101 protein-coding genes and 2 pseudogenes (2 of these 103 running past the window's edge) are annotated in these 111,690 nt (G+C 66.6%); 41 read left to right on the top strand and 62 right to left on the bottom strand.

Annotated elements, in window-relative coordinates:
- The 5 genes from ACRSCF_RS11590 to ACRSCF_RS11570 all read left to right on the top strand — a co-directional run.
- Window positions 1–447, top strand: partial view of a LysR family transcriptional regulator gene (locus ACRSCF_RS11590; protein WP_034366741.1) — the 3' portion only. 456 nt of this gene lie to the left of the window's left edge; only the last 447 of its 903 coding nucleotides appear in the window; its start codon lies beyond the left edge, outside the window; the stop codon is at window positions 445–447.
- Window positions 448–596: 149 nt separating this feature from the next.
- A complete protein-coding gene (locus ACRSCF_RS11585) occupies window positions 597–1,070 on the top strand; it encodes a BLUF domain-containing protein (protein ID WP_223275322.1) in 474 nt (157 codons plus the stop codon).
- Between the two features lie 60 nt (window positions 1,071–1,130).
- Complete coding sequence (locus ACRSCF_RS11580) at window positions 1,131–2,915, top strand: putative bifunctional diguanylate cyclase/phosphodiesterase (protein WP_034366744.1); 1,785 nt, start codon at window positions 1,131–1,133, stop codon at window positions 2,913–2,915.
- Between the two features lie 177 nt (window positions 2,916–3,092).
- Window positions 3,093–3,500 (top strand): PRC-barrel domain-containing protein, encoded by a 408-nt coding sequence (locus ACRSCF_RS11575; RefSeq protein ID WP_016446396.1) that lies wholly within the window; start codon window positions 3,093–3,095, stop codon window positions 3,498–3,500.
- Between the two features lie 120 nt (window positions 3,501–3,620).
- Window positions 3,621–3,995 carry a c-type cytochrome gene (locus ACRSCF_RS11570; RefSeq protein WP_016446397.1) on the top strand — a complete coding sequence of 125 codons (375 nt, stop codon included), beginning with the start codon at window positions 3,621–3,623 and terminating at the stop codon, window positions 3,993–3,995.
- Window positions 3,996–3,997: 2 nt separating this feature from the next.
- Here the strand turns inward: ACRSCF_RS11570 and ACRSCF_RS11565 are convergent, their stop codons facing one another.
- Window positions 3,998–4,933 carry a LysR substrate-binding domain-containing protein gene (locus ACRSCF_RS11565; RefSeq protein ID WP_016446398.1) on the bottom strand — a complete coding sequence of 312 codons (936 nt, stop codon included), beginning with the start codon at window positions 4,931–4,933 and terminating at the stop codon, window positions 3,998–4,000.
- Window positions 4,934–5,022: 89 nt separating this feature from the next.
- Here ACRSCF_RS11565 and ACRSCF_RS11560 point away from each other — a divergent pair, with 89 nt between their 5' ends.
- Entirely contained in the window at window positions 5,023–6,393 is a 1,371-nt protein-coding gene (locus ACRSCF_RS11560; RefSeq protein ID WP_034366794.1) for an MFS transporter, read from the top strand.
- A complete protein-coding gene (locus ACRSCF_RS11555) occupies window positions 6,390–7,028 on the top strand; it encodes a LysE family translocator (protein ID WP_016451462.1) in 639 nt (212 codons plus the stop codon). The genes ACRSCF_RS11560 and ACRSCF_RS11555 overlap by 4 nt, the downstream gene beginning before the upstream one ends.
- A gap of 43 nt (window positions 7,029–7,071) precedes the next feature.
- Here ACRSCF_RS11555 and ACRSCF_RS11550 read toward each other — a convergent pair whose 3' ends face one another.
- Window positions 7,072–7,965, bottom strand: a complete 894-nt coding sequence (locus ACRSCF_RS11550) for a LysR family transcriptional regulator (protein WP_016446401.1) — start codon at window positions 7,963–7,965, stop codon at window positions 7,072–7,074.
- Between the two features lie 133 nt (window positions 7,966–8,098).
- Between ACRSCF_RS11550 and ACRSCF_RS11545 the strand changes: the two genes are divergently transcribed.
- The 4 genes from ACRSCF_RS11545 (at window position 8,099) to ACRSCF_RS11530 (ending at window position 11,244) form a co-directional block, all read left to right on the top strand.
- Complete coding sequence (locus ACRSCF_RS11545) at window positions 8,099–8,953, top strand: amidohydrolase family protein (protein ID WP_034366747.1); 855 nt, start codon at window positions 8,099–8,101, stop codon at window positions 8,951–8,953.
- Between the two features lie 77 nt (window positions 8,954–9,030).
- Window positions 9,031–10,035: a Bug family tripartite tricarboxylate transporter substrate binding protein gene (locus ACRSCF_RS11540; protein WP_046238354.1), complete on the top strand. Its 1,005-nt coding sequence runs from the start codon at window positions 9,031–9,033 to the stop codon at window positions 10,033–10,035.
- 11 nt (window positions 10,036–10,046) lie between these two features.
- Window positions 10,047–10,565, top strand: coding sequence for a carboxymuconolactone decarboxylase family protein (locus ACRSCF_RS11535; RefSeq protein WP_016451460.1), 519 nt, complete (start codon window positions 10,047–10,049; stop codon window positions 10,563–10,565).
- Between the two features lie 4 nt (window positions 10,566–10,569).
- Window positions 10,570–11,244, top strand: coding sequence for a hypothetical protein (locus ACRSCF_RS11530; RefSeq protein WP_034366750.1), 675 nt, complete (start codon window positions 10,570–10,572; stop codon window positions 11,242–11,244).
- 17 nt (window positions 11,245–11,261) lie between these two features.
- Here ACRSCF_RS11530 and ACRSCF_RS11525 read toward each other — a convergent pair whose 3' ends face one another.
- Window positions 11,262–12,275 carry an NAD(P)H-quinone oxidoreductase gene (locus tag ACRSCF_RS11525; RefSeq protein ID WP_034366753.1) on the bottom strand — a complete coding sequence of 338 codons (1,014 nt, stop codon included), beginning with the start codon at window positions 12,273–12,275 and terminating at the stop codon, window positions 11,262–11,264.
- A gap of 122 nt (window positions 12,276–12,397) precedes the next feature.
- On the opposite strand from ACRSCF_RS11525, the gene ACRSCF_RS11520 reads away from it, so the two are divergent.
- Complete coding sequence (locus tag ACRSCF_RS11520; protein WP_016446407.1) at window positions 12,398–13,273, top strand: LysR family transcriptional regulator; 876 nt, start codon at window positions 12,398–12,400, stop codon at window positions 13,271–13,273.
- 126 nt (window positions 13,274–13,399) lie between these two features.
- Here ACRSCF_RS11520 and ACRSCF_RS11515 read toward each other — a convergent pair whose 3' ends face one another.
- Window positions 13,400–13,663, bottom strand: a complete 264-nt coding sequence (locus tag ACRSCF_RS11515; RefSeq protein ID WP_198803962.1) for a VF530 family DNA-binding protein — start codon at window positions 13,661–13,663, stop codon at window positions 13,400–13,402.
- Between the two features lie 123 nt (window positions 13,664–13,786).
- On the opposite strand from ACRSCF_RS11515, the gene ACRSCF_RS11510 reads away from it, so the two are divergent.
- The 6 genes from ACRSCF_RS11510 (at window position 13,787) to ACRSCF_RS11485 (ending at window position 19,826) form a co-directional block, all read left to right on the top strand.
- On the top strand, window positions 13,787–15,343 hold the full coding sequence (locus tag ACRSCF_RS11510; protein WP_034366759.1) for a methyl-accepting chemotaxis protein: 1,557 nt from the start codon (window positions 13,787–13,789) through the stop codon (window positions 15,341–15,343).
- A gap of 53 nt (window positions 15,344–15,396) precedes the next feature.
- Entirely contained in the window at window positions 15,397–15,702 is a 306-nt protein-coding gene (locus ACRSCF_RS11505) for an NIPSNAP family protein (protein ID WP_016446410.1), read from the top strand.
- Between the two features lie 111 nt (window positions 15,703–15,813).
- Entirely contained in the window at window positions 15,814–16,806 is a 993-nt protein-coding gene (locus ACRSCF_RS11500; RefSeq protein ID WP_432675797.1) for an ABC transporter substrate-binding protein, read from the top strand.
- A 19-nt stretch (window positions 16,807–16,825) separates the two neighbouring features.
- Complete coding sequence (locus tag ACRSCF_RS11495; RefSeq protein ID WP_034366761.1) at window positions 16,826–17,689, top strand: ABC transporter permease; 864 nt, start codon at window positions 16,826–16,828, stop codon at window positions 17,687–17,689.
- Window positions 17,686–18,411 carry an ABC transporter ATP-binding protein gene (locus ACRSCF_RS11490; protein WP_244388056.1) on the top strand — a complete coding sequence of 242 codons (726 nt, stop codon included), beginning with the start codon at window positions 17,686–17,688 and terminating at the stop codon, window positions 18,409–18,411. Before ACRSCF_RS11495 ends, ACRSCF_RS11490 begins: the two co-directional genes overlap by 4 nt.
- Window positions 18,412–18,458: 47 nt before the next feature.
- Window positions 18,459–19,826: an LLM class flavin-dependent oxidoreductase gene (locus tag ACRSCF_RS11485; protein WP_034366798.1), complete on the top strand. Its 1,368-nt coding sequence runs from the start codon at window positions 18,459–18,461 to the stop codon at window positions 19,824–19,826.
- Between the two features lie 31 nt (window positions 19,827–19,857).
- Here the strand turns inward: ACRSCF_RS11485 and ACRSCF_RS11480 are convergent, their stop codons facing one another.
- Window positions 19,858–20,751, bottom strand: coding sequence for an amino acid ABC transporter substrate-binding protein (locus ACRSCF_RS11480; RefSeq protein WP_047471526.1), 894 nt, complete (start codon window positions 20,749–20,751; stop codon window positions 19,858–19,860).
- A gap of 181 nt (window positions 20,752–20,932) precedes the next feature.
- On the opposite strand from ACRSCF_RS11480, the gene corA reads away from it, so the two are divergent.
- Both corA and ppk2 read left to right on the top strand, forming a co-directional pair.
- Window positions 20,933–21,907: a magnesium/cobalt transporter CorA gene (gene corA, locus ACRSCF_RS11475; RefSeq protein ID WP_012206223.1), complete on the top strand. Its 975-nt coding sequence runs from the start codon at window positions 20,933–20,935 to the stop codon at window positions 21,905–21,907.
- Window positions 21,908–22,021: 114 nt separating this feature from the next.
- Window positions 22,022–22,942 (top strand): polyphosphate kinase 2, encoded by a 921-nt coding sequence (gene ppk2, locus ACRSCF_RS11470; RefSeq protein WP_017404332.1) that lies wholly within the window; start codon window positions 22,022–22,024, stop codon window positions 22,940–22,942.
- 138 nt (window positions 22,943–23,080) lie between these two features.
- On the opposite strand, the gene ACRSCF_RS11465 is transcribed toward ppk2, so the two are convergent.
- The gene (locus tag ACRSCF_RS11465) at window positions 23,081–29,158 is read right to left on the bottom strand and encodes a DUF4011 domain-containing protein (RefSeq protein WP_034366767.1); all 6,078 of its coding nucleotides are present in this window, start codon (window positions 29,156–29,158) and stop codon (window positions 23,081–23,083) included.
- A gap of 197 nt (window positions 29,159–29,355) precedes the next feature.
- Window positions 29,356–29,631: a metal/formaldehyde-sensitive transcriptional repressor gene (locus ACRSCF_RS11460; RefSeq protein ID WP_026062191.1), complete on the bottom strand. Its 276-nt coding sequence runs from the start codon at window positions 29,629–29,631 to the stop codon at window positions 29,356–29,358.
- Between the two features lie 45 nt (window positions 29,632–29,676).
- Here ACRSCF_RS11460 and dmeF point away from each other — a divergent pair, with 45 nt between their 5' ends.
- Window positions 29,677–30,702, top strand: a complete 1,026-nt coding sequence (gene dmeF, locus ACRSCF_RS11455) for a CDF family Co(II)/Ni(II) efflux transporter DmeF (protein WP_244388055.1) — start codon at window positions 29,677–29,679, stop codon at window positions 30,700–30,702.
- Window positions 30,703–30,704: 2 nt separating this feature from the next.
- Here the strand turns inward: dmeF and ACRSCF_RS11450 are convergent, their stop codons facing one another.
- Window positions 30,705–32,375, bottom strand: coding sequence for an ABC transporter substrate-binding protein (locus ACRSCF_RS11450; protein ID WP_016451452.1), 1,671 nt, complete (start codon window positions 32,373–32,375; stop codon window positions 30,705–30,707).
- A 115-nt stretch (window positions 32,376–32,490) separates the two neighbouring features.
- Window positions 32,491–34,011, bottom strand: a complete 1,521-nt coding sequence (locus ACRSCF_RS11445) for a leucyl aminopeptidase family protein (RefSeq protein WP_432675792.1) — start codon at window positions 34,009–34,011, stop codon at window positions 32,491–32,493.
- 68 nt (window positions 34,012–34,079) lie between these two features.
- Between ACRSCF_RS11445 and ACRSCF_RS11440 the strand changes: the two genes are divergently transcribed.
- The gene (locus ACRSCF_RS11440) at window positions 34,080–34,232 is read left to right on the top strand and encodes a DUF6616 family protein (protein ID WP_198818692.1); all 153 of its coding nucleotides are present in this window, start codon (window positions 34,080–34,082) and stop codon (window positions 34,230–34,232) included.
- A gap of 55 nt (window positions 34,233–34,287) precedes the next feature.
- Here the strand turns inward: ACRSCF_RS11440 and ACRSCF_RS11435 are convergent, their stop codons facing one another.
- The 3 genes from ACRSCF_RS11435 to ACRSCF_RS11425 are packed head-to-tail and all read right to left on the bottom strand — an operon-like array spanning window position 34,288 to window position 36,915.
- Window positions 34,288–34,962: an RraA family protein gene (locus ACRSCF_RS11435; RefSeq protein WP_244388053.1), complete on the bottom strand. Its 675-nt coding sequence runs from the start codon at window positions 34,960–34,962 to the stop codon at window positions 34,288–34,290.
- A gap of 40 nt (window positions 34,963–35,002) precedes the next feature.
- Window positions 35,003–35,989 (bottom strand): Bug family tripartite tricarboxylate transporter substrate binding protein, encoded by a 987-nt coding sequence (locus tag ACRSCF_RS11430; RefSeq protein WP_244388052.1) that lies wholly within the window; start codon window positions 35,987–35,989, stop codon window positions 35,003–35,005.
- A 47-nt stretch (window positions 35,990–36,036) separates the two neighbouring features.
- On the bottom strand, window positions 36,037–36,915 hold the full coding sequence (locus ACRSCF_RS11425; RefSeq protein ID WP_279613726.1) for an NAD(P)-dependent oxidoreductase: 879 nt from the start codon (window positions 36,913–36,915) through the stop codon (window positions 36,037–36,039).
- Window positions 36,916–37,103: 188 nt separating this feature from the next.
- Between ACRSCF_RS11425 and ACRSCF_RS11420 the strand changes: the two genes are divergently transcribed.
- Complete coding sequence (locus ACRSCF_RS11420; protein WP_012206234.1) at window positions 37,104–37,760, top strand: GntR family transcriptional regulator; 657 nt, start codon at window positions 37,104–37,106, stop codon at window positions 37,758–37,760.
- Window positions 37,761–37,766: 6 nt separating this feature from the next.
- Here ACRSCF_RS11420 and ACRSCF_RS11415 read toward each other — a convergent pair whose 3' ends face one another.
- The 6 genes from ACRSCF_RS11415 to ACRSCF_RS11390 form a co-directional block, all read right to left on the bottom strand.
- Window positions 37,767–39,020 carry an MFS transporter gene (locus ACRSCF_RS11415; protein WP_034366776.1) on the bottom strand — a complete coding sequence of 418 codons (1,254 nt, stop codon included), beginning with the start codon at window positions 39,018–39,020 and terminating at the stop codon, window positions 37,767–37,769.
- Between the two features lie 84 nt (window positions 39,021–39,104).
- Window positions 39,105–39,542: a type II 3-dehydroquinate dehydratase gene (aroQ, locus tag ACRSCF_RS11410; RefSeq protein ID WP_013801830.1), complete on the bottom strand. Its 438-nt coding sequence runs from the start codon at window positions 39,540–39,542 to the stop codon at window positions 39,105–39,107.
- 56 nt (window positions 39,543–39,598) lie between these two features.
- Window positions 39,599–40,657: a Gfo/Idh/MocA family protein gene (locus ACRSCF_RS11405; RefSeq protein ID WP_016450421.1), complete on the bottom strand. Its 1,059-nt coding sequence runs from the start codon at window positions 40,655–40,657 to the stop codon at window positions 39,599–39,601.
- A gap of 11 nt (window positions 40,658–40,668) precedes the next feature.
- Entirely contained in the window at window positions 40,669–41,820 is a 1,152-nt protein-coding gene (locus ACRSCF_RS11400; protein WP_034366779.1) for a porin, read from the bottom strand.
- 91 nt (window positions 41,821–41,911) lie between these two features.
- Window positions 41,912–42,745, bottom strand: a complete 834-nt coding sequence (locus ACRSCF_RS11395; protein ID WP_244388051.1) for a shikimate dehydrogenase family protein — start codon at window positions 42,743–42,745, stop codon at window positions 41,912–41,914.
- Window positions 42,746–42,780: 35 nt separating this feature from the next.
- The gene (locus ACRSCF_RS11390) at window positions 42,781–44,175 is read right to left on the bottom strand and encodes an MFS transporter (protein WP_016450424.1); all 1,395 of its coding nucleotides are present in this window, start codon (window positions 44,173–44,175) and stop codon (window positions 42,781–42,783) included.
- Window positions 44,176–44,361: 186 nt separating this feature from the next.
- On the opposite strand from ACRSCF_RS11390, the gene ACRSCF_RS11385 reads away from it, so the two are divergent.
- Both ACRSCF_RS11385 and ACRSCF_RS11380 read left to right on the top strand, forming a co-directional pair.
- Window positions 44,362–45,132 (top strand): IclR family transcriptional regulator domain-containing protein, encoded by a 771-nt coding sequence (locus ACRSCF_RS11385; protein ID WP_012206241.1) that lies wholly within the window; start codon window positions 44,362–44,364, stop codon window positions 45,130–45,132.
- Window positions 45,133–45,149: 17 nt separating this feature from the next.
- Window positions 45,150–45,587, top strand: a complete 438-nt coding sequence (locus tag ACRSCF_RS11380) for a DUF4440 domain-containing protein (RefSeq protein WP_223275281.1) — start codon at window positions 45,150–45,152, stop codon at window positions 45,585–45,587.
- Window positions 45,588–45,603: 16 nt separating this feature from the next.
- Here ACRSCF_RS11380 and ACRSCF_RS11375 read toward each other — a convergent pair whose 3' ends face one another.
- The 14 genes from ACRSCF_RS11375 to ACRSCF_RS11310 form a co-directional block, all read right to left on the bottom strand.
- Window positions 45,604–46,629, bottom strand: coding sequence for an aldo/keto reductase (locus ACRSCF_RS11375; protein WP_034366787.1), 1,026 nt, complete (start codon window positions 46,627–46,629; stop codon window positions 45,604–45,606).
- Window positions 46,630–46,703: 74 nt separating this feature from the next.
- Complete coding sequence (locus ACRSCF_RS11370) at window positions 46,704–47,600, bottom strand: sugar phosphate isomerase/epimerase family protein (protein ID WP_016450427.1); 897 nt, start codon at window positions 47,598–47,600, stop codon at window positions 46,704–46,706.
- A gap of 65 nt (window positions 47,601–47,665) precedes the next feature.
- Entirely contained in the window at window positions 47,666–48,550 is an 885-nt protein-coding gene (locus tag ACRSCF_RS11365; RefSeq protein ID WP_034366790.1) for a 4-hydroxyphenylpyruvate dioxygenase, read from the bottom strand.
- A 167-nt stretch (window positions 48,551–48,717) separates the two neighbouring features.
- Window positions 48,718–49,677: a Gfo/Idh/MocA family oxidoreductase gene (locus tag ACRSCF_RS11360; protein ID WP_016450429.1), complete on the bottom strand. Its 960-nt coding sequence runs from the start codon at window positions 49,675–49,677 to the stop codon at window positions 48,718–48,720.
- A gap of 82 nt (window positions 49,678–49,759) precedes the next feature.
- Complete coding sequence (locus ACRSCF_RS11355) at window positions 49,760–50,629, bottom strand: class III extradiol dioxygenase subunit beta (RefSeq protein ID WP_047472058.1); 870 nt, start codon at window positions 50,627–50,629, stop codon at window positions 49,760–49,762.
- A 1-nt stretch (window position 50,630) separates the two neighbouring features.
- Window positions 50,631–51,089 (bottom strand): protocatechuate 4,5-dioxygenase subunit alpha, encoded by a 459-nt coding sequence (ligA, locus tag ACRSCF_RS11350; protein WP_016450431.1) that lies wholly within the window; start codon window positions 51,087–51,089, stop codon window positions 50,631–50,633.
- Between the two features lie 48 nt (window positions 51,090–51,137).
- Complete coding sequence (locus ACRSCF_RS11345; protein WP_016450432.1) at window positions 51,138–52,055, bottom strand: amidohydrolase family protein; 918 nt, start codon at window positions 52,053–52,055, stop codon at window positions 51,138–51,140.
- Window positions 52,056–52,065: 10 nt separating this feature from the next.
- Complete coding sequence (ligK, locus tag ACRSCF_RS11340; RefSeq protein ID WP_012206250.1) at window positions 52,066–52,749, bottom strand: 4-carboxy-4-hydroxy-2-oxoadipate aldolase/oxaloacetate decarboxylase; 684 nt, start codon at window positions 52,747–52,749, stop codon at window positions 52,066–52,068.
- A 32-nt stretch (window positions 52,750–52,781) separates the two neighbouring features.
- A complete protein-coding gene (locus ACRSCF_RS11335) occupies window positions 52,782–53,810 on the bottom strand; it encodes an amidohydrolase family protein (protein WP_016454681.1) in 1,029 nt (342 codons plus the stop codon).
- Window positions 53,811–53,847: 37 nt separating this feature from the next.
- Window positions 53,848–55,224 (bottom strand): MFS transporter, encoded by a 1,377-nt coding sequence (locus ACRSCF_RS11330; protein ID WP_016454680.1) that lies wholly within the window; start codon window positions 55,222–55,224, stop codon window positions 53,848–53,850.
- Between the two features lie 101 nt (window positions 55,225–55,325).
- Window positions 55,326–56,450 (bottom strand): 4-oxalomesaconate tautomerase, encoded by a 1,125-nt coding sequence (locus ACRSCF_RS11325; RefSeq protein ID WP_016450435.1) that lies wholly within the window; start codon window positions 56,448–56,450, stop codon window positions 55,326–55,328.
- Window positions 56,451–56,630: 180 nt separating this feature from the next.
- Window positions 56,631–57,146, bottom strand: coding sequence for a hypothetical protein (locus ACRSCF_RS11320; RefSeq protein ID WP_016450436.1), 516 nt, complete (start codon window positions 57,144–57,146; stop codon window positions 56,631–56,633).
- A gap of 183 nt (window positions 57,147–57,329) precedes the next feature.
- Window positions 57,330–58,331, bottom strand: a complete 1,002-nt coding sequence (locus tag ACRSCF_RS11315) for a tripartite tricarboxylate transporter substrate binding protein (protein WP_016450437.1) — start codon at window positions 58,329–58,331, stop codon at window positions 57,330–57,332.
- Entirely contained in the window at window positions 58,328–59,200 is an 873-nt protein-coding gene (locus tag ACRSCF_RS11310) for an amidohydrolase family protein (protein WP_034368090.1), read from the bottom strand. The genes ACRSCF_RS11315 and ACRSCF_RS11310 overlap by 4 nt, the downstream gene beginning before the upstream one ends.
- Before the next feature lie 123 nt (window positions 59,201–59,323).
- Here ACRSCF_RS11310 and ACRSCF_RS11305 point away from each other — a divergent pair, with 123 nt between their 5' ends.
- The 3 genes from ACRSCF_RS11305 to ACRSCF_RS11295 all read left to right on the top strand — a co-directional run bounded on the left by ACRSCF_RS11305 (window position 59,324) and on the right by ACRSCF_RS11295 (window position 62,252).
- Window positions 59,324–60,211 carry a LysR family transcriptional regulator gene (locus ACRSCF_RS11305; RefSeq protein WP_016450439.1) on the top strand — a complete coding sequence of 296 codons (888 nt, stop codon included), beginning with the start codon at window positions 59,324–59,326 and terminating at the stop codon, window positions 60,209–60,211.
- A 105-nt stretch (window positions 60,212–60,316) separates the two neighbouring features.
- Window positions 60,317–61,093, top strand: coding sequence for an SDR family oxidoreductase (locus ACRSCF_RS11300; RefSeq protein WP_016454678.1), 777 nt, complete (start codon window positions 60,317–60,319; stop codon window positions 61,091–61,093).
- Window positions 61,094–61,826: 733 nt separating this feature from the next.
- Window positions 61,827–62,252 carry a Fur family transcriptional regulator gene (locus ACRSCF_RS11295; RefSeq protein ID WP_047469392.1) on the top strand — a complete coding sequence of 142 codons (426 nt, stop codon included), beginning with the start codon at window positions 61,827–61,829 and terminating at the stop codon, window positions 62,250–62,252.
- 100 nt (window positions 62,253–62,352) lie between these two features.
- On the opposite strand, the gene ACRSCF_RS11290 is transcribed toward ACRSCF_RS11295, so the two are convergent.
- The 6 genes from ACRSCF_RS11290 to ACRSCF_RS11265 form a co-directional block, all read right to left on the bottom strand.
- Entirely contained in the window at window positions 62,353–63,717 is a 1,365-nt protein-coding gene (locus ACRSCF_RS11290) for a DUF3526 domain-containing protein (protein ID WP_016450442.1), read from the bottom strand.
- Window positions 63,714–65,141 (bottom strand): ABC transporter permease, encoded by a 1,428-nt coding sequence (locus ACRSCF_RS11285; RefSeq protein WP_016454676.1) that lies wholly within the window; start codon window positions 65,139–65,141, stop codon window positions 63,714–63,716. Before ACRSCF_RS11285 ends, ACRSCF_RS11290 begins: the two co-directional genes overlap by 4 nt.
- Complete coding sequence (locus ACRSCF_RS11280; protein ID WP_244388049.1) at window positions 65,138–65,977, bottom strand: ABC transporter ATP-binding protein; 840 nt, start codon at window positions 65,975–65,977, stop codon at window positions 65,138–65,140. The genes ACRSCF_RS11285 and ACRSCF_RS11280 overlap by 4 nt, the downstream gene beginning before the upstream one ends.
- 8 nt (window positions 65,978–65,985) lie before the next feature.
- Window positions 65,986–68,181: a TonB-dependent siderophore receptor gene (locus ACRSCF_RS11275; protein ID WP_043792450.1), complete on the bottom strand. Its 2,196-nt coding sequence runs from the start codon at window positions 68,179–68,181 to the stop codon at window positions 65,986–65,988.
- 117 nt (window positions 68,182–68,298) lie between these two features.
- Entirely contained in the window at window positions 68,299–68,652 is a 354-nt protein-coding gene (locus ACRSCF_RS11270; protein WP_244388048.1) for a hypothetical protein, read from the bottom strand.
- A 132-nt stretch (window positions 68,653–68,784) separates the two neighbouring features.
- Window positions 68,785–69,399 carry a TetR/AcrR family transcriptional regulator gene (locus ACRSCF_RS11265; protein WP_016450638.1) on the bottom strand — a complete coding sequence of 205 codons (615 nt, stop codon included), beginning with the start codon at window positions 69,397–69,399 and terminating at the stop codon, window positions 68,785–68,787.
- A gap of 766 nt (window positions 69,400–70,165) precedes the next feature.
- Between ACRSCF_RS11265 and ACRSCF_RS11260 the strand changes: the two genes are divergently transcribed.
- A complete protein-coding gene (locus ACRSCF_RS11260; protein WP_016450637.1) occupies window positions 70,166–70,444 on the top strand; it encodes an H-NS family nucleoid-associated regulatory protein in 279 nt (92 codons plus the stop codon).
- Between the two features lie 66 nt (window positions 70,445–70,510).
- Here the strand turns inward: ACRSCF_RS11260 and ACRSCF_RS11255 are convergent, their stop codons facing one another.
- The 7 genes from ACRSCF_RS11255 to ACRSCF_RS11225 all read right to left on the bottom strand — a co-directional run bounded on the left by ACRSCF_RS11255 (window position 70,511) and on the right by ACRSCF_RS11225 (window position 78,447).
- Window positions 70,511–70,915 carry a RidA family protein gene (locus ACRSCF_RS11255; protein WP_016450636.1) on the bottom strand — a complete coding sequence of 135 codons (405 nt, stop codon included), beginning with the start codon at window positions 70,913–70,915 and terminating at the stop codon, window positions 70,511–70,513.
- Window positions 70,916–70,919: 4 nt separating this feature from the next.
- Window positions 70,920–71,372: an acyl-CoA thioesterase gene (locus tag ACRSCF_RS11250; RefSeq protein ID WP_244388047.1), complete on the bottom strand. Its 453-nt coding sequence runs from the start codon at window positions 71,370–71,372 to the stop codon at window positions 70,920–70,922.
- A 9-nt stretch (window positions 71,373–71,381) separates the two neighbouring features.
- Window positions 71,382–73,022: an AMP-binding protein gene (locus ACRSCF_RS11245; protein WP_432675776.1), complete on the bottom strand. Its 1,641-nt coding sequence runs from the start codon at window positions 73,020–73,022 to the stop codon at window positions 71,382–71,384.
- 41 nt (window positions 73,023–73,063) lie between these two features.
- Window positions 73,064–74,233 (bottom strand): acyl-CoA dehydrogenase family protein, encoded by a 1,170-nt coding sequence (locus tag ACRSCF_RS11240; protein ID WP_016450633.1) that lies wholly within the window; start codon window positions 74,231–74,233, stop codon window positions 73,064–73,066.
- Between the two features lie 2 nt (window positions 74,234–74,235).
- Complete coding sequence (locus ACRSCF_RS11235) at window positions 74,236–75,093, bottom strand: enoyl-CoA hydratase family protein (protein WP_034368082.1); 858 nt, start codon at window positions 75,091–75,093, stop codon at window positions 74,236–74,238.
- A 42-nt stretch (window positions 75,094–75,135) separates the two neighbouring features.
- The gene (locus ACRSCF_RS11230; RefSeq protein ID WP_046240937.1) at window positions 75,136–75,939 is read right to left on the bottom strand and encodes an SDR family NAD(P)-dependent oxidoreductase; all 804 of its coding nucleotides are present in this window, start codon (window positions 75,937–75,939) and stop codon (window positions 75,136–75,138) included.
- Window positions 75,940–76,098: 159 nt separating this feature from the next.
- The gene (locus tag ACRSCF_RS11225) at window positions 76,099–78,447 is read right to left on the bottom strand and encodes a bifunctional salicylyl-CoA 5-hydroxylase/oxidoreductase (protein ID WP_244388046.1); all 2,349 of its coding nucleotides are present in this window, start codon (window positions 78,445–78,447) and stop codon (window positions 76,099–76,101) included.
- 180 nt (window positions 78,448–78,627) lie between these two features.
- On the opposite strand from ACRSCF_RS11225, the gene ACRSCF_RS11220 reads away from it, so the two are divergent.
- Together ACRSCF_RS11220 and ACRSCF_RS11215 are read left to right on the top strand one after the other, a co-directional pair.
- Window positions 78,628–78,846 carry a DUF7661 family protein gene (locus ACRSCF_RS11220; protein WP_016450629.1) on the top strand — a complete coding sequence of 73 codons (219 nt, stop codon included), beginning with the start codon at window positions 78,628–78,630 and terminating at the stop codon, window positions 78,844–78,846.
- Window positions 78,847–78,905: 59 nt separating this feature from the next.
- Window positions 78,906–79,652 carry a hypothetical protein gene (locus tag ACRSCF_RS11215; protein ID WP_016450628.1) on the top strand — a complete coding sequence of 249 codons (747 nt, stop codon included), beginning with the start codon at window positions 78,906–78,908 and terminating at the stop codon, window positions 79,650–79,652.
- A 19-nt stretch (window positions 79,653–79,671) separates the two neighbouring features.
- Here the strand turns inward: ACRSCF_RS11215 and ACRSCF_RS11210 are convergent, their stop codons facing one another.
- The 12 genes and pseudogenes from ACRSCF_RS11210 to ACRSCF_RS11155 form a co-directional block, all read right to left on the bottom strand.
- Window positions 79,672–80,073: a hypothetical protein gene (locus ACRSCF_RS11210; RefSeq protein ID WP_034368079.1), complete on the bottom strand. Its 402-nt coding sequence runs from the start codon at window positions 80,071–80,073 to the stop codon at window positions 79,672–79,674.
- 174 nt (window positions 80,074–80,247) lie between these two features.
- Window positions 80,248–80,652: an SCO4402 family protein gene (locus ACRSCF_RS11205; protein WP_034368076.1), complete on the bottom strand. Its 405-nt coding sequence runs from the start codon at window positions 80,650–80,652 to the stop codon at window positions 80,248–80,250.
- A 125-nt stretch (window positions 80,653–80,777) separates the two neighbouring features.
- Window positions 80,778–81,203, bottom strand: a complete 426-nt coding sequence (locus ACRSCF_RS11200; RefSeq protein ID WP_244388045.1) for a DUF6896 domain-containing protein — start codon at window positions 81,201–81,203, stop codon at window positions 80,778–80,780.
- Window positions 81,204–81,569: 366 nt separating this feature from the next.
- On the bottom strand, window positions 81,570–81,887 hold the full coding sequence (locus ACRSCF_RS11195) for a hypothetical protein (protein ID WP_432675771.1): 318 nt from the start codon (window positions 81,885–81,887) through the stop codon (window positions 81,570–81,572).
- Window positions 81,884–82,261 (bottom strand): annotated as a pseudogene (locus ACRSCF_RS11190) (DUF6973 domain-containing protein); the annotation flags it as partial. The gene ACRSCF_RS11195 and the pseudogene ACRSCF_RS11190, both read right to left, overlap by 4 nt.
- 45 nt (window positions 82,262–82,306) lie before the next feature.
- Window positions 82,307–86,459 (bottom strand): annotated as a pseudogene (locus ACRSCF_RS11185) (RHS repeat-associated core domain-containing protein); the annotation flags it as partial.
- An 87-nt stretch (window positions 86,460–86,546) separates the two neighbouring features.
- Complete coding sequence (gene tssI / locus ACRSCF_RS11180) at window positions 86,547–88,901, bottom strand: type VI secretion system tip protein TssI/VgrG (protein ID WP_432675182.1); 2,355 nt, start codon at window positions 88,899–88,901, stop codon at window positions 86,547–86,549.
- A gap of 235 nt (window positions 88,902–89,136) precedes the next feature.
- Window positions 89,137–89,850: an ABC transporter ATP-binding protein gene (locus ACRSCF_RS11175; protein ID WP_013801790.1), complete on the bottom strand. Its 714-nt coding sequence runs from the start codon at window positions 89,848–89,850 to the stop codon at window positions 89,137–89,139.
- On the bottom strand, window positions 89,850–90,644 hold the full coding sequence (locus ACRSCF_RS11170; protein WP_034367654.1) for an ABC transporter ATP-binding protein: 795 nt from the start codon (window positions 90,642–90,644) through the stop codon (window positions 89,850–89,852). The genes ACRSCF_RS11175 and ACRSCF_RS11170 overlap by 1 nt, the downstream gene beginning before the upstream one ends.
- Window positions 90,641–91,603, bottom strand: coding sequence for a branched-chain amino acid ABC transporter permease (locus ACRSCF_RS11165; protein ID WP_070080314.1), 963 nt, complete (start codon window positions 91,601–91,603; stop codon window positions 90,641–90,643). The genes ACRSCF_RS11170 and ACRSCF_RS11165 overlap by 4 nt, the downstream gene beginning before the upstream one ends.
- 2 nt (window positions 91,604–91,605) lie before the next feature.
- Window positions 91,606–92,526 (bottom strand): branched-chain amino acid ABC transporter permease, encoded by a 921-nt coding sequence (locus ACRSCF_RS11160; RefSeq protein WP_016450647.1) that lies wholly within the window; start codon window positions 92,524–92,526, stop codon window positions 91,606–91,608.
- 109 nt (window positions 92,527–92,635) lie between these two features.
- Complete coding sequence (locus tag ACRSCF_RS11155) at window positions 92,636–93,811, bottom strand: ABC transporter substrate-binding protein (RefSeq protein WP_016450648.1); 1,176 nt, start codon at window positions 93,809–93,811, stop codon at window positions 92,636–92,638.
- 197 nt (window positions 93,812–94,008) lie between these two features.
- On the opposite strand from ACRSCF_RS11155, the gene ACRSCF_RS11150 reads away from it, so the two are divergent.
- Both ACRSCF_RS11150 and ACRSCF_RS11145 read left to right on the top strand, forming a co-directional pair.
- Window positions 94,009–94,914, top strand: coding sequence for an alpha/beta hydrolase (locus tag ACRSCF_RS11150; protein WP_244388043.1), 906 nt, complete (start codon window positions 94,009–94,011; stop codon window positions 94,912–94,914).
- Window positions 94,911–95,399 carry a MarR family winged helix-turn-helix transcriptional regulator gene (locus tag ACRSCF_RS11145; RefSeq protein ID WP_012206289.1) on the top strand — a complete coding sequence of 163 codons (489 nt, stop codon included), beginning with the start codon at window positions 94,911–94,913 and terminating at the stop codon, window positions 95,397–95,399. Before ACRSCF_RS11150 ends, ACRSCF_RS11145 begins: the two co-directional genes overlap by 4 nt.
- Window positions 95,400–95,421: 22 nt before the next feature.
- On the opposite strand, the gene ACRSCF_RS11140 is transcribed toward ACRSCF_RS11145, so the two are convergent.
- The 3 genes from ACRSCF_RS11140 to ACRSCF_RS11130 form a co-directional block, all read right to left on the bottom strand.
- Window positions 95,422–97,044 (bottom strand): sensor domain-containing diguanylate cyclase, encoded by a 1,623-nt coding sequence (locus ACRSCF_RS11140; protein ID WP_244388042.1) that lies wholly within the window; start codon window positions 97,042–97,044, stop codon window positions 95,422–95,424.
- 250 nt (window positions 97,045–97,294) lie between these two features.
- Window positions 97,295–98,191, bottom strand: coding sequence for an oxidoreductase (locus ACRSCF_RS11135; protein WP_034367652.1), 897 nt, complete (start codon window positions 98,189–98,191; stop codon window positions 97,295–97,297).
- A gap of 161 nt (window positions 98,192–98,352) precedes the next feature.
- On the bottom strand, window positions 98,353–99,432 hold the full coding sequence (locus ACRSCF_RS11130; RefSeq protein WP_082254193.1) for an SDR family oxidoreductase: 1,080 nt from the start codon (window positions 99,430–99,432) through the stop codon (window positions 98,353–98,355).
- Window positions 99,433–99,504: 72 nt separating this feature from the next.
- Between ACRSCF_RS11130 and ACRSCF_RS11125 the strand changes: the two genes are divergently transcribed.
- The 3 genes from ACRSCF_RS11125 to ACRSCF_RS11115 all read left to right on the top strand — a co-directional run bounded on the left by ACRSCF_RS11125 (window position 99,505) and on the right by ACRSCF_RS11115 (window position 102,471).
- Window positions 99,505–99,894, top strand: a complete 390-nt coding sequence (locus tag ACRSCF_RS11125) for a MerR family transcriptional regulator (protein WP_016450653.1) — start codon at window positions 99,505–99,507, stop codon at window positions 99,892–99,894.
- Window positions 99,895–100,096: 202 nt separating this feature from the next.
- On the top strand, window positions 100,097–100,780 hold the full coding sequence (locus tag ACRSCF_RS11120; protein ID WP_034367646.1) for an energy-coupling factor ABC transporter permease: 684 nt from the start codon (window positions 100,097–100,099) through the stop codon (window positions 100,778–100,780).
- A gap of 524 nt (window positions 100,781–101,304) precedes the next feature.
- Complete coding sequence (locus tag ACRSCF_RS11115) at window positions 101,305–102,471, top strand: GGDEF domain-containing protein (protein ID WP_017406008.1); 1,167 nt, start codon at window positions 101,305–101,307, stop codon at window positions 102,469–102,471.
- Window positions 102,472–102,567: 96 nt separating this feature from the next.
- On the opposite strand, the gene ACRSCF_RS11110 is transcribed toward ACRSCF_RS11115, so the two are convergent.
- Window positions 102,568–103,284 (bottom strand): aspartate/glutamate racemase family protein, encoded by a 717-nt coding sequence (locus tag ACRSCF_RS11110; RefSeq protein WP_034367640.1) that lies wholly within the window; start codon window positions 103,282–103,284, stop codon window positions 102,568–102,570.
- Window positions 103,285–103,357: 73 nt separating this feature from the next.
- On the opposite strand from ACRSCF_RS11110, the gene ACRSCF_RS11105 reads away from it, so the two are divergent.
- The 5 genes from ACRSCF_RS11105 (at window position 103,358) to ACRSCF_RS11085 (ending at window position 109,393) form a co-directional block, all read left to right on the top strand.
- Complete coding sequence (locus ACRSCF_RS11105; RefSeq protein ID WP_034367637.1) at window positions 103,358–104,173, top strand: helix-turn-helix domain-containing protein; 816 nt, start codon at window positions 103,358–103,360, stop codon at window positions 104,171–104,173.
- A 369-nt stretch (window positions 104,174–104,542) separates the two neighbouring features.
- A complete protein-coding gene (locus tag ACRSCF_RS11100; protein ID WP_034367634.1) occupies window positions 104,543–105,775 on the top strand; it encodes a sensor domain-containing phosphodiesterase in 1,233 nt (410 codons plus the stop codon).
- A gap of 315 nt (window positions 105,776–106,090) precedes the next feature.
- Window positions 106,091–107,200 carry an acyl-CoA dehydrogenase family protein gene (locus ACRSCF_RS11095; protein ID WP_026062547.1) on the top strand — a complete coding sequence of 370 codons (1,110 nt, stop codon included), beginning with the start codon at window positions 106,091–106,093 and terminating at the stop codon, window positions 107,198–107,200.
- A gap of 64 nt (window positions 107,201–107,264) precedes the next feature.
- A complete protein-coding gene (locus ACRSCF_RS11090; protein ID WP_034367631.1) occupies window positions 107,265–108,131 on the top strand; it encodes a phosphate/phosphite/phosphonate ABC transporter substrate-binding protein in 867 nt (288 codons plus the stop codon).
- 8 nt (window positions 108,132–108,139) lie between these two features.
- Entirely contained in the window at window positions 108,140–109,393 is a 1,254-nt protein-coding gene (locus ACRSCF_RS11085; protein ID WP_034367628.1) for a ferritin-like domain-containing protein, read from the top strand.
- A gap of 54 nt (window positions 109,394–109,447) precedes the next feature.
- Here ACRSCF_RS11085 and ACRSCF_RS11080 read toward each other — a convergent pair whose 3' ends face one another.
- Window positions 109,448–111,690, bottom strand: the 3' portion of a protein-coding gene (locus ACRSCF_RS11080) for a midcut-by-XrtH protein (RefSeq protein WP_244388040.1). It continues 616 nt past the right edge of the window; only the last 2,243 of its 2,859 coding nucleotides appear in the window; its start codon lies beyond the right edge, outside the window; the stop codon is at window positions 109,448–109,450.

The raw sequence follows: 111,690 nt of genomic DNA, 5'->3' as shown, positions 1-111,690 counted from the left end.
AGCACGATAGGTCCGGAGGTGCGCGCGCAGGCGCTGTTCCGAGACCGTTTCATCGGCGTCGTGCGCCAGGGCCATCCGCTGAGCCAGGGCGAGATCACACCCGCGCGCTATGCGAGCGGCAGGCATATCCTGGTGTCCCGGCGGGGGCAGGAAAAGGGGCCCATTGATGAAGCCTTGAATGCGCTCGGCCTGCAGCGGCAGATCGTTGCGACCGTCGGCGGCTTTTCCACCGCGCTGGCCCTGGCCCGCGCCAGCGACCTGATCGCCAGCGTTCCCGAACGACACACCGGCAACCTGCGCGCGCAAATGCACAGCTTCCCCCTTCCGGTCTCCATGCCGCAGATCACGGTTTCATTGCTCTGGCATCCCAGGCTGCATGCCGATGCTGCGCACCGCTGGCTGCGCGGGTGCGTACGGGAGATTTGCGCAAAGGCTGATTCGCCATGAGCGCCCGCAGCCAGCGGGCTGCCATCGCCGCTCCCATGCACCCATGCAGATACCCATGCAGATGGGCCAGCCCATCAGCAGACCAAGGCTAACCAGCGCCAGATGCAGCAGGCGCTGGAGGCCGGGATGGTTACATATGCAACAACGGGTTGCACACCTACGTGGACCGTCCCGCGCAGGCCATACCATCGCCGGCCTACAACACAGAAAGGCGCGAGGTTATGCAGGAGAGTTCTCTGGAGTGCTTCCTCTATCACAGTCAGTTGGCACCAGGGGCCGACACCACCTGCATCGCGGGCATCATCAAGACCGCACGCTCGTTCAACGGGTCGGCCGGGATCACGGGCATGCTGGTTTTCGACGGGGAACGTTTCTTTCAGTATGTCGAAGGGCCGGCACGGCAATTGGGTTTGCTGGTGGAGTCCATCTCGCGCGACGAAAGACATATCAACTTCACGCCGATGTTCCCGCAAACGCGCATTGATCAAAGGCGTTTCGCCAAGTGGTCCATGGCCTATGTGATTGTGGAAGATACAGAACATCTGGGCACGATTTCCAAGCTTGAAGGCCCTGGTGCGCTGGCCAAATTGCAGGAGCTGTTGCCGCTGCTGGATGTTCAGTAATTCCTTAGGCCAAAGCGGAGCGGGATTTTCATGATGTGGGTTCACTGAGGCAGGAAATCGATGCTCACCCGTTGGACTACCGAATCCGAGAAAGAGCAACTGCTCGGACTTCAGACCGCTGAAATCCTGGACATGACCGCCAGACGGGAATTTCAGCGCATCACCCAGCTGACCAGCCAGATGTTCATGGTGCCGATTGCCATCATCACGGTTCTGGACGAGCACAGGCAATGGTTCAAGGCGCCCGTAGGTGTGGACATGGACGGCAGCCTGCGCACGGACGCCTTCTGCGACCACACCATCAGAAACGAAGGAATCATGGTGATTCCTGACACGCACCTTGACCGCAGGTTCTCAGGCAATGCGCTGGTAACCGGCCCACCGAACATCAGGTTCTATGCCGGCGTTCCCCTGATCATGAATTCCGGCCATGCCATCGGCAGCCTGTGCATCATCGATACCCGACCCAGAACCTTCTCTGAAGAGCAAGGCCGGCAACTGGCCGCCATGGCTGCGATAGTGCAGGCTCAGATCCAATACCATCACAGCATTGGAAAAGTAGACGAGGTCACGGGCTTGCACAATCGCTCGCAGCTCCAGTCCGACCTGAACAGCCTTTGCATTGTGGCCCCGCAGGAGGCACGCAGCCTGGTATTGATGGAAGCGATCAACCATTGCAGCCTGCTGGAAATGAGCAATGCGCTGGGCTTGAATTATGTCGAGCAGCTCCTGCGTGACATTGCGAAGGCCGTCACGGACATGACGGGGCCGCACGCAACCGTGTACCACGTGGGCCTGGCCAGGTTTGCATGGATCATCAGCGCAGGCAGGCAAGAAGATGAAGAGGCCCTGGTCAGGCAATTGCTGAAACACCTGCAAAAGCCCATCACCAGTGCCGATCTCCGGTTCGAACTTCAGCCCCGGGCAGGCGTGGTGCGGTTCCACCTGGCCCAGGCCGAGGTCGATGATGTCATTCGCAAGGCCATGGTGTCCGTGCAGCAGGCTGGCCACGACCATCGGTCACTTCACCGCTATGAGGAGAACGAGGACAGCCGCCAGCGAAGATCCTATCGGCTATTGCGGGACTTTGGGCATGCGCTGGACAAGGGGCAGCTGCGGCTGGTGTACCAGCCCAAATTCGACAACCGCAGTTTCAGCTGCAAGGGGCTGGAGGCTCTCATCCGCTGGAAGCACCCGGAAATGGGGGAAATCCCGCCCAGCGAATTCATCCCCCTGGTGGAAGCCACCCCGTTGATCCATGGCCTGACGCGGTTCGTGATCAAAACGGCGCTGGCGCAGGTTGCGGCCTGGAAAGCGGAAAGTCTCGACCTCCAGGTCTCCATCAATGTCTCGCCGCGCAATCTGGACGAGGTCGATTTTCCGGACTACCTCAACGCCATGTGCAGTCAATATGGCGTTGCCCTGGAAAATATCGTGATCGAGTGCACCGAAAGCGATGTGCTGACAGGCCACGGCACGGTCCAGGCGCTTCAGCACATCAGAAAACTCGGAATCCAGGTCGCACTGGATGATTTTGGTGCCGCCTACTCCAATCTTGCGTCACTCAAGAATCTGCCAGCCGAGATATTGAAGATAGACCGCTCCATGGTCTGCGACGTCGATACCAATGAACGGGCGCTGGCCGTGCTCAAATCCATCATGACCATGGCCTCGGACCTTGGCTACCGCCTTGTGGCAGAAGGCGTTGACAGCGCCGAAGTCTTCGATCTGCTGGTTTCGCTGGGGTTCGATGAGATACAGGGCTACTATTTCAGCAGGCCCATGGAGGCATCGGAAATCAGGAAATTCGTCGAAGAGCGCAATCGATACGCACAGGGGAAATGAAGGGCCTTGGCCATGGCATACCGGGCGCAGACGCAGGCAATTGGCGGGACGACTGTAGGCAGTCTCCTCACCGTGGCGCTGGATCGGCTGACATGGCTTTGCTTGGTTTTCCGATCTCGCCGCTGCCGGGCTGCGCTCCTAATGAGGGCTTCAAATTTTGTTTTCCAGGAGTTTTCTATGACAGGTCTCAAGACGCTGAAGATGGGTTTGATCGCAACCGCGCTGATCGCAGCCACGGCCTCGACCAGCTGGGCACAGCCCGTGGCGGGCACCACCACCTTGGGCGTGGCGGCCACCGAAGTCCAGGCCGTGGCCACGGGCTGGAGCCTGAAGAAGTCCGTGCTGGGCAAGAGCGTCTACAACGAGGAAGGCAAGGCCGTGGGCAAGATCGACGACGTGATCGTCGCACCCGACAAGGCGGTCTCCTACGCCATCGTCGGCGCCGGCGGCTTCCTGGGCATGGGCAAGCATGACGTGGCCATTCCGGTGAACCAGTTCCGCGTGGAAAACAACAAGATCACGCTGCCCGGCGCCACCAAGGACGCGCTGAAGGCGCTGCCCAAATTCGAGTACGCCAAGAAGTAAGCCGGGCGCGCGCCCTGCTTCTTTGACAAGCCCTGCGTTGCAGGGCTTTTTCGTGGGCGGTCGTGCAGGACCATATGATCGCGGCGGATCAGATTCATACCAAAAAATATCCGCGAGTCAATGAAAACAATCGTCGCCGTATCCTTGGGAATATCGCTGTGCATTCAGGCATTGCCCTGCCTTGCAGACAACAGCAATGGAAAGCAGCTCTACCTGTCCAGATGCGCCATGTGCCACGGGGCAGACGCCAAGGGTACGGGCCCGCTGGCCAACAAGAGCAATCCACCCACCCCCGACCTGGCGACCGCCGCGTTCAGAAAAAGGCTCCATGACTATCCGGGCGTGATCGTCTCGTCCGTCATTCTTCGCCCCAATGGCGACCTGATTCCCAGGACCTTGCGGGAAAACGGGGTGAAGGTGCCGCCCCATGCCTGGACCGTGAAGGATTTCCGCGACCTCAATGAATACTTCAGTGGCCTGGTTGCGAAGAAGTAGCCCTATATATCGAGTTTCTGCGCGCGCATATGCTCGCGCACCGCATCGACCAGGATGCTGGCCAGCCGGTCCACGGGCGCTGGCGCATCGAGCGTGGCACGGCCCAGGATCAGATCCATGGACGGCAGGGCCGGCAGGCCCAGGGCCTGCGCATCCAGCGGCTTGACGTGCGCGGGCAGGCCGAACGGCGTGCGCACGGACAGGCCCAGGCCTGCAGCCGTGGCGGCCCAGACGGCGGACAGGCTGGCACTGTTGAAGGCATGGCGCCAGGCCATGCCCTTCTTGTCCAGCGCAGCCGTCACGATGTCCCGCAAGGGGCAAGGCGCATCGAGCATGGCCAGGGGCAGCACGTCGTCGTCCTGCGCTGCACCACTGCGCCAGCGTGCCCAGCCGGCGTCGGCCGCGTCCATGGATGCCGGGCCAATCCACTGGAGCGGCAGCCGCATGATGTGCTCCCCATGCACGCACGCGTGGTTCACGCCCGCATCCCATAGCAGGGCCAGGTCGAATTGCCCGAGGGCGATGCGCTCGCGCAGTTCATCGCTGCGGGCCACGCTGGCTTCGATGCGCACATGGGGATGGGCGCGCGCGAACTGCCCCAGCACATGGGGCAGCACGCTTTCGCCCAGGTCTTCCTGCAGGCCCAGGCGCACCAGGCCGCGCAGTTCGCTGCCGCGCACGGCCGCCACGGCGCGGTCGTTGAGTTCGAGCAGGCGCAGCGCATAGCCGCGCAGGGTTTCTCCGGCCTCCGTCAGCACCAGCCCCCGGCCGGACTTGCGCAGCAAGGGCGTGCCGCATTGGGATTCCAGCTTCTTGAGCTGGGCGCTGACGGCCGAGGTGGAGCGGCCGAGCTTGTCCGCGGCGCGGGCAAAACTGCCCAGTTCGACGCCGGTGCAAAACGTGCGCAGCACATCCAGGTCATAGAGCACACGTGTCATTGCCAAGCCTTCATCGTGCTGAAAAACTGGATTGTAGATACGAAATTATGTGATTTTCAGGATGGTTGGGGCTGACCATACTGCCGGCCATGACCTCTTCTCCTGCCGGCCGCAGCGCCAATCCCAGCCCCTTGGCTTCCCCCCACCCGCCCCGCCACCGATGGAAGGTGCTGGCCGCTGGCGTCATCGCCAACGCCGCGTTTTCCGTGGCTTTCAGCGGCATCCCCATGACGGCCATCCTCATGCGTTCGGGCTACCAGCTGGACACGCAGACGCTGGGCCTGGCGCTGGGGCTGATGGGCCTGGGCATTGCGCTCAGCGAACTGCCCTGGGGCCTGCTGACGGACCGCTGGGGCGACCGGCCGGTGCTGCTGCTGGGCCTGTGCGGCACGGCCTTGGCCCTGGCGGCGATGGCGCTGTGGGCCTCGCCATCGCCGGACCATATCCCTTCGTTCGGCCTGCTGGCCGGCGGGCTGGTGCTGGTGGGGCTGCTGGGCGGCAGCGTCAACGGCGCCAGTGGCCGGGCCGTCATGGGCTGGTTTGCCGAAGGCGAGCGCGGCCTGGCCATGAGCATCCGCCAGACCGCCGTGCCCTTGGGCGGCGCCATTGGCGCCCCCTTGCTGACCGGCCTGGCCACGCATGCAGGCTTTGCCGCCGTCTATGGCGTGCTGGCGGCGCTGTGCCTGGCGGCGGCGGTGTTTGCAGCGCTGTGGATTCAGGAGCCATCGCATGCACCGGCCTCAGGCAAGGCCGCTGCGCCAGGCCGGGCCGGGCCATCCGCGCCAGGGCCCCTGCGCGATCGGCAAGCCTGGCGCATGGCCGCCGGCATCGGCATCCTGTGCGCCCCGCAGTTTGCCGTGCTCTCGTTCGGAACGGTGTTTCTGCATGACCATGCCCACCTGGGGCTGGGCGTGGCGGCGGCCGTCATGTCGGTCGTGCAGCTCGCCTCCATGGCCCTGCGCATCTGCAGCGGCCGCTGGACCGACAGGCGCCAGAACCGCCCGGCCTTTCTGCGCGCCTGCTGCCAGCTCACCCTGGCGTTGTTCGCGGGCATGGCGGCCCTGAGCTGGAGCAGCCATCCGGGCGCATCGGCAGTGTCGCCCGCCATGGGCCTGGTGCTGATGGTGATGCTGGGCGTGTGCGGTATCTGCGTGTCCGCCTGGCACGGCGTTGCCTACACGCAGCTGGCCGGGCTGGCCGGCGCGGCCCGCGCGGGCACGGCGCTGGGCATGGCCAATACCTCGGTGTTCGCGGTGTGCTTCCTGGTGCCGCTGGCCATTCCGCACTTGCTGTCGGCCCAGGGCTGGGGGCTGGTCTGGGCCAGCGCGGCGGCCTGCGCGGGCTGGGCCATGCATCTGTTTGCACGGGCCGGGGCGGCCGGCAACCCCGGGGCCACGCAGGGGGCGTTATTGAACGAGAATACCGGCTGTCTTCCCACGGCCTCCTCGCACCGACCATGACCATCGCCCACTGGCTTGTTTTCTGCGGCGTCTCGCTGCTGATGTGCTTCACTCCCGGCCCGGCAGTGCTGCTGGCCATCTCCAACTCGGTGGACGTGGGCGCCAGGCGAACGGCCCTGAGTTCGCTGGGCAGCTCGGTGGGCATCTTCGTGGTCTCCGGGCTGGCCATGATCGGCATGGGCACCATTCTCAGCATGTCGGCCCACGCATTTCTGGTCATGAAGGTGGCAGGCGCCATGTACCTGATCTGGCTGGGCGTCAAGCGCTGGCGCAGCAAGGACGCGCTGCTGGGCAGCGACGCCGGCCTGGCGCCTGCCCACCGGCGTGAACGCGGGAACTGGCAGCTGGTGGCGCAGGGCCTGGGCGTGTCGCTGACCAATCCCAAGGCCATCCTGTTCTTCTCCGCGCTGTTCCCGCAATTCGTCATCCCGGGCGAGCCGCTGCTCACGCAGTACCTGGTGCTGACCACCACGTTCGCGGTCTGCGCCCTGATCTCGCACGCCTGCTATGTGCTGCTGATCTCCATGATCAAGGGCCACGTGCTGGCGCACGCCAGGCTGTTCAACCGCATCGTGGGCGGCACCTTCATCGCGCTGGGCCTGGGATTGCTCAGGACGCGGCACAAGCTGGGCTGAGTGCGGGCCAGGGCTTCGCACTGGCCGTTCAACAGCTGCCGGATCAACCCGGCAAGCCCAGCCGCTCGCTCACCACCCGCTTGATCAGCTGCTCTGCAAAGCGCGTGACGCGGGTGGACGGGCGTGCGCGCGGAATGGCCAGCACCAGGCGGTTGCGCACGACGGGCGAGATGATCTGCGCGATCGACAGCTGCGACGGCGAGGCCGTGCCCTGGATGGCGCTCAGCGGCAGCACGGAGTCGCCCATGCCCCGGGCCACCAGCGAGAGCACGGTGTGCACGGAGTCGACCTCGGCCAGCATGTGCAGCGGCACGCCGCGCGGCACGGTGTAGCTCTCCAGCAGCTTGCGCAGCGCGTTGGGGCCGCGCGCCATGACGAGCTTGCGCTGGGACAGCGCCGCCATGCGGACCTTGGCGGGCAGCGCATGCCTGCTGACCAGCACCAGCGGCTCGCGCAGCAGGGTCTCCGTGGTGATCTGCGGCGAGTGCGGGGGATCGAACAGCAGGGCCATGTCCACGCGCCCGGCGATCAGCCATTCGCGCAGGCTGATGCTCAGGTTCTCCTCGATGGAGATGGTGACGTCGGGGTACTGCTGCAAAAAGCCCTGCACCAGGTCTGCGGCGATGGAGCGCGCCACCCAGGGCGGCAGGCCGATGCTGATGCGCCCGCGCGGGCTGCGCAGCCGGTCCTGCATGTCCGATTCGGCCTGCGCGGCCAGCGCAAAGATGCCGGCCGCATGCTGCAGCAGCGCCTGGCCCGGCTCGGTCAGCACCACGCCGCGCCCGGTGCGCTCAAGCAGCCGCTGTCCCAGCTCCCCCTCCAGCAACAGCACCTGTCGGCTGAGGGCCGGTTGCGACAAATGCAGGGCGGCGGCGGCGCGGCTGAAGCTGCCGGCCTCGGCCACCGCAGCGAAATAGCTCAGGCGCGTCAGGTCCATGGTTCTCCTTGGCAAGGGCTTTCAGCATGCTTTTGGCTGATAGCAGGTATCAGCCAAGTCTATGCCTCATTCGCGGCAAGCCCGCCCACAATCGCCACAAGCCTTCGCTGTCGCTGCCTTGTTGCAAAGCCCCATGCCTGAACTCACCTACGCCCTGTCCCCCTCCAAGCCCGCGCTGCAGCTGCCTGCGGGCGCCTGCGATACCCATGTGCATGTGTTCGGTCCCGGCACCCAGTTTCCCTATGCGGCCGGGCGCAGCTTCACCCCGGCGGACGCGGGCAAGCACACGCTGTTTGCACTGCACCGCCACCTGGGCGTGTCGCGCTGCGTGATCGTGCAGTCCGCCTGCCACGGCCTGGACAACAGTGCGGTGCAGGACGCGATTGCCGCCGGTGGCGGCAACTACCTGGGCGTGGCGCTGGTGGCCGCCGATGTGTCCGATGGCGAGCTGGCGCGGCTGGCGGGTGCGGGGTTCCGGGGCGTGCGCTTCAACTTCATGCGGCACCTGGCCGGCGCCTGCATTGAAGACGTTCTGGCACTGACCCCGCGCCTGGCCGCGGCCGGCCTGCATCTGCAGGTGCATTTCGAAAGCAGCCTGGTGCATACGGTGGGCCGGCAGTTGCAGGCCAGTGCCGTGCCCGTGGTGATCGACCACATGGGGCGCGTGGATGCGCGCCTGGGCGCAGGGCATGCAGATTTCCAGGCGCTGATGCAGCTGCTGGCCGACCAGCCGCAGTTCCACGTCAAGGTCAGCGGCGTGGACCGCATCGACAGCCAGCCGCCCTATGCCCAGGGCAAGCCGCTGGCGCGCCTGCTGGTGGAGCGCTTTCCCACGCAATGCCTGTGGGGCACGGACTGGCCCCACCCCAACCACACGCACGTGCCCGACGACGGCCTGCTGGTCGATGCGCTGGCCGACATCGCGCCCACGCCAGCGCTGCGGCAGGCCCTGCTGGTGGACAACCCGCAGCGGCTGTACCGGTTCTGAGGACCGCACACGGCGCCCGTCGCCTGTGGCTCATCGCCGGTCGCCCTGCCCACAGATACCCATAAAAGGAGACATCCATGACAAGCATCCCTTCCACCCGCCGCAGGCGCTGTCTGTCCATGGCGCTGGCGGCCCTGGCGCCCCTCGCTGCCCTGGTTTGCGCCGCATGGCCCGCGCTTGCGCCCGCGCAGCCGCAGATGACGCGCATCGTCGTGGCCTTTCCGCCGGGCGGCCCGGTGGACTTCGTGGCGCGCACGCTGGCCGAGCAGTTGGGCAAGGAGCTGGGCAGCATCGTCGTGGTCGAGAACAAGGCCGGTGCCAACGGCGCCATTGCGGCCGAATACGTATCGCGCGCACAGCCGGACACGCGCACGCTGTGGCTGACCAGCGTGGGCGCCGTGGCCATCAACCCGGCGCTGTACCCCAAGCTCGGCTACAAGCCGGCCACCGACCTCGCACCGGTGTCGCTGGTGGTCAGCAACGTGGAGATGCTGGTGGTCAACGCCAAGGCGCCCTACGGCAACGGCGCGCAGTTCGTGGCAGCCGCACGCCAGGCCCGTACACCGCTGACCATGGCCTCGTCCGGCACGGGCAGCGTGCCGCACCTGGCCATGGAATTGCTCAAAGAGCATGCGGGCATCCAGCTCGCCCACATTCCCTACAAGGGCGCCGCGCCCGCCATCACGGATGTGGTGGCGGGCCATGTCGATGGTTTCTTTGGCGACATTCCCGGGCTGATCGGACAGATCTCCGCCGGCAAGCTCAAGCCCGTTGCCATTGCCGCCAGCCGGCGCCACCCGCGCTTTCCCGAGGTCAGGACCTTTGCCGAGATCGGCATCACCGGCGTGGATTCGGACAACTGGTACGCCCTGTTCGCCCCCAAGGGCACGCCAGCGGCCGAGACCGAAAAAATGAGCCAGGCCGTGCAGCGGGCGCTGAACACGCCCTCGGTCAAAAGCCGCCTGGAAGCCTCTGGCACCGAAGTCGTGGGCAGCACGCCGGCCGAGCTGGCCAGGGCGCTGCAGGCCGACACCCTCAAATGGAGCCGCGTGGTACGCGCCAACGGCATCACCCCCGACTGAAGCGAGCCCCCATGAGAATCCAACCCGTACTCCCCGGAACCCGCCCCGAACTGGCGGCTGTGGAATCGCGCATCCTGGCCGAACGCGGCCGCATTTCCGAGCTGTACCAGGTGCTGCTCAACAGCCCACCCATCGCCCACGGATGGGAGCAGATGCTGTCGGCCGTGCGCAATCGCAGCAGCCTGGATGCAGGGCTGCGCGAGCTGGTCATCCTGCGCGTGGCCGTGCTCAACGGCGCGCCCTATGAATTCAATGCCCATGTACCCCATGCCCACAAGGCGGGCAAGAGCGATGCGGCCATCGAGGCGACCCGCAGCATCCCCTGCGCCGCGGATGCGCCGTGGACCGAGCAAGAGCACCTTGCCATCCGCCTGACCGATGCCATGACGCGCGACATCACCGTCGCCGACGCGCTGTTCGCCCAGGTGCAGGCCCGCTTCAGCGCGCAGGAGCAGGTGGACCTGGTGGCCACCATCGCGGCCTACAACATGGTCTCGCGCTTTCTCACCGCATTCCATATCGGGCACTGAAGGCATGGCTGATTCCCGCATACCTGCCGACTGCCTGCTGCTGCAATGGACGATGGCAGCGCCCTGCCTGGCAAGCGCCAAGGCACTCGCAAGAAGCGCCTACGGTCCTGCGTTTGGCGACGCCCTCACCCAGGCGGCAGGCCTGGGCGTGCGCCTGACCGTCCAGCGATTCGCCTGGTCGGCCAGCACGGGGCGCATCTACGTCTATGTGGAGCTGCCGGGCCGCATCGGCGTCTCGCGGCCTGCAGTGCTTGCCGTGCAGGCGGCGGCGCAGGCCATGCTGCCGGCCGCATCAAACCTTGCGGCGTCCAGGCTGACGCTGGCCTTCGACCGGCCCGGCGCCTCGCACGGGCAGCAGCGCCATGCCCACTACACGGTGGAGATGGACCCGGCCGAAGGCTGGGCGCCCGAGATCTTTCGCTGGTACGACGAAGAACACATGCCGGGCCTGGCCGCCGTGCAGGGCAACATCCATTCACGCCGCTACCTGAACCACGACGGCGGCCCGCTGTCCCTGGCCTGCTATGACCTGCAAAACCCCGGCGTGCTGGGCTGCCCGGCCTGGCTGCAGGTGCGCGCCACGGCCTGGAGCGACATCACGCGGCCGCATTTCACGCACACCGTGCGCACCATGTTCGCGACCGTGGACGCGGGGGATGGGGCCTGGCCGCCCTATTGAGCGCCCTATTGAGTGCCCTATTGACCGCCCTGCCCGGGAATCAGCAGCAGCTTGCCCACGCTCTGGCCCGACTCCATGCGCCGGTGCGCCTGCGCGGCCTCGGCCAGCGGCCAGGTGCTGTCGATCACGGGACGGATGGTGCCGGCCGCCAGTGCGGGCAGCCAGCGCTGGGCAAAGCGCCGGACCATGGCCTGCTTGACTTCGGGCGGGCGCGACTTCATCACCGTGCCGAAGATCCTCAGGTGCCTGTACAGCAGCACGTCCATGGGCACGGCCGCCGCCAGCGCGCCGCCCAGCAGGCCCACGCAGACCATGCGCCCGCCCATGGCCATCGAGCGCAGGTTGCGCTCCAGATACGGGGCGCCGATGAAGTCCACCACCACATCCACACCCTGGCCGCCGGTCTGCTCGGCCACCACGGCCTGGAAGTCTTCGCTGCGGTAGTCGATGAACACGTCGGCGCCAAGGCCCAAGACAGCCGCCCGCTTGTCGCCGCTGGCCGTGGCGAACACGCGCGCCCCGGCCGCATGCGCCAGCTGCACCGCCGCCGAGCCCACGCCGCTGCCGGCCGCGTGGATGAGCACGGCTTCGCCAGGCTGCAGTTGGGCCAGGTGGAACAGCGCCTCATGCGCCGTTACGAAGACTTCGGCCACCGCGCCGGCATCCGTCAGCGAAAGGCCCTCGGGCACATGCATGGCCATGCGGTGGTCGATGCGCGACAGCTCGGCATAGGCGCCGCCGCCCACGATGCCCATGACGCGGTCGCCCACGGCGAAGCCCTGCACCTCGGCGCCCACTTGCACCACCGTGCCGGCGATCTCCAGGCCCATGAGGTCGGATTCGCCAAAGTGGGCGCGGCCATAGGCGCCCTTGCGGTGCGAGACATCGGCACGGTTCACGCCGATGGAGGCATTGCGCACCAGAAGGTCATGGGGCCGGACTTCGGGCCGGGCCACGTCGCGGGCCACGAGCACTTCGGGGCCGCCGAAATCGTCGAAAACAATGGCTTGCATGCGGGCGTCGTCATTCATGGCGAAAGAGTGTCCAAAAACAGGTTGAAGAAACGAATGCCCCGAGCTTACGACTGCCGCCAGCCGCTCGAACGCAGCGATTTCGCTCTACAGTGCTGCAAATCTGCATCACGCCAACCGCCATGAACTGGGATGACACCCGCATCTTTCTCGCCCTGACACGCGCCCCTTCCCTGCGCGCGGCCGCACGCATCCTGGGCGTGGACCAGGCCACCGTGGGCCGGCGCCTGAATGCGCTGGAGGCCGAGCTGGGCAGCAAGCTCTTCCTGCGCGCTAGGGACGGCTACCTGCTGACCGCCGCCGGCGAGGCCGCACTGGGCGCGGCGCGGCGCATGGAGGGCGCGGCGCTGGACCTACGCACGCGCATCGAAGGCCTGGACGACAGCCCGGCCGGCCTGGTGCGCGTGACCAGCACCGACTCGATTGCCACCGAATTCCTGCTGCCCGCCATCGAGCGCCTGCAGCAGCGCTGGCCCGGCATCCGCGTGGACCTGGAGGTGTCCACCCAGATGCTCAACCTGGGCCGCCGCCAGGCCGACATCGCGTTTCGCAACGTCCGCCCCGAGGCGCCCGAGCTGGTGGTGCGCCGCGTGGCGGCATGGCCGGTAGGACTGTTTGCGAGTGCCGCCTATGTGGCGCGCTTTGGCGAGCCCGTGGCCGAGGACGAACTGCGCGGCCACCACCTCGTGGTCTACGGCCCCTTCCTGGAGCAGCGGCCCGTTCCCACCATGGTGGACGTGCCCGCGCGCCAGGCCAGGATCGCCATGGCCGCCAACTCCAGCCTGCTGGTGCGCAAGGCCGTGGCGGCCGGCATAGGCCTGGGCGAAATGCCCGTGAGCATGGGCGAGCGCGAAGGCCTGCTGCGCATCTGGCCGCAGCGCCAGCGCTCGGACGACTACGAGGTCTGGCAGGTCATGCACCCCGACCTGCAGCGCACGGCCCGGGTGCGCGTCACGGCCGAGTTCCTGGCCCAGGCGCTGGGCGCGGAGCCTGCGTGATGCCGAGCTTGTCCAGGGCGGCGGCAATCACGGCGGCAGGGATGCAGGCATGCAGCGGGAGCCGATGATCGGCAAAACCTGCGCCAGCGCACCGGACAGGCTGCCCGGTGGCCACCGGCTTCGCCTTCAGTCTTGGGAAGCAGGCCTGGGCCTGTCCTTGCGCAGCATCTCCAGATAGAGCGCCTCCACCTTCTCGCGCGCCCAGGGCGTCTTGCGCAGGAACTTCAGGCTGGAGCTGACGCTGGGGTCCAGCGCAAAGCAGCGCACCGGAACCTGCCGCGCAAGCCCGGCCCAGCCGTAGCGGGCCTCCAGGGCAAGGACGATGGCTTCGAGCGTGACGCCGTGCAGCGGATTGCGGGGCTGGGCGGCGGGAGGCGGGGTTTCTTGCATGGCGCGATTTTCGCCCGCCTTTGCAGTGCTGCGGACCGCAGCTTTATTTGTAATTACATGCAACCATGCCGTAAGTTTCTGTAGCATTGTGGCGTTCCTGGCCTTCTGCTGCACTCCCCGACCATGCCCGCCCTGTCCCTTCGCCAGAAACTGCTGGCACCGCTGGTTTTCTGCCTTCTCGCGCTGCTTGCGCTCACCCTCTTCAACGCCTACCAGGCACGCGACAAGGCCTACGAGGCCCGGCAGCAGGCGCTGCGCGACTTCGTCGATGCGGGCGACAGCCTGATTGCGGCGATTGCCGCCGAGGCCAAGGCCGGCAAGCTGACAGAGGAAGAAGCCAAGGCCACCGCCATTGCCCGCGTGGGCCAGTTGCGCTATGCAAGCGGCGCAGGCTACATCACCAGCATCACCACGGATTCCGTGGTGCTGAACAATCCCGCAAGCCCGGGCATCAACGGCAAGAACATGGGCGGCTTCCAGGATGCCAAGGGCAACTACCTGTACCGCAACATTGCCGCCGTGGGCGCGTCGGCCCAGGGCAGCGGCTACCTCACGTACTGGTGGCCCCGCCCCGGCGCCAAGGAGCCCAGCGAGAAGCTGGCCTATGCCAGGCGCTCCACGGCCTGGAACTGGGACCTGATCGCTGGCGACTATGTGGACGACATCCAGCAGGCCTTTGTCGCCACCATCACCAAGTCGGTGGCGGCGCTGGCCGTGCTGGGCGCACTGCTGTCCCTGATTGCGTGGCTGGCCACGCGCAGCGTGCTCAATGCCATTGGCGGCGAGCCGGCGGTGGCGGCCGAGATTGCCAACCGCATCGCCTCGGGCGACCTGTCGCAGTCGGGGCTGGCGGGCGCAGCCCAGGCCCCCGAAGGCAGCGTGATCGCCGCCGTGCAGCGCATGAGCGAGCAGCTGCGCCGGCTGGTGACGCGCATCCATGACACGGCCGGCGTCATCCACCGCTCGGCCGGCGAGATCGCCACGGGCAGCGTGGACCTGTCGCAGCGCACGGAGCGCCAGGCCAGTTCGCTGGAAGAAACCGCCGCCTCCATGGAGCAGCTCACGGCCACCGTGCACCAGAACGCCGAGAACGCCCAGCACGCCAGCCAGATCGCCTCGGGCGCCTGTTCCGTGGCCGAGCGCGGCGGCTCCGTGGTGGACCAGGTGGTGGCCACCATGGGCGAGATCAACAGCTCCTCGCGCCGCGTGGTGGACATCATCGGCGTGATCGACGGCATTGCCTTCCAGACCAATATCCTCGCGCTGAATGCGGCCGTGGAAGCGGCGCGCGCGGGCGAGCACGGGCGCGGCTTTGCCGTGGTGGCGGGCGAGGTGCGCACGCTGGCACAGCGCAGCGCCTCGGCCGCGCGCGAGATCAAGACGCTGATCCAGACCTCGGTGGACAGCGTGGACGCCGGCGCCACCCTGGTGGACCAGGCCGGCCAGACCATGCGCGAGGTGGTCACCACGGTGCGCAACATCACGGGCATCGTGACCGAAATCGCCTCGGCCAGCCGCGAGCAAAGCAGCGGCATCGAGCAGGTGGGCCATGCCGTGACCGACATGGACCGCGTGACCCAGCAAAACGCCGCCCTGGTCGAGCAGTCCTCGGCTGCCACCCAGGTGCTGCAGGAAGAATCGGAGAAGCTGTCGCGCCTGACGGCTTCGTTCAAACTCTAGAGCCGGCTCTGCCGTCCCTGCCTCCCATTCCCTTTCCCCCTTCTTCCATCCCCATGATCACCTGCTACCTGCGCTACATCATCGACCCGTTCAAGGCCAAGGAATTCGAGCACTACGGCAAGACCTGGATTCCGCTGGTCGAGAAGTTCGGCGGCAAGCACCACGGCTACTTCCTGCCGTCCGAAGGTGCCAACAATGTGGCGCTGGCCATGTTCAGCTTTCCCAGCATGGCGCTGTACGAGGAGTACCGCATCAAGTCCATGCAGGACCCCGAGTGCCAGGCCGCCTTCCGCTACGCGGAGGACACGCGCTGCATCCTGAGCTACGAGCGCAGCTTCATGCGCCCGGTGTTCGGCTGAACCTCCCCCGCGCCACGCCCATGTGCGTGGCGCGCGTTTGCAAATACGGAATCGGTATTTTCACAACTGAAGCACGCTAACTAGCATCCATCCCATTGCAATCTTTTGAGGATGGAGCGCGTGAACAAGCGTCGTTTCCTGCTGGCCGGCCCTTCTCTGCTGGCCGCTGCCGCCCTGGCTTCCACCACCGCCGCGCGGGCTGCGGCCGACCCCAGGACCCGATTGGTCGTCGCCGACCAGAGCGAGCTGCTGCGCCACCTGCTGGATGCCAGCGGCGAGCGCAAGCGCCTGGGCTTTCAGCTGGAGCTGCCCAACTTCGCGGGCGGCCCGGCCATCTTCGAGGCCATACGCGCAGGCGCGCTGGACATTGCCTATGTGGGCGACACGCCGCCCATCCAGGCGCGCGCCGCCGGTGTGCAGCTGCCCATCATCGCCACCTTCACGCGCGAGCGCGCCCAGTACCGGCCGGTGCAGCGTGCCGATGCAGGCATAGAGCGCCTGGCCGACCTGCGCGGCAAGCGCCTGAGCTATGTGGAAGGCTCGGGCCGCCAGGTCTTCCTGATCGAGGCATTGACACGCGCGGGCCTGACGCTGGCCGACGTGAAGCTGGTCAACCTGCGCGTGGCCGAACTCAACGACGCGCTGCGCGCCAAGGCCGTGGACGTGGCCGTGCTCATGGAGCCCCATGTCACGCGCCTGGGCAAGCAGATCGGCGCGCGGCCCGTGCCCGATCCGCAGGAGCGCACGCTGCTGCCCGCCACCTCGTACCTCTATGCCCGGCCCGAGGTGCTGGCCGACCCGGCCAAGTCCCAGGCCATCGTCGATTTCCTTGGCGCCTTCGTGCGCGCAGGCAAGTGGAGCAATGGCCACGAGCAGGAATGGGGCCGCCACTACTACACGCAGTTCCAGCGCATCGATGCGGAGAGCACGGCGGCCATCCTGGCATCGCAGTCCGACCTGCTGTTCCAGACGGCCGCCGAGGCGCAACCCCACCACCAGAAGCTGATCGACATCCTGCACGCCGCCGGCAGCCTGCCGCAGCGGCTGGATGCGGCCGGCTCCTTCGTGTCCACCTACGACCGCGTGATCGTGGCCAACCGATGAACCGGCCAGAAAACACACGATGACGCAAGCGCAACTGGATATCAACGCGGCCGGTCTGGCACCGGCCACCGCAGCCACCGCTCAATCCGAGCCCGCCACCCGGGCCGCCGTGCAACTGGTGCCCGCGCGCCTGTCGCAGGGCGCGCTGCTGGTGGGCCCCGGCCTGCTGCTGGTGCTGTGGGAGGCGGCCTCGCGCCTGGGCTGGCTGTCGCCCGAGACACTGACCGCGCCCTCGCAGGCCCTGGTCGCCGGCTACGGCATGGTGGCCGACGGCAGCCTGCTGCCCCACCTGCTGGCATCGGCAGGCCGTGCCTACAGCGGGTTGCTGCTGGGCGTGGTGGCTGGCGTGCTGCTGGCCCTGGCCTCGGGCCTGACGCGCACGGGCGAGGCCCTGCTCGACGGCTTGGTGCAGATCAAGCGCGCCGTGCCCACGCTGGCGCTGATTCCCCTGGCCATCATCTGGCTGGGCATTGGCGAGTCCATGAAGATCTTTCTGATCTTCACGGCCGTGCTGGTGCCCGTCTACATCAATACCCACGCGGCCCTGCGCGGCATCGACATCGGCCATGTGGAGCTGGCCCAGACCCTGGGCCTTTCGCGCGCCGAATTCATCCGCAAGGTGGCGCTGCCGGGCGCGCTGCCGGGCTTCTTCGTGGGCTTGCGCATTGCCGTGTCGCTGTGCTGGACGGCGCTGGTGGTGCTGGAGCTGATCAACACGCAGACCGGCATCGGCTACCTCATGAACCGCGCCCGCGACTGGGGGCAGACCGATGTGATCGTGGTGGGCATCCTCATCTACGCCCTGCTGGGCCTGCTGTCCGACGCCGTGGTGCGCCGCGTCGAGGCGCATGTGCTGTCCTACCGGAGGTCGCTGGGATCATGAGCCATCACCCCACCCCGGGCGCCGTGCGGCTGCAGCGCTTCACGCGCAGCTTTGGCGGCAAGAACGTGCTGGACGCCATCGACCTGGACATTGCCCCGGGCCAGTTCGTGGCCCTGCTGGGCGAGTCCGGCTCGGGCAAGACCACCTTGCTGCGCGCGCTCGCCGGGCTGGACGGCCATGCGCAGTCCAGCGGCGCGGCCAGTGCGCAGGGCAATGTCTCCGTGCTGTTCCAGGACGCGCGCCTGCTGCCCTGGCTGTCGGTGCTGGACAACCTCACGCTGGGGCTGGACGCCCGCGCCGTGCTGCCCGCAGCACGGCAAATCCTGCACGACGTGGGCCTGCAGGACAAGGCTGGCGCCTGGCCCGCCACGCTGTCGGGCGGCCAGAAGCAGCGCGCCTCGCTGGCCCGCAGCCTGCTGCGCGACCCGCACGTGCTGCTGGCCGACGAGCCCTTCGGCGCGCTGGACGCGCTCACGCGAATGCGCATGCACGGCCTGCTGCTGCGCCTGGTCGAGCGCATACGGCCCACGGTCATCCTCGTCACGCACGACGTGGACGAATCCCTGCTGCTGGCCGACCGCATCCTGGTGCTCAGGGACGGCCGCATCGCCGAGAACCACGCCGTGGACCTGCCCCATCCCCGCCGCCCCGACCATCCTGCCTTCATGCAGCTGCGCGCCACCTTGCTGCGCAGCCTGGGCGTCGAGACAGAGATCGCCTGACGCCGGCCCCGCCCGCGAAACAACCCACACAACAAAGGACTGCTCCCATGTCTCGGCAACTGCACCTGAACCTGTTCCTCATGACGCGCGGCCACCACGAAGGCGCCTGGCGCCATCCCGGCGCCAACCGCAAGGCGCTCACCGACCTGGAGCTGTACGTCGATGCCGCACGCATCGCCGAGGCCGCCAAATTCGACGCCGTCTTCCTGGCCGACAGCCTGGTCGGGCCCGAGAACGGCCAGCAGATCACCTCGGGCCTGCTGGACCCGCTGGTGCTGCTGACGGCACTGGCGCTGCGCACCGAGCGCATCGGCCTGATCGGCACCGCCTCCACCACCTACAGCCATGCCTACACGCTGGCGCGCCAGTTCGCCTCGCTGGACCATCTGTCCAAGGGGCGGGCGGGCTGGAACATCGTCACCTCCTGGGCGCCCAATGCGGGCCTGAACTACGGCCTGGCCGACAGCGTGGACCACGGCGACCGCTACCGCATCGCCGAGGAATTCGTGTCCGCCGTCGATGCGCTGTGGCGCAGCTTTCCGGCCAGCGCCCTGCTGGACGACACGGCGGCCGGCCAGTTCCTCGACGCATCGCAGATCCGGCCCATCCACTTCGAGGGCAAATACATCCGCACGCGCGGCCCGCTCAACGTGCCCGGCAGCCCGCAGGGCCGGCCCGTCTTCGTGCAGGCCGGCCAGTCCGAATCGGGCCGTGCCTTTGCCGCGCAATGGGCCGAGGCCATCTTCACGGCCCATGGCTCGCGGGAATCGGCCCAGGCCTTCTATGCCGACATCAAGGGACAGGCGCAGCGGCTGGGCCGCCGCCCGCAGGACATCGTGATCCTGCCCGGCATCAGCGCCGCCATCGGCTCCACCGAATACGAGGCGCGCCAGGTCTGGGAAGAGCTCGACAGCCTGACCAGCATCGAGGTCGGCCTGGCCCGCCTGTCCGCACGCTTTGGCGGCCACGACTTCTCGGCCGTGCCGCTGGACCGCCTGCTCACGCGCGACGACTTCCCCGATCCCGACAAGGTCGAAGCCTCGCGCAGCCGCGCCGTGGGCTACGTGGAAACCAGCCTGCGCGACGGCCTCACCCTGCGCGGCCTGCTCAAGCGCCTGGCCGGCGCCCGCGGCCACCTGGCCGTGGCCGGCACGCCCGAACAGGTGGCCGACATCATCGAAGACTGGTTCAGGCACGGCGCAGCCGATGGCTTCAACGTCATGCCGCCCATACTCAACCAGCAGTTCGAGCTGTTCACCAGCGAAGTCGTCCCCCTGCTGCGCAAGCGCGGCCTGTTCCGCGAGGAATACGAAAGCCGCACGCTGCGCGGGCATTTCGGGCTGGGGGAGCTGGCGGGGACGGGGGCGGGTGGTGCCCCAGCCGCCCGCCCAAGGGAGCAAGCGCTGGCGGCTTGACCGATGCAGCGCTGCGGCTGCACAGACGGGCCTACAGCAGAATGTCCGCCGTGGGGTACTTCCAGAAGTCGCGCAGCAGGTAGCTGATCGGCAGGTTCAGATTCGTGGAGCTGGGTGGAATCGGCTGCAGGAACCACTTCTCGTAGATGGGGTGGATTTCGCGGCTGGTGATGATCCGCTTCATCTCTTCATCGACCAGTTTCTTGAACGCGGTATCGGCCTTCGGCAGCATGATCGCCAGGGGTTCGGTGGACAGGAACTTGCCCACCACCTTCAGGGCACGTGGATCGGGCCGTGCAGCGGCCAGCCCGTTGAGAAGCACGTCATCCATCACGAACGCGTCGGCTTCGCCCTTCTCCACCATCTCCAGGGCCCTCGCGTGATCGGGGGCCTCCACAATGGTGATGCCCATGAGGCGCTGCCTGTTGGCCTGCGTCACCAGGGCCATCGGGCTGGTGCCCTTGGTGGAAACCAGCTTTTTGCCCTTGAGATCTTCCATCGCGTTGATGGTGCTGTCGGCCTTCACGAGCATCCGGGCGCCGGTGATGAAATGGGGAACCGTGAACGCCACGGTCTGGCGCCGCTGCGCGTTGTTCGTGGTCGAGCCGCACTCCATGTCGGCCTTGCCCTGCTCGATCACGGCCATGCGATTGGCGGGCGTGACCATCAGGAACTCCACCTTCATGTCCTTCCTGCCTGTCTGCTTGCGCACCGCCTCGGCCAGGCGAAGGCACAGATCCAGCGCATAACCGACGGGCTTGCCGCTGCGGGTGTCGATGTAGGAGAAGGGAACAGACGATTCCCGGTGCGCAATCACCAGCGCGCCACCGGCCTGGATCTTGTCCAGCACACCGGCTGCAGATACACCGCTCAAGGCCCACAGGCCCAACGCACCCAACGCAATACCCCACTGGCGAAAGATCATCTGAGTCCTTGGCTCGCAAGCGCCGGGCGGCGCCCAGCAGGTTGTGACAGGTTATACACGTATTGTTACTAGGTGCGCAAACCTGGGCTGCTGGCTGTTTCGGTGGCAGCTTGGGCACTGGCTTTTCCCCCTCCCCCGTTATGGCAGGATCACCAGCACCAGAATTACCGAGGGAATTCCCATGCTGATCAACTGCGTTGCCTACGAAAACGGGGCCAAGCTGGCGGACATTCCCGTCGCCGACATCAGCAACTACATAGAGCGGCCCGGCTGCTTCGTCTGGGTGGCGCTGGCGGACGCCACGCCGGCCGAGCTGGAGGAGATGCGCCAGGAGTTCGGCCTGCACGCCCTGGCCGTGGAGGATGCGCTGCACGGCCACCAGCGGCCCAAGCTGGAGGAGTACGGCAGCTCGCTGTTTGCCGTGATGCACCTGCTGGAGCCCGAGCCCGAGCGGCCCGGCCACTTCAACCACGGCGAGGTCGATGTCTTCGTGGGCTCCAACTACGTGCTGTCGGTGCGCAACCGCAGCAAGCGCGGTTTCCTGGGCGTGCGCGAGCGCTGCGAAAGCGAGCCCGAGCTGCTGCGCCATGGCTCGGGCTTTGTGCTGTATGCGCTGATGGATGCGGTGGTGGACCGCTACTTTCCCATCATCGACGCGCTGGAGGTGGAGCTGGAGCAGATCGAGCAGCAGATCTTCACCAAGGGCGCGGCGCGCGACAACATCAAGCAGCTGTATGAACTCAAGGGCCGCGCCATGGACCTCAAGCACGCCGTGGCCCCCCTGCTGGAAGCCGTGGGCAAGCTCAACGGCGGGCGCGTCCCCCAGATCTGCGTGGGCTCCAGGGACTACTTCCGCGATGTGATGGATCACCTGGGCCGCATCAACGCCCAGATCGACACCATGCGCGACACCGTGGGCACGGCCATCCAGGTGAACCTGTCCATGGTGTCCATCGAGGAAAACGAAGTCACCAAGCGGCTGGCAGCCTGGGCCAGTATCTTCGCCATCTGCACGGCCTTCTTCGGCGTCTGGGGCATGAACTTCGAGAACATGCCCGAACTGAAGTGGCAATACGGCTATCCGGCCGCGCTGCTGTTCGTGCTGGGTGTTTGCGGCCTGCTCTACTACAAGTTCCGCAAGGCGGGGTGGCTGTAGGCGGCGGGAAGGCGAGCGGTGCCAGGGTATTCACCCAGCCGCACCGTCACAGCCGCGTCACACATCCACGCCACCATCCCAGGCGCCAACTCCTGGACGCCCGGATTCCCCACCATGTACGACGAACTTCTGCCCGACCACCATGATTCGCTGATGCAGCGCATCGAACGCGATCTGCTCGACAGCTACGACGAAGAACTGGAGATGGAGATAGACGACGCCCGCCTGGGCAGCGGTGGCGACGATCTGGACGGTGCCGACACCGTGAGCCGCCAGACCTACTTCCGCGAGCTGCTGCGCCTGCAGGGCGAGCTGGTCAAGCTGCAGGACTGGGTGCAGCACCACAGGAAAAAGGTGGTCATCCTCTTCGAGGGCCGCGATGCGGCCGGCAAGGGCGGCGTGATCAAGCGCATCACCCAGCGCCTGAACCCTCGCGTGTGCCGCGTGGCCGCCCTGCCCGCGCCCAACGACCGCGAGCGCACGCAATGGTATTTCCAGCGCTATGTCTCCCACCTGCCTGCGGGCGGCGAGATCGTTCTCTTTGACCGCAGCTGGTACAACCGCGCCGGCGTGGAGCGCGTGATGGGCTTTTGCTCCGACGAGGAGTACGAGGAGTTCTTCCGCTCCGTGCCCGAGTTCGAGAAGATGCTGGTGCGCTCGGGCATCACGCTGGTGAAGTACTGGTTCTCCATCACCGACGAGGAGCAGCACCTGCGCTTTCTGGGCCGCGTGCACGACCCGCTCAAGCAGTGGAAGCTCAGCCCCATGGACTTCGAGAGCCGCCGCCGCTGGGAGGACTACACCAAGGCCAAGGAAGCCATGCTGGAGCGCACCCACATCGCCGAGGCGCCCTGGTGGCTGGTGCAGGCCGTGGACAAGAAGAAGGCCCGGCTCAACTGCATCTCCCACCTGCTGACGCAGCTGCCCTACGAGGAGATAGAGCACCCGGCCATCGTGCTGCCCGAGCGCACGCGCAACCCGGAGTACACGCGCAACCCGGTTCCCCAGCACATGTACGTTCCGGACAAGTACTGACACCCCCTGAGGCGCTTCGCGCCTTCCCCCTCTCTACCCGCTTTGCGGGGGAGGGGGACGACACCCTCGGTGCGGGGGCGGCCCTTCCTTGGTGTCTCTGGCTTCAGCAAGTGCCCATTTCATGCGCACGGCCGACTTTCAGACCTTATGTGCCTCGCCGTCCTCCACGGATGCCTCGGGCCACTCAGAGGACGCGGAGGGCTCGGAAGACTCGGACGCCTCAGGCGTCTCTGGCGCTGGCTCTGCCTCGGCGACTGCAGCCGCCTGCGGCACCTCGGCAACCTCTACAACCTCGGCCGCACGCTTGCGCCGGTCCTGCTCCAGCAGCGCGGTCAGCGCCGCGTGGATGCGTTCCAGCGTGCCGCCCGGGTTGACCCACCAGTCCGTGGACCAGATGCGCAATATCTGCCAGCCCAGGCCGCGCAGCACCTGCTCGCGCAGCTTGTCGCGGTCGCGCGCCGTGGCCGAGCGGTGGTAGGTGGCGCCGTCGCACTCCACGCCCGCCAGGTAGCTGCCCGCATGGTCCGGGTGCACCACGCCCAGGTCCACGCGGAACGAGGATGCGCCGATCTGCGTGTGCACGCGCCAGCCCTTGCGCTCCAGCGCCTGGGCCACGCTGGCCTCGAAGGGGCTGTCGAAATCGCCCTGGCTGCCATGGTGCGACTCGGCCAGCGCGCGCGGGCCGCGCTCGGCAAATTCCAGGAAGTGCTTGAGGTCGCGCACGCCCGCCGCCTGGGTGCGCGACAGGTCCATCTGCTCGCCACGCAGGCTGGAGAAGATGCGCAGCTCCTGCCGCGCGCGCGTCACCGCCACGTTCAGCCGCCGCTCGCCGCCGTCGCGGTTGAGCGGGCCGAAGTTCATGGATACCGCGCCCGAGATATCGGGCCCGTAGGTGATGGAAAAGTACATGATGTCCCGCTCGTCGCCCTGCACGCTTTCCAGGTTCTTGACGAAGACGGGCTCCAGCAGCGCATCGGAGAAAAACGGCTCCAGCCCCGGGTCCTTGCGGCGCTCTTCGTCCAGCAAATCCTCGATCAGGCTTTGCTGCTCGGAGTTGAAGGTGACCACGCCGATGGTGGCACCCGACTGCGCAAACCCCGGCGACTTCAGCCGCGCCACCAGGTCGGCCACCAGGGCCTTGGCCTCGGGCTGGTTGATGCGGGCGCCACCTTTTTCATAGCGGCCCTGCACGGCGTGGAAGCTGACGGCGCGGTCATCGGTGACGGGCGAGGGAAAGGTCACCAGCCCGCCGCCGTAGTAGCGGTGGTTGCTGAAGGCGATCAGGCTTTCATGGCGCGAGCGGTAGTGCCACGACAGGTTGCGCGTGGGCAGGCTGGCACCCAGGCATTCGTCCAGGATGCTTTCCATGTCGCCTTCCACGCCCTGCGTGTCGTCGTCGAAGGTGTCGGAGGTGTCGGCGCGGCCGAAGAAGCTGGTGGGCGGCAGTTGCTTGGGGTCGCCCACCATCACCACCTGCCTGGCACGCGCCATGGCGCCGATGGCGTCCCAGACGGGGATCTGCGAGGCCTCGTCGAAGATGACGATGTCGAAGTTGCTGGTCTCGGCGCTCAGGTACTGGGCAATGGACAGCGGGCTCATCAGCAGGCAGGGCGTCAGGCGCAGCACGGCCGACGGGATCTGCTCCAGCAGCTGGCGCAGCGGCAGGTGCTGGCGCTTCTTGGTGATCTCGCGCCGCAGGATGCCCCACTCGCTGTTGCGCTGGATGCTGTCGGCCGACGGCAGGCCCGCGCACAGCCGCGCACGTATCCACTGGCGTGTGACGGAGGTGAATTCATCGTCCAGCGCGCGGAAGTCGGCAATGCGCCGCTCATGCTCGGCAGAGACAAAGCGCTTGAGCACCTCGTCCTCGTCCACGGCCAGCGCCAGCCACCAGCGCGCGTAGTTGACCTCGAAGGCCTGGGGCGCCTGGGCCGGTTCCAGGCTGCCGGACTCGATGGCGTCGGCCAGCGCACCCAGCCCGCCCGCGCGGGCCGCGGCCTGGGCATTGCGCCAGGCGCACCAGGCATGCAGGCCGCCCTGCCCGGCCAGCACGCCGCCCGCCGTGGCCGCCAGCTGCTCGGCCGTGCGCTGGGCCAGGGCACGCTGCTGCGGCTCGCCATGGGCTGCCGCCGCGCTGAAGGGGTCTATGGCCGCGTGCAGGCCGGCCAGGCTGTCCAGCAACTGCTGGCAGGCCATGCCGACCGCGGCGCCCTCGCCCAGCTCGGCGCTGCGCAAGGCCAGCAACTGGTGCAGGGCCTGGCGTGCCTGGGCCAGCTCGGCCTCCTGCCAGCCCAGCCCGGTCAGCCCTGCCTGCAGCGATCCCTGCAGGCGCAGCGCATGCTCCACGGCTTGCGGGCGCGTGTCCAGGCCGTCCCAGACGCCAGGGCAGCGCAAGCGCAGATCGTCCAGCGCCAGCAGCTGTTCCTCGATGGCGCTGCGGGCCGCCAGCTGCGCATGGGCCTGCTGCAGCGCCGCGCCACAGCGGCCCTGGGCCACGGCGGCGTGCGATGCCATCAGGCCGCCGCGCCGCGTCAGTTGCAGGCGCTCGCGCTCGAAGGCCAGCGCGTCCTGCAAGGCCTGGGCATCGGTTTCCAGGCCGCGCCACAGGCCGTGGCTGGCATCGGCCAGCGGCAGGTAGCCATCGAGTTGGCGGTCGATCTGGTACAGGGCCTGCAGGCGCTGCACTTCGGCAGCCCAGCGCTCGCCGCCATGGCCTTCGGCCACGGCCTCCAGTCCATCGAGCGAGAAGGACTTCTGCGCGCGCGCGGCCAGCAGGGCCGCATTGGCCTTCAAGGCGCTGCGCGCATGGTCGGTGCGCGTGCGGTGTCCGGCCCACAGGCCGTCGGCTGCGGCGCCGGGCTGGATCTGGTCCAGTTCCTCTCGCAGGCCCCGGATGCGCACCAGGGCGGCCAGGTCATCGGCCACGCGCGGCTCGCCCGCGCCTTCGATGGTGGCCTCCAGCGCCGCGCGCACCTTGCGCCGGCCCAGCCAGGACAGCGGCCACAAGGACTTGCCGGCCCTGGCCCATTCGCGCTGCAGCTGCGAGACATTGAGCTGGCCCACGCCCGCGCCGTACTTGACGGACAGGCCCTGGCGCAGCGCCGCGATCTCGTCGATGCACTGCAGGCCGCGCTCCAGCTCGTCGCCCAGGGCCACGGGCCAGGGCGTGCCCAGCCCGGCCTGCAGGCGCCGGCGCTGCGCCAGCAGGTCCAGCGCCTGGGTCAGGCGCGCCTGCAGCTCGGCCGGCCAGGGCGCCAGCATCTGTGCGGACAGATCACCGTGCTGCGCCAGCAGCTGCAGGCCCGATTGCAGGGATTCTCCAATGCGCGCGCCGTCAGGCAGCACGCAGAAAGCCAGGTTGCGGCCTGCGGCCGCAGGCAGCGCGCGCGCGATCACGCCCAGCGCCGAGCGCGCCTGGCGCCCCAGCGCCGGCCACTCGATGCGCAGCAGCCGGCCCAGCTGCTGCGCCGCCTCGGCAAAGCCCTGGCCTGCATCGTGCAGGGCCTGGGCGGCATCCACCATCTGCTGCTGCCAGCGCACGGACCAGTCGCTGGCCTGCACCGTGGCCAGCGGCCCGTCCTTCAGATGCTGCGCGCCCACGGCCTGGGCATTGGCCTGCAGGCGGCCCGCAGTCTCGCGCAAAAGGGCCAGGCCCGCTTCGTCATGGGCCTGGGGCGTGGGCCAGTGAAATCCCAGGCGCGGCAGCGCCTGGCCACCGGCCACGGCGCCAATGGCGCGGTAGATGGTCCAGCCGTTGGCGTGGCGCCGGTGCAGGCGCTCCACATAGGCCGACAGCTGCTCGCGCAGGCGGCCGAGCTGGCTGGCCTTGGCGGCCCAGGCCTCGGCATCCACCTGGCCATGCGAGTCCCAGGATTTCTGCAACTGGCCCAGCACGTCGAGCTTGCGGCTCTTGTTGGAGTGCAGCTCCAGGCAGAACTCGCCCAGGCCCACTTCGCGCAGGCGGCGGTAGACCACGTCCAGCGCGGCGATTTTCTCGGCCACGAAGAGCACGCGCTTGTCCTCGGCCAGGCATTGCGCGATCAGGTTGGCAATGGTCTGGCTCTTGCCCGTGCCCGGCGGGCCGATGAGCACGAAGTCCTTGCCGCGCGCAGCGGCCATCACGGCCGACAGCTGCGATGAATCGGCCGGAAGCGGGCTGAAGACCTGCTGCGGCGCGAACTCCTGGTCCAGCCGCCGCGTGTCGGGAAAGGCGATCTCCGAGCGATAGGGCTCGCGCGGCGTGTCGATCAGGTGGGCGACCACGGGCGAGCTGCGCAGCTGGTCGGCGCGCTCGGCCAGGTCCTTCCACATCAGGTATTTGGCGAAGGAGAACATGGACAGCACCACGTCCTCGCTGACCTCCCAGCCGCGCACGTCCTTGATCGCCTCGCGCACGCGGGCCCAGATGCCGGTGATGTCCAGCCCGGCCTCGTCGCGCGGCAGGTCGCCTGCGGGCACGCCCAGCTCCAGCTGGAAGTCCTGGCGCAGCATCTCGACCAGCGTGGGATTGAAGCGCGGCTCGTCCTCATGCGCCTGCAGCGTGAAGCCCGAGCGCGCGCTCTTGCGCTCCAGCGTGACGGGCAGCAGGATCAGCGGCGCGCGCACGCGCACATCGGGCTTGTCGGGCCGGCTCCAGACCAGAAAGCCCAGGGCCACGAACAAGGTGTTGGCGCCGCCTTCCTGCAGCGCGTTGCGCGCGCCGCGAAACAGCTCCACAAAGCGGCTGTCCAGCTCCAGCGGCTCCAGGTCGATGAAGACCTCGCGCCGCTGCAGCGCCTCTTCGGCGTGCGCGCCGCGCAGATCTTCCAGGCTGCGCGCCTCGTGCAATGGCTGGCTGCGCGGGTCCTTGCCCTGCATGAGCTCGGGGCTGGGCAGCAGCTTGAGCACCTGGCCCCGGGCCAGCGTGTCCTCCAGCGCGGGCGCGGCCACCTGCAGCAGCAGCGATTTCTTGCCAGGCTTGAAGTTGAGCAGCGCATTGCGCAGCGACAGGTCCAGCAGCCGGCGCTGCCAGCGCGCCAGCCTGTCCTTGGGATCGAGCTGGGAGGTGGGCACTTCGCGTGTCTGCGCCTGCGCCAGGAGTTCGGGCGGCGGCTCCACGGTGAGCCGTGGCTCGGCCTGTCCTTCGCCGGCCTCGGGCGCGGCGTCCTGCGGCTGGGCCAGCGCCAGCGGGCGGATGCGCTGCATGCGCGCGCGCCGAACGTCCACCAGCAGCTCGAACTGGTCCTCATGCTCTTCGGCCAGCTGGCGCGCGCCCTGGGCAATGGCCTGGCTGAAGGCCACGGCCTGGCCTTGCGCGGCCAGCGTGGTCTCGAAGACCACCAGCTCCTGCAGCTTGAGCCGCTTGCGCACGGCCGTGATGTCATCGACCACGGCGGTCGAGAATTCCTGCCTGCCCAGCCACAGGCCCACGAAGGCATGGCCGCGCGTGAAAACCAGCAGCGGGCTCAGGTGCGCCTGCTCCAGGCAGGAGGCGAACAGCAGCGTCAGGTCCAGGCAGGTGGCCAGGCCCGCATCCAGCACCTGGGTCGCGCCGCGTATCTTCTGGCCCGCATGCTCGAAGCTGGCCGGCGGCAGCGCGTAGTTGAGTTTCTTCTGGAGCACGGAGGTCCAGATGGCCGAGGCCAGTTCCCAGGCCCGCTGCGGCCCCTGCTCATAGCCGTTGATGGCGCCGGACTTGCCCGCCGCCTCCAGCGCCTGCGCCGCGCCCTTGAGGATGCGGTCCACGGCCGGATCGTTGGGTTGCACGAAGGCCGCCACCATCTCGGGCAAATGCCCCAGGCCGCCCCACTGGTTGCGTGCCAGCAGTTCCAGCGGGTGTTCGTGCCGGGCCAGCACCGTCTGTGCCGGCTGGCCGCTGCGCAGCTCCAGCCGCAGCACGGCAGGCTCGGCCTCGGTCAGGCGCGAGAGCAAGGCGCCGTCCAGCGCCACATCCAGGTCGGTCAGCGCATAGGTGCTGTGCGCGGCCACCGACTCCAGGCGCCAGGTGCGCGGCTTGATGAAGGCAGGCTCCGAGGCCAGGTGCAGGCTCAGCGCCTGCAGCGGCAGCTCGCCCTCGTTGACGATGGCCAGCTCCAGCAGCGCGGGCACGGCGTTCTGGAAGTCGGCGAGATTGAGCTTGGCGACGGTGCCGATGCGCAGCTGTATGGCCGTCTGCGGCGCCTGGGCGGCGGCGGGGGCGGCATCTGCGGGGGAATCTCGGCGGGGGTCTTCTGTCATGCGCGGTAGTCCTTGGCTGGCCAGCAGGCGGCGGGAACTGTCGAAATCCCGTCATATTCCTGGCCCGACGATTGTCCGCTGCGAATGAGGCGCCGTGTCCGAGATGGGCGGTTTTCAGGGGTCACTGTTTGCAAAAAATGAGAGCAGGAAACCGCGCCGAGAGCGCCAATCCGCAGGGCCGGCCATCACTTCATCAATCACTTCATGTACGAGCGCATCACCGACAGCACAAGGTCCACGTCGTCATCACGGGCCTGGCCGCCGGCCGTGCCATCGGCCAGATGGGTGCGCACATGGCCCTCGAGCACCTCGAAGATCATGCCGTTGACGGCGCCGCGCACGGCTGCCAGTTGCTGGAGGATGGCCGCGCAGTCGTGCTCGGCCTCGAGCGCGCGCTCCAGCGCCTGGGCCTGGCCCTGGATGCGGCGGATGCGCGTGAGCAAGCGCTTCTTGTTCTGAATCGTATGTGCCATGAGGGCCATTCTAGGCGCCTGCACATACTGGGGTACAGTATCTTCATGCACAGCATTCCATCCCTCTCGACCGCTGGCGGCGCCAGCCCCAGGCAGCATTCACACCGTTTCGACGAAGGCAACCCGCTGGGCGAGCGCCGTGCCATGCTGGCTGCGGGGCTGACGGCGGCCATGATGGTCGGGGAGATCGCAGGCGGGTACGGATTCAACTCCATGGCGCTGCTGGCCGATGGCTGGCACATGGGATCGCACGCGCTGGCGCTGGGGCTCTCAGCTGGCGCCTATGCGGCCGCGCGCAGATTGGCGGGCGATACGCGCTTTGCCTTCGGCACCTGGAAGATCGAGGTGCTGGCCGGCTACACCAGCGCCATCTTGCTGCTGCTGGTGGCGGGCGGCATGGCCTGGCAGTCGGTGCAGCGCCTGTTCTCGCCCTCGCCCATCCATTACGAGCAGGCACTGGGCGTGGCCGCGCTGGGCCTGCTGGTCAACCTTGTCTGCGCCTGGCTGCTGAAGGGCGGGCACGGGCATCACCATGGTCACGGTCACGACCACGGACATCACCACGGGCACGGCAGGCATGCGCACGGCGGCCACGCGGGCGACCGCCATCACGGCGACCATGGCGACCACAGCGATCTCAACCTGCGCTCGGCCTACCTGCATGTGCTGGCCGATGCCGCCACCTCGGTGATGGCCATCGCCGCCCTGTTCGGCGGCATGGCCTGGGGCCTGGGATGGCTGGACCCGGCCATGGGCCTGGCCGGCGCCGTGCTGGTGGCGGCATGGGCCATGGGCCTGCTGCGCGACAGCAGCCGCGTGCTGCTGGACGCCGAGATGCACGCCCCCGTGGTCAGCGAGGTGCGTGAGGCCATCGCCCAGGCGCCGTTTGCCGCGCAGATCTCCGACCTGCATGTCTGGCGCGTGGGCAAGGCGCGCTACGCCTGCATCGTGGCACTGGACGCGCCCGCAGGCGTGGACCCCGATGCCGTGCGCCAGTTGCTTGGCGTGCATGAGGAACTGGTCCACGTCACGGTGGAGGTCAACCGGCCGCAGCCGGCTGCGACACACTGAGCCTATTGAGCGCCGGCCACCGCAGCCTGGCGCGCACCGGGCTGCTTGAACAGCTTGAAGTACGGCGTGTTCGACGGATTCACCGGGATGTCGAACTTGCGCACCATGGCATAGGTCTGGATCTGGTCGTGCAGCGGCAGGTAGATCAGCTCCTTTTGCACCGTGCTCCAGATGGAGTGGATGGTGGCATCGCGCTTGCGCGCATCGCCCTCGGAGGCCAGGGAGACGATCTGGCTGTCCAGCTCGGCATTGCTGTAGCGCGTGGCATTGGTGTTGCCCCGGCCATTCTTGCCGCGCGTGTGCACCAGGTAGTCGAAGACGTAGGCCGAGTCATAGGTGGGCACGCCCCAGCCGTAGAGGTAGAAATCCGTCTCCTGGTTGTTGATGGCCGCCGTCTGGATGGCCAGCGGCCGGGACGACACGGCCGTCTTCACGCCGATGCGGCCCAAAAAGCCGGCGATGGCCTGGCAGATGGCCTCGTCGTTCAGGTAGCGGTCGTTCGTGCAATGCAGGGTGATGCCGAAGCCGTTGGGATAGCCGGCCTCGGCCAGCAGCTTCCTGGCCTGGGCCAAGTCGGCCTTGCCCACGGCGCCAAAGGATTTCTCGTAGCCATGCACAAAGGGCGGCGCAATGATGTTGGTGGGCACGGACAGGCCGCGCATCACGGCGCGCTGTATGGCCTGCCGGTCTATGGCCAGCTGGAAGGCCTGGCGCACGCGCAGGTCAGCCAGCGGGTTCTTGTCCTTCACATCGGAATGCGACAGCGGGGCGGCGCCCACGTTCAGGCCCAGGAAGATGGTGCGGTTCTCGGCGGCCTGGTTGATGCGAAAGCGCGGGTCGGCGCTCAGGCGCGCAATGTCCTGGATGGGCAGGTCCTGCACGAAGTCCACCTCGCCCGACAGCAGCGCCGCCACGCGCGTGGCCTGGGACTTGATGGGCAGGTAGACCAGTTCGTCGATCTCCAGCGGGAACAGCCCCTTGCCCCAGTAGCCGGGAAACTGCCGCAGCACGGTGCGCGTGTCCTGCTCGCGCGAGGCGATGACGTAGGGCCCCGTGCCGTTGGCGTTGCGCGTGGCGTAGTTCTCTTCCTTGGCCAGCGCGTTCTGCGGCTGCTCGGCACCATGGGCCTTGGCCCAGGCGGCGCTCAGGATCTGGATGTTGATGAGGCTGGCCGGCAGCAGCGGGTTGGGCCCGTTGGTCCTGATGTGCACGGTAAAGGCATCGACCTTGGTCACGTCGGTGATCGAGGTCAGCAGCGAGCGCATGTCCGAGGTGGCCGAGCGCGCGCGGCGCAGCGAGAACAGCACGTCGTCGGCCGTGAACAGGCTGCCGTCATGAAACTTCACGCCCTTGCGCAGCTTGAACTCCCAGACCGAGGGGTCGGCAGTCAGCGCCCAGGACGTGGCCAGGGTGGGCAGCAGCTTGCCATCGGCCGTGCGGATGATCAGCGGCTCGTAGATCTGGTGCAGCAGGTTGTGGTTGGGGCCGTTGTTCAGCGCGTGCGGGTCCAGCGTGGATGCGTCGGTGGAGCGCGCCCAGCGCAGGGTTTCGGCCTGGGCGGGCGGTGCGCACAGCAAGGCTGCGGCCAGGGCGGGGAGCAGTGCGGAAGTTCGCAGGGTGCGCAAGTGGGTGCGCAGCAGGGAAAGGCGAGGCAGGAAGCGTCTTTGGGTCATGAAGTGTCCTGGCAGCCGGAACAAGATCGCAGAAAGGCGGCGGCGGGTGCCGCGCCGGCTGCACCAGACGGCCGATTGTGTGGAGCCACCAGCCCGCCGCAAAGCCCGATTGCGCCTATGCAAATGCGCTGCGCGCAGATGCAAAGCGCTGCGACAGCAGGGCGTACAGCGCGCGCAGGCCCTGGGCTTCGCCGCCCCTGGGCCGGCCGGGGCGCTCCTCCAGATTCCAGGCGAACAGGTCCAGGTGCAGCCAGGGCAGCTCGGGCGGCACAAAGCTCTCCAGGAACAGCGCAGCCGTGATGGCGCCGCCCTGTGGCGTGCTGGCGGCGTTGAGCAGGTCGGCCTGGTCGGAACGGAGCATGCGGCGGTACGGCGCCCACAGGGGCAGGCGCCACAGCGGGTCGGCCTGCGCGCGGCCCTGGGCCAGCAGCGCATCGGCCCAGCCGTCATGGTTGCTGAACAGCGCAGGCAGGTCCGGCCCCAGCGCCGTGCGCGCAGCGCCCGTGAGCGTGGCCAGGTCGATCAGCAGCGCGGGCGGCGTGGGCGCGCTGCGAATGGCGTGGTGCAGCGCATCGGCCAGCAGGAGCCGGCCTTCGGCATCGGTGTTCTCGATCTCCACGCGCCGGTCGTCACCGGCCTCGATGATGTCGCCGGGCCGCAGCGCACCGGCACCCACGGCGTTCTCCACCGCAGGCACCAGCAGCTTCAGGTGGATGGGCAGGCCCGCCTGCATCAGCAGATCGGCCAGGGCCAGGGCGTGTGCGGCGCCGCCCATGTCCTTCTTCATCCAGCGCATGCCTGCGGCGGGCTTGAGGTCCAGCCCGCCGGAGTCAAAGCACACGCCCTTGCCGATGAGCACCACATGGGGCAGCGCGGCATCGCCCCAGGTCAGCTCGGCCACGCGCGGCGCCTGGGCCGCCTGGGAGGCCTGGGACGCCTGGGACGCCGCCCGACCCACGGCGTGCACCAGGGCAAAGCCTGCGGCAGGCAGTTCGTCGCCCACCCATTGCCGGTAGCGCGCGCCATGGCGCGCGGCCAGGTCGGCCACGGCCTGGGCCAGCTGTTCGGGACCCAGCTGGTTGGCAGGCAGGTTGACCAGCCGCCGCACCTCGCCAATGGCGGCGGCCATTGGCGCGACGGCGGCCTGCTCATCGGGGCTTGCCACCAACCGAGCGAGTGATAGAGCGAGTGATGGAGCGGTTGCCGCATCCGACTGCCGCGCCTGGCGGGTCGATGGCAATGCGCCCAGTGCCCAGCCCAGGAGCAGATGCGGCCTCTGAGCCTCATCCGCATCGGCGAGCGCATAGGTGCCGGGCGGCAGCGCAGGCGGCAGGCCGGCCAGCTGCCACAGCGGCTGGTCCGGGTCCACGCCGACCAGCACGCCAGCGAGGGCAGTGCCCTCGCCCTGCCCTTCCCTCTGCACTTCGCTCTGCATGCCGGGCAACAGCAGGATGCGGCCCGGCTGCGCATCAAAGCCTGCGGCGCGCGCCCATCGGGCCTGGGCCGGGGACAGTTGCTCCAGCACGGCCGCCAGCGTGGCGGGCGTGGCAAGGTGCAACGCCGTGGCGGGTTGGGATGAAATGGCAAAGGCGCCGGGACGGGAATCGGAATGGACAGTTGCGACGGAGCTGGACATGGCGTGGTCAAAGCGCGCCAGCCTAAAGGCCAGCCCGGCTATCGCAAACAAGCCTGCCGCATATAGATATGCGCATCTGGCGCTTTCCCGATACCGCCGCGCGCGATGCCCTGCTGGCGGGCATCAAGGCCAGCGGCTGGTACGGCTACTTCGACCATGTGAACGCGGCCAGCGGCACCGGTGGCCTGGAAAGCCATCTGAAGGCGCTGGCCGAGGTCTGAGGCGGACGGGCGATGGGTGATGAATGGGTGCAGGATGGATGCTGCAGCGCCGGCGCTACGGCTGAATCGGGCAGCCCAGACGCTTGAGCGTCTCGTCGATCCATGGCGCGCTGTAGGTACCGGCAGCGATGTCGGCCACCATCTTGGCCTCAACCATCTGTTTTCCATGTGCTGCATCCAGCAGGGCCTGCGCCTGCGCATAGGGTACGCACAGCAAGCCGTCGTCATCGCCAATCATGAGGTCGCCGGGCTCGATCACCATGCCATCGATGGCGATAGGCACATTGATTTCGCCCGGGCCATCCTTGTAGGGTCCGCGGTGCGTGACGCCCGCGGCGAATACCGGGAAGCTGCCAGCACGAATCCATGCCGCGTCGCGGATCGCGCCGTTGATCACGATGCCGCCCAGCTGGCGACGCATGGCGTCTCCGACCATGATTTCTCCGATGAGTGCGTTGGTGAGGTCGCCGCCCGCATCCACCACGATCACGTCACCTGGGCTGGCCAGTTGAAGTGCCTTGTGGAGCATGAGGTTGTCGCCCGGGCGGGTCCTGATGGTCAACGCGGGGCCGGCCATGCGCCCGCCGCCGTGCATGGGGCGCAGCCGCGCGCCGCCAGCCGTCATGCGGGCCATGCAGTCGCTGACGTTGGCAACAGGCACGTCGAGATAGCGCCTGGCAATATCCAGGCTGACAGCGCGTTGCCGCTTCAGAATTTGAAGACCGATCATGGTGTGGTGCTCAGAGTGGATGGAATGAAAGCCGTGCCGCTCAATCGAGCGTGGTGCCAGAGCTCTTGACGATGGGTGCCAGGCGTGCGCGGTCGCTGGCGTAGAGCCTGGCCATGTCCTGCGGTGTGCCGGTGATGAGTTCGGCGCCGGAGTCGGCGATCTTCCTGGCCGTGTCGGGTGCGTTCACCACCTTGTTGATGGCTTCGTTGAGCTGCCTGACGATGGCGTCGGAGGTGCCGGCCGGGGCCATCACGCCCCACACGCTGGCCAGCTCCACGCCCTTGATGCCGGATTCGGTGTAGGTCGGCACGTCGGGCAGCAGCTTGGAGCGGCTCGCGGTGGTCACGCCGATGGCGCGCACCTTGCCCGACTGGATGTGCGACAGCAGCGTGGGGATGGAGCCCATGTACATGTCGATGCGCCCGCCCAGCAGGTCGGGCATGGCCTGCGCCATGCCGCGAAACGGCACGTGGGTGAACTTCACATTCGAGCTTTTCTGCCAGGCCTCGCTGATGAGGTGCGAAATGGTGCCGGTGCCCGGCGTGGCAAAGCTCAGGCGCCCGGGCTCCTTCTTCGCCGCCTGGACGATGTCGTCCAGGGACTTGTACGGCGAATCGGCATTCACCACGAGCACGGCCGGGCCGGCTGCGACCAGGGCCACGGCGCGCAGGTCCTTGTCGGGGTTGTAGGTGAGCTTGGAGTACAGCAGCGGGTTGAGCACCACGTTGTCGGTCTGCGCCATCACCAGGGTCAGGCCGTCGGCGGGGGCCTTGGCCACCTGGTCCAGAGCCAGGTTGCCACCGGCACCGGGCTTGTTCTCCACCACGATGGCCCACCCACGGGCCTCGGTGAGCTTGGTGCCGACCAGCCGCGTGAGGTTGTCGGTGCCGCCACCGGCCGGAAAGGGCACGATGAACCTGATGGGTCGCTGCGGATAGGTGCCCTGGGCATGGGCCGGAGCCATGGCGGCAGCGGTCAGTGCCAGCAGGCCGGCGAGGGCCAGGCGGCGTCGGGTCGGGGTCGTCATTGCGGATGTCTCCTTTGGTGGTGTCGGTGGGCGCAGGGGTACGTTGATCAGGGGCGGCTGGCGAGCACGTGGCGGCCCAGCCAATCGATGGCCTCGTCGGTGGAGGTGCCGGTGAAGGGCTGCACCGCATGCGCCCGGGCCGTGTCGGCGAACAGCGCCTCGACGGCGGTCAAGGCGATGGGCGCCAGGCCGTTGCGGGCCATCTGCTGCCGGGCCTCGGCCACCTCGTTGCGGCGGCGTGCGGAATGCGGGATGTGCGTGCGCACCATGGACTCCATCAGTGTGCGCAGCGGTGTCTCGTCGATGTCCTGCAGCACGGCATGCAGTTGCTCGCGCAGGCCCATCTGCTGGGCCGTCACCAGGCACTCCACGGCCAGCGCCTCGGTCCCCTTGGTGTAGATGCTGCGCAGGAGCTTGAGCGCGGCGGCATCGCCCGGCTGTCCGCCCACCACGCGAACCGAGCCGCCAAGGGGCAAGAACAATTCCTGTACAAAACCGGCCTTGCCACCGGCCACGAGCAGCGGCGTCTTGCTGCCGCCCAGGTTGACCGCGCCGGTGATGGCCACGTCCACGAAGTGCACCGCCCTGCCCTGGGCGACGCGCCGGGCCAGCTCGCCGCATTCGCGCATCTCCTGCGGGTCGGCCGTGGTCATGTCCACATAGACCACGCCATCGCGCAGATGGGGCAGGCAGGCCTCGAACAGGCTGCGCGCCACGGTGCCGAACACGGCGCTCACCACCACGTCGGCCTCGGCCAGCCAGGCGCCGGGCGCGGCATGCACCTGCGCGCCAGCGGCCTGCACGGCGTCGGCCACCGCAGCGTTGGGCTGCAGCTCGCACAGGCCCACCAGGCTGTGCCCCTGCTCCAAAAAGGCCTGCATGTAGCAGGCGCCGACCATTCCACCACCCAGTATTGCGAACTTCATAAAAATACAAATTTAAAACATTCATCGCAGTCTACGGAGCGCATCTCCTTTTTCTTCCTAGAGATTTCCCGTAGAACTTCGAATATTTGTACTTGTTTTGTATTTTTCGGAATGAAGCGAAGCGAAACGGGTCCCTCCGCCGTCACCTAGAATCGGCGCACCACTCCCATCCACTTGGTGCAAACACAGTGCAAAACGTGAAAGACAAGGCGTACGAGGTTCTGCGGCAGCGGCTCATCGGCGGCCACTACCGACCCGGCGAACAGCTCAAGGAGGAGCCCATTGCCCGCGACCTGGGACTGAGCCGCACACCGGTGCGCAATGCGCTGCACCGCCTGGTGGAAGATGGCCTGGCCACCGATGGCGCGGGCCAGGGTATCCGCGTGTCGGAGTGGAGCGACTGGGATGTGGAGGAGACCTTCCAGCTGCGCATGCTGCTGGAGCCGTACGCCTCGTTCCTCGCGGCCACGCGCGGCGGCGAGGGGCTGGCCGATGAGCTGGAGGCCAGCAACCAGCGCATGGAGGCCGGCATTGCCGCTGGCCACGACGGCATTGGCGAGGTGCAGTCAGCCAACCGGGATTTTCACCACGCGCTGATCGAGGCATCGGGCTCGCCGCGCCTCAAGACCATGCTGGCGACGATGATCGACATGCCGATCATCAAGCGGTCGTTCTACATCTACACGCCCGAAGAGCTGGTGCAAAGCCTGCACCACCACTGCGACCTGGTGATCGCCATACGTGCCAGGGATGGGGAGCTGGCACGCCAGGTGATGCAGCTGCACCTGCGCATGTCCTACCACCGGTTCATGAAGCATCGAGGGGAATACCGCGCGGATGCATGAGCGGTGTCATGACCGGGGCTGAACCCTTTGCGCTGCCCCTACCCGGTACAGCCGCGGCAGCCAGACAAAGGCGATGAGGACCAGCACAACGCCCGCCAGCGCCATGGGCAGCACCATCGGCCAGGCACCGTGGCGCATCGTCGGATCGACAAATTGCGCCGCCAGCTGGCCGGTGCAGAAGGCCACGCACATGATCGCGAAGCCCGAACACGACACGGCCCGCCCGGCCAGCTGCGGCGGCAGGCCCCCCACCGCGCCCGCCTGGCCGCAAGGCTGGTGCAGGCCATGGCCCAGTGCATACACCGCGTGCCCCAGCAGCAGTGGAAAGGGCGAGGCCGGCGCCAGCACGCAGCCGGCGATCTGGATGCACGGCCCCAGCAGACTGAGCGAAGCGCCCAGCTGCACCGTGCGCACCGGCCCGTGGCGCGACAGCAGGCGCCGGCACCATGTGATGCCGAGGATGTAGACCAGCGAGCCGCCCGCTGGAATCCAGCCGTAGAGCACGGGCGACAGGCCGAACAGGTCGACGTACACCATCGGCGACAGCAGCAAAAAGCAGAAGATGCCGCCGTAGGTGGTTGCGGCCAGTGCCGTCCAGGCGCAAAAGCCGGGGTCGGCGATCACCTGGCGCACACCGCCAGCGGATACGGATGCGGGTACGGATGCGAGGACCGGGGCAGACTCCGCCGGCGCTTGCCGCGTCTCGCTGAAAGTGCGCCAGCACAGTGCCAGCAAAGCCAGCGAGTAGACGCCCATCGCCACCAGCACCCAGCGCCAGCCCGTGGCCTGGACTCCCCATGCACCGGCAATCGGCGCCACCAGGGCCACCAGCCCCAGGCCTGTGAGGCCGCGGGCCATGATGCGCGGCCCTTCATGGGCCGGATACAGGTCGCGCACCGCAGCCCGTGCGCACACCAGGATGGCCGCCATGGCCGCGCCCTGCACGGCGCGCCAGGCCACCAGTGCGTCCGCGCTGCCCGCCAGCGCACAGCCTGCCGCCGCTGCCGTGTAGCAGGCCAAACCCGTCAGCAGAACGGGCCGGCGCCCGAAGCGGTCGGCCAGCGGCCCGCACACCAGCTGGGCGACACCGAAGGCCAGCATGAACACGGTCAGGCTGCTGCTGGCCGAGCCCAGGTCGCGCGCGATCTCGGGCAACGCCGGCAGATAGCCATCGGTGGCGACCGGCTGCGCGGCCAGCAGCAGCGGCAGCAGCAGGAGAAAGGAAACGGAGCGGCGCGGGCCGGGATCAGCGAAGTTCATCTCAATGAAGCCTGGTCACGGCATGCGGCGCGTCGAGCGAGGGAGTTCGAAGGACGATACATGGCCAGTTGCGCGCCATGCATCCTATGCGACGGCGGACAGCACGGCCCGCAGGCCCAGCAGATAGCTGTCCGCGCCGAAGCCGCAGATCTGGCCCCGGACGATGTCGGCAAACACCGAGTGGTGGCGGAAGGGCTCGCGCGCATGGATGTTGCTCATGTGGATCTCCACCACGGGCACGGTGAGCATGGCCAGCGCGTCGCGGATGCCGTAGCTGTAGTGCGTCCAGGCGCCGGCGTTGATGAGCACGCCATCGACGCCGTCCCGAAAGCCCTGGTGGATGCGATCGCACATGGCGCCTTCGCAATTGGTCTGGAAGCTGTCCACCTCGCAGCCCAGCTGGCTGCCCAGGCTGCGCAGCGAGGCGTCGATCTCGGCCAGCGTGACCGTGCCGTATTGGGCGGGGTCGCGCTGGCCGAACATGTTGTGGTTGATGCCGTGCAGCATCAGGATCTTTTTCATGGAGGCTCCGTGGCTTGATGTCATGGATGGAGGATGGCGCGCCGGTGATGTCCGGGTCACGCCGTGGTGTCGATGGCGGCGCCCATGCGGGCAGCCTCTGCAATGGCCTCGGTGATCTGCAGGTTGCGCAGGCCGTCGTGCACGCTGACCAGAGGCTGCGCCAGGCCGCGCGCCACCTGCGCGAAATGCGCCATCTGGCGCACCAGCGGGTCTTCGCGCTCCACGGCGGCCACATCCAGGTCGAATGGCTCATTCCAGGAGCGCTGGCCGGCCGATGCATAGGTCTTCAGCCGCATGCTCGGTATGGCCAGCGAGCCGAAGGTGCCCGCCACCAGGTAGCAGTCTTCGTCCTCATAGCTGGCATAGGCCTTGTTCTCCTGCGAGGTCTGCTCCCAGCTGCGCGCGCTGGCGGCCGTGTCCGAAAGCACAAAGCTGCCCAGCGCACCGCTGGCAAAGCGCAGGTTGATGGCCACCGTGTCTTCCACGGCAAAACCGCGCGTGGCATGCGAGGCGAAGGCCTGCACGGCCACGATGTCGCCGCACAGCATGCGCAGGTTGTGGACCTCGTGGATCATGTTGAGCAGGATGGGGCCGCCCCCGGCCTCGCGGCGCCAGGGGCCTTCCTCGAAATAGGCGTCCGGCTTGTAGAACAGGGCCGCGCCGGTCACGGCCACCAGGCGGCCCAGCCGCCCCTGGGCGATGAGGGCCGCGGCCCGCGCCATGATCGGGCTGTGGGCGCGGTGGTGGCCCACCAGCACGCGGGCGCCGCTGCGCTCGGCCAGCGCGGCCAGGCGCTGGGCCTCGGCCACGGTGGCGGTCACGGGTTTTTCCAGCAGTATGGGCAAGCGCGCATGCATGCACTGGGCCGCCTGCGGGGCATGCAGTCGGTTGGGCGTGGCCAGCACCACGGCGTCGGGCCGGTCATGGGCGATCAGCTCGCCCAGGTCGCGCCACAGCGGCACCCCGGCCCTTTGGGCAAGCTCCCGGGCTGCGGGCGCCGGGTCCACGATGGCGGACAGGCGGCAATCCGCCTGGGCCCCGATGGCGGCGATATGGGCCTGGCCGATCGCGCCGGCGCCGGCCACGGCAATGCGAAGCGGGTGCAGCTGTGCCATGGCATGCCCCCTCAGAAGCGGTGCAGCACGCCCAGCTGCACGCCCTTGATGGTGCGGCCGTTGACGTCGTCGGCCGATGTGAAGTTGGGCTTCATGCCGCCCGAGGCCGCCAGCCTAAAGCCCGCATTGCGGTCGTTCTTCAACTGCTCGGCCACCGCGTAGAGCATGGTGCGCTTGGACAGGTCGTAGTAGGCCGCGACCGCGCCGCCCGATGCGCCGCGCCCGCTGTCCGAGCCATCCTGTATGCGGCCCCACAGTGCGCCCACGCGCAGCTGCGGCGTCACGCGGTAGTCGGCCGACAGCTGCCAGACGCGGTAGAAGCGGCGCACGTCGGTGTTCGTGCCCGCCACCAGCCCGCCCACATTGCCCAGCACCGTGCCCGTGTTGTTGCCCGCCGAGCCTGCCGTGCTGTTGTTGGACCGCACAAAGGCCAGCTGGACCTTGCCCTTGCCGTAGTCGTAGTTGGCGTAGAGGTTGTCGTAGCGGACCGCGTCGGTATAGGCCGCGCTCTGCGGCGCACGCGCATACAGGCCTGCATAGCCCACGCGGTAGGGGCCGTTCAGGTAGTCCAGGCCCAGTTGGTAGATGGCCTGGCGCGCTGGAGCACCGGTCTCGGCCATGGCGTAGTGGGCCTCGAACAGGAAGCCGGCCATGCGCGGCGAGGTGTAGGAGATGTCGTTGTCGAAGCGCGAGGGCACGCCGAAGTTGTTGACCATCGATCCCAAGGTGCGCGAGGTGAAGTCGATGTAGTCGCCGCGCCCGAAGATCACGGTGTTCTGCCGGCCCAGCCGCACCTCGCCCCAGCCGCCGCCCAGGCCCACCCAGCTTTGGCGGTCGAAGCCGCGCGTGCTGTCGGCCTGCGTGCCGTTGTCGGCGTTGATGCCCATCTCCAGCTGGAACTTCGCGTACAGGCCGCCACCCAGGTCTTCCTGCCCGCGAAAGCCCAGGCGGCTGCGCAGCAGGGCACCGTCCTCCAGCGTGGTCATGGATGCGCCCGAGCTGCTGCGCATGTGGTTGATGTACTGGTCCACGCTGCCGTAGATGGTGACCGAGGACTGGGCTTGGGCACCCGCGCCCCAGGCGCCCAGCACGGTGGTCAGGGCCAGGATGCGAAGGGCCCCGCGCTGCGGCACTCGCGGTGTCTGGTGCATTTGCTGTTGCATGGTCTTGTCTCCTTCTCTGTGAAAAATGCTTTTTCGGGCGTGGCTGCGCCCTGCCCTGGACGCATTCAGGGCCGGTTGTCTGTCGGCTGGATCAGTAGGAGATGTGGGCGGTGGCGCGCAGCTGGTCGGGCGTGGCGCTGCCGAAGCCGAAGAATTCGAGGTAGGCGGGAATCATCTCGAACAGCATGTCCGTGCCCACCTGGAAGTCGCAGCCCTTGTCGCGCACGGCGCGCAGCAGCGGCGTGAACTCGGACTTCATCACCACCTCGCCCACAAAGGTGGCGGGCGCGATGCGCTGCACATCGAACGGCAGCGGGTCATCGTCCTTCATGCCCAGCGGCGTGGCGTTGACGACCACGTCAAAGCCCTGCGGGTCCCTGGAGCCCGTGCCCACCTTCATCCTCGGGTAGTAGGCAGCGAGCCGCCCGGCCAGGGCCTGCGCGCTCTCGTCCCGCGTGTCGAACAGCATCAGCTCGCCCACGCCGGCCGCCGCCAGCGAGGCGGCAATCGCCGAGCCCACTCCACCCGCCCCGGAAATCAGCACCCGCGCGCCCTGCAGCTGCCGCCCCTTGCGCAGCACGCCGCGCACAAAGCCCGCGCCGTCGAACTGGTCGCCCAGCAGCGTGCCGTCCTCGCGCCGCAGCACGGCATTGCAGGCGCCTGCAATGTGCACGGCGGGCGTGACCTCGTGCACCAGGTCCACCACGGACACCTTGTGCGGCATGGTGATCAGCGCGCCGCGCAGGTTGGTGAAACGCATGATGGCGGCAAAGTCGCCGGCGAAATGCGCCGCCTTCACGCCCATGGGCACGACGCAGGCATCAATGCCCCGGCTGTCGAACCACGGGTTGTAGATCATGGGCGACTTGAAGGTCTCGGTCGGGTCGCCGATGTGCGCGATGAGGGTGGTTTTTCCGGAAATCATTTCCTGGGGCCTTCGGATGCCTTGGGTTGCAGGATTCAGCGGCCGGACTGGGCCAGGGCCTGGTTGCGCAGGCGGTCGTACTCGGCAGCTGCCACGGGCTGCGCACCGGCCTCGCCCAGGTCTTCCATGCGCACGCGGTAGGTCTCGCGGGCGCTCCACGCGGCCAGGGCGGCCACCACGGTGATGCCGAAGGCGATCAGGCCCACGGTCAGCCAGATGTTGTGCGCACCCGGAGGCGCCACGGCCGTGAACAGCGCGGGCAGCATGGCGGTGATGGCCGTGCCCACGTTCTGCGAGATGGCCATGGCCGAGACACGGGTGCGGGTGGGGAACAGCTCGGGGTAGAAGCTGGGGAACACCGCGTTGTAGCCCTGGTAGACCACGCCCCACATCAGGATGGACATGGCGAAGGCCAGCGGCATGTTGCGTTCGCTGATGGCGTAGAGGTAGCCGATGGCCAGCAGGCCCGACAGCAGCGCGCCGAAGATGATGGGCGGGCGCCGGCCGATGCGGTCGGACAGGTTGCCCACCATGGGGATCACCAGCACCGCGACGATGTTGCCCACCACGGGAATCCACAGGTACATGTCCTTGGCGAAGCCGATGCCGTAGGCGGGCTGCACCGCATAGGCGGCACCGAAGATGGTGGCCACCACGGGGATCACGTTCATCAGCGCCATGCAGACCACGCGCAGCATGTCGGGCGAATGGTGGCGGAAGGCCTCGACCACGGGCGAACGCGGACGCGCCTCGCTGCGCCCTGCTGCCGTGAAGGCCGGGGTCTCGTTGACCTCGCGGCGGATGATCCAGCCCGCGATGATGACGACGAAGCTCAGGATGAAGGGAATGCGCCAGCCCCAGCTGTTGAACTGCTCGGGAGGCATGTAGTGCGCCAGCGGCAGGAACACGGCCGCTGCCAGGATCTGGCCGGCCTGCACGCCCTGCAGCGTGAAGCTGGCGAAGAAGCCGCGCCGCCCGAACGGGGCATGCTCCAGGATCATGGAGCTGGCGCCCGAGATCTCGCCGGCCACCGCAAAGCCCTGGATCAGCCGCATCAGCACCAGCAGCGCGGGCGCCCACAGGCCGACCTGGTCATAGGTGGGCAGCAGGCCCACGGCGATGGTGGAAAAGCCCATCAGGAACATGCACCACACCAGCACCTGCTTGCGCCCGTGCGTATCGCCCAGGTGGCCCAGCACAAAGGCGCCGATGGGCCGCGCCACATAGCCCACGCCATAGGTGGCCAGCGAGGCGATGATGGCAATCGCCGGATCACCCTGCGGAAAGAAGATCTGCGGAAAGATCAGCGCAGCCGCCGTGGCGTAGATGAAGAAGTCGTAGTACTCCAGGGCCGAGCCTATCCAGCCGCTGGTGGCGGCCTTGCGCGGCTGGTGCCCGGTGGGCTGTGTGTGTATCGGGGTTGCGCTCATGTGTTGTCTCCTCCATGTAGAAAAGGCCCCTGCCCGATGCTTGCGGCCAGGCCGGCGGGATGTAAAAAATGTAGTTCCCGCCTATGGATGCGCCCAAGCCAATTTCGAAAGGCATGTGCGCTGATCGCACGGCGCTGTTCGATAATCGCACGCACCCAGGGTTAATCCGGAAAAATCAAAACCGTCATGACAACACCTTCCACCCTCGCCCAGCGCGACTGGATTGCCGGACTGGAACGCGGCGTATCGATCATCGAAGCCTTTGACGACGCCCACCCGCGCATGACGGCCGCCGAGGCCGGCCAGCGCACGGGCATGACGCGCACCGCCGCGCGGCGCTACCTGCTGACGCTGCAGCACATGGGCTACGTGGCGGGGGACGGCAAGCTGTTCTGGCTCACGCCGCGCGTGCTGCGGCTGGGGCAGTCGTACCTGGAGTCGGCGCGGCTGCCGCGCATCGTCCAGCCGTTCCTGCAGCGCGTGGCCGCCGGCACCCATGAAACCGCCTACCTGGCTGTGCTGGACGACGACGAGGTGGTCTACATCGCGCGCAACGGACCCAACCGCAACATGAACACCGGCTATGTGCTGGGCGCGCGCGTGCCGGCCCAGGTCACGGCGGCCGGCATGCTGATGCTGTCCATGCGCAGCGACGCCGAGCTGGAGCACTGGCTGGACAACCGCGCGCTGACGGTCTTCACCTCGCACACCATCACCTGCCCCGCCGAAATGCGCCGCGAGCTGGCCTTGATCCGCACCCAGGACTGGGCCCTGTGCGAGCAGCAGCTGAACCTGGACTCGCGCGGCATTGCCGTGCCGCTGCGCGACCGCCACGGCGCGCTGGCCGGCGCCCTCAACATCACCATGCCCATGGGCCGCGAAACCGGCAAGGACGCCGTGGCGCGCGTGCTGCCCATGCTGCGCGAGACGGCGCAGGCCATGCGGGATCTGATCTGATGGTGAACAACACGGCCATGGCGCAACTTCCTGGCCTGGACATGCATGGCGGCGACGACCATCTGCTGCAGCATCTGCAGGCACTGGAAGTGCGGCTGCACGATCCGCAGGTGCGATCGGACGCAGGCCAGCTGCAGGCGCTGCTGCATGAAGACTTCCTGGAATTCGGCCGATCGGGCGGCATGCACGACCGGGCCGCCACCGTGGACGGCCTGGTGGCCGCCTTGCCAGCAGGGGCCCCTGCCCGGCTGGTGTCAGGCGGCTTTGCGCTGGCGTGCCTGGGACCGGACAGCGCGCTGCTGACCTACCGCTCGGCCAGCGTGGCCGAGGATGGAACGGCCGGCCGGCATACGCTGCGCTCCTCGGTCTGGCTGCGCACGGCGCGGGGCTGGCAGATGCGCTTCCACCAGGGCACGCCCACGGCGCCATTCGACCTGGCCGCATCCATGCCATGAGCGGCCTGCGGCGTGTTCAGACGGTCTCGAACGCGTACTTTTCCGTATCCACCTCGCGCTGCGAGGCCACGGCATAGCGATCGCCCTGGATGCGCTCGGGCTTGAAGAGGTCGTCCAGTTCGGCCAGCAGGGCAGCGTCCAGGCGCACGGCGCCGCCGCGCAGGTCTTCGTGCAGGTGGTCCACGCTGGTGGTGCCCGGCAGGGCAATCACATGCTCGCCCTGATGCAGCACCCAGGCGATGGCCAGCTCGGCCAGCGTGCAGTCGGCGCGCTCGGCAATGGACTGCATGGGCGCGAGCAGCTGCAGGTTCTTCGCATAGGCCTCGGGCGCAAAGCGCGGCATGGCGGCGCGGATATCGCCCTTGACCAGGCCCTCGACCTCCTGGAGCTTGCCGGTGAGGAAGGCGCGGCCCAGCGGGCTGAAGGCCACGTAGGCAATGCCCAGTTCCTTGCAGGCCTGCAGCGTGCCCAGCTCGGCATTGCGCGACCACAGCGAATACTCGCTTTGCAGCGCGGCGATGGGGAAGGTGGCATGGGCGCGGCGCAGCGCGTCGGCGCCGATCTCGGACAGGCCCAGGGCGCGCACCTTGCCCTCTTCCACCAGGCGCGACATCTCGCCCACCGATTCCTCGATGGGCACGCGGCGGTCCCAGCGGTGCAGGTAGTAGAGGTCGATGACATCGGTGCCCAGGCGCTGCAGGCTGTCTTCGCAATTGCGGCGCAGGGTCCTGGGGTGGCCATCGATCACGCGGCGCACCACGCCGTCGTCGCCGCGCACGCCGGCCATGCCGCATTTGCTGGCCAGGGTGATGTGGTTGCGGTGGGACTTGAGCACGGGGCCGACCAGGGATTCATTGGCGCCGAAGCCATACAGCGCCGCCGTGTCGAACAGCGTGACACCGGCGTCCAGCGCCGCATGCAGCACGGCCTTGCCCTGCTCGGGCGACGGCGGATGGCCATAGGCGTGGCTGAGGTTCATGCAGCCCAGGCCGACGGCGCTGACGGAGAAGGGACCCAGGTTTCGTGTGGACAGGTTGGTCATGGTGGCTCACAGGGAAAAGAAGAAAGGGAGCGGCCGGCGCTCCCTTGCAGTGCATTCGCACAACGATTTTGCCGTCAAACCGCAGCGCCCCGCACGCCCGTGCGCGCCCAGGCTGGCAGCGGCACGGGCCGGTGCAGCACGTCGTCGTTGAGCCACTGCGCGCTGCGGCGCGCGCGCTCGGCCACGGTGTCCAGCGGCAGTTGCTGGTAGTCGTCGTTGAAGACCTCGAAGCTGTAGTCGCCACGGTAGCCCAGGCGGTCCAGGCGCAGCACCAGGTCGGCCAGGCGCTCGCTGTGCACGCCCTCGCCCGGAAACACGCGGAAGGTGCGCGCCGTGGCCATGCGCTCTTCGAAGGTGGGCGCGTCATGCCACATGAAGTCGGACAGCTGCACCAGGAAGATCTTGTCGCGGTCGATCAGCTCCAGCGCATCCAGCGGCGTCTTGGCAGCCAGGATGTGGAAGGAGTCCAGGCCGATGCCCAGGTTGGACATGTCGGCGCGGCAGACCACGTCCCAGCTGGTGGTGAATTCGTTGACGTTGCGGCCCCAGGACAGGCCCTCGTAGGCGATCTTCACGCCCAGCGGAATGCCGAGCATGGCCAGCTTGCGCAGGTCGCGCGCAATCACGTCGAGATCGCCCGTGGCATGGCGCGAGGTGGACGAGCAGGCCAGCAGCACGGGGCTGCCGATCTCGGCGCACATCTCCAGCATGGATTTGGCGATGTCCACCTTGTAGTGGTGCAGATGGTCGGACAGGCCCTCGAAGTCGCGCAGCACCTGAAAGCCCGTGGGCCGCAGGCCGCTGGCGCGCACCGCCGCCGCAGCCGCCTTGACGCCGCCGGGGTGGCCGGCCAGGTCGCGCGCACTGAGCATGACCTGGGTGAAGCCCGCGCGCCGGATGGCGTCGAGCTTGGCCTCCAGCGAGCCATTCAGAGTGATGGTGTCCATGCCATAGCTGTCCAGCAAGCCCATGTTGCCCTCCAGGATCGTTGTGTGTATCGGCGGTTGAATCGGACGGCGGCGCGCCAGGCTTTGCGCTAGGCGTCGCGGTGCACCAGCTCGAACACCACGGTACCCATGGCGTTGCGCGTGAGCGCGCCGCGGTCATCGGGGTGCAGGCGGCTCGATTCCACGAACTCCACGCCGCGCTGGCGCAAGGCCTGCACGGCAGCAGGCACGTCGGTGGTGCCCAGGCCGATGCGCTGCAGGCGCTCGGGCATGTCGTCCCACTCCAGGCCCGGATCGGGCTCGATGAGCTGCCACAGGAAGCGCTTGCAGGGACTGCGCATGAGCTTGCCCTTGGGCAGGATGCCGAAGCGCTGCGCATCGGGCAGCAGGTGGAAGTCGAACATGCGTTCGAAGTAGGTGATCCAGTCGGCGCTGCGGCCACGCCCTATGTACTGGACCACGCCGAAATAGCCCAGGCCGGCCAGCGCCGGCGGATGGGGATCGGCCCCGGCAACGGGCTTGAAATCGATGTCATAGATGGAGAACTCCTGCCATCGATCGACAAAGTAGAAGCGGCTGCCACCCGGGCCGTGGATGGCCGGAATATGCAGCTCCATCGCCTGGGCCTGGCTGGGCGCCGCCCAGGCTCCCAGCTCGATGCAGCGCGTATGCGCCTGCAGGGCATCCTGCACGCGCAGCGCCACGGCCGAGATGACGGGCTGCCCGTCCGAGGCGGCATGGGCCAGCGCATCGGCAGCGCCCGCATTGACCACCAGGTTCATGTCCCCCTGCCGGTACAGCGTCACCTCGCGCGAGCGGTGCCGCGCCACGGGGCGAAAGCCCAGCCCCTCCAGCACCTGGCCCAGGGCCTGGGGCTGGCTGGTCGTGTACTCGATGAACTCTATGCCGTCGATCCCGAGGCGATTGGACGCCTCGGGCACGTCTTCCCGGCTGCTGGAGGAGGAATCGGTCATTGCGGTACTCCGGGTGGAAACATGATCGTCGTGCCACGCCCAAGTGGCATCGCTCTCCTACGATCAAATACGCGTAAAACTGGCGCGGCCCAACTCAGAGACACCGAGGAAGGGCCGCCCCGCACCGAGGGTGTCGTCCCCCTTTCAGGGGGAAGACGCGAAGCGGCTCAGGGGGTGAGCTGTTTTTCCAGATCGTGCAGGACCTGATAGCAGGGCAGCACCTGGGCCACGCTGGAATTGGGCTCGCGGCCTTCGCGGATGGCGGCGAAGAACTCGCGGTCCTGCAGCTCGATGCCGTTCATGGACACGTCGACCTTGGAAACGTCGATCTTCTCTTCCTTGCCGTTGACGAGGTCGTCATAGCGCGCGATATAGGTACCGGTGTCACCGATGTAGCGGAAGAAGGTGCCCAGCGGGCCGTCGTTGTTGAACGACAGGCTCAGCGTGCAGATGGCGCCATTGGCGGCCTTGAGCTGGATGCTCATGTCCATGGCAATGCCCAGTTCCGGGTGGATGGGGCCTTGCACGGCGTTGGCCTTCACGATGGGGCTGCCGGCCTGGTAGGCGAACAGGTCCACGGTGTGGGCGGCATGGTGCCACAGCAGGTGATCGGTCCAGCTGCGGGCCTGGCCCAGCGCGTTCATGTTGGTGCGGCGGAAGAAGTAGGTCTGCACATCCATCTGCTGGATGTTGAACTCGCCGGCCGCGATCTTCTTGTGCACCCACTGGTGGCTGGGGTTGAAGCGGCGCGTGTGGCCGCACATGGCCACCAGGCCGGTCTGCTTTTGCAGATCGGCCACGGCCTGGGCGTCCTTGAGGCTGTCTGCCAGCGGGATCTCCACCTGCACATGCTTGCCGGCCTTCAGGCATTCGATGGCCTGGGCGGCGTGCATCTGCGTGGGCGTGCACAGGATGACGGCATCCACCTCGGGCAGGGCCAGGCTGTCGGCCAGCTCGGTGGTCACATGCTGGATGCCGTACTTGTCGGCCACTTCCTGGGTCTTGGCCAGCTCGCGGCCCACCAGGGAGACGACTTCCACGCCGTCGATGTTCTTGATGCCGTCCAGGTGCTTGATGCCGAAGGCACCGGCGCCCGCCAGGGCGACTTTGATGGTCTTGTTGCTCATATGAGTCTCCGTAGAGCCGCCTCAAGGAGGCGAAGGCCCCCTCGGGGGGCAGTGAATACACGCAGTGATGAACGTGGGGGCCTCAGCCGTTCTCCAGGATGAGATGTCCGACAGCGGTGTTCGATGCCGGCACATGGTAGAAGCGGTGGTTGACCTTGGGCAGCGGCGCGGGGCCGTCCACATCGGCCATGGCGCCGCGCGCGATCAGCCACATCACCAGCTCGATGCCTTCGGAGCCGGCCTCGCGCACGTAGTCGATATGCGGCATCTTGGCCAGGCCGGCAGGGTTCTCGATCAGCAGGTCCAGGAAGCGGTTGTCCCACTCCTTGTTGATCAGGCCCGCACGCGCGCCCTGCAGCTGGTGGCTCATGCCACCCGTGCCCCAGATCTGCACGTTCAGGTCTTCGTCGAAGCTTTCCACGGCGCGGCGGATGGCGCGGCCCAGGTTGAAGCAGCGCTGGCCCGACGGCACGGGGTACTGCACCACGTTGACGGCAAACGGAATCACCGGGCAGGGCCAGGCGCCCGTGCGCGCGTCCTGCTCGCCGCACATCAGCGACAGCGGCACGGTCAGGCCGTGGTCCACGTCCATCTTGTTGACGATGGTCAGGTCGAAGTCCTGCTGGATCACCGACTGCGCAATGTGGCTGGCCAGTTCCGGATGGCCGATGACCTTGGGCACGGGGCGCGGGCCCCAGCCTTCGTCGGCGGGCTGGTATTCCGCGGCCGTGCCGATGGCAAACGTCGGGATGAAGTCCAGGCTGAACGCGGTCGCGTGGTCGTTGTAGACCAGGAAGATCACGTCGGGCTTGTTGTCCTTGAGCCATTGGCGCGAGTGCTCGAAGCCCTTGAACAGCGGCTGCCAATAGGGGTCGCCCACCTTGCCCAGGTCCATGGCCGCGCCGATGGCGGGCACATGCGAGGTGTAGACGGATGCGGTGATGCGCGCCATTTCAGTTGCCTTCCTTGTTGTTCTTGTCCACGCTGCCGGCCTTGCCCTGCGGCTGGCGGTGGGCCTGGGCATCGCCCTCCTCGCCCACGCGGCGGTTGCCTTCGGCCGAACGGCCTCCGCTCACCATCATGTTGCGGTATTCCTCTTCCGACATGCCGGTCATGGAGCCGGCCATTTGCTGGAAGCTCTTGCCATCCGTGGCGCCGATCTTGGCCAGGAAGTAGATGTTGCCGCCCGTGCGCATGCACCAGTTGAGGTCGCGGGCCAGCACGGCCTGCTTCTGTTCCTCGCTCATGGCCCATTCGTCCAGGTAGGCACGCTCGTCGGCCTTGAAGCGCTCGCGGTTCTCGGCCTTCATCAGCGACATGCAGAACTGGTTGAGCCAGTAGCCTTTGCGGGACTGCTCGGCATCAAAAATGATGGTGCCGGGCACGTCCAGATAGGGTTTGTCCAATGCCATGGATATCTCCTTGAATATGTCCGGCACCCAGGCCGGACATGGTCGCCATCAGGCTTCTTCGGGCCAGTACAGACGCATGGGGTTGTCGACCAGCAGCTTCTTCTGCAGCTCGGCAGTCGGTGCAATGTGCGGGATGAAATCGACCAGCAGACCGTCGTCGGGCATGTGGTCCTTCAGATTGGGGTGGGGCCAGTCGGTTCCCCACAGCACGCGGTCGGGGAATTCCTCGACCACGCGGCGGGCGAAGGGCACCACGTCACGGTAGGCATTTTGCTCGCCGTCCAGCGCCTTGGGGCCGGTGACGGACAGGCGCTCGGGGCAGCTGACCTTGCTCCAGACGTTCTGGTGCTCGCGCATGAACTTGAGGAACAGCTCGAACTCGGGCCCGTCCACGGGCTTGCTCACGTCGGGGCGGCCCATGTGGTCCACGACCACGGTGGTGGGCAGGCTGGTGAAGAAATCCCACAGCTCGGGCAGGTCCACGGCCTCGAAGTAGATGACCACATGCCAGCCGAGCTTGGCGATGCGGCCCGCGATCTCCATCAGCTCGTCCTTGGGCGTGAAGTCCACCAGGCGCTTGACGAAGTTGAAGCGCACGCCGCGCACGCCGGCGGCGTGCAGTTCCTGCAGTTCCTCGTCGGTCACGCTACGGCGCACCGTGGCCACGCCGCGCGCCTTGCCGTTGGCGGCCTTGCAGGCATCGACCATGGCGCGGTTGTCGGCGCCGTGGCAGGTGGCCTGCACGATGACGTTGCGCGCAAAGCCCAGGTGGTCGCGCAGCGCGAACAGCTGCTGCTTGCTGGCATCGCAGGGCGTGTACTTGCGCTCGGGCGCGAACGGGAATTCATCGCCGGGGCCGAAGACGTGGCAGTGGGCATCGACAGCGCCTGCGGGCACCTGGAACTTGGGCTTGGAGGGGCCGGCGTACCAGTCCAGCCAGCCGGGGGTCTTTTCAAAAGCGCTCATATTCCCTCCTTCAATCGATGTAACGAAGGCCGGCCTTTTCGAGCGGCTCGCGCATCTTGTACATGTCCAGGCCCAGCACGCCGGAAGCCAGCTTGGCGCGCTTCTCGCCCTCGAAGCTCTCGCGCTTTTGCGCGGCAGCCAGGGTTTCGGCGGCCTTGGCGGCGGGCACGCAGACCACGCCGTCATCGTCGGCCACGATCACGTCGCCGGGCGTGACCCACATGCCTGCGCAGACCACGGGGATGTTGACCGAGCCCAGCGTGGCCTTGATCGTGCCCTTGGAGGAGATGGCGCGGCTCCACACGGGGAAGTTCATTTCCTGCAGCGTCTTCACGTCGCGCACGCCGGCATCGATGATCAGTGCACGCGCGCCGCGCGCCTGGAAGCTGGTGGCCAGCAGGTCGCCGAAGTAGCCGTCCGTGCATTCCGAGGTCACGGCCGCGACCACGATGTCGCCGGGCTGGATCTGCTCTGCGGCCACATGCATCATCCAGTTGTCGCCGGGCTGCAGCAGCACGGTGACGGCCGTGCCCGAGACCTGCTGGCCCGCGTAGATGGGACGCATATAGGGCTTGAGCAGGCCCACGCGGCCCATGGCCTCGTGGACGGTGGCCGAGCCCAGGGCGGCCAGGCCGTCGGCGGCCGCGCGGTCGGCGCGCTGGATGTTGCGGTAAACCACACCGAGTTCGTACATGGTGTTCTCCTTGATCTGTGGTGGCGGCCTGCTTACAGGCCCTTTTGCTTGAGGGCGGCGTCCAGGCGCGGGAACACGCGGCGCGCGTTGCCTTCGTAGACCTGGTAGCGCTCTTCTTCGGTGAGGTTGGCCGTGGCCTCGATGTAGCGCTTGGTGTCGTCGTAGTAGTGGCCCGTGGTCGGATCGATGCCGCGCACGGCACCGATCATCTCGCTGGCAAACAGGATGTTCTTGACCGGGATCACCTTGGTCAGCAGGTCGATGCCCGGCTGGTGGTAGACGCAGGTGTCGAAGAAGATGTTGTTGAGCAGGTGCTCGTCCAGCAGCGGCTTCTTGAGTTCCTGCGCCAGGCCGCGGAAACGGCCCCAGTGGTAGGGCACGGCACCGCCGCCATGGGGGATCAGGAACTTGAGCGTGGGGAAGTCCTTGAACAGGTCGCTGGTCAGGCACTGCATGAAGGCCGTGGTGTCGGCATTCAGATAGTGGGCGCCCGTGGTGTGGAAGCACGCGTTGCAGCTGGTGGAGACGTGGACCATGGCCGGGATGTCGTACTCCACCATCTTTTCGTAGATGGGGTACCAGGAGCGGTCCGACAGCGGGGGCGAGGTCCAGTGGCCGCCTGACGGATCGGGGTTCAGGTTGATGCCCACGTTGCCGTACTGCTCCACGCACTTGACCAGCTCGGGAATGCAGGTCTTGGGGTCCACCCCGGGCGACTGCGGCAGCATGGCGGCCGGGATGAAGTGATCGGGGAACAGCTGGCTGACGCGGTAGCACAGCTCGTTGCAGATGGCGGCCCAGGTGCTCGATGTCTCGAAGTCGCCGATGTGGTGCGCCATGAAGCTGGCGCGCGGGCTGAAGATGGTGAGATCGGAGCCGCGCTGCTTCATCAGCTTGAGCTGGTTGGTCTCGATGGTCTCGCGGATCTCGTCGTCGCTGATCTTCAGCTCGCTGGCCCGCGGGGCCTTGGACGGGTCCTTGAGTCCCGCGATCTGCAGGTCGCGCCAGGCGCCCAGGGCCGCGGGCGCGGTGGTGTAGTGGCCGTGTACGTCGATGATCATCGGAGGGTCTCCTGCGTCTTTATGGGGTGGAAATGTGTCAATGAAGGGGCGTGGCAGGCACCGCGCCGCCCTGCGGCTCGGGACTGCTGTACTGCTTGATGATGAGGGCGGCCATGGCGATCACGCCAGGAATGGCCACCACGGCAAAGATCTCGCTGAAGGCCATGTGGCGCGCCGACAGCTCGGCCACCAGGAAGGAGCCCGCGATGCCGCCGAAGCGCCCGATGCCCAGCATCCAGGCCACGCCCGTGGCGCGGCCGCGTGTCGGATAGAAGGCGGCGGCCAGCGCCGGCATGGACGACTGGGCGGTGTTCATGATGGTGCCGGCCAGGAAGACGGCCACCACCAGCCAGCCCAGGTGGCCGGCCGTCTGGCCTATCCACCAGATGGAGGCCGCCGTCAGCGCATAGCCGATGGCGATGATGCGGTTGGCATTGAAGCGGTCCATGAGCCAGCCGAACAGCACGGCGCCCACGCCGCCCAGCGGGAACAGCGCCGCCACCAGGGTGCCGGTCTTGGGGTCCAGGCCCGCTTCCTTGAACAGCACGGGCATCCAGTTCATCAGCGCGTAGAAGATGACCAGGCCCATGAAGTAGGCGATCCACAGCATCACCGAGCCCACGCGGTACTGGCGCGACAGCACCACGCCCATGCCGCTGCCGGCCTGGGCCTCGGGCCTGGCCTCGGTCAGCACGAAACGCTGCACGCCCTGCACGGCATCACCGGCAATGCGCGCCAGCACCTTGCGGATGCGATCGGCCGGGTAGTTGTTGGCCACCATGTGGCGCACGGATTCAGGCAGCAGCACGACCAGGGCCACAAGCAGCAGCAGCGGCGCGGCACCGCCCAGGATGAGCACGCTGCGCCAGCCGAAATGCGGGATCATCCAGGCCGCCAGAAAGCCGCCGAAGGCCGCGCCCAGCGGAAATCCGCAAAACATGGCGTTGGTCAGCGTGGCACGGCGCGAATCAGGGCAGTACTCGCTCATCAGCGTGACGGCATTGGGCATGGCGGCGCCCAGGCCCAGGCCGGTGACGAAGCGCAGCACGGCCAGGGTCCAGATGTCGGGGGAAAAGCCGGAACCCAGGCAGGCCACGGCAAACACCGCGACCGAGCCCACGAGCACGGTCTTGCGGCCCAGGCGGTCGGCCAGCGGGCCCGAGAAGATCGCGCCTGCGGCCAGGCCGAACAGCGCAGCGCTGAGCACGGGCGCCAGCGCGGGCTTGCTCACGCCCCATTCGGTGATCAGCGAGGGCGCGATATAGCCGATGGCCGCCGTATCAAAGCCATCGAGCAGAACGATCAGGAAACACAGCGCAAAGATCACCCACTGGAATCCCGAAAACGGGTGCTCGTTGAGCAGGGTCTGCACATTGACGCCGGTTGCTGCGGCGTCCTTCTGGACGGATGTCATGACTTGTCTCTTCCACTGTCTCTCAGCCTGGCGGATACCGCATCTGCGCGCGCGGCCCGCCCCTTGCACCGCAGGGGCCGGCAAGCCCCTGCGCTGTTTCTTCAGTCCTGCCTGCGGCCGTCCCAGACCGAGCGCGGCACCATGACCTCGCCACGCATCAGCAGGCGCGCCGTGCGCAGCAGGGCCGCCTTGGTCACTACGTCGGGATGGGCCGGGTCGCTGTCCAGCGTGACGCTGAACTCGCCCGTGGGATGCTCCACCGAGACGGTGAGCGGACCCGTGCCCTGCTGCAGCTGTGCCACGCCCTCGCACACGGTGCCCGGCATCTTCACCGCCGTGCCCACGGTGACGGCCGCCAGCACGCCGATGGCGTCATGGCAGACATGGGGGATGAAGCTGCGCGTGGTCAGCGCGCCGCCATGCTGGGGCGGCGCGATCAGGGTCATCTTGGGATAGTTCTTGGCCGAGACATCGCCCAGGCCCATGGTCTGCGAGATCTGCAGGCGCAGCGCCTCGATGCGGCGCTTGAGGTCGGTGTCGGCGTTGAGCTCGGCCACGGTCTCCTGCCCGGTGGCGCCCACATCGGACGCCTTGAAGATCACCAGCGGCATGCCGTTGTCTATGCAGGTGACGTCGAGCGTGAAGGGCTCGAACCCCTCGCCCGTCACCGTGACCGTGTCCCGGGGCTTGCCCGTGGGCAGCAGGCCAGAGCAGACCGAGCCGGCCGTGTCCAGGAAACTGATTTCGATGGGTGCCGAGCTGCCGGGCGCGCCGTCGATGCGGGCCGAGCCTTCGTACTCGACCTGGCCGCCGGGCGTCTGCACGGTGATGTCGGCCGCCATGCCGGTGTTGAGTGTCAGCACGCGGAAGGTGCTGGTCTCGCCACGCGGCTGCACCATGCCGGTCTCCAGCGCAAAGGGAACCACGCCGGCCAGCATGTTGCCGCAGTTGGGCGTGGTGTCCACCGTGTCCTTGTCGGGCTGCAGCTGGGCGAAGAGGAATTCGAGGTCTATGCCCTCCTTGTCGGAGAGGCTGACGATGCCGACCTTGCTGGTCAGCGGATGCGCGCCACCCACGCCGTCGATCTGGCGCCTGTCGGGCGAGCCCATGGCCGCGAGCAGCACGCGGTCGCGCGTGGGCAGGTCGGAGGGAAGATCGCTGGCCCGGAAGAAAGGGCCCTTGGAAGTACCGCCCCGCATCAGCAGGCAGGGAATGGCCGTTTGCATGGCTGTCTCTATCAGTATGGGTATGACAGCTATTGTGAGCATGGCGCGGGCCAGGCACTACTGGGCAAGCCCGCTAGCAGCTATAGCAAACCGGCATAGCTCAACACCAAGCCTGGGCCGCAGGCTGCGACGCCGGGGCGCCGCAACTGCTTGATACAACTTATTGGGGCGCAGTGCCGCTCAATCGCGGTCATGGCCCCGGCCGCGATCATGGCCATGCCCGCGGCCGCGGTGGTCGTCGTGGCGGTCATGCCGATCATGGCGGTCGTGGCGGTCCCAGCGGCGGTCATCGCGGCGGTGCTCCCATTCGCGGTGGCGGCGCTCCTCGCGCCAGCGAGGATCGTGGCGCGGCGGCCCGGCGCGCCAGTGCGGCGGCGGATTGCGCAGGAAGTACACCGGGCGGCCGCAGGCACCGTAGCGTGCGCAGTGCTTGCCCCAGTGCTTGGCATGGCCGGGCGGCACCCACATGTAGACCGGCGGCGGGGCCATGGGCGCCGGCGCGATGATGACGGGCCGCTGGTACAGCAGCGGCGGCGGCGGGGCATTGCCTATGTCCACGGTGCCGTAGACACCCGGAGCCAACTGGCCCGAGACCGAGCCGCTGATATAGGTCTGCGCCTGGGCCGCAAGGGCCGAGCAGGCCAGCGCAAGGGCGGCCGCGGCGCGCAAGGTGGATCGCAAGGTGAGCATGGCCATGTTTTTTTGAAGGGGTGAAACAGGAAAGGCCCCGTTTCTACCAAGCGCCTGGGGCCGCATGGGCCGTTGCGCCTGAAAAGGTGTAAGAACCCGTTCAAGCCAGCGCCCGTTCCTGCTCAACGCGCCAGGGCTGCCTGCGGTGTACAGCAAACCGCAATGGTCCGCTTTCTGGCCTGCACGCGCTCAGTCCAGCTTGAGCCGCGAGTCCTTCACCACCTTCTGCCATTTGGCGATCTCGGCGCGGCGGAATGTCTCCAGCTCGGCCGGCGTGGAGCCTATGGGCTCGGCACCTATGCCAGCGAGCCGCTCCACGATGGCAGGCTCGCGCAGCACCTTGGCCAGCACCGTGGACAGCCGGTTCACGATGGCGGGCGGCGTGCCGGCCGGCGCAAAGATGGCGTTCCACTCGTAGGTCTCGTAGCCGGGCACGCCCGACTCGGCAATGGTCGGCAGCTCGGGGGCGGCCTTGGAGCGCTCCAGCCCGCCCACGGCCACCGCGCGCAGCTTGCCGGTCTTCACGTGCTGCCAGGCCGAGCCCATGCTGGCAAACATCAGCGGCACCTGGCCCGACATCACGTCCATCATGGCCGGGCCGCCGCCCTTGTAGGCCACATGGTGCAGCTGCGTCCTGGCCAGCAGGTTGAACAGCTCGCCCGCCAGGTGCTGGGCCGAGCCCGGGCCTGCCGACGCAAAGTACAGATGCCCGCCCGCTTCGGAGCGGCCGGCCTGGATCAGGTCCTGCACGCTCTTGATGGGGGACGATGGCGCCACCACCAGCACATTGGGCACGCGCAGCAGCAGCGAGACCGGCGCGAAGGCCTTGAGCGTATCGAACTGCATGCGCGCGTGAATAGCGGGATTCTGCGCGTGGTTGGAGGCATCGAGCATCAGCGTGTAGCCGTCGGGCTGGGCCTTGGCCACCTGGGCGCCGCCGATCATGCCGCCTGCCCCGCCCCGGTTCTCGATCACCACGGGCTGGCCCAGCTCGGCAGACAGACGGGGGCCGATCAGGCGCGCCACCACATCGACGGTGCCGCCCGGCGGATAGGTCACGACCAGGGTGACGGGGCGCTCGGGGTAGTTGGCCGCTGCAGCCGCAGCGGCTGGCGCGGCCATGCCGGCAACGGCCGAGATCAGGCCTGCGGCCGCCCACAGGCCGGCGGTGCGTCTGGACAGGGATTTCATGGTGTGTCTCCTTGGGTTTGAATCGGGCTCGGAAATCGGAACAGCTCGACGGCGCTGCGGCCCAGCACGGCCTGCAGCGAGGCGGCATCGTCCAGCGGGTCCAGCCAGTCGTGCATCCAGCGCACGGCCGCCGGATAGCTGGCCTGGCCCGCGTGCTGGGTGTGCGGCCAGTCGCTGCCCCAGAGCAATCGCTCGGCCGCAAAGGCCTGCAGCAACTGCGCGGTGGCCTGCCGCCCCGAGGCGGCGCAGTCGGCGGCGGGCCAGATGCGGTAGGGCGCGGACAGCTTGACCCACACACGGCCGCTGCCGGCCTGCTGCAGCAGATAGCCAAAGCCAGGGTCGCGCACGCCCAGGGCCGGGTCAGGACGCCCGAAGTGGTCGACCACCACGCGGCAGCCGGCGGCCAGCAGGGTGGGCAGCAGGTCAGGCAAGCGCCCGGCCTGCAGGTGCAGCTCCACATGCCAGCCCAGGGTGTTGGCCTGCTCCAGCACGCGGCGCCAACCGGGCGCATTCAGATCAGGCAAAGGCAGGCCGATCAGGTTCAGGCGCATGCCCACCACGCCGGCATCGGCCAGGGCCTGCAGGTGGTCCTCGCCCGTGTTGTCATCGACCACGGCCACGCCGCGCAGGCGCTGCGGCCGGGCGCGCAGGGCCTGGAGCATGTAGCGGTTGTCCGTGCCCAGGAAGCTGGGCTGCACGAGCACGCCATAGGCCAGGCCGTGCGTGTCCAGGTGCTGCAGATACGTGGCCAGGGACGCATCTGCGTCGGGCGCGTAGCGGCGCACATCGGGCATGGGCAGGCCGCGCTCGAAGACATGGGCATGGGTATCGACGCTGGAAGCAATGGCGAACCTGGGCAGGGAAGACACGGGGAAAAACTCCTTGCGGGTGGCGCGGCACAGGATGCGGCGCAGGGGGTATGCGGCCGGATTCTAGGAACGGGGGATATATATTTCCATTCTTCAAAATGGATTTATTCATACTGGATCGATATGGAAACCCGGCATCTGCGCTACTTTCTGGCGGTGGTGGACCAGGGCAGCGTCAGCCGCGCAGCCGACTGGCTGGGCATTGCCCAGCCCGCGCTGAGCCAGACCCTGGCCCGCATGGAGAAAGACCTGGGCGTGCAGCTGTTCCAGCGCTCGCGCCAGGGCGCCCTGCCCACGCCGGCCGCCCTGGCCATGCTGGATGACGTGCGCACCAGCGTGGCCCGCATAGATGCCGCCGCCAGCCGCGCGCGCGAGATCGCCAGGGGCAGTGCAGGCCAGCTCACCGTGGGCCTGGTGTCTTCGGCGCTGTTCGGCACCCTGCCCCGCGCCCTGCGCGCGCTGCGGCAGCAGGCGCCCGGCGTGCGCGTCATCCTGCGCGAGATGAGCAATGCCGAGCAGGCCGAGGCCCTGCAGACCGGCGCCATCGACATCGGCCTCATGCACACACCCGTGGCCGTGGGCGGGCGCATGCGCGAGCGCCAGCTGCTGCGCGAGCGCCTGGTGGCCGCCGTGCCCGACGAATTCCAGATCGGCGAGGACGGCCAGGTCAGCCTGGCGCAGATCGCCGAGGCCGGGCTGGTCATGTACCCGCAGGCCCAGCTGCCCGTGCTGCATGCCGGCATCCTCGACGCGCTGCGCAAGGCAGGCCACGAAGCCCATGTGGCGCAGGAGGCCAACCGGACCCTCACCGTGCTGGCCTGCGTGGCCGGCGGCTGCGGCGTGGCACTGCTGCCCAGCTGGATACGCTCCATGGACTTTCGCGGCGTGCGATTTTGCGAAGTGCGCGATGGCCGGTCCCTGCCCAGCCTGGACCTCAGCGCCATCTGGCCCGCACGCTCCACGCCCACGCTGGCCGACCTGTTCGCACACCTGGACCTGGGCAAAGACTGAGTGCGGCCCGCATTGGCGCCGCACCGGTGCAAGAAACGGGATGCGCCCGCGCCTGCGCCGCACTACAAACCGCTTTCCCTCATTCACGGAAAGAAAAGGTGCCAGATGCAGCCATCGTCACAGCAACTCCACGGAAAAGTCGCCCTCATCACGGGCGCCAGCTCAGGCATAGGCCGCGAAGCCGCCAGGCTGTTCGCACGCCACGGCGCCAGGCTGGTGCTCACGGCCCGCCGCCAGCCGGAACTGCAGGCCCTGGTGGCGGAGATAGAGCAGGACGGCGGCCAGGCCATCGCGCTGGCCGGCGACGTGCGGGACGAGCCGCTGGCCCGGGCCCTGGTCGAAACCGCCACGGCGCGCTTTGGCGGCCTGGACATCGCCTTCAACAATGCCGGCATGACGGGCGATCCCTGCGCCCTGCCCGACCTGTCGCTGCAGGCCTGGCAGGAGGCCATCGCCACCAATCTCACCAGCGCCTTTCTGGGCGCCAAGCACCAGATACCGGCCCTGCTGGCACGCGGCGGCGGCTCGCTGATCTTCACCTCCACCTTCGTGGGCTACACGGCGGGCCTGCCCGGCATGGGCGCCTATGCCGCCAGCAAGGCCGGCCTCGTCGGCCTCACCCAGGTCATCGCGGCTGAATACGGCCCCCGCGGCCTGCGGGCCAACGCCCTGCTGCCCGGCGGCACCGACACGCCCATGGGCCGCGCCAGCACCCCCACGCCCGAGGCACGCGCCTTTGTCGAAAACCTGCACGCCCTCAAGCGCCTGGCTACCCCGGCGGAGATTGCAGCGGCAGCGCTGTTCCTGGCGTCGGATGCATCCAGCTTCGTCACGGGAACGGCCATGGTGGTCGATGGCGGTGTGTCCATCCAACGGACTTGAAGCAAGGCCCAGCCAAAGCCGTCGCGGCAATGGCGGCCCGCTCGGATCTTCCGGTCGCCTGCGGCGGCTTTATCAGGGGAGTTTTGAAAGTGGCATTCCTGCCCCAGTAATTCCCCTGGAAACGATGCTTGTGCTTTCGCTGTTCATTCCCGCATCGTGGCCAAGGAGCTGGCTGATGTTTTCTGACCACGCAATTCACGACGAAGCAACTGCTCGGCAAATGGTGCCCGGATGCTGAATCGACATGGGGTGACATGAACCATTACGGGATGGCCACACCTTTCTTCCAGGGAATGGATGATGGACAAACGAGGTGCATTGAGGCAATCTGCTTGAATCGGTAATACACTGCCCATGCAATCCATTGCATCGCGTCTCCAGCAGTTTCCGTCGGATGCAGGACCTGCGCAAAATGCCGCACAACCCTTGTTTCAAGCATTCTTCAGACAATAGATCAATTACATCCCATTACAGCATTGTCGACGGCTATGGTATTTAACCTTCGCACAAGGTCCATCGAATGCTCACGACATATACTCGCGCAAAACCGCAAGAATGGAATACCTGTTGTCCGTCCAATGTGATTTTTTCTCTTTGAAGAAAAGAACCGTTGCAGGGATTGCATCCCCATGCTTGCAGGAGCTACAGGCAGGCACAGTTCCATTTCGGCTGTGAGCGTTCGTGAACACTGATTAATCGCTTCGAGATTGTTATAGTAAATAACGGAACTACCATGACTAGACACACTCAGCCCATCGTGGAGCGCTTGTTCAGGCCAATGGAACGCTCGACCCGCCAGCGCAGTTCGATACGCACGGTCATGGAAGAGGCCGGGCGCCCCCTGCTCCCCGCTGAAATCCTGGGCGCAGCGCAGCGCGAAGTGCCGGCCATCGGTCTGGCCACGGTGTACCGCAACATCAAGCAATTGATGGAAGCCGGTGAGGTGCAGGCCGTGGACCTGCCCGGCGAAGCCACGCGCTACGAACTCAGCGGCCGCGCCCATCACCACCATTTCCGCTGCATGAGCTGCAACCGCGTGTTCAACGTGCCCGGTTGCCTTGGCGACATGCAGCGCATCGTGCCCGAAGGCTTTGTGGTGGAACGCCATGAGATGACGATGTACGGCGTCTGCAGCGACTGCCACCAGAACGTGCAGTAGCGGCGGGCCCCGGGCCTCAGGCCCAGGCATCGGCAAGCCGACAGCCATGGCGCAGGCCTTCCCTGCGCCATGGCTGTTTCTTTTTCCCCGGTCCGCTGCCTCAGCGCCTGCCCGGCCGCACGCGGCCTGCGGCAACGCCCCCGGCCAGCAAGGCCAGCGCAGCCACCGCCCAGAGCATCGCCACCTGACCCCAGGTCTGCGGCGCATGGCGCGGACTGGCCGTGAAGACCGGCTGCGCTGCAAAGTCCTTCGCGCCGAATGGACGGTCCTCGAACAGATAGGGATAGAAGAAAGTCCGCAGCCGCGCATGGAAGGCGGCAATGTCGTCCTGGTAGGCCAGCTGCGCCAGCAGGTCGGTGCCGGCCTGGCGGTGCAATGCGGCCTGCACGCCCACGCCGGGCAGCAGCCAGCCCAGGCGCCCGGTCCAGGCCTGGCGCGCCTGCAGGCCTTCCCGATAGGCAGCGAACTGGGGGGCGACGCTTTCATCACCGAGCTGCTGGAAGGCGTAGTACCACTTCCAGTGAAAGCCCGCAGGCAGCGGCGCGGTGTTGCGCCATTCGGGGTGGTTGCGGAAGAAGCGCTCCATGGTCTGCTCGCGCGGCAGGTCCCAGGCACCATGCACGGTCTGGCGCTGGGCCAGCATCAGCTCCACGCCCTGGCTCACGGGCACGGCGCGCGACAGCGCGGCATTGGCCAGCGTGGGCAGCACCAGGGTCAGCACGGCCCAGCAGCCCATGAGGGCCATGGCGTTGGCCACCGAACTGCCGCCCAGCGTGGCGACCACCAGGCACAGCCCGCTCCAGAAGGCCACATAGGCCGTGGCGCTCAGCAGCACGGAGGCGATGGCGCCCGCCTGCGCACCGCTGGCCAATGCCCCTGCCAGGGCCGGCAGCGCCAGGCATGCCAGCAACAGCACCGAACGCAGGCCCGCACGGCGCAGCCACAGCCGGCGCCCGCTGCCGGGCATGGCCTGAAGCGTGCCCAGGCGTCCCGATTCGCGCTCGCCCGAGACCAGGTCGTAGAGCAGTGCAATCAGGAACAGCGGCGCCAGGTAGACCAGCACAAAGGCGAAGTCGAAGCGGCCCGCCAGCGCCAGTTCGGGGTTGAAGCTCTCGCCTTCATGCAGCTGCGCCTGCAGCGCCAGGGCACGCACGCGCAGCACATAGGGCGCGGCATCGCGCAGGCCCAGGGCGAGGAAGGCCGTGGACGACGGTGCATCCCAGGTGCTGTGAAAGCCGTAGTAGGCCACCGAGCCCGCATCGCCGGACTGTGCATGCCGACCTGCCTGGGCCGCCATTTCCTGCTGCTGCATTTGGGCCAGACGGTCCAGGGTCTGGCGCTGCGACGAGATCTCGCGCAGGCCCGACAGCACTGCCAGCGTGGACAGCAACAGCAGCAGGGCCAGGGCGCACAACGCCAGGCGCGAGCGCGTCAGAAGACGCCATTCATGTCGTAGCCAGCTCATCGCACCACCCTCCCCAGACGTTGCGTGGCCACCAGCAAGGCGGCCGCCAGCGCCGCCAGCCATCCCAGCAGCACGCAGGCTGCGGGTGCCGCGCGGCGCAAGGCCGCCAGCGGCGGATCGGGCTCGTGATGGAAGTCGGAGACGCCGCGCCAGTGCTCGTGGCTGATGCGGTTGTCTCGGCTGGAACGGTCACCCGCGTAGCTGAGCTTGTCCACCTGCAGCTGGTTGAGCGCCTGCACCATGCGGTAGCGATGCTGCTCGGCCTGCTCCAGAAAGCGCCGATAGCCTTGCAGGTCGGTGCCGGCCACGGCCATGGACAGGCGGCGCAGCGCAATCAAGGGGCTGACCAGGGCAAAGCCGTCGGCGCTGCGCAGTTGCCGGGCCTGCAGATCGAAGCTGGCCTCGGCATGGCGCCTGAAGAGCTCGCTGGTCAGCCGCTCGCCCTCCATGCCGACCAGGCCCTTGTAGTTGACGGGCAGATCCTCCACACGCGACACGCCGTACTGCGCAAGCACTTTGGCGCGAAAGGCGGCGAAGTAGGGATCGTCGGGATTGTGGCTGTCGCCCAGCGCCGCCAGCTCGCGCGCCGTGGCGATGTCGGTCTCGAAGCGCGTGGGCAATGCCAGGGCCGCGCCCACCAGCTCCGGCGCCAGCCGGGGCACCAGCACCACGCCAATGGCCCAGGCGGCCAGCAGGGCCAGCAAGGCATCGCGCCCGCGCCGCATGAGGGCCGAGACCGCGGTGATGCCCACGGCCCACAGCAGCAGCCACAGCACATGGCCAGCCGCCAGCGCGGCCACCAGGCTGATAGGCACGGGCGTGGCCACCGCCATCCAGGCCAGGGCCAGCAAGGCGGGCAGCAGCACCAGGGCCGCCACGCCCGTCAGCGCCAGCAGCTTGCCGGCCACGAACTGCCGCATGCCCACGCCCTGGGCCAGCAGCACGCGCAAGGTGCCGGCCTCGCGCTCTCGCGCGATGCAGGCATGGCCCACGAAGATCAGCAGCAGCGGTGCCAGCACCTGCAGCACAAAGGCCGGCGTGAGCTGGCCGAAGCGCAGCAGCAGCGACGACTGGCGCACATCGCCGAAGTTGGCGCTGTTCTGGCGGTGGCCTTCGAGAAACAGCGTGTGGCCGGTGTAGGCGTCTATGCCCGCATCGAAGGCCGCCAGCGGATTGAGCGGGCGGAACACGAAATGGCCGTAGTGCACCATGCGGTGCGGATGGCGGTCGGGCTGGGCCTCGAACTCGTGATCCACCTGCGACTGGTGGCGTTCGCGCTGGGCCTGGGCCGCGCTGCGCTGGTCCCAGGCGGTGAAGGCGGCAGTAGCACCGAGCAGCAGCCACAGCACCATGCCCAGCACGGCCACGCGGTCGCGCAGCAGCAGGCGCCATTCCTCGCGTGCAATGGTCCAGGCCGTGCTCATGCCGCGGCCCCCTGCACGCCTGCGTCTGCGTCTGCGTCTGCGTCTGCGTGTGCGTTTGCGTCTGCACTCGCACTCGCACCCGAACCTGTACCCGCGTAGTGGCGGTGCAGTGCCCGCACGTCAAAGCGCTCTTCCCCACGGGCCGCCACCTCCTCCACCAGCCTGCCGCCCGCGATGAAGCCCATGCGGTCGGCCACATCGGCAGCCCCCAGCAGGTCGTGCGTGACCATGAGAATGGCCACGCCCTGGCCGCGCAGCTGCGTAATCAGCCGGCTGAATTCGGCCGTGGCCTGCGGGTCCAGGCCCGAAGTGGGTTCGTCCAGCAGCAGCGCCGGTACCTTGCGTGCCAGCGCCAGCGCAATGGCCACCTTCTGCCGCATGCCCTTGGAAAAGCCCGAGACGCGCCGGTCATGCGCGGCCGCATCCAGCCCTGCAGCGGACAAGGCCTGGCCGATGGCATCCCTGCTGGCCGGCTGGCCCGCCAGGTCCAGCAGATAGGCCACGTTCTCGCGCGCGCTCAGGTGCTCGTACAGCGCCACGTTCTCGGGGATATAGGCGATCAGGCCGCGCGCCTGCGCGGCAGCCGTCACCGGGTCTACGCCCTGCACGCGCACCTGGCCGCTGCGCGGCCGCACAAAGCCCAGGAACAGGCTCAGCGTGGTGGTCTTGCCCGCGCCGTTGGCGCCCAGCAGCGCATAGATCTCGCCAGCATGCACGGCCAGGTCCAGGCCCTGGAGGATGGTGCGCTCGCCATAGTCCACCACGGCGCCCAGCGCTTGGAGCACGGGCGTGGAGGCAGAAGTGGGGTTGGAAGAAACAGGAAGGGATGGATGCATGGCGGGGCTCAGAACTTGGCTTGAAGGCCTACGGTGACGGTGCGGGCGGTGCCCGGCGTCACCCACAGCCGGCTGTACGAGCTGGTGTAGTAGGTCTTGTCAAAGAGGTTGTCCACGTCCAGCGTCAGGCGCAGCGTGGGGCTGATGCGCCAGTAGGCCACCAGCTTGGCGGTGGTGTAGCCGGGCAGATCGAAGGCCGCCTTGCCAGCGTCGGCCTCGGCCTGCGTGCGGGCCTGGCCCAGGCGCTTGCCCACGCGGGTGACGCCGCCGCCAATGCCGTAGCGCTGGCCGTTGGAGAAGGCGTTCTCGTAGACCGCCAGCACGCTGCCGTTGACCTTGGGCACGTTGAGCAGGCGCCCGCCCACTTCCAGCGTGTTGTCGCGCGAGATCTCCACGTCGTTGAGCACCAGGCTCGCATTCAGGCGCCAACGCTGCGTGACCTGGCCGGCAAAGTCGAACTCCAGCCCCCGGCTGCGGATCTCGCCGGCCGAGACCGAGTAGCCGGCGTTGCCCGGGTCGGCCGTCAGCACGTTGCGCTTGCGGATGTCGAACAGCGCGGCCGTGGCACCCATGCGCCGGTCGGCGCTTTCCCACTTGGCGCCCAGTTCCATGGAGCGGCCGGATTCGGGACTGAAGCCCGCGCCGGCCACATCGACGCCCACGTTGGGCCGGAACGAGCGGCCCACGTTGGCATAGAAGGTCCATTGCGGCAGCGGCAGCCAGCTCAGGCCCAGGCGCGGAGAGGTCGAGGTCGGGTCCTGCTGCGTGGTCGCGCCCGTGCGGCGGTTGTGCAGCGACTGGTCATAGCGGTCCATGCGCAGGCCGGCCACCACGCGCCACTGGGGAGAGAGCTTGATGGCGTCCTGCAGGTAGAAGGCCGTGTTGCGCTGGCGCTCGAAGGTATCGGTATTGGCCGTGGGCACGGGCTGCGTGCCGCCGTAGACGGGGTTGTAGATATTGATGGCATAGGGATTGGCCGCCGTGGGGTTGGCGCGCAGCATCACCGTATCCATGTCGAAGCGAAAGCTCTCCAGGCCCAGCAGCAGCTCGTGTTCGACGGTGCCCGTTTTCACCGTGCCCTGCAGCTCGGCCTGCACGGCGATATCGTCGGACTGGTAGTCGCGGAAACGCCGCTGGCGCGTCAGGTCGCCATTGGCCAGCAGCGCATGGGGTTCGGTGGAAAAGCCGTTGATCGAGGTCTCGCGGTAGGACAGGCCCAGGCGGCTGCGCCACTGCGCGCTCCACTCATGCGAGAGGATGAACTGGTGCGTGCGGTTTTCCACCGTCACATCGCCGTCGCGCGGGTCGCCCAGGAAGCGGCTGCGCGAGATGGCGCCCAGGCGGTCACCCACGGCCACCACGCCACGGTCCAGCGGCGTCTTGTGGCGCAGCAGCTCGCCCGAGTACTCCAGCACCGTATCGCGCCCCAGCTTCCAGGTGAAGGCCGGCGCAATCACCTGGCGGCTGGCGCCCACGAAGTCGCGGAAGCTGTCGCGGTCCTCCACGGCGATGTTGAGCCGGTAGGCAAAGTTCTCGCCAATCGGCCCCGTGCTGTCGAGCGCGCCGCGCCGCAGCCCGTAGCTGCCCGCATAGGCTTCCACGGAATGCGAAGGCGTCCACAGCGGACGCTTGGAGACGACGTTCAGCGTGCCGCCCGGCTCGCTGCTGCCGTAGAGCGCAGCGGCCGTGCCCTTGAGGAACTCGATGCGCTCCACGCCGGCCAGATCACGCGGCGCGTTGAAGCCGCGCCCCGAGGAAAAGCCGTTGAACAAGGTGGCCATGCCCACGTTCTGATCGCCGGGCAGGCCGCGAATGACGATGTTGTCCCACAGGCCGCCAAAGTTGTTCTGGCGCGAGACGCCGCCCACATAGTCCAGCACATCGTCGAGCTTGGTGGCTCCCAGGTCGTCCATGGCCTGGCGCGTGATCACGCGCACCGACTGCGGCAGCTCGCGCAGCGGCAGGTCGGTCTTGGCGCCTGCCGCCTCATCGGTGTGATAGGCGCCCGAGGCCGTGCGGCCCACGACTTCCACGGCAGGCAGCAGGGTCTGCTCCTGGGGCGACGGCGCTGACGGCACGGATGCCGCAGTTTGTTCCTGGCCCTGGGCCAGCACGGGCGTGGAGAAGAAAGCGGCAGCGCTCAGGGCAAGCGGCAGCGGGCGAAGGCCGGGGAGCGGCTTCGCGAGGATGGAGAAGGCAGTCATGATGAAAACGGGCACGGGCGCATGCCGCCGGCATCAGAAGCCGGCGCGCGCAAACACGGACATGCCGCCAGCACCAACGGGTGCCGGCGGCAGAGAAGGAGAAAAGTGCTTGCGGATTCAGCGCGGCGGGTCGCGCGATGCAAAGGCCCAGCGGTTCTGCGAGGGGATGGCGCCGCCCACGGTGCGCGGCGGCACCCTCTCAGGCGGTGCGGCCACGGCCAGCGGCAGGCCGAAGTGCGGCAGCCAGGCCGCCGCATGCGGTGCATGGCCCATGCACCAGACGCAGACGGCTTCCGCGGCTTCCGTCTTTTCATCGGCCGGCGCCTTGTCCTCGCAGCCGTTCAGGCCGGCAAACGCCTGGCCGGGCGCTGCCGCCGCCTGCCGGATATGCGTTGCGCCATGCCGGGGCATGCCAATGGCCGTGTTGAAGAACACGGCCAGCAATAGCAGGCGCAAAACAAGCAGACGCATAAGACGGCGATCTTACTATTGACAATTCAATATCGTTAACTATCCGCCGGCATTTTCAGCATGGGCCCCGGAGACAGCGCGGCAATATGGCACAGGCATGTGACAGCCGACTGGCGATTTCCCGCATTGTGCCTATTGATCTGCGGGCCCCACGCCCCGGAAGAACATGTCGCAGATCTGGTCCGCCACCTTCTCCAGCGAGCCCTTGCGGGGGTTGAACCAGGACTGTATGGAGTTGATGCTGCCCAGGATCATGATGCGCGCCAGGTGGATGTCGGCATCGGCCCGCAGGCGGCCTTCGGCGCGCAGGTCTTCGAGCAGGCCGCTCCAGAATTTCTGGTGGCGCTCGCGGCGCTTGATCTGGCGTTCGCGCACCTTGTCGGGCAACTGGCCCAGCAGGCGGCCGTGGGCCAGGGCGAAGTCCCCATGCTTGATCAGGCCCGCCATCTGGCCCAGCACGGCTGCGCGGAAACGCTGCTCGGCCGTGGCGTCGGCGCCCAGCGCGGCAAGGCGCTCCTGCTGCTGGCTGATGATGCGGTTGCCGCCCTGCTCCATGACCTCGTCCACCAGCTCCTCCTTGGAGGCGAAGTGGTAGTAGATGCTGGCGGCCTCGATCCCGGACTGCTCGGCAATGTTGCGCATGGTGGTGGCAGAGTAGCCCTGCTCACCGAAGGTGCGGGCGGCCAGCTTGAGAAGGGTCTCGCGGGTCTCGTTGCCGTCGTGGGCACTGGTCTGCCTTCTTGCCATGTCTGCCAGGGTGTGGATCGTTGTAGTGCGGCGATCCTAACAGGCTGTTGGTGGCACGCCAATCAAGCGTTCGGTACGCGCCCGCTGCCTGGCGGGCATGGCCGGGCCGCGAAACTGCGCCTGAAGAATCAGCCCCAAAGGCATTCCCGGGACTGCAATGGCCTGGCAATCAACGGCTCATGAATTTACGCGATATCGGCGGAAGATATTTCAAACCACGGCCAGGAATTCAATCCTCGCAATACAAAAAATCTATCCAGCCAATCGACAAGACAAATGAAACAACGCGTGTTAATCGCAAGATTAAATAGCAGAATCGAATCACATGTAATTTATTTTATAAATCGATAAATAAAATCGATTGATGAAAAAAAATCAACACCCGCAACCGGTTCTGAAATGGGAACTTGTACGATCACCTCGTCGCGGCTGCCCAGGAAAAGCATGCCAGCACGCCCTCTCCAGAGGAGGAAGCGCCAACCACAATGCTCTGCAAATGTAACAAAGACGCAACAGCTTTTGTAAAGTGGCGGTTATCAAGATGCTGCTGGATATAATGCGGATCGCCTCGGAATATGCCCAGGCATGAGAAGAAGCTGTCTACACCCCATAGAACGCTCACATCATCAGTATTTATACTTACGGTGATATCTTCATCCCCCACTGCACATGCACCAACCTTGACCATTGCGTAAAGAGTTCCGGGTCGTTGTTCTTGCTGCGCAGTTTTCGACAAATAGCCGCACTTAGAAATTCTTCTATCAAGATGACTACATACCAAGAGCTGATTGCCCAGAAAAAACTGCTCGACCAGCAAATCGACGAGGCCCGCAAGCTGGAGTCCAAAGCGGCTCTGGCATCGGTGCAGGAACTGGTCCGGGAGTTTGGCTTCACGGCACAGCAGGTCTTCCCCTGGAAGCCCGATGGCAAGAAGAGCGCCCCCGCCAAGTACCAGGACCCCGAGTCCGGCAAGACCTGGACCGGCCGCGGCAAGCCGCCGAACTGGATCCTGGGCAAGGACCGCACCCTGTTCGAAATCAAGTGAGTCCCTGCCGCGCGTGGGCCCGCCCGCACGGCGGCGCACATGCGCGGGCACATGCTCAGAGGTGCGTCATGCAGGCACCACCGCCGTGACCTCGATCTCCACCTTGGCCCGGTCTTCCACCAGATCCGCCACCTCCACCGCCGTCATGGCGGGGAAATGCCGCCCGATCAGCTCGCGGTAGTGCTTTCCAATGGCCGGATAGGCCGCCACGTATTCCTGCTTGTCGGTCACATACCAGGTCATGCGCACGATGTGCTCGGGCCTGGCGCCGCCTTCGGCGAGGATGGCGACGATATTGGCCAGCGCCTGCCGCACCTGTCCGGCAAAGTCGTCCGTCTCGAATTGCTGCTGGCCGTTCCAGCCAATCTGCCCGCCGACAAACACCAGCCGGGAGCCGACCGTCATTTCGGTGAGGATGCCATTGGCATAGCCTCGGGGCGCCAGCCAGTCCGGGGGTTGCAGAGTCTTCATTGCTTCATCCTGTTCTCGTTGAATCCGTAAAACCGTCCTGCGGCACCAGATAGGCCTGCAGGCGCTCGCGCAGATCGGCCGGCAGTGGCGCGGCCTTCATGCTGCGCAAATCCATGGTGACGATGGTCATGCGCGCAGACAGCCGTCGCTGGCCGTCCGGCCCCTCGAAACGCACATCGAACTGGAACGACGCCCCGCCGATGCGGCGCACCTCCAATACCTGGCGCAGCGTGTCGTGCCAGCGGCTGGGCGCCGTGAAATCGCATTGCACCGACACCGTGGGCGTGCCCACCTGGCGCTGTACATGCAGGGTGTGGAATGGCAGGCCCATTCCCCTGTCGAACCATTCCTCGACCAGGTCGTTGACCATTTCGAAATAGCGCGGGTAAAAGACGATGCCGGCCGGATCGCAATGGCGAAACAGCACCTGCACCTGGCTGACGAAGGCGGAGGCCATGGCGCGCGCTCACGGCATCTTGCGCAGCACGAAGCGCTGCAGCTTGCCGGTCTCGGTGCGCGGCAGGGCCGGCACGAAGACAATGGCGCGCGGGTACTTGTAGGGCGCAATGCTGGCCTTGACGAAGGCCTGCAGCGTGGCCGCCATGTCGTCGCCGGCCGCAAAGCCGGGCTTGAGCACCACAAAGGCCTTGACCACCTGGCCGCGCTCGTCGTCGGGTGCGCCGATCACGCCGCATTCGGCCACGACCTCGTGGCGCAGCAGCGCGTCCTCCACCTCGGGGCCGGCGATGTTGTAGCCGGCCGAGATGATCATGTCGTCATTGCGCGCCTGGTAGAACAGATAGCCGTCGGCATCACGCACAAAGGTATCGCCGGGCAGGTTCCAGCCGTTTTGCACAAAGCGCTTCTGGCGCTCGTCGGCAAGATACCGGCAGCCGGTCGGCCCCTTGATGGCCAGGCGGCCGGGCGTGCCGTCGGGCACGGGCTGCATGTCGTCGTCCACCACCTGGGCCACATAGCCGGGCACGACCTTGCCGATGGCGCCCGCGCGCACCTCCTCGGGCGGGCTGGACACGAAGACGTGGATGAGCTCGGTGCCGCCGATGCCGTCGATCATCTCGATGCCCGTGGCCTGCTTCCACAGCTGGCGCGTGGCGTCCGGCAGGGCCTCGCCCGCCGACACGCTTTTCCTGAGCGACGACAGATCGAAGCGCGCTGCCTGCGCCGCCATCTGCCGGTAGAAGGTGGGTGCGGTGAAGACGATGGTGGCGCGGAAATCCTGCACCAGCTGCAGCAGCCCTTCGGGCGTGAGCTTTTCGGCCAGCACGGTGCTGGCGCCCACGCGCAGCGGAAAGCACAGCAGCCCGCCCAGGCCAAAGGTGAAGGCCAGCGGCGGCGTGCCGCAGAAGATGTCGTCCGGGCCCGGCCGGATCACATGGCGCGGGAACAGGTCGCACATGGCCAGCACGTCGCGGTGGAAATGCATGCAGCCCTTGGGCGCGCCCGTGGTGCCGCTGGTGAAGGCGATGAGGCAGACATCGTCTGCCGCCGTGTCGCAGCAGGCGAAGGTGTCGGGCTTGGCTGCGGCCAGGGCGTCCAGCGCATCGGCTGCGCCATCGTTGAAATACAGCACGCGCGAGAGGTCAGGGCAATGGTGTTCATGGCCGGGCTGCAGGCACAGCTGCACCTCGTCCTTGAGGCGCACATCGCACAGCACGGCCTGCACCTGGGCCTTGGCGATGATCTGCTGCAGCTCCTTGGCACGCAGCAGCGGCATGGTGGGCACCGTCACCAGCCCGGCCTTGATGGCGGCCAGCCAGGACGCGGCCATCATGGCGTTGTTGGGGCCGCGCAGCAGCAGCCGGTTGCCGGGCACCAGCTGCAGGTCTTCCACCAGCACATGGGCGATGCGGTTGGTCAGCGCCTGCAGTTCGGCATAGGTCATGGCGGCCTGGTCCGCGCCCTGCCTCCAGCGCAGGGCCACGCGGCCGCCCTGGCCGCGCGCCACCATGGCATCGACCAGTTCGGCCGCGCAGTTCAGGCGTTCGGGATAGGCCACGTCCGGCCCGTCGAGCAGGAACTCGGGCCATTGGTCAGGCGGCGGCAGGTTGTCCCGGGCGAAAGTATCGATGTGGGCGGAGGCTTGCATGCGATGTTCCCTGGCTTTGCGTTGAATGGGCAGCCTGCCGCTCAGGCCTTGAGCAGCTCGCGCGCGATGATGAGTTTTTGCACCTCGGTCGCGCCCTCGTAGATGCGCAGCGCGCGGATTTCGCGGTACAGCGTCTCCACCGGCATGCCCGAGACCACGCCCGCCCCGCCGAACATCTGCAGCGCACGGTCGATCACGGCCTGGGCCGATTCAGTGGCCGTCATCTTGGCCATGGCCGCCTCGCGCGTGGTGCGCGTCTTCTTCACATCGCGCATCCAGGCAGCGCGGTAGGTCAGCAGGGCCGATGCGTCGATGGCCGTGTCCATGTCGCCCAGCGCGGCCTGGGTCAGTTGCAGGTCGCCCAGGGTCTGCCCGAACATGCGGCGCGACTTCGCGCGTGCCAGGCCTTCGTCCAGCGCGCGGCGCGCAAAGCCCAGTGCGGCGGCGGCCACCGAGGCGCGGAAGATGTCCAGCGTCATCATGGCCAGCTTGAAGCCCTGCCCCGGCTCGCCCAGGCGCTGCGACACGGGTATGCGGCAGTTGTCGAAACGGATGGTGGCCAGCGGGTGCGGCGCAATCAGTTCGATGCGCTCGCCAATGGAGAAACCCGGCGTGTCCGCATCGACAACGAAGGCGCTGATGCCGCGCGCCCCCGGCGCCTCGCCCGTGCGGGCGAACACGCAGTAGAAGTCGGCAATGCCGCCGTTGGAGATCCAGGTCTTGGCACCGTTGAGCACATAGTGGTCGCCTTCGAGCCGCGCCTCGCAGGCCATGGCGGCCACGTCGGAGCCGGCATCGGGCTCGGACAGCGCAAAGGCCGCAATGGCCTCGCCACGCGCCACGCGCGGCAGGTAGCGCTGGCGCAGCGCTTCCGACCCCATGAGCGATATCGCACCGCTGCCCAGTCCCTGCATGGCAAAGGCGAAGTCGGCCAGGCCTTCATGGCGGGCCAGGGTCTCGCGCAGGATGCAGACCGCACGCGAGTCCACCTCGGGCAAGGCCCCGCCCCAGGCGCCGCCGGGGCCGGACGGCACGGCATAGCGCAGCCAGCCGGCCTGGCCCAGGGCCTTCACCAGTTGGCGGCAGGCTGCATCGGCATCGTGGTGGTCCACATCGCCCAGGGATTGGGCGCACCAGGCATCGGCCTCATGCGCCAGCGTGCGGTGGGCGTCGTCGAAGAAAGGCCAGTCCAGCCAGGAGGAATCACGCATTTTCAGTTTCCTTCGAAGACGGGCTTTTGCTTGGCCACGAAGGCCTCGTAGGCGCGGTGGAAGTCGCGCGTCTGCATGCAGATGGCCTGGGCCTCGGCTTCGGCCTCGATGGCCTCGTCCACGCCCATGTTCCATTCCTGGTGCAGCAGCTTCTTGGTCACGCCATGGGCAAAGGTGGGGCCGGCGGCCAGCTGGGCGGCCAGCGCGTGGGCGGCTTCGCCGATCTGCTCGGGGCTGTGCAATGCATTGAAGAAGCCCCAGGCAGCGCCCTCCTCGGCCGTCATGGCGCGGCCCGTGTACAGCAGCTCGGAGGCGCGGCCCTGGCCGATCATGCGCGGCAGCAGCGTGCAGGCGCCCATGTCGGCACCGGCCAGGCCTACGCGGGTGAAGAGAAACGCCGTGCGCGCCGCGGGCGTGCCCAGGCGCATGTCGGCCGCCAGCGCGACCATGGCGCCCGCGCCCGCGCAGATGCCGTCCACGGCCGCCACGATGGGCTGCGGGCAGGCGCGCATGGCCTTGATCAGGTCGCCCGTCATGCGCGTGAAGTCCAGCAGCTCGGGCATGCTCATCTTGGTGAGCGGGCCGATGATCTCGTGCACATCGCCGCCCGAGCAGAAATTGCCGCCCGCGCCCGTGACCACCACGGCCTTGATGTCGGTGGCATAGACCAGGGCGCGGAACAGGTCTCGCAGCTCGGCATAGGAGCCGAAGGTCAGCGGGTTCTTGCGCTCGGGCCGGTTCAGGATGATGGTGCCGATCTTGCCGTCGGCCGATACCTGCCACACAAATGTCCTGGCCTCGTAGCCGGCCAGGGGGCGCTTGTGGTGCTTCATGCTGTGTTCTTCGGGCTGGGTGCTCATGGTGTCTCCATCAAGAATTCAGAAAACGGGGGTGGACCGGGTTCAGCCGGTCATCACCTCGCCGCCATCGACGGCAATGGACTGGCCGTTGACCGAGGCGGACGCCGGCAGGGCCAGCCAGGCCACGGTCTCGGCCACTTCCTCGGGCTGGACCAGGCGGCCCTGCGGGTTGCGCTCGGCCAGCCTGGCACGGGCCTCATCCGCCGTCATGCCGGTCTTGTCCACGATGTTGGCCACGGCGCCGCGCACGATGTCGGTCTCGGTGTAGCCGGGGCAGACGGCGTTCACCGTCACGCCCTTGCCTGCGGTCTCCAGCGCCAGCGAGCGCGTGAGGCCGATCACGCCATGCTTGGCCGCGCAATAGGCGCTGACATAGGCATAGCCGATCAGCCCTGCCGTGCTGGCCACATTGATGATGCGGCCCCAGCGCGCAGCCAGCATGCCCGGCAGCGCGGCCTGCATGCAGTGGAAGGTGCCTGTGAGATTGACGGCCAGCATCGCCTGCCACAGTGCGGCATCGGTGCGCTCGAACTTCTGGCTACTGGCCTGGCCCGCGTTGTTGACCAGCACCTGCACGGGGCCGAAGGCCGCCTCGGCCTGCGCGAAGGCCTGGCGCACCGAGGCCTCGTCGGCAATATCCGCCTGCACGGACTGCACCATCTGTGCTGCCGGTGCCGTGCCGCCCAGCTCGCGCACGGCAGCCTCCAGCGCCGCACCATCGCGTCCCAGCAGCGTGACCCGCGCGCCGCGCGCCAGCAGCGCCCGCGCGCAGGCCAGGCCTATGCCGCGCGCCCCGCCCGTCACCAGGGCATGGCGCCCTTCAAGAAGATTCAAAGATATGGTCATTTCAATCACCCGTGGCGATGCGAGCCACCCGCAACCTATGAAACCGGCGCGCCACACAGCGAGGGACGCCGAGGAAGGGCCGCCCCGCACCGACGGTGTCGTCCCCCTCCCGCGAAGCGAGAGAGGGGGAAGGCGCGAAGCGACTCAGGGGGTGTAGTTTCATTTCGCGTCCAACTGCGCCATGGCGACGGCGCGTTCGAAGTTGGTTTCCAACTGGCGCTTGCCGGGCTGGTACTGCGGCGGCCAGTCCACATCATGGGCGCCCAGGCGTGCGGCCTCGCGCAGCGTCCAGGCGGCATCGGCCAGGTGCGGACGCGCCAGCGCGCACAGGTCGGCCCGGCCCGAGGCGATGATGGCGTTGGCATGGTCGGCCTCGAAGATGGCGCCCACGGCAATGGTCGGTATGCCGGCCTCGTTGCGCACGCGGTCGGCAAACGGCGTCTGGTACATGCGGCCGTACACCGGCTTCTGGTCGGGGCTGACCTGGCCCGAGGAGCAGTCGATCATGTCGGCGCCCGCCGCCTTGAAGCGGCGTGCGATCTCCACCGCATCGTCGGGCGTGATGCCGCCCTCCACCCAGTCATGGGCCGAGATGCGCACCGACATGGGCTTGTCCTGCGGCCAGGCTGCACGCACCGCCTTGAACACCTCCAGCGGAAAGCGCAGGCGGTTGTCCAGGCTGCCGCCATATTCGTCATCGCGCCGGTTGGTCAGCGGCGAGATGAAGCTGGACAGCAGATAGCCGTGCGCGCAGTGCAGCTCCAGCCAGTCAAAGCCCGCTGCCGCAGCGCGCCGCGTGGCGGCCACGAAGTCCTCGCGCACGCGGTCCATGTCGGCGCGGGTCATGGCGCGGGGCACTTGCGAGAGTCCCTCGATATAGGGCAGGGCCGATGCCGACAGCAGCGGCCAGTTGCCCTGCTCCAGCGGATGGTCGATCTGCTGCCAGCCCAGTTGGGTGGAACCCTTGCGGCCCGCATGCCCCAGCTGCATACCAATGTGCGCCCCGCCCTGCGCGTGCACAAAATCAACGATGCGCCCAAAGGCCTGCGCCTGCTCGTCGTTCCACAGCCCGGGGCAGCCGGGCGTGATGCGCGCGTCGGGCGAGGTGCAGGTCATCTCCACCATCACCAGGCCCGCGCCGCCCATGGCGCGCGCGCCCAGGTGCACCAGGTGGAAGTCGCCAGGCACGCCGTCGGTGCAGGAATACATGGCCATGGGCGAGACCACGATGCGGTTCTTCAGCCGCAGGCCGCGCGCCTGGTAGGGCGTGAGCATGGGCATGGGCGGGCGGCGGCCTTCGGGCACGGTCTCGCCCGCATGCTCGGCAATCCAGCGCTCGAAGCCCTGCAGCCAGGCGGCATCGCGCAGGCGCAGGTTCTCGTGCGAGATGCGCTGCGAGCGCGTCAGCAGCGAATAGGCGAACTGCTCCGGCTCCAGGCCCGCATAGCGCTCCACGTTCTCGAACCATTCCGTGGAATTGCGCGCCGCGTTCTGGATCTTGAGCACCTCCACGCTACGCACCTCCTCGTAGTGGCGCAGGCCGGCCTCGATGCCCCCCGCAGACCGCAGGCTGCGCGCCAGCTCGATCGCATCCTCCAGCGCCAGCTTGGTGCCCGAGCCAATCGAGAAATGCGCCGTGTGCGCCGCATCGCCCATCAGCACCACGGGCACGCTGCGCGGGCCGCGCAGCGTGTCCAGCGCATTCCAGTGCACCCAGGTATTGCAGATCACGCGCGGAAAGCGGATCCAGATGGCCGAGCCGCGCAGGTGCGTGGCATTGCTGACCAGGGCATGGCCGTCCAGCCAGGGGGCGAACAGTTTTTCGCAATAGGCAATGCCCTCTTCCTGGCTCATCTGCTCTATGCCGGCGGCCTGCCAGGTCTCCTCGGGCGTCTCCACGATGAAGGTGGACATGCCGTCTTCATAGCGGTAGGCATGGGCCTGGAACCAGCCGTGCTCGGTCTGCACGAAGGCGAAGGTGAAGGCATCGAACACCTTGGTCGTGCCCAGCCACACGAAGCGGCAGCGGCGCTGGTCGATATCGGGCCGAAAGGTATCGGCATAGCGCGTGCGCACCTGGCTGTTGATGCCGTCCGAGGCGATGACCAGGTCTGCGTCGTACTCGCGCGCCATCGCCTGGTCGTCCTGCACGAAGTTCTCGAACACCAGCTTCACGCCCACGTCCTCGCAGCGCGCCTGCAGGATGTTGAGCAGCTTCTTGCGGCCTATGCCGATGAAGCCATGGCCGCTGCTGCGCAGGCTTCGGCCCTTGAAGTGGATGTCGATATCGTCCCAGTGGTTGAAGGCGTCACCAATGGTGCGGGCCGACACCGGATCGGCCTCGCGCAGGTTGTCCATGGTGGCGTCCGAGAACACCACGCCCCAGCCAAAGGTGTCGTAGGGCCGGTTGCGCTCCACCACCGTGACCTCGTTGGCGGGGTCCTGCAGCTTCATCAGCAGGCCGAAGTACAGGCCGGCGGGACCTCCACCGATACAGACGATCTTCATACCGCAAACCCTTTTCTCGCAGGGCGGCAGGCGCCCCAGGTTCAGCAACAGTGCCCAATCACTTTAGGCCTGAATAGTTTAGGTTTGAAATATATGGACAAACCGCCACCACGGACATGGGGAGAACACGGATATGCCACCGGCTCCCGTTACGATGCCCGCTCACCAGGAGACACCCGCTTGGAAAAATACCGCTTCAATGTCTTTGGCCGCATCATCGCCATCGAACGGGCAGACGCCCACTGGCGCTGCTTCAACGTGGGCGCGGACGGCAAGCGTGCCCCTGCCCTGCTGGCCATCCCCGCCGACGTGACCCACGCCGAACTGGCCCAGTACCTGTACGACATCTATCACGAGAGCGCAGCCGCATCGGACCAGGACATCTTCGAGATCACCTGACACCCGGCCCGCAGCGCCCCCCGCATTCCCAACCCCCTCTATCCGCCAAGGAGCCCCTCTTGTCCCAGCCAACCGAAGTCCGCGAACTGAAGCCGGGCCTCACCCCCTTCCCCGCCGCCGCCGACATCTTCGTGGCCGACCAGCCCTGGCTGGCAGAGCACCTGCTGCCGCTGATCTCCATCGACCTGGGCCTGGTGCGGCCCGAACTGGCCGGCACCGTGGTCCACATGCTGTGCCCCGTCGAGCCCTTCGAGGGCTGCATAGGCGATGAGACCGAAGCCCACCACAACGCCTTCACCGCCCCCAACTGGTTTGCGCTGGAACTGACGCCCGACAACCGCTACCGCTTCCTGGGCAACGAAGGCTTCTTCCAGCGCGCGCCGCAGCATGGCGGCCAGTTCACCAAGGACGCCTACGCCTGCGAGCACACCGACGAAATGCTGGCCAGCCACGCCAAGGCCAGTGCCTACTACGCCCAGCATGGCCGACTGGCCAGCTACTCGCGCTACGGCAAGGGCGAGCCCGTGGAGCAGGACTACCTGGACAGCCTGGGCGGCGGCATCTGGTACGGCAACTGGACCAGCCACCCGCCCATTCCCCCGGCCTTTCAGCTGGACGAGGCGGAGAACGCCGGCATGGGCGATGAACTGGAAGACGACGGCATCCGCATCACGCGCGACGGCAAGCCCTTCTTCCACGTGGCCAACGTGGCCGGCTACAACTGGTGCGCCACGGGCGCGGACAGCATCCTGCTGTTCTACGAGCCGGAAAGCCGCACGGCGCTGTTCACCTTCGACTGGACCTGAGCCGGCCGAGCAGCGCCGCTCAGACGCGGCCCTGCTCGGGCGTGACGATCAGATGCGCCAGCAGCGGCCGGATGCGATCGTCCTGGTAGTAGCCGCCGTACTCCGTGTAGCGCAGAAAGGCGGCATTGCAATGGTGGCAGCGCCAGAGCGTGCAGCGGTTGTACGGGTGCCAGCCCAGGGCGATGGGAGCATCCGGCGACCACTGGTTCGTGCCCTGTGGGTGGTATTCATCAAGCAATTCCCGTGTCTCCGGCGTGCCCAGCGCACCAACCTGCTGCAGATGCGAAGTCTTGTCCGCACCCGACAAGGACTCCCAGCCCGGCCTCCACAGCACAGCGCAGTCCGTGCATCGCTGCTGCTCGGCCGCCGCCGCGGCGAAGGCTCTCAATTCGGGTTCAGGAAGGGGGGTTGAAGTTGTCATGGAACGGTGCCTTGGTTTCCATGGATTGTCCGGCAGGTTTGGGGGCGGGCTACCAGTGGAAAACATCTTGCTGTTCCACGAACCGGGAAACGGTACGGTAGTCTTCACCACCGACTGGACATCACGATCAGCCATGGTCTTGCCCCGGCTAGTCGGCTGGCAGGCATGCCCGTGTCAATCCAGCGGCTCGGGGCAGCCAGCGGCGTGGCGCCCCTCCAGACAATCGAACGCCCTTTCGGCACAGGCCACCACTCTCGTCCATTCGCCAACTTGCATGTAGAAGCTTTCCGGCATGTCCGTGCCGTACGCCTCAAAGACGGCATTGATGGCATCCACCAACTGCCCCATCAGTGATGCCTCCTGCCCATCGAGAAGAATTTCACCGATCGCCATACGAGCATCACTGCCAAGATCCGTATCGTCAAAAATGAAATGTATGGCCAAATCAAGATGGTCGTATTGAACGTCTGCAGGAAAGTCCTGATTCACCCAGGCTTTCATCTGATACTTCAAATCCTTGAGTTTCCTCAAATATCCGAGCAATTCCATTCTCATTTCAGGATATTTCAAGCGAGGCATCTCAATATCTTCCTATCCTGTTACCCGCCGATTGTGAGTAGCCCTGGAGCTTGTTATGCATTTATAAAATCAATAAGATTTTATCCCCTTTATTAACTAGATTAACAATTAAATTAATGACAGCATTAAGATGAAAATAACTTATAATACCCCGTCGGCAGCACCTTCACGATCTCTCCTGTAGATTCCAAATAAATCAAGGCTGATTTAATTGCATCATCAGCATATTGGTTTTTGAAATTAAATCCAATCGATTCAAAATAGAAGAATAATCTATTTGCGCTAAAAAAATCTCCATTCGACAGGAAATAATCATTTATATCAATAACCGCACCTTCATGAGAGAACTCATAACCACATCCATGCTTTTTAAATTCCCACTTATTCATCTCCTCATCAAAAACAAATCCGCTGCGAGGAAGAAATTCTATATTTGATAGCTTCACAAGATCACTATGGGTTCTCATGAAAGAAAGATGTAGAATCTCCTGTTTTTCTACATATTTTTTTATGCCAAAAGCAATATTTTTGATAAGGGAATAATCTACCACAATCAATACCTTGTTCTATTTGAACGAGCAACGGCGGCGTCTTAAGCGTGCCCCCAGCAGCCGCATCGCCTTGTGGATGCCCTGCGGGTTGTATTACTGCAGCGCATTGCTCCAGGGATACAGCTTGGCTGGCCCTCGCCGGTCCGTCAGGGCTATTGGTGTGCCCGAGTGGCCGCAATGGCAGTGGTAGTGGTGGATAGCGCTGTTACCGGCCTGCTGAAATGTTATAGATCGACGTGCACACCCACCTTTGCATAGATGCAATATCAAAAGTCTCGCTTAACTGCATGAGTGCATTAGCCAAGAAAAATCTATGCCACTTGGCAATAGTCTTTATCCCACGAAATATTAAATCATGGTAATATTTTATTTACCAAAACACCCATATTTACCCATCGAATTATTTATCACCATTTCTTCACCAGAAGAAATTATTTCTTTATTTTTTAAAAAGAAATAAGTAAAAATTCCGTCATCCATTGATTCTTTATATTTCATATTATCTTTTACATTATTTGAATATTTCTTCAAATCCTCAATAATAAATAATTTGGGTGTATATGGCGGAAATATGCAAACAAAATCGTAATCTCTATTTATATAATAACTAAAATCATCTTTTTTAAAGAAATACCAACTCAATATTATTGAAATAATAATAATTGCTGTTAATTTAATTTTCATGGAATTTGCCAATCTTGGCTTGTGGTGAGCGCGCCAGAATCTTTATCTATAAACCATAGACTGCCATCATCAAGACTATCTTGGCATTTATTTTCACAGTCATTTTTTGTTTTTGAAGATAGCGAGCAATTTCTGCCTTTTTGATTGTTGTGCAAATCCATTATTTCCTCCTTTTTTGCTTGACCTGCTTTTGTTCCATACTCCTCGTGAGTATCGCCAACAGATTTCGCCTGGTCTACCCCCATCCTTAAGCTCATAATGCAAGACCAATAACAATGACGGAATGCATCGCCCTTTCCATTGTGCAACTCATTTCTTGGAAATTTTCTCTGAGCTGTAGACAGGGCATCTTTATTATCAGATCTTGTACTAAGAGCATCCCATGGCCCGATATTCCATATATGACTCAGCTCTTCCATCAAACCTAGTGGATCTATGCCTTTGTTTGGATTTTTGACATAAATATTCTTATTGACCCCACCTGCCAACCCAATCGGATCCTGATTCACATAACTCCCCACCACCGGATCGTAATACCGATGCCGGTTGTAATACAGCCCCGTTTCCCTGTCATGGTGCTGCCCTGGCAGCCGGATCGCCTGGTGGATGCCTTGCGGGTTGTACTCCTGCAGCACATTGCCCCAAGGGTCCAGCTTGGCCGCCCAGGTGACTAGCCCCCGTTGGTCGGTCAGGGCCATGGGCGTGCCCAGATGGTCGCAGTGGTAGTGGTGGATGGCGATGCGGGCGTGCTGTTCTTTTTCCTGTTTCTGCAGTTGGGTCTGCATGCCGGTGAGCAGGCGGGCCGTGCCCTCGGCCTGTTCGCCCAGCATGGCCTGGGCGCCGGACGGCAGGCCGTGGTCCAGGGTGTGGCGCAGGTGGCGGGCCGCGTCTTGCTGCATGTCGCGCGGCATGGCGTCGAGCATGGTTTGCATCAGGGCCAGGGCCGGCGTGTGGTTGGGGTCGTCCTGGTCGGGCAGGCCTGCGGCGATGGCTTGCACCAGCAGGTGGGGCTCGTCTTGGGGTCGCCGCTGGCCGTGGTGCTCAGGCGCACCAGGGGCGTGAAGCTGCCGGGTTCGTAGATGGTGTGTTCTATGTGGCGCGTGTCATCGCCATGCTGCAGGCGCTCGGTGTGGATGAGGCGGTCGCCGTCCCAGCCGTAGTAGTGGGTGCGGGTGCCGGCGGGGTTGGTGCTGCTGTCTGCGCTTTCCACTTGCTGCTTGAGCCTGCGGCCCAGGGCGTCGTAGGTGTAGCGGCTGTGGTGGCGCAACTGCTCGGCGTTGCCCTGGATCTGGCTGCTGCGCACGGCGATGAGCTGGTGTGCTCCGTCGTAGTGCAGTTGCTGCTGGCTGTGGTCTGCATGCATTTGCGCGATGCGGTTGCCGCAGGGGTCGTAGCGCCAGACGCGGTCTTCGCTGAAGCCGATGCGGTTGTCTTCCCAGCGCTGCACGGGGCCTTGCCGCTGGCCTGCAAGGTGGCCCAGGCCCATGAGGTTGAAGTCGGTGTGCCGCCAGTGGGCGTGGACCTGGGCGGCCCAGCTGTCCTGGGTGTTCGTCTGGCCCGGTGCACCGGGTGCACCGAGTGCTGGCAGGCGGTTGCCGGCAGGGTCGATCTGCCAGCGGGCGGTGGTCTGGGGTCCTGGCTGTCGGTGGCCGCTCTGAGGCGCCCGGCGCTGTCGTAGCCGTAGCGCAGCAGTTGTGCGGCCTGGCCCGGGGCGCCGGCCTGTTCGATGGCAACGAGCTGGCCCAGGCTGTCGTAGTGGTAGCGGCGGCCAAGGATCTGGCCGATGAGGGGCTGGACGAGGTGTTCCCTGCCTTCCATGCTTTGCAGGCCTGTGGTGCCCAGGGCCGTGAGGCGGCCCATGCTGTCCCATTGGCGTTGCACCTGCAGGGGGTGGTGTGCGTCTGCATCTGCTTCTGCATCTGCTGCGGGAGTGGGTGGGTGCAGGCTGCGGCGGACTTCGCGGTGCAGGGCGTCGCGTTCGAAGTCGATGAGGCCGGCGCCGTTGAGCTGCAGTCCGTGCACATGGCCTGAGCCGTAGGTGAGCCAGGCGATCTCTCCCAGGCCTTGCAGCTGGCTGTGCTGGCGTGCGCCCAGCGCATCCAGACTGTGGGCGATGCGGTGTTCGTATTCGATCTGGTCTGCGCCGCCGCCCCCGTTGCTGTGCTTGCCGGGCCGGTACAGCTGCTGCACTTCTGCGGTGATGCGGCCCAGGGCATCGCGTTCCAGTGCTATGCGGCTTTGCAGTTGGATGGTGTTCTCTGCGGTGTGCTGCCAGACGCTGGCGGCCATGAGGCGTCCGGCCGCATCCCATTCGTAGCGGTGGGTCTGGGCCGGCGCATGGGCCGTGGCGGGCAGCTGGCGTTCGACCAATCTGCCGCCTTCGTCCCAGCGGTAGTGGCTGCTGCTTTGCCGTGCAGCGTTGCCGTCCGTGGCTTCCATGAGCTGGCCTGCCGCATCCCAGCGGTAGCGCTGCAGCCGCTGGTCAAACCCTTCTTCCTGCACGAGCCGGTCCAGCGCGTCCCAGGCAAAGCGGCTTTGGGCTCCGTTTTCGTTGACGAGACGCGTGAGGCGGCCAGCGCTGTCGTATTCGAAGGCCAGGGTGAGGCCGCCATGTGTTCGCTGGACCAGCCTGCCCCAGAGGTCGTAGCGCAGGTGGATGCTGGGGTCGGCGGCCGGTGCAGCAGGGCTTTGTCCCCCCATGAGAGGGGTGAGCGGGGGTTGGGCCGGTTCGATGCGCGTGAGGTGGCCTGCGCTGTCGTAGTGGTAGCGCTCGATCTGGCCGTTGGGCAGTTCGCTGGCCACGATGCGGCCCTGGCCGTCGCGCTGGTGGCGTTGGCGCTGGCCCAGGGCGTTGCCCACTTCGATGAGCGCACCCCAGCGGTCGTAGTGGTAGTGCGTGCTGTGGCCCGAGCAGTCGGTGTAGCTGAGCAGTTGGCCCGCATCGCTCCAGGCCAGCTGTTTGCTGCCGCCCTGGGCGTCTTCGATGCGCCGGGGGCTGTCGCAGGTGAGCGGCGCTTCCTGGGGGTCGGGGTAGTGGTAGCGCTCGGTGCTGCCGTCGGCCTGGGTGATCTGGGTGAGACGGCCCCAGGCGTCGTATTGGTAGCCGGTGGTGGCCCCTGCCGTGTCGGTGGTGCTGAGCAGGCGGCCCGTGGCATCGTCATGCTCCTGCTGGGTGCTGCGCCCGTCGGGCAGTTGCACGCCGATGAGCCGGCCCTGGCCGTCGCGCCTGAGGTGGACGCTGCGGCCCAGCGGGTCGGTGCGAGAGGCCAGGCGGCCGAAGCTGTCGTAGCTTTGCAGCCAGCGGCTGCCGTCGGCCTTGTGGTGGGCGATGAGGCGCGACAGGCCCGCTGTGCCTTCGAAGTAGTAGGTCTCGATGCGATCCAGGCTGTCGCTGACGCGGGTGGCCGCGCGCGGCTGGCCGTCCGGGCCCGGCGGTTGGCTGAGGTAGTCGAAGCGGTAGGACAGCCCTTCCTGGTTGCTGTGTTCGATGACGCGGGCGCCGGGCTGGGCGCTCTCGTAGCGGTAGCGGTGCCAGGGTCCGCTGGCATGGCGGTGGGCGCTGATGCGGTGGTGGTCCCATTCGAATTCGCGCACGAGCTGGCCTGCGCGGTCGTGGACGGTGATGAGGTCGCCTGCGCTGCTGTAGCCGTAGCGCACGAGCGTGATGGGAGCGATGGGGGTGGACACGGGATGCAACGGGTCCTGCGTGAGGTCGACCCCGATGAGGCGCCAGCCATCGTCGGCGCCCCACAGTCCGTTCAGGCCCTGCGCGTCCTTGCCGCCGTGGATGCGCTGGTGCAGCAGGCGGTAGCGCCGGCCTGTGCCGTCGCTCAGGGAGACCAGGCGGCCTGCGGGCAGCGGTTCCGGACTGCCGTTGACGTCCGGGGCCGTGGTCTTGCCGTCGCTGTAGTGGTAGAGCTGGCGGCGTCCGAAGCGGTCGATCTGGGCCATGAGGCGCCAGGGGCCATCGACCGACTCACCGGGCGGGGGGCCAAAGCCCCAGAGGGTGTCGCCATCGCCGCTGAAGGCCAGGATGGCCTCGGGATTGCACGCCAGCGCCGCCTCCACATGCGACCAGCGCGGGTTCGCAGCCCAGGGCGCTGTGCCGCCGTCCGGCTCCGGGCTGCCGCCGCGCAGCAGCCAGATGTCTTCGCTGGCACTGTGCAGCTGGCCGCCCGGGGCCAGAGGCTGGTCGAAGGTGATGACGCGGCCGCTGGCGTCCAGCAGCAAGGTGGCCTCTTCCTGCAGGCGGATGCTGAGCTCCTGCAGCAGGTGCCAGCCATGGCCCAGCAGCCCGCAGGCCGCGCCGTGCTCGGGGTTGACGTAGCTGCTGTACTGGCGCTGCCAGGCCACGGGCAGCGCAGCCGATGGCAGGGCGAAGTCCAGGTCTTGTGCGCCCAGCAGGACCTTGGCGCCGAGCTGGGGGTTGACGGGGGAGCTGACGGTGATGCCGCCCGGGCAGACGGAGCAGGCCAGGCCCCCCTGGCTGCCGATGAGCACGGTGCGCGAGCCGGTGACGATCTTGCCCTTGACGACGCTGTCGGTGATGCGGGCTGCGGGTTGGCCACTCATGCGAGGCTGCTCCTGGAGAGGTGAGAGAGAACGGGACGGCGGATGCGGAAGATGCGGGGAATGCAGGGGCTGCAGGACATGCGGGCCTCAGCAGTTGAGCCGGTCCATGGGCGAGAGGATCTGGATGTCGCCGGGCGTGATGCGGATGGTGCTTTTGCCGCAGGTCAGCAGGATTTCCTGCTGGGCTTCGAGCCGGATCTTGGCGGCATTGAGCTGGATGCTTTGCCCATCCATGGTGAGCTGCGAGGCCTTGCCACCTCCGCCTGCGCCACCACCACCGCCGCCATCGCCCCCACCGGGCGCCGTGATGTTCATGGCCATGCCGCCACCGGCGCCACCTCCCGCGCCACTGCCACCTCCGCCTCCTCCTCCCACGGTCAGCGAGTACTGCGAGCCCACTTCGGTGCTTTGCTTGCTGCCGACCTTGACCTGGCGCTCCTGCCCCACGGTGAGGCTCTGGTTCATGCCCACATGGGTCTGCATGGCCACGCCGATGTTTTCCATGTAGTTGACGCCGATGTTCATCATCTTCATCCCACCCACGTTCTGCATGTAGGCCATGCCTATGGTCTGGGTCTTGAGCAGGCCGACCGTGACGTGCCAGTTCTGGCCTATCTTGTCGGTCTCGGTCTTGCCGATGGTCTTGCTGCGGTTCTTGCCGATGGAGATGTTCTCGTCGATGCCAACGTCTTCATTGCGGTTGTCGCCGATGCTGATCTTCTCGTTATGGTCCACCCGCTCCGTGCGGTTGTTGTGCACGGTGATGGTCTCGTCACGGTCCACGGTCTCGGTGCGGTCGCGGTGGATGACGCTGGTCTCGTCCCGGTCGATGGTCTTGCGCCGGTCGTTGCCCACCCATTTGTCCTCGTCGTTCTCGACCTCGGTGAGCTGGTCCTTTTGCGCATGCAGCCACAGCTGTTCTTGCCCGGCCTTGTCCTCGAAGCGGATGGCGTTGGCGTCGCCCGGGCCGTTCTTCATGCCCGCGCCTGCGGCACCGCCCTTGCTCGATCGGGTCTTGATGCCCGATTGCGTGGCGTTGGCCGGCAGCGCCCAGGGCGGCATGTTGGCCGCGTTGTAGACGCAGCCCGTGACGATGGGATAGTCCGGGTCGCCGTTGAGAAAGTCCACCACCACCTCGTGCCCTATGCGGGGGATCGAGATGGCGCCAAAGCCCGGGCCGGCCCAGTTGGTGGCCACGCGGATCCAGCAGCTGGAGTTCTGGTCCTTGCTGCCCAGCCGGTCCCAGTGGAACTGCACCTTGATGCGGCCGTATTCGTCGGTCCAGATTTCTTCTCCGGCCGGACCCACGACGACGGCGGTCTGCGGGCCCGTGGTGCGCGGCTTGGGCGTGGTGCGCGGCGGCGTGAAGGCCAGGCTGGTGGGCTGGGCCTGCAGTTCGTAGCGCTGGAAGGAGCCGTCTTCGGCGGCGCTGCCCTTGGCGCCCGGGGCGACGGCACTGACGCGGGGATTCTCCTTGAGGTGGTAGCTCAGGCCCGTGATCAGGTACTGCCGGTTCTGGTCGCCGCGCGGGTAGTTGTAGAGGCTGAAGGTGTAGCCCGTGGCCAGCGCCCGGTGGCAGGACTGGCCCCGCACCCGGCTGCGGCCCGTGAGGCCTTGCTTCAGGCGCACGCGGATGTAGGCATCTCCGTCGCCGTACTCCGTGTAGCCGCCCGGCCATTCGTAGGTTTCATGGCCGTCGTGCGCATGGCCCGGTGGATCGCGGCGCATGTGGGAAAGTTCGGCCCGGGGCTTTTTGAAGTCGTAGTCGTCGATGTAATGGCGGCCCGGCTTGATTTCCTGCTCCAGCTGCCAGGCGTGGATGTTTTCCTGGTCGCCTGCGGCGGCTTTTTCCGGGGGATAGAAGGGAATGGATTCGCCGCCGGGCAATGCGCCGTGCGAGGCAATGATGTCGTCGCACAGCACCAGGGTGTGCCGGCCCGATGCGTGCTCGAAGAAATAGTAGATGCCTTCGTGCTCCATCAATCGCGAGACGAAGTCGCAATCGCTTTCGTTGTATTGCACGCAGTAATCCCAACTGCGATAGGCGCGCGTGAGTTTCCTTTGCATTGGATGGCCATAGACGCCCAATACCTGCTCGATGATGTCGGGCACGTTGAGGTTCTGGAAGATGCGAAAGTCGCTCTTGCGCGTGGCCAGCCACAGCCAGGGACTCAGCCGCGCCTTGTAGGCGTAGTGGCGATGGTCCTGGCCCTGCATGCCGAAGCGGGTGACGATGCCGTCGATGAAGCGCCTGCCGCCGCCCTGGGTTTCTATTTCTATGGTGGCGTTTTTGCCCAATAGGGCCTTGGGATCGATGCTTTCGTTTTCGCTGAGCATTTCCACATCAAGGCTGAAGAGCTGGCTGATGTTTTCCTGGCCGCGCAATTCACGGAAATGCAGTTCATCGCCCAATGGCGTATGGATGGTGACTCGGCGTGTCATTGTATGAACCGCCCTGGGGGCGGCCTCCCGTCTCTTGGTGAGCGGGGATCATAGACAAGCCGATGGCTATAGGGCAATCAAATGCAGGGTCAGATACATCCTGTAAATGTAAGCAATTTCCCATCTTGGATACAGGCATGTATTTGAATGGCATGCCACCCATTGATCTTCAATGCCATTCAACCCTCCATCGCGCCTTGAATTTCGCCTTGAACTGCGAACGCATTGCGCGTGCTCACACTCCCAAATACCGTTCCCACAGCGCTCTGTCCCCATCCAGCGCGGCCGAGTCTCCGCTCCACACGACCTTGCCGCGCTCCAGAATGAGGTGGCGGTCGGCCAGGCCCAGCAGGCGCTCCACGTATTTGTCGATGACCAGGATGGTCTGGCCAGCGGCGCGCAGCTGGGCCAGGCAGGACCAGATCTCTTCGCGGATGCGGGGGGCCAGACCCTCGGTGGCTTCGTCCAGGATGAGCAGGCGCGGGTTGGTGACCAGGGCGCGGCCTATGGCCAGCATTTGCTGTTCACCGCCCGACAGTTGGTTGCCCATGTTGGAGGCGCGCTCGCCCAGGCGGGGGAACAGGGCGAACACGCGCTCGGGCGTCCAGGGCTCGGCCGCGCCGGGGCTGCCCGAATTGCGATGGGCCACAAAGGCCGTCAGGTGCTCGCGCACCGTGAGGTTGGGAAAGCACTGGCGGCCTTCGGGCACGATGGCCACGCCGGCGCGGGCGATGCGGTCGGTGGCCCAGCCGGCGATGTCCTGCCCGGCAAACACCATGCGGCCAGCGCGCAGCGGCAGCTGGCCCAGCAGCGTGCGAAGCAGCGTGGTCTTGCCCATGCCGTTGCGGCCCAGCAGGGTGACGACCTGGCCTGCCTCGATGCGCAGGTCCACGCCGAACAGCACCTGGCTGGGTCCGTAGCCGCTTTGCACGGCCTGCATTTCGAGCATCACGCGCCCTCCTTCACTTCTTCGTCTCCCAGGTAGGCCTGGCGCACATCGGCGTTGCCACGTATCTCGTCGGGCATGCCGGTGGCGATGATGCGGCCGTAGACCAGCACGGAGATGCGGTCGGCCAGGCGGAACACGGCCTGCATGTCGTGCTCCACCAGCAGCATGGCGGCGCGGCCGCGCAGGGATTCGATCAGCTCGGTCAGGCGCAGTGTTTCATCAGGCCCCATGCCGGCCATGGGTTCGTCCAGCAGCAGCACGCCGGGCCGCGCGGCCAGGGCCAGCGCGAACTCCAGCTTGCGCTGCTCGCCATGCGGCAGCGTGCCTGCGGGGCGCTGCAGCAGGCTGGCGCCAATGGCGCATTCGCGCGCCAGCTCGCGCGCCTGCTCGTAGAGCGCAGCCTCGGCCGCGCGCGGGCGCCAGAAGCGGAAACTGCTGCCGGCATGCGCCTGCACGGCCAGCACCAGGTTGTCCAGCACGCTGGACTGCTTGAAGATGTTGGTGATCTGGAACGACCGCGACAGCCCCGCCGCCACGCGCTGGTGGGCGTTGAGTGCGCTCACGTCGCGCCCGGCCAGTGCCAGGGTGCCGGCGTCGGCCGCCAGCGTGCCCGACAGCAGATGGATGAGCGTGGACTTGCCCGCGCCATTGGGGCCGATCAGCGCATGGATCTCGCCAGGCGCCAGCGACAGCGAGACATGGTCGGTGGCCAGCAGCGCGCCAAAGCGGCGCACCAGGCCCTTGGCCTCCAGGGCCGGGGTGGGGATGGAGATAGGTGTGGCCGCGCCGCTCATGCCTGCCTCCCGCGTGCGGACCACAGGCCCGTCAGGCCGCGTGGCGCGCCGAACACCACGCACAGCAGCAGCAGGCCCAGCGGCAGGTGCCAGTACTCGGTCCACATGCGAAGCACTTCCTCCAGCGTCAGCATGACGACGGCGCCGGCCACGCCGCCCCAGCGCAGGCCCACGCCACCGACCAGCACCATGATCAGCAGGTTGGCCGACTGGGTCCAGTGCATGAGGCTGGGCGAGATGAACAGGTTGTGGTTGGCCAGCAGCGCGCCCGCCAGCCCCGCCACCGCGCCGCTGAGAACGAAGGCCACGAGCTTCAGGCGGTAGACCGGGTAGCCCAGCGACTCCATGCGCGACTCGTTCTCGCGCACGCCCTGCAGCGCCTTGCCGAAGCGCGAATCCACCAGCCGGCCGAACAAGGCCATCAGCACCGCGAACAGCGCCAGCACCACGTAGTAGAAAGAAACGTCGTGGCCCAGGTCCAGCCCGGGCAGCACGGAATGGCCGGGCAGGTTCAGCCCGTCCTCGCCGCCGTACTGGCGCAGCGAGATGAAGATATAGAACAGCATCTGCGCAAAGGCCAGCGTGATCATGATGAAGTACACGCCGCGCGTGCGCAGCGACACGGCGCCCGTGGCGGCGGCCAGCAGCCCGGCCAGCAGCGCGGCGGCAGGCCAGGCGACCAGGGCCGAGGTCACACCGTTCATGGCCAGGATGCCCACCGCATAGGCCCCCGCACCGAAGAAGGCCGCGTGCCCCAGGGCCACCATGCCGCCATAGCCCAGGATGAGGTTCAGGCTGGTGGCGGCCAGCGCGTAGATCAGCACGCGGCGCACGAAGGAGATGTAGAAGTCCAGCCCCAGTGCAGGCGCCACCAGCGGGAACACCGCCAGCGCCAGCAGCGCGAGTACGGTCCAGAAGAACCGGGCTTGGAACCTGCCTTGCAATGTGCTGTGTTCCATGCTCAGCCTCGCGCAGGGAAAAGGCCGGAAGGACGGTACACCAGCACCACCGCCATCAGCACGTAGATGGAAATCGCCGCCAGCGTGGGCCCCACGCTGGACGCCACGGCCGGGGAGAACACCTGGCGCAGCAGCATGGGCAGGAAGGCCCGCCCCGCCGTATCCACCATGCCCACCAGCAAGGCCCCCACCAGGGCGCCGCGTATGGAACCTATGCCGCCGATGACGATGCACACCAGCACCAGGATCAGGATGTCCTCGCCCATACCCACCTGCACCGAGGTGATGGGCCCCAGCAGCGCGCCCGCCACCGCCGCCAGCATGGCGCCCAGCGTGAACACGCCCAGGAACAGCAGCGGCACGCGCACGCCCATCAGCGTGGCCATCTGGCGGTTGGAGGCGCCTGCCCGCACCAGCACGCCGGCGCGCGTGCGCGTCACGAACCAGTACAGGCCCAACGCGGCGGCCAGGCCGAAGACGATGATCATCAGCCGGTAGGCCGGGTACATGAGATCGGGCAGCAGCTGCACGGGCCCGGACAGCGCAGCCGGCATGTTGAGCATCACCGGCGCCGGGCCCCAGACCATCTTGACCAGGTCATTGGCGATGAGGATGACCGCATAGCTGCCCAGCACCTGGGCCAGGTGGTCGCGCACGGCAAGGCGCCGTATCAGCACCAGCTCCAGCACCATGCCAGCCACGCCCGTGGCCACGGCCGCCACCAGCACCGCCGCCGTGAACGAGCCCGTGCGCTGCAGGGTCTCTGCCGCCACATAGGCGCCCGCCATGTACAGCGAGCCATGGGCCAGGTTCATGATGTCCATGATGCCGAACACCAGGGTCAGCCCGGCCGCGATCAGAAACAGCATCAGCCCGAACTGCAGGCCATTGAGCAATTGCTCCAAGAGCAGCGTCCACGTCATCCACACGCCCCCTGCCGCGGGCGATCGGCCCGCGCGCGGTCAACAAATAATCCGGCTTTGAAAATCAAGATCAAGGCACGCCGCGCCCGACGGGGGCGCGGCGGCGGGGTCACATCTTGCAGTCGTTGACGTAGACGTCCTGATATTTATCGAACACCTTGCCCACCAGCTTATTGGTGATGCGGCCGCTGCCATCCTTCTCGATCACGCGCTGGTAGTAGGCCTGGATGGGGTAGTGGTTCTTGCCGTACGTGAAGGGGCCGCGCACCGAGGCGTAGTCGGCCTTCTCCAGCGCCTTGACGATGGCCTGGCGGTCCGAGGCCTTGCCGCCGGCCTGCTTGACGGCCGCATCCATGGCCATGATCACGTCATACGCCTGGGCCGCGTAGACCGAGGGGTTGCGGCCCTTGTACTCCTTGCGGAAGGCCTCGACGAAGGCCTTGTTCTGCGGCACGTCCAGGTCATGCGCCCACTGCGCGGTGTTGACCATGCCCAGCATGGGCTCGCCCACGGCCTGGATCACGTCCTCGTCGGCCGAGAAGCCCGGGCCGATCAGCTTGACGCTTTGCGACAGCCCCGTGGACACGAACTGCTTGACGAAGTTGATGCCCATGCCGCCCGGCAGGAAGATGTAGACCGCATCGGGCTTGGCCGCGCGGATCTGGGCCAGTTCGGCCGCATAGTCGATCTGGCCCAGCTTGGTGTAGACCTCTTCGCCGGGCGCGGTCTTGTAGCCGCGCTTGAAGCCGACCAGCGCATCCTTGCCCGCCGGATAGTCGGGCGCCATGATGAACATCTTCTTGAAGCCACGGTCGGCGGCCAGCTTGCCGGCTGCCTCGTGGAAGGCATCGTTCTGGTAGGACGTGCCGAACCAGAACGCATTGCACTGCGCGCCCGCGAACTGGCTGGGGCCGGGATTGTTGGACAGGTAGGGCACCTTGGCGCCGAACAGCGCCGGGCCCACGGCCAGGGCCACGTTGGAGCCGATGGGGCCGGTGAAGAAATCCACCTTGTCGCGCTGTATGTAGCGCGTGACCAGCTGGCGCGCCTGGTCGGGGTTGCCGCCCATGTCGGTCTGCAGGAACTCGGCCGGCTGGCCGCCCAGCTTGCCGCCCAACTGCTTGATGGCGAGGTTGAAGCCATCGCGCGCCTCGGCGCCCAGCGCGGCAAACGGCCCGGAAATATCGTTGGCGATACCGACCTTGATGGTGTCCGCCTGCGCGAGCGCGGGAACAAAGGCAGGGGCCAGGGCCGCTGCGGCCAGGAAGGGGGTGAGGAAACGCATGCTGCTGTGCTCCTTGCGCGGGCCGCGCGGATGGCAATCGGTGGTGAGGCAGTCTTCCGTCACGCTGGACGGGAAACTCTGTAAGGGCTGGAACGGTTGGCGCGGGTCTTAGTTTAGGTTTAAAGTATTTTGCAGAACAAGTCTGGGACTTGTACCAATACCTGCCATACAAACGATTTCGCGCCATCTCCGTTCCAATGCCCGCACTCTACCGTCACTACGACCGCGCCGGACTCGATGTCCAGTACAACGCCCGCGCGACGGTACCCGACATCACCCCCATCATCAAGGCCTATGCCGACGACAGCCGGGCCGCGCGCCAGAGCCTGCCCTGCGCGCTGAACGTGGCCTATGGCGAGCATGCCGACGAGCTGCTGGACATTTTCCCGGCAGCAACCGGGGCGGCAGGCGCCCCTGTTCTCTTCTTCATCCATGGCGGGTACTGGCGGCTGCTGTCCAAGGACGACTCCAGCAGCATGGCGCCCACCTTCACGCGCGCCGGCGCCGTGGTGGTGGCCCTGAACTATTCGCTGGCGCCCGCCGTCACGCTGGACCGCATCGTGGACCAGACACGCCGCGCACTGGCCTGGGTGCATGCCCACATCGCCCGCTACGGCGGCGACCCGGGCCGCATCCATGTCTGCGGCAGCTCGGCCGGCGGCCACCTGGCGGGCATGCTGCTGGCCGGCGGCTGGCATGCGGACTACGGCGTGCCCGAAGACGTGGTGCGCGGCGCCGCACCGCTGTCGGGCCTGTTCGACCTGCGCCCGCTGGTGCACACCCACATCAACGAATGGATTCGCCTGAGCGAGCAGGACGCCATTCGCAACAGCCCCGCCCTCCTGCCGCACGGCGCGGCCTGCCCGCTCATCGTGAGCTACGGCGAGAGCGAGACCGATGAATTCAAGCGCCAGAGCGACGACTACCTGGCCGCCTGGAACCAGCGCTGTGGCCCCGGTCCATCGTCAGGCCAGTACGTGGCCATGCCCGGCACCAACCATTTCGACATCGTGCTCACCCTGAACGACCCGGCCAGCCCGCTGACGCGCGCCATCCTCGCGCAGATGGGCTTGAGCGCCCCCACACCGCAGAACCAGCCATGACCCACGCTCCCGACCTGGAGTCGCGCGCCGCGCCCGACGACCACCATGCGCTGCGCCTGTGGCTGCGCATGCTCACCTGCTGCAACCTCATCGAAGGCGAGATCCGCAACCGCCTGCGCAGCGAATTCGACACCACCCTGCCCCGCTTCGACCTCATGGCCCAGCTGCAGCGCGCGCCCGAGGGCATGAAGATGGGCGAGCTGTCGCGCCACATGATGGTGACCAACGGCAACATCACCGGCATCACCGACCAGTTAGAGAAAGAAGGCCTGGTGGTGCGCACCAAGGTGGAGTCCGACCGGCGCAGCTCCGTGCTGCACCTCACCCCGCTGGGCCGCAAGACCTTTGCGCGCATGGCCAAGGCGCATGAATCCTGGGTCATGGGCATGTTCGGCGACATGCCGCAGGCCAGCCGCAACGACCTGTACCAGGCGCTGGGCGACCTCAAGCAGCAGGTGGTGGCCCACCGCTCGCCCACGGACTGAGCGCACGCAGACCCAACCCCATTCAGCCCTGCACGCAGTTGCGCCCTGCGGCCTTGGCGCGGTACAGCGCACGGTCGGCCGCTTCCACCAGCGCCACGGCGGCACCTTTGGAGCCGTGGGTAGTGCCTTGTGTAGCGCTTTGTGTAGCGCCTTGAGTCGCGCCAGCCTCACCGCACTGCGCTGTCGCCACGCCGATGCTGGCCGTCACATGGCCGAAGCGGCTGCTGCGGTGCTCCAGGCCCAGGCCCTCGATGCGCGCACGCAGCCGCTCGGCCACCTGCAGCCCGCCGGCCTGGTCCGTATTGGGAAGCACCACGGCCAGCTCCTCCCCGCCGTAGCGCGCCGCCATGTCGCCGGGCCGCTGCACGGCCTGGGCCAGGGCGCGACATACTGTCTGCAGGCACGCATCGCCTGCCACATGGCCGTAGGCGTCGTTGTAGCCCTTGAAATGGTCCAGATCGATCAGCAGCAGCGACAGCGGCGTGCCCTCGCGCACGGCGCGCCGTGCCTCGCGCTCCAGCACCTCGTCGAAGCGGCGCCGGTTGGCCAGGCCCGTGAGCTGGTCCTGGGCGGCCAGCACCTCCAGCCGGCGGTTGGCCTGCAGCAATTCCTCGCGCGCGCTGACCAGGGAGCATTCGGCACGCGAGCGCAGCCGCATCGCCGCCGTCAGCCGCCAGCCGATCAGCGCAATCGCCAGAAACAGCCCCAGCACCACGGCCAGCGTCAGCTGCGCCTGGCGCTGCCAGGAACTGAGCGCCTCGTCGCGGCCCAGGGCCACCGTGGTCACCAGCGGATAGCGCTCGCTGCGCAGGAAGGCATAGATTCTTTCCGTGCCATCCAGGCCCGAGCGGAACGACGCCGTGCCCGACATCGCCCCCGCATAGTGGCGCAGGAAATTGGGCGACTGCGAGAAGTCCCGGCCCAGGTCCTGCTCACGGAAGGGGTGGCGCACCAGCAGTTGCCCGCCCGGCGTGCTCAGTGAAATGGCGCCCTGCTCGCCGATGTCGATCTTGCCGAACAGCCGCAGGAAATTTTCCACACCCAGCGTCACCACGACCACGCCGGCAAACTGACCCTCGCTGTCGGTATAGCGCCGGCTGATGGTGATCACCCATTCACTTGTGGAACGGCTGCGGATCGGCGGCCCGATGTAGATGCCTGACGACGGGTCGTCGCGGTGGTGCGTGAAGAAGTCGCGGTCCGCGCTTTGCGTTCCTGGGGGAAACGTCCCCTTGGACGACATCAGCCAGCGCCCCTGCGCGTCCACGACCAGCAGCTCGTTGAGCTGGTTCAGCAACTGCTCCTGGCGGTTGACCAGATGCAGCACGCGCTCCAGGTGCGCGGCACCGGCGCCATCCAGCTCCAGCCTTTCGGCAATGCCCAGCAGCAACATGGAGCTTTGGGTGATCACGCCTTCGGAATAGGTATTCAGCGTCTGCGCCAGATTGCGGTTGACGGTATCCACCTCGGCCAGCGTGCGCTGGCGTGCAGCCACCAACTGCCACACCGTGGCCGCCGATACCGACACGAACACCACGGCCAGCAGCCAGCCCACCAGGCGGGTATCGCGTTTGACGGGCCGACCGCTGCGGCTGCGGCAGGCCCTTGTCCACCAATCCCTCTTCGTCACATGCACCTGCGCCATCTCGGCAGTCTCGCCGCCGTCCGATCTTGGGGTTTTCTGCGTCCGGGTTCAACGCCATTGCAGCTTCCTTCCGCAAGCGATTCCCGTCCTCGACCCAGGTCGAGCCGGAAAAACCCGCGAACCCGGTATTGTCCCCGGCTTCGGAAAAATCGGCCGGCAGGGTTGGGATTGGGGGGTGCTGCCAACAGCTTCAGGCTGAATGCGGATGGCAGGCCTGTGATCACAGGCCTTATCGTCAAGGCATGGGTGATCAGCCGGGGCCGTCGCTCGCGGCAGCAAGAAGCGGCACCAAGACATCACCGATCGGGGTCGGAATCCCGCGCGCCCGGCCGCGGCGCGCGATAACGCCGTTGCGGATATCCCATTCGAGCGGACGGCCTGCTTCGCGATCCGCCAGTATGGACGTGCCCAGGTCGGCAGGGGATGCCTGGAACTTGTCGAGGATCGCCTGCGGGACCTCATCGCCCAGTTCAGCACCTTCGGCGCGTGCCACGGCCAGGCACTCCTGCAGATAGTCCAGTGTGAGCTTGGAGATGTCGTGCCGGCCGTACATGCCCGAGCGGCGATGCGTGAGCGCCATGAGCCCGGCCGCCGCGTTCTGCAGCAGCTTTTGCCAGGCCAGAGATCTGAAATTCGAAACCAGGTCTACCAGGCACCGGGAGCCTTGCAGTGCCTGCGCAACCACGAGGGAGGCCGCTTCGTCAGGCAGGCTGATCCGAGCATCGCTGCGCAGGAGCACCGAACCATCGGATTGCGCCTGCGCAGGGAACCACACGACTGCAGGAACGACTCGCCCCTGAGGGCACAGCGCAGTGACACTCTCCAACTGCTCGACCCCGTTTTGCAGGACACACACGACGGTTTGCGGGCCGCTCAACGCCGCAAGCCATTGCGCAGTGGCAGCGGTCTGAGTCGCTTTGACCGCGAGAAAAACGAGGTCCACCGGGCGTGCAATCTGTGCTGGATCCGTTCTCACCGGCCCGGGAACAACGATGCGAACACCGCTACCTTGCAGCACCAGGCTGTCGCGCGGCGTACGGCCGCAAAGCATGGGCGTGCGGCCGACTTCGTGCAACGCAGCAGCGACGGTGGTCCCGATCGCACCGGGCCCCAGGACAGCGATTCTTGTATGGACTTGTTGATTCACTGAAGCGGATTCCTCGAAACGGATGCTCGGCGCCGGCCTCGACACCTGAAAAGGACAATTATGGAGTGCCACGGGCGCAGTGGAGGGCTGCTCTTGGCTGTGCGTGCATAGGTGCAATGCATCTTGATAGTTTCTCAGTATTCATCCCGGCAAAATACACGTCAGTGGACTTTTTCATTGGGCATGCAATATGAGTTGACGAACATTGCAGTATTCCGTAACGATTGACGAATATCCGGCTTTGATATTCCGTGCCTTTTGGCGAATTGCTCGACCGCCGCTGTGTCAAAACGCGTAGTCTGGATGAAGTCCAGGGCTTCGGCATCCGTATTCAAAAACCGTGCGACCGGAGGAATGCTCAAAAGCCATTTCAGCAATCGGAGCGAAATATGATGCTTTGGGGACTTTATTCCAAGAGGTTGTGCCACCTCTGCCAGGAGTTCTCGCAAGTTGGGACTTTGGTCGTCAAGCGCCAGAAGCTCCTGACCGGCCATGGAAGGATCAAAAGCGCAAGCCGAAACCAGCTCGACCAGATAATCCACAGTGACCAATGGCAACCAGTGCTCTGCGCTACCGGGCACTGCAGCCAGTTTTCCCTGCGCCAGATTGCGTATCAGATCCACCAGTGGCTGGCTGCAAGGTATATGTCCCGTGCGGCTATGACCACAGACCGTTGCGGGGTGCACGACGGTCATTTTCCCTCCCTTGGCAGCCATGAACTCCAGGGTCGCGAAATGCGCCTCCAGTTTGCTCCCCTCGTAAGCGCCGACACGCCGATAGACGGCAGGCCAATGAGTCCTTTCCGGATGGCCGGGATCAATTCCGATGCGCTGCAGATGTTCATTGTTCTTCAGCATATAGCCGCCGATCATCACCAGCCGGCTATCTTGCTGCGCTGCCAACAACGCCACGCGCTTTGCACCTTCCACATTCACTGCACGCGAATGCTCCATTGAAAGGCCCCACGCGAAGTGGGCGCCCAGGTGGAACACAACTTCGGCCTGCCGCAAAGCCTCTCGATCGGAAAGACTCAAGCCGAGGCTCTCCTGCTCCAGATCGCCAGCCACGGCAAAGACACGGTTTGCGACACCTCCCAGATTGTCGACCTGCTCCCGCAGTTGCGCCAGGCGCTCCGGGCGACGCATCAGCACCCGAATCGTGTGACCTTTTGCGCTCAGGCCTGACACCAGATGCTGGCCGATGAAGCCGGTCCCTCCCGTAACAAAGCACTCCACGCTCATTTTTCTGCTCCTTGGCACGATGAAAAATCGAGTGTAGACTGTCGACCCAACTCTATAGTCAAGTGTTTTCTCATGAATATCGGCGAACTCGAGGTCCGCAGCGGCGCCAGCCGCCATACCCTGCGCTACTACGAGAAGATCGGCCTTATCGCACCATTGCGGCGAAACAACAATTACCGTGTTTACACACCACAAACCCTGCAGGATCTTGGATTTATTCAGCGCGCACAAAGCATGGGATTTTCTCTTGCGGAAATAGGCGAAATTCTGGACGCGCAGAGAAACAAGTCAATCGATTGTGCCGAGGGTGCCAAGTTGATTGAAAAGAAAATGCTGGAGATTAGAAAGAAAATCACTGAGCTCAAAAGCATTTATCGGTATTTGGACGAGGAGCGTGCAAATCTCGAGGCCAGCGCTGCCAAGCAACTTGAGCTTCAGCGACTCAACAACGCTTTGAAGTGAGCTGTCGGCATCCAGACAACAGCGGCAATCGCTGCATGGCAGCCCCCGGCATCACCCGAGTACATCCGCGCAGCCTGGACAGAAAACGCATCTGCCGCGCCAAGGCATGGCGCAGCCATTCATCCACGGCTATGCTCAATACCTTTGCCGTTGCGCAGCCGGCGCCCGCCCTGCAACGGACCTTGACTGTTCAGGACCTCCCATGCACATCGAACCCGGCGTCGTCAGCCCCGAAAAAATCGCCCTCAGTTATGTCACCGCCGCAGCGGCCTTCGGCCTGACCGCCGCCCTGGCACGGCAAAGCCTGCGCGACAACGGCGGCTGGCTCGCGCTGCTGGCCCGCAGTGTCATCACCACCGCGCTGGTGTTCAGCTTCTTCGAGGTGTTTCCGCACGAGCCGGTCGGCGTGTCCGAGGTCCATCTGATCCTGGGCTCGACCTTGCTGCTGATGTTCGGCGCGGGAGCTGCGGCCATCGGCCTGGCGCTCGGCCTGCTGGTGCAGGGCCTGTTCTTTGCCCCCTTCGACCTGCCGCAGTACGGCATGAACGTCACCACCTTGCTGGTGCCGCTGTATGCGGTGAACCAACTGGCGCGCCGGCTGATTCCCGCCGGCACGGCCTATGTGGACATCAGCTACAGGCAGGCCCTGGCCCTGTCCACCACCTACCAGGGCGGCATTGTCCTGTGGGTCACGTTCTGGGCCATCTACGGCCACGGTGCCAGCCTGGCAACCTTGACCGAGGTGGCAAGCTTCGGTGCTGCCTACATGTGCGTCGTGCTGGTGGAACCCCTGGTGGACCTGGCGGTGCTGTGGCTGGCCAAGCGCCTGGCGACCTTCACCCAAGGGCCGCTTTTCAATACCCGCCTGCACGCCGTTGCCGTCTGACAGGGCCGGCTCCCCCGGTCACGGTTGACGACCCATAGGGCATCTTGTCCCGGTGCTCCCGCCTTGCCGCCCCCGGGCCACCATGGCAAAGCGGGGAGCGGCAGGTGCATGGACGGCCCCGCGCGCAGCCGTGGCCGCTTCCTCTTGGTCCAGCATGACCAGGTCCCTCTTCATCAGCCTGCCGGCAAGCAAGCTCGGCAAATCCACCGCCTTCCACAAGGCCCCGGGCTTCCAACAGAGCCCGCAGCCCAGCAGTGAGGACGGCTTCGCCATGGTCTGGAGCGGCGGGATGCCTGCGCAGTGCAAGGACCCGGCGTTCGCCTCCGCGACGTGGCCTTGGCAACGCGGCCGACGCCGGAATCGCTGCAGCCGGGTGATCGGGCAAGCCTGAAAACCTGCTTCCTGCGACAATCCGCCCCGCTCGCTTTGCTCCACTGCATCGCGACGGCACGGACCGTCGCCGCATTGCTCCTTGTCTGGCGGCTCTCACAAGGAGCGCGCCTGCGCCGATACCTCCATCGCCCATGGCTCTCGACCCCTTCACCCTGCTCGTTCTCACCACGGCCATGGCGGCCGCTTCGGCGCTGTATCTGGCTGCGGAATGGAGCAGCGTGCGCGAACGCTCGCTGCTGCTGTGGAGCGCGGGGTTCGCCATCATCGTCGTGGGCTGCGTGCTGGCCCTGCTGCGTTCCAGCGGCCATGTGCTGCTGGGCATCTGGTTTCCCAACGGCCTGCTGATCGCCGCCCACTGGCTGTTCCTGGCCGGGGTCGCCGGATTCATGCGCGTGCGGCTGTCGCACTTCTGGTGGCTGCTGGCCGTCGTCTGGCTGGCCATGCTGTTTCTGCCAGACGGGCCCTGGTGGTCCAAGGCGATGCTGGGCATCCAGTCGCTGCTGATCGCCATCACCACCTTGCGCGCCGGCCTGCTGCTGCGCCCGCATGGCGGCGCGCTGGGCATGGGCGCGGCGCAGTTGAGTTTCGTGCTGCTGGCGCACGGCCTGTTCTACCTCGCCAAGGCTGGATCGACCGTGGCGCTGGACGCCTTCGTCAACCTGGGCAGTTTCCGCGGCACGGTGATCCTGATCTCGCTGGTGGAGGGCGTGATGGCGATCATGCTGCTGGCCATGTCCATGACCGGGACGGAGCGCCATCGCCGCGAGGAGCGCATCGCGCAGATTGCCGCCCGCGATCCGCTGACCTCCCTGGACAACCGCCGCGCGCTCTATCTGCGCGCACCGGCGCTGCTGGCACAAGCCTCGCCGGCCCGCCCCGGCGCCCTGCTGCTGATCGACATCGACCACTTCAAGCAGGTCAACGACCTGCACGGCCACGATGCCGGCGACCGCCTGCTGGTGACGCTGAGCGACCTCATCCGCAGCGTGCTGCCTCGCGGCGCACTGGCCGCGCGGCTGGGCGGGGATGAGTTCGTGATCCTGCTGCACAACGTCTGCGGCACGGCCGCGCAGGCGCTGGGCCAGGACTTGCGCGAGGCGTTCGTGCAGCAGGCGCGCGCGATGTTCGCGACGCCGCAGCCCGTGTCCCTGAGCATCGGTGCGGCCTTGTTCGACCAGCCCGGAACAGAGCTGTCCCACTGGCTCAAGCAGGCCGACGAGGCCCTCTATGCATCGAAGCGCAAGGGACGGGACCGGATGGAACTCGCCCCGCTTGCGCCAGGGCGGCCCCACGGATGATCTGCTTGCCGCAGGTGGGCCGCTTGCGTGCGCTTGCAGGTCACATCTGCCACTGATAGGGGTCCGGGCCGGTTCAGTCCGGGTCGTTTTGGCGCCTCAAGGCGTCAATGCAAAGTCCACCGCAGCCTCGGCATGCAAGGCCGTGGTGTCCAGCACGGGCACGGGGCAATGCGCCTGCTGCACCAGCAGGCTGATTTCCGTGCAGCCCAGCACCATGGCCTGGGCGCCCTGCCCGGCCAGCTGCGCCATGATGCGCTGATAGGTGCGCCGCGACTCTTCCCGTATCCGGCCTGCGCACAGTTCCTCGTAGATGATGCGGTGCACTTCGGCGCGGTCCGCCTCCTGCGGCACCATCACCTCCAGCCCCTGCTGCTGCAGGCGCTCGCGCATGAAGGGCTGCTCCATGGTGAAGCGGGTGCCCAGCAGCCCCAGCCTGCGGTAGCCTGCCGCCCGGGCCGCATCGGCCACCGGGTCGGCAATGTGCAGAAAAGGGATGCGCACCGCTGCCGCAATGCGGTCTGCCAGCTTGTGCATGGTGTTGGTGCACAGCAGCACCCCATCCGCCCCGCCATCCTGCAGCCGCCGCGCGGCATCTTCCAGCAAGGCGGCTGCGTCATCCCAGCGGCCTTCATGCTGGGCCAGCTCGATGGGGCCAAAATCCACGCTGTACATGAGCAGTTTTGCAGAGCGCAGCGGACCCAGCCGGTCGCGCACGCCCTGGTTGATGAGCCGGTAGTACTCGGCGCTGGACTCCCAGCTCATGCCCCCGATGAGACCGATGATGCGGTGAATTTCCGTGTGGTTTGCGTTCATGCCTTCAGTGTGGGCAGCGCCCGGTTTCCCGTCTATCAAGAAATTTCAGTTCAAGACACAAGGCGCCAGGGTGATGAAAGTTCAGGAACTACCGGGATTCGAGGTGCAGCTGCTGGGCCGCGCCGCCTATAGCAGCCATGACCCGACCCGCCTTCATTCGCTGGGCATTGCGCTGGAGCGCCAGCAAGGCGTGCATGCCATTGGCAGCGACCGCCGCGTGGACTTCGACACATGGCCCGGCACGGTGGCACGCACGCCACCGGGGGTGGATGTGTTTTCCGAATCGGCCACGGGCGGCGAGTACCTGGTGGTTCGCTGTACCCCTGCGCAATGGGAGCAATGGCTGGACGACGCAGTGCCTGACACCGAAGCCCGGCGCGTTGTACACCCTGGCCAGCGCGCCGCCTTGCAGATTGCGCACCAGCTGCGGCAACTGCTGCTTTGCCCCGAGACGGACACCCTGGCAATAGAGCAGGCAGCCCTGCACTTCATGGCCCGGCAATGCGTCGATGCGAGGGATGTGCCCCATGCGCCCATCCCGCGCATCGATGCATTGCGCCCGGTGTATCGACCGGTTCTGGAGCGCATGGCGGCCGAGTTTGCACAGCCTTTGAGCATTGCCCAGCTGGCCCGGATGACCCGTCGCACCCCGCTGCGTTTTCTGCGTGAGTTTTCCCAGCTGCTTGGCATGACTCCGCATGCCTATCTTGTGGAGACCCGCATACAGGCGGCCCGCTCCATGATGCGGGCGGATGCCGATTCGCTGGCCTGTATCGCCCACGATTGCGGCTTCAGCCATCAATCGCACATGGGAGCCGCGTTTCGCAAACATCTGGGGCTGACGCCCAGCCAGTACCTGGCCCGCATTCGCCATACGGCCAGGCAGTGACCGATGGAGCACCTGGAACCGTCACGCCCGGGGCATGCGGCATGACCGGTGTTCCAGACGGTGCAATGAACTTGCAAGTTCCCGCGTTGGCTTTTCATTCCCATTGTCAATCCGAACAGACGGACTCGACCTGCGCACTTCAACCGCGCATACTTAGGGCCATTGCTCTCCCCCTGTTCTGATTTGCGATGGCGCGGCAACCCCAACCTTGCCGTGTTCCTGCCAATGGAGCGGACTACCGATAATTCATTCCCGTTATCAACGGCATATCGTGCCGCTCGGCCATGCCGGGCAGAACTGAGGACCGCCAATCCGCCAGCAGCGCGTCAATTCAATGTGCGTACACATCTGATAGAGCAGATCAATGAAATGACCCCTCGAAAATCCACATTCGCACCTTTGAGCAGAATTTTTGCTTTCGCCATTGAACTGGATGGAGTGGACCGTGTGCTGTCCGTGGTCCGGCGGCATCTGGGCATGGATGTGGCCTTTGTGGCCCGATTCCGCGAAGCGGATCGGGTGCTGGAGCATGTGGACGAGAGCACTGGCGGAGTGATTTTCCGGCAGCAGAAGATTCCATTGAACGAGGGCTATTGCCAGAAGGTGGTCAATGGCGAATTGCCGCAGTTGATTCCAGACACGTCCCGTTTACCCGCTGCACAGGGAATACCGGAGACGCACACCATTCCCATCGGCTCGCACCTGAGCGTACCGATCCGCCTGGATGACAACCGTCTGTACGGCACCTTGTGCTGCTTCAGCCACCAGCCCAATCCCGCGCTGGGTGAGCACGATATGTCGCTATTGCGGGCATTCTCCGATTTATTGGGACTGCATTTCAGTGCAACTTCTGCGGTCCAGCATGCAAGGGACAAAGCGGCCAACGAAATCCGCCTTGCCATGCAGGGAAATGCGCTGCGCCCTGTATTTCAGCCCGTATACACCATCGCGACAGGCAAGCTGCACGGTTTTGAGTGCTTGTCGCGCTTTGACCTGGAGCCATTTCGCCCGCCAGACCAATGGTTCAAGGCAGCGCACGAAGTAGGCCTGGGGCTGGAGCTGGAGCGCCATGCAATCGACACGGCGCTTGGCGCGCTCGGTCGCCTGCCAACCGATTGGCTGCTCGCAGTCAACTGCTCGCCGCAGCTGATCCAGTCGGGGCAGCTGCCCCGGCTTCTGGGTTCGGACCAGGATCTGTCGCGCGTGACGCTGGAAATCACGGAGCATGCCGCCGTGGATGACTACAGGGCTTTGGCCGATGCACTGGCTCCGCTGCGGCGCCGGGGCGCGACCTTGGCAGTCGACGATGCCGGTGCCGGCTACTCCAGCATGCGGCACATCCTGCATCTTCAACCGGACATGATCAAGCTGGACATGAGCATCACGCACGACGTCGATACCGACCGCAGCCGCCGTGCGCTCGCCAAGGGGCTCACGAGTTTCGCGCACGAAATAGGAAGCGTGGTGGTCGCCGAAGGTGTGGAGACTGCCGAGGAATTCAATGCGCTGGCAAGCCTTGGCGTGGATCTGGCCCAGGGCTACTTCTTTGCCAAGCCGATGGGGTCAGCACAGGCGCTGGCCATGGGACTTGCCAGGGCCTAGGGCCCAGGCGTTCAAGCTTTCGAGCCTGCCTGCCTGCATGCGTGCGTGAATGTGCTGTGACGACGCAGCGTTCTCCCGCCACCTTGACCGGGATCAAGCACACACCAGCCATGGTGCCCGAGCAAGGCGCCCGTTGCGCGAAGCCGTAGTGCACCCGGCGCATAATCGCCTGCATTCTTTCCCCAGCCCATCCGCCATTGCAGGTCTGCATGCGGCAGGCGCGTCCAGCGGCCATCGCGGCGCCCCAGCATTTCCCCAGACTTCCAGCAACAGCCTCCCGGCAGGCGGTCATGGGCATGCCCACGGTGAACCCAGATGGAAGTTTTGAAGCAACTCGAACCCCTCATGCGCGACATCATCGCGCCCCAGGCCGCGCAGATCGACGAGCAGGCACGCTACCCGCGCGCCGCGCTGGATGCACTGGCGGCAGCCGGCCTGCTGGGCCTGATCAGCGCCAGCGAGGTGGGCGGCCTGGGCAAGGGCCTGGCCGAAGCGGTGCAGGTCGTCGAGCGCATTGCCCAGGACTGCCCCTGCACGGCCATGGTGCTGACCATGCACTACTGCGGCGTGGCGCTGATCGAACCCTTTGCCGACGACCCTGTGCGCCGCGAGATCGCGGCCGGCCGCCACCTCACCACGCTGGCCGTGTCCGAAGCCGGCTCGCGCAGCCATATCTGGGCGCCGACGGGCACGGCGACCGCCGCTGAAGATGTCATCCACCTGAACGCGCTCAAGAGCATGATCACGTCGGCCGGCGAGGCCGATTCCTATGTCTGGATCTCGCGCGCCACGCAGGGCGAGGGCAATACGCTGTGGCTGGTGGACAGCCGGCTGCCGGGCCTGTCCATTCCCGGACGCTTCAACGGCATGGGGCTGCGCGGCAATGCGTCCTCGCCCATCGAGGCACGCAACGTGGGCGTTCCACGCGCCCGCATGCTGGGCGCCGACGGCGAGGGCGAGGCCGTGAAGGGCCGCTATCTGATGCCCTTCTTTCCCACGCTGATCGCCACGACGTCCATCGGCCTGATGCAGGGCGCGCTGCGCCGCGCCGTGGCCCATGTGGCGGGCACGCGCTTTGCGGAAAGCGGCAGCTCGCTGGCCGACCTGCCCACCATCCGCGCCTACCTGGCCCGTGCCCAGCTGCGCCTGGAGCAGGCCCGCCTGCTGCGCGACGATACCGTGGCCGCCGTGCAGGCGGCCCGGGCCGATGCGCGCACCCGCCTGCTGCAGAGCAAGGCCGCAGCCGCCGAGGCCGCACTGGAAGTGACCGACATTGCCATGCGCGTGTGCGGCGGCGCCGCCTTCCGCAAGGAGCTGGGCATAGAGCGCCTGTTCCGCGATGCGCGCGCCGCCTCGGTCATGGCGCCCACCACCGATGTGATCTACGACATGCTGGGCAAAGGCATGTGCGACGCCGCCGCCTGAGCCTGAACGGCAGAACCCGTCGATCGCTTCACCCCTCCTCCCCCATCCAGCAAAGGACTTCCGCATGACGACAACCGCCCCCGTGATCAAGCTCGGCGCCGTGGCCTACGCCCCCAAGGTGATCACCATCTGGGAAGGCTTCAAGGCGTATTTCATCGAGCGCGGCTACTACTTCGACTACGTGCTCTATTCCAACTACGAGTCGCTGACCGAGGCGTTGATGGCAGGCGATGTGCACCTGGCCTGGAACTCGCCGCTGGCCTTTGTGCGCGCCGACCGCATGGCCCGCGCGCGCGGCCTGCGCGTGGAGTCCATCGCCATGCGCGATACCGACCTGGACCTGCATTCGCTGCTGGTCGTGCCCGCAGACAGCCCCATCCAGAGCGTGCAGGACCTGCGCGGCAAGACCGTGGGCTTCGGTGCCGTGGATTCGCCCCAGGCCACGCTGATCCCGCTGGACCATCTGCGCCAGCAAGGGCTGGTGGCCGGGCGCGACTACACGGCGCGCCGCTTTGACGTGCTGGGCGGCAAGCACGGCGACCACATCGGCGGCGAGCGCCTGGCCGCCGCCGCCATGGTGGCCGGCGAGATACAGGCTTCATGGATGGTGGGCAAGAACTACCTGGCCTTTGCGCGCGAAGGCACGCTGCCGGCCGGCGGCACGCGCGTGCTGGCCACCTCGGGCGCCTTCGACCACTGCAACATGACGGCCGGCCCGCACATCGATGCCGGGCGTGCCGCCGCCTTCCGCGACATCCTGCTGGCCATGTCCTGGGACGACGCGGCAGTGCGCCCGCTGCTGGAGCTGGAAGGCCTGAAGGTCTGGCACCCGGGCCGCGGCACGGGCTACGGCCTGCTGGAGCGCGCGGTGACGGACGAGGCCTTCTACGACACCGAAGGCCGCATCACCGTGCAGGACTACCGTTACTGATACGCGCCATGGCCATGCCTGATTCCGACAGCGGCGCCCTGCCCGCCTCCACCCTGCCTGTCATCGACCTGCAGGGCCTGGGCTTCGATGCCGGCGCCCATCTGCTGGTCAAGCACGCGCTGGCCGCCCTGCCCGTGGGCGGGCAACTGCGCGTGACCGGCAGCGCGCCGGGCTGGCAGGCCCAGCTGTCGGGCTGGTGCAGCGACCAGGGCCATGGCCTGCGCTGGGAGGATGGCGTGGATGCAGCACAGGCCATGGCCATCGTGGCGCGCGGCGGCGCCCAGGCCGGGCGCTGGCGCGGCGCGGCGCAGACGGGCCGCAGCGATGCGCGCTCGGGCGACGGTGCCGTGGCCGCGCAGGCCCAGCCTTTCTGGGGCCTGGCCGCGCGTGGCGCGCAGGTGGAAGCCGGCGCGCCGGCCTTCCATTTCCGGCTCAGCGACAAGCTGCAGGTCTGGACCGACAGCGCCTCCGACCTCTACGCCCAGGCCGTGGCCGCGCAGTGGAATGCCGACACCGACATCGACTGGAACGACGCACCCGAGCTGCCCGCGCCGGTGGAGGACGCCATCGTCCAGCTCATGACCTACATGGTCGAGAACGAGAATGCGGCCCTGCTGGTGCCTGCGCGCTTCCTCGGCCAGCTGCACCCGCACTACCGCGAACTGCAGGCTGCGCTGGCCATCCAGGTGGCCGACGAGGCGCGGCACATCGATGTCTTCACGCGCCGCATCCGCCGCCACGGCCGCGAGCCCGCGCTGTCCACGGCGGGTGGCCAGGCCTCGCTCAAGAGCCTGCTGGACGAGACGGATTTTTCCGTGGCGGGTTTCCTGCTGTCGGTGCTGGGCGAAGGCACTTTCGTGCACCTGCTGCAGTTCCTGCAGACCGAGGCGCCCGACCCCCTCACACGCCAGATCTGCCGCCTGGCCGCGCGCGACGAGGCGCGCCATGTGGCCCTGGGCATGTCCCACCTGCTGTACCGCCTGCAGCACGAGCCCGGCTTCCAGCACCAGCTGGCCCAGGCCGTGGAGCAGCGCTTCGACAACCTGGCCGGCACCTCGGGGCTGAACGAGGAAGTCTTCGACGCCCTGATCCTCATCGCGGCCGGCACCCTCACTCCCGAGGCCCTGGCCCGTGGCGCCGCCCGCGTGCAGCAGCTCATGCGCGACATGGCAGACGGCCGGTTTTCCAAGCTGCTGCGGCTGGGGTTCGAGCGCGGGCATGCGGAGCGGCTGGCTTCGCTGCATACGCGCAATTTCATGTAGGCACGAGAAACGGACTCGGTGCGCGGTGCCCGGTGGCCATAGGACCGGCGCCGGTCAATCCACGATCAATTTGCTGTTGTTCAGCAGCTGCGTGATGATCTGCTGATCCGTGGCGGCACCGGAATACAGCGTCTGCAGATTCACGCCTTCCAGGATGATCTGCTGGGTCTCGGCCGATGCCGAATAGCTTGCACCCGCCGCATGGGAGTCCGCACCGAAGCCGCCCGTGTGGCTGACATGGACCCAGGTATCACCTCCCGTGATCTCGAAGTGCAGGTAGTCGGCCAGGTTGCCTGCGGCATTGCCGGGGCCTGCGGATTCACCCTGCAGCAGGTCGCGCAGGTCCAGTACATCACCGCCTGCGCCGTTGGCTCCCGCGGCCGCCGTGGCGAGGTTCTGGATTCGGTCCAAGGCCGGTGTTCCTGCCGCCCCCTGGTCTCCCAGCGACCAGGCAAAGACATCCACGAAGTTCTCGCCCGCATCACCGCCGCTCATCAGATCGTTGCCGGGGCCACCGGCCAGCAGGTCCGTGCCCGACCCCGCATTGAGGGTGTCGTCGCCGCTGCCACCCATCAGCACATCGGAGCCTGCGCCCGCCGACAGGTTGTCGTCGCCAGCGCCTCCGAAAACGATGTTGTTTCCGTTGTTGGCGCTGATGGTGTTGGCGCCGTTGCCACCGGTGATGTACTCGTTGGCCGAGCTGCCTGTATAGCTGCCGCTATGGGTCGTGGTGATATCCACGGTCGTATATGAGGCCTTGAGCGTGACCACGGTGGATGTCGATGCCGTGAAGCCGCCGCTCACCTCCGTCGCCGTGACCTGGACCGTGAGATTGGTGGCGTTCGTGGTGTAGCTGCCAGGCAGATTCAGGATGAGATTGGGCAGGTCGGCTTCGGTGAACTGCCAGACACCACCACCCAGGTTCGTGCCCGCATTGAAGGACAGATTGGTGGGCAGTCCACTGATCCTGATCGACAGGGTTTCCGAGCCATCCGTATCCACCAGCTTCGCGGTTATCGGAAACCTGACGCTGGTCCCGCCTGTGCCTTGTGCGATGGCCAGCAGGGACTTCAGGACAACGACCGAAGAAGCGCTGGCCGCTCCAACCGACAGATTGACCGTGCCGATACTGGTACCGCCGCGCCCATCGGTGACGTCGTAGAGAAAGCTGGCCGGTCCTTCGTAGCCTGCCGCGGGCGTGAACAGCACCCCGCCCGCCTGCGATGCAAGGCTGCCATTGATCGGCGAATGAGCCAAGGTGATGGTCAGGCTGTCGCCGTCGGCGTCCGTGTCATTGGCCAGCAGCGTGGCAAAGCCGATGCTCCGCGGGATGTCCGTGGCAACCATCCATTGATCTGCCACGGCAACCGGTGCATCGTTCACGGAAGTGACCGTGATGGAAACGGTGACGATGTTTCCCATGGCCAGCCCATCGCTGGCACGGTAGGCAAAGCTGTCGGAAACCGTCTCGCTGCCGTTGTGGATATAGGTGAAGGTGCCATTGCCGCTCAGCGTCAGGGCCCCGTTCGCCGGACCCGTCACCAGCACCGCGACGAGCGGATTGCCGTCAGGGTCCGTGTCGTTGGCCAGCACGCTGGTTGCACCGCTGGCAAGGACCGTGGCCACAGCGCCCTCGGCCACCACTATCGCATCGGAGATAGACACTGGCGGTTGATTGCCGGAGGGTGCAGCAGCAACCGTCACCGACACACTGGCCGTGGCAGAACCGCCCCTGCCGTCGCCAATGGTGTAGGTGAAGCTGTCGCTGCCGGTGAAGTTGGCGTTCGGCGTGTAGACCGGATTGCCCGTGACGGCATCCACGACCACGGAACCGTGGGTGCCCTGGGTGATGCCGGAAACGGTCAGGCTGTCCCCATCCGCATCGCTGTCGTTCCCGCGCACGGCGATGGCGACGGATGTATCGGCATCGGTGGTGGCCGTATCTTTGCCGGCTACGGGCACCCGGTTCACGAAAACACTCAGCGTGCTGGACGCGCCGGTCTGCACGGTGTAGCCGATGGCCAGCGGATGGCCGCCGCTATAGTTCGCATCCGCCTGGAAAGTGAAGCTGCCGTCTGCCTGCAGCGCGAAGGTCCCGCGCCCCGCCACGTTCCGGGAGCTGCCGGCCGCCACGGTCTGGCCTTCATAGGTGAAGCTGGCGACCACGAGCGCCCCATCGGCATCGGAATCGTTGGACAGCACATTGCCCGTGCGCTGCCCGGCCGTGTCCACCTGCACGCTGTCGGGCGCAAGCACGCTGGCGTGGCTGCCGTGCGCGGCGGCCGCCGCGTTGGCGC

The sequence above is a fragment of the Delftia sp. 11MD genome (assembly GCF_050907895.1).
In the GTDB taxonomy this organism is placed as follows: domain Bacteria; phylum Pseudomonadota; class Gammaproteobacteria; order Burkholderiales; family Burkholderiaceae_C; genus Comamonas; species Comamonas tsuruhatensis.
This window is presented reverse-complemented; position numbering and strand designations above follow the sequence as displayed.

What these genes read in the sequence shown, in the direction of transcription:
- ACRSCF_RS11380 (WP_223275281.1), top strand. Translation starts at nt 45,150, where the DNA reads ATGGCGCAACTTCCTGGCCTGGACATGCATGGCGGCGACGACCATCTG.
- ACRSCF_RS11505 (WP_016446410.1), top strand. Translation starts at nt 15,397, where the DNA reads ATGATCACCTGCTACCTGCGCTACATCATCGACCCGTTCAAGGCCAAG.
- ACRSCF_RS11465 (WP_034366767.1), bottom strand. Translation starts at nt 29,158, where the DNA reads ATGACAGAAGACCCCCGCCGAGATTCCCCCGCAGATGCCGCCCCCGCC.
- ACRSCF_RS11525 (WP_034366753.1), bottom strand. Translation starts at nt 12,275, where the DNA reads ATGAATGACGACGCCCGCATGCAAGCCATTGTTTTCGACGATTTCGGC.
- ACRSCF_RS11565 (WP_016446398.1), bottom strand. Translation starts at nt 4,933, where the DNA reads ATGACACGTGTGCTCTATGACCTGGATGTGCTGCGCACGTTTTGCACC.
- ACRSCF_RS11095 (WP_026062547.1), top strand. Translation starts at nt 106,091, where the DNA reads ATGGAAGTTTTGAAGCAACTCGAACCCCTCATGCGCGACATCATCGCG.
- ACRSCF_RS11130 (WP_082254193.1), bottom strand. Translation starts at nt 99,432, where the DNA reads ATGAGCGTGGAGTGCTTTGTTACGGGAGGGACCGGCTTCATCGGCCAG.
- ACRSCF_RS11205 (WP_034368076.1), bottom strand. Translation starts at nt 80,652, where the DNA reads ATGCCTCGCTTGAAATATCCTGAAATGAGAATGGAATTGCTCGGATAT.
- ACRSCF_RS11495 (WP_034366761.1), top strand. Translation starts at nt 16,826, where the DNA reads ATGACGCAAGCGCAACTGGATATCAACGCGGCCGGTCTGGCACCGGCC.
- ACRSCF_RS11150 (WP_244388043.1), top strand. Translation starts at nt 94,009, where the DNA reads ATGCCCGCACTCTACCGTCACTACGACCGCGCCGGACTCGATGTCCAG.
- ACRSCF_RS11570 (WP_016446397.1), top strand. Translation starts at nt 3,621, where the DNA reads ATGAAAACAATCGTCGCCGTATCCTTGGGAATATCGCTGTGCATTCAG.
- ACRSCF_RS11315 (WP_016450437.1), bottom strand. Translation starts at nt 58,331, where the DNA reads ATGAAATCCCTGTCCAGACGCACCGCCGGCCTGTGGGCGGCCGCAGGC.
- ACRSCF_RS11115 (WP_017406008.1), top strand. Translation starts at nt 101,305, where the DNA reads ATGGCTCTCGACCCCTTCACCCTGCTCGTTCTCACCACGGCCATGGCG.
- ACRSCF_RS11365 (WP_034366790.1), bottom strand. Translation starts at nt 48,550, where the DNA reads ATGACCGATTCCTCCTCCAGCAGCCGGGAAGACGTGCCCGAGGCGTCC.
- ACRSCF_RS11235 (WP_034368082.1), bottom strand. Translation starts at nt 75,093, where the DNA reads ATGAGCACCCAGCCCGAAGAACACAGCATGAAGCACCACAAGCGCCCC.
- ACRSCF_RS11100 (WP_034367634.1), top strand. Translation starts at nt 104,543, where the DNA reads ATGACCCCTCGAAAATCCACATTCGCACCTTTGAGCAGAATTTTTGCT.
- ACRSCF_RS11300 (WP_016454678.1), top strand. Translation starts at nt 60,317, where the DNA reads ATGCAGCCATCGTCACAGCAACTCCACGGAAAAGTCGCCCTCATCACG.
- ACRSCF_RS11415 (WP_034366776.1), bottom strand. Translation starts at nt 39,020, where the DNA reads ATGAACTTCGCTGATCCCGGCCCGCGCCGCTCCGTTTCCTTTCTCCTG.
- ACRSCF_RS11140 (WP_244388042.1), bottom strand. Translation starts at nt 97,044, where the DNA reads ATGGCGCAGGTGCATGTGACGAAGAGGGATTGGTGGACAAGGGCCTGC.
- ACRSCF_RS11305 (WP_016450439.1), top strand. Translation starts at nt 59,324, where the DNA reads ATGGAAACCCGGCATCTGCGCTACTTTCTGGCGGTGGTGGACCAGGGC.
- ACRSCF_RS11325 (WP_016450435.1), bottom strand. Translation starts at nt 56,450, where the DNA reads ATGCAAACGGCCATTCCCTGCCTGCTGATGCGGGGCGGTACTTCCAAG.
- dmeF (WP_244388055.1), top strand. Translation starts at nt 29,677, where the DNA reads ATGCACAGCATTCCATCCCTCTCGACCGCTGGCGGCGCCAGCCCCAGG.
- ACRSCF_RS11575 (WP_016446396.1), top strand. Translation starts at nt 3,093, where the DNA reads ATGACAGGTCTCAAGACGCTGAAGATGGGTTTGATCGCAACCGCGCTG.
- ACRSCF_RS11485 (WP_034366798.1), top strand. Translation starts at nt 18,459, where the DNA reads ATGTCTCGGCAACTGCACCTGAACCTGTTCCTCATGACGCGCGGCCAC.
- ACRSCF_RS11085 (WP_034367628.1), top strand. Translation starts at nt 108,140, where the DNA reads ATGGCCATGCCTGATTCCGACAGCGGCGCCCTGCCCGCCTCCACCCTG.
- ACRSCF_RS11120 (WP_034367646.1), top strand. Translation starts at nt 100,097, where the DNA reads ATGCACATCGAACCCGGCGTCGTCAGCCCCGAAAAAATCGCCCTCAGT.
- ACRSCF_RS11530 (WP_034366750.1), top strand. Translation starts at nt 10,570, where the DNA reads ATGGCTGATTCCCGCATACCTGCCGACTGCCTGCTGCTGCAATGGACG.
- ACRSCF_RS11400 (WP_034366779.1), bottom strand. Translation starts at nt 41,820, where the DNA reads ATGCAACAGCAAATGCACCAGACACCGCGAGTGCCGCAGCGCGGGGCC.
- ACRSCF_RS11330 (WP_016454680.1), bottom strand. Translation starts at nt 55,224, where the DNA reads ATGACATCCGTCCAGAAGGACGCCGCAGCAACCGGCGTCAATGTGCAG.
- ACRSCF_RS11210 (WP_034368079.1), bottom strand. Translation starts at nt 80,073, where the DNA reads ATGACAACTTCAACCCCCCTTCCTGAACCCGAATTGAGAGCCTTCGCC.
- ACRSCF_RS11145 (WP_012206289.1), top strand. Translation starts at nt 94,911, where the DNA reads ATGACCCACGCTCCCGACCTGGAGTCGCGCGCCGCGCCCGACGACCAC.
- ACRSCF_RS11425 (WP_279613726.1), bottom strand. Translation starts at nt 36,915, where the DNA reads ATGAAGTTCGCAATACTGGGTGGTGGAATGGTCGGCGCCTGCTACATG.
- ACRSCF_RS11370 (WP_016450427.1), bottom strand. Translation starts at nt 47,600, where the DNA reads ATGGGCTTGCTGGACAGCTATGGCATGGACACCATCACTCTGAATGGC.
- ACRSCF_RS11240 (WP_016450633.1), bottom strand. Translation starts at nt 74,233, where the DNA reads ATGCGTGATTCCTCCTGGCTGGACTGGCCTTTCTTCGACGACGCCCAC.
- ligA (WP_016450431.1), bottom strand. Translation starts at nt 51,089, where the DNA reads ATGGCATTGGACAAACCCTATCTGGACGTGCCCGGCACCATCATTTTT.
- ACRSCF_RS11375 (WP_034366787.1), bottom strand. Translation starts at nt 46,629, where the DNA reads ATGACCAACCTGTCCACACGAAACCTGGGTCCCTTCTCCGTCAGCGCC.
- ACRSCF_RS11390 (WP_016450424.1), bottom strand. Translation starts at nt 44,175, where the DNA reads ATGAGCGCAACCCCGATACACACACAGCCCACCGGGCACCAGCCGCGC.
- ACRSCF_RS11265 (WP_016450638.1), bottom strand. Translation starts at nt 69,399, where the DNA reads ATGGCAAGAAGGCAGACCAGTGCCCACGACGGCAACGAGACCCGCGAG.
- ACRSCF_RS11515 (WP_198803962.1), bottom strand. Translation starts at nt 13,663, where the DNA reads ATGCAAGAAACCCCGCCTCCCGCCGCCCAGCCCCGCAATCCGCTGCAC.
- ppk2 (WP_017404332.1), top strand. Translation starts at nt 22,022, where the DNA reads ATGTACGACGAACTTCTGCCCGACCACCATGATTCGCTGATGCAGCGC.
- ACRSCF_RS11155 (WP_016450648.1), bottom strand. Translation starts at nt 93,811, where the DNA reads ATGCGTTTCCTCACCCCCTTCCTGGCCGCAGCGGCCCTGGCCCCTGCC.
- ACRSCF_RS11280 (WP_244388049.1), bottom strand. Translation starts at nt 65,977, where the DNA reads ATGCATCCATCCCTTCCTGTTTCTTCCAACCCCACTTCTGCCTCCACG.
- corA (WP_012206223.1), top strand. Translation starts at nt 20,933, where the DNA reads ATGCTGATCAACTGCGTTGCCTACGAAAACGGGGCCAAGCTGGCGGAC.
- ligK (WP_012206250.1), bottom strand. Translation starts at nt 52,749, where the DNA reads ATGTACGAACTCGGTGTGGTTTACCGCAACATCCAGCGCGCCGACCGC.
- ACRSCF_RS11245 (WP_432675776.1), bottom strand. Translation starts at nt 73,022, where the DNA reads ATGCAAGCCTCCGCCCACATCGATACTTTCGCCCGGGACAACCTGCCG.
- ACRSCF_RS11385 (WP_012206241.1), top strand. Translation starts at nt 44,362, where the DNA reads ATGACAACACCTTCCACCCTCGCCCAGCGCGACTGGATTGCCGGACTG.
- ACRSCF_RS11170 (WP_034367654.1), bottom strand. Translation starts at nt 90,644, where the DNA reads ATGAGCGGCGCGGCCACACCTATCTCCATCCCCACCCCGGCCCTGGAG.
- ACRSCF_RS11550 (WP_016446401.1), bottom strand. Translation starts at nt 7,965, where the DNA reads ATGGACCTGACGCGCCTGAGCTATTTCGCTGCGGTGGCCGAGGCCGGC.
- tssI (WP_432675182.1), bottom strand. Translation starts at nt 88,901, where the DNA reads ATGACACGCCGAGTCACCATCCATACGCCATTGGGCGATGAACTGCAT.
- ACRSCF_RS11250 (WP_244388047.1), bottom strand. Translation starts at nt 71,372, where the DNA reads ATGGCCTCCGCCTTCGTCAGCCAGGTGCAGGTGCTGTTTCGCCATTGC.
- ACRSCF_RS11510 (WP_034366759.1), top strand. Translation starts at nt 13,787, where the DNA reads ATGCCCGCCCTGTCCCTTCGCCAGAAACTGCTGGCACCGCTGGTTTTC.
- ACRSCF_RS11320 (WP_016450436.1), bottom strand. Translation starts at nt 57,146, where the DNA reads ATGGCCATGCTCACCTTGCGATCCACCTTGCGCGCCGCGGCCGCCCTT.
- ACRSCF_RS11255 (WP_016450636.1), bottom strand. Translation starts at nt 70,915, where the DNA reads ATGAAGACTCTGCAACCCCCGGACTGGCTGGCGCCCCGAGGCTATGCC.
- ACRSCF_RS11105 (WP_034367637.1), top strand. Translation starts at nt 103,358, where the DNA reads ATGAAAGTTCAGGAACTACCGGGATTCGAGGTGCAGCTGCTGGGCCGC.
- ACRSCF_RS11405 (WP_016450421.1), bottom strand. Translation starts at nt 40,657, where the DNA reads ATGGCACAGCTGCACCCGCTTCGCATTGCCGTGGCCGGCGCCGGCGCG.
- ACRSCF_RS11260 (WP_016450637.1), top strand. Translation starts at nt 70,166, where the DNA reads ATGACTACATACCAAGAGCTGATTGCCCAGAAAAAACTGCTCGACCAG.
- ACRSCF_RS11450 (WP_016451452.1), bottom strand. Translation starts at nt 32,375, where the DNA reads ATGACCCAAAGACGCTTCCTGCCTCGCCTTTCCCTGCTGCGCACCCAC.
- ACRSCF_RS11230 (WP_046240937.1), bottom strand. Translation starts at nt 75,939, where the DNA reads ATGACCATATCTTTGAATCTTCTTGAAGGGCGCCATGCCCTGGTGACG.
- ACRSCF_RS11345 (WP_016450432.1), bottom strand. Translation starts at nt 52,055, where the DNA reads ATGAGCGCTTTTGAAAAGACCCCCGGCTGGCTGGACTGGTACGCCGGC.
- ACRSCF_RS11175 (WP_013801790.1), bottom strand. Translation starts at nt 89,850, where the DNA reads ATGCTCGAAATGCAGGCCGTGCAAAGCGGCTACGGACCCAGCCAGGTG.
- ACRSCF_RS11195 (WP_432675771.1), bottom strand. Translation starts at nt 81,887, where the DNA reads ATGAAAATTAAATTAACAGCAATTATTATTATTTCAATAATATTGAGT.
- ACRSCF_RS11555 (WP_016451462.1), top strand. Translation starts at nt 6,390, where the DNA reads ATGACCATCGCCCACTGGCTTGTTTTCTGCGGCGTCTCGCTGCTGATG.
- ACRSCF_RS11440 (WP_198818692.1), top strand. Translation starts at nt 34,080, where the DNA reads ATGCGCATCTGGCGCTTTCCCGATACCGCCGCGCGCGATGCCCTGCTG.
- ACRSCF_RS11225 (WP_244388046.1), bottom strand. Translation starts at nt 78,447, where the DNA reads ATGAAGATCGTCTGTATCGGTGGAGGTCCCGCCGGCCTGTACTTCGGC.
- ACRSCF_RS11090 (WP_034367631.1), top strand. Translation starts at nt 107,265, where the DNA reads ATGACGACAACCGCCCCCGTGATCAAGCTCGGCGCCGTGGCCTACGCC.
- ACRSCF_RS11270 (WP_244388048.1), bottom strand. Translation starts at nt 68,652, where the DNA reads ATGCGTCTGCTTGTTTTGCGCCTGCTATTGCTGGCCGTGTTCTTCAAC.
- ACRSCF_RS11165 (WP_070080314.1), bottom strand. Translation starts at nt 91,603, where the DNA reads ATGGAACACAGCACATTGCAAGGCAGGTTCCAAGCCCGGTTCTTCTGG.
- ACRSCF_RS11295 (WP_047469392.1), top strand. Translation starts at nt 61,827, where the DNA reads ATGACTAGACACACTCAGCCCATCGTGGAGCGCTTGTTCAGGCCAATG.
- ACRSCF_RS11430 (WP_244388052.1), bottom strand. Translation starts at nt 35,989, where the DNA reads ATGACGACCCCGACCCGACGCCGCCTGGCCCTCGCCGGCCTGCTGGCA.
- ACRSCF_RS11275 (WP_043792450.1), bottom strand. Translation starts at nt 68,181, where the DNA reads ATGACTGCCTTCTCCATCCTCGCGAAGCCGCTCCCCGGCCTTCGCCCG.
- ACRSCF_RS11360 (WP_016450429.1), bottom strand. Translation starts at nt 49,677, where the DNA reads ATGAGCAACAAGACCATCAAAGTCGCCCTGGCGGGCGCCGGTGCCTTC.
- ACRSCF_RS11545 (WP_034366747.1), top strand. Translation starts at nt 8,099, where the DNA reads ATGCCTGAACTCACCTACGCCCTGTCCCCCTCCAAGCCCGCGCTGCAG.
- ACRSCF_RS11435 (WP_244388053.1), bottom strand. Translation starts at nt 34,962, where the DNA reads ATGATCGGTCTTCAAATTCTGAAGCGGCAACGCGCTGTCAGCCTGGAT.
- ACRSCF_RS11355 (WP_047472058.1), bottom strand. Translation starts at nt 50,629, where the DNA reads ATGGCGCGCATCACCGCATCCGTCTACACCTCGCATGTGCCCGCCATC.
- ACRSCF_RS11460 (WP_026062191.1), bottom strand. Translation starts at nt 29,631, where the DNA reads ATGGCACATACGATTCAGAACAAGAAGCGCTTGCTCACGCGCATCCGC.
- ACRSCF_RS11490 (WP_244388056.1), top strand. Translation starts at nt 17,686, where the DNA reads ATGAGCCATCACCCCACCCCGGGCGCCGTGCGGCTGCAGCGCTTCACG.
- ACRSCF_RS11540 (WP_046238354.1), top strand. Translation starts at nt 9,031, where the DNA reads ATGACAAGCATCCCTTCCACCCGCCGCAGGCGCTGTCTGTCCATGGCG.
- ACRSCF_RS11520 (WP_016446407.1), top strand. Translation starts at nt 12,398, where the DNA reads ATGAACTGGGATGACACCCGCATCTTTCTCGCCCTGACACGCGCCCCT.
- ACRSCF_RS11580 (WP_034366744.1), top strand. Translation starts at nt 1,131, where the DNA reads ATGCTCACCCGTTGGACTACCGAATCCGAGAAAGAGCAACTGCTCGGA.
- ACRSCF_RS11285 (WP_016454676.1), bottom strand. Translation starts at nt 65,141, where the DNA reads ATGAGCACGGCCTGGACCATTGCACGCGAGGAATGGCGCCTGCTGCTG.
- ACRSCF_RS11480 (WP_047471526.1), bottom strand. Translation starts at nt 20,751, where the DNA reads ATGATCTTTCGCCAGTGGGGTATTGCGTTGGGTGCGTTGGGCCTGTGG.
- ACRSCF_RS11535 (WP_016451460.1), top strand. Translation starts at nt 10,047, where the DNA reads ATGAGAATCCAACCCGTACTCCCCGGAACCCGCCCCGAACTGGCGGCT.
- ACRSCF_RS11110 (WP_034367640.1), bottom strand. Translation starts at nt 103,284, where the DNA reads ATGAACGCAAACCACACGGAAATTCACCGCATCATCGGTCTCATCGGG.
- ACRSCF_RS11290 (WP_016450442.1), bottom strand. Translation starts at nt 63,717, where the DNA reads ATGAGCTGGCTACGACATGAATGGCGTCTTCTGACGCGCTCGCGCCTG.
- ACRSCF_RS11560 (WP_034366794.1), top strand. Translation starts at nt 5,023, where the DNA reads ATGACCTCTTCTCCTGCCGGCCGCAGCGCCAATCCCAGCCCCTTGGCT.
- ACRSCF_RS11125 (WP_016450653.1), top strand. Translation starts at nt 99,505, where the DNA reads ATGAATATCGGCGAACTCGAGGTCCGCAGCGGCGCCAGCCGCCATACC.
- ACRSCF_RS11395 (WP_244388051.1), bottom strand. Translation starts at nt 42,745, where the DNA reads ATGATTTCCGGAAAAACCACCCTCATCGCGCACATCGGCGACCCGACC.
- ACRSCF_RS11160 (WP_016450647.1), bottom strand. Translation starts at nt 92,526, where the DNA reads ATGACGTGGACGCTGCTCTTGGAGCAATTGCTCAATGGCCTGCAGTTC.
- ACRSCF_RS11500 (WP_432675797.1), top strand. Translation starts at nt 15,814, where the DNA reads ATGGAGCGCGTGAACAAGCGTCGTTTCCTGCTGGCCGGCCCTTCTCTG.
- ACRSCF_RS11445 (WP_432675792.1), bottom strand. Translation starts at nt 34,011, where the DNA reads ATGTCCAGCTCCGTCGCAACTGTCCATTCCGATTCCCGTCCCGGCGCC.
- aroQ (WP_013801830.1), bottom strand. Translation starts at nt 39,542, where the DNA reads ATGAAAAAGATCCTGATGCTGCACGGCATCAACCACAACATGTTCGGC.
- ACRSCF_RS11335 (WP_016454681.1), bottom strand. Translation starts at nt 53,810, where the DNA reads ATGATCATCGACGTACACGGCCACTACACCACCGCGCCCGCGGCCCTG.